This window comes from Niastella yeongjuensis (assembly GCF_900110245.1).
Lineage (GTDB): Bacteria > Bacteroidota > Bacteroidia > Chitinophagales > Chitinophagaceae > Niastella > Niastella yeongjuensis.
In genome coordinates this window covers 921,481-1,020,739 of sequence record NZ_FOCZ01000001.1, presented here as the reverse complement: position 1 = coordinate 1,020,739, position 99,259 = coordinate 921,481, and the positions used below count along the sequence as shown (strand labels likewise).

87 protein-coding genes and 1 pseudogene (1 of these 88 cut by a window edge) are annotated in these 99,259 nt (G+C 43.4%); 26 read left to right on the top strand and 62 right to left on the bottom strand.

Annotated features, from left to right (window positions below):
• From BMX95_RS04640 to BMX95_RS04630, 3 genes are all read left to right on the top strand, one after another.
• A partial coding sequence (locus BMX95_RS04640) for an ATP-binding protein (RefSeq protein ID WP_177193673.1) occupies positions 1 to 232 on the top strand: 232 nt, incomplete at its 5' end.
• A gap of 69 nt (positions 233 to 301) precedes the next feature.
• Positions 302 to 1,591, top strand: a complete 1,290-nt coding sequence (gene tnpC / locus BMX95_RS04635; RefSeq protein WP_090519282.1) for an IS66 family transposase — start codon at positions 302 to 304, stop codon at positions 1,589 to 1,591.
• 107 nt (positions 1,592 to 1,698) lie between these two features.
• Positions 1,699 to 3,249, top strand: coding sequence for an ATP-dependent nuclease (locus BMX95_RS04630; RefSeq protein WP_133053813.1), 1,551 nt, complete (start codon positions 1,699 to 1,701; stop codon positions 3,247 to 3,249).
• Positions 3,250 to 3,328: 79 nt separating this feature from the next.
• Here BMX95_RS04630 and BMX95_RS04625 read toward each other — a convergent pair whose 3' ends face one another.
• The 10 genes and pseudogenes from BMX95_RS04625 to BMX95_RS04580 all read right to left on the bottom strand — a co-directional run bounded on the left by BMX95_RS04625 (position 3,329) and on the right by BMX95_RS04580 (position 12,991).
• Entirely contained in the window at positions 3,329 to 4,654 is a 1,326-nt protein-coding gene (locus BMX95_RS04625) for a Fic family protein (protein WP_081197004.1), read from the bottom strand.
• Between the two features lie 539 nt (positions 4,655 to 5,193).
• A complete protein-coding gene (locus BMX95_RS04620) occupies positions 5,194 to 5,598 on the bottom strand; it encodes a contact-dependent growth inhibition system immunity protein (RefSeq protein ID WP_081198601.1) in 405 nt (134 codons plus the stop codon).
• Between the two features lie 343 nt (positions 5,599 to 5,941).
• Positions 5,942 to 7,075: pseudogene (locus tag BMX95_RS04615) on the bottom strand (tyrosine-type recombinase/integrase); the annotation flags it as partial.
• A 546-nt stretch (positions 7,076 to 7,621) separates the two neighbouring features.
• Entirely contained in the window at positions 7,622 to 8,623 is a 1,002-nt protein-coding gene (locus BMX95_RS04610; protein ID WP_081198603.1) for a hypothetical protein, read from the bottom strand.
• A 395-nt stretch (positions 8,624 to 9,018) separates the two neighbouring features.
• Entirely contained in the window at positions 9,019 to 9,966 is a 948-nt protein-coding gene (locus tag BMX95_RS04605; RefSeq protein ID WP_081198604.1) for a HipA domain-containing protein, read from the bottom strand.
• Positions 9,959 to 10,291, bottom strand: a complete 333-nt coding sequence (locus BMX95_RS04600) for a HipA N-terminal domain-containing protein (protein WP_081198605.1) — start codon at positions 10,289 to 10,291, stop codon at positions 9,959 to 9,961. Before BMX95_RS04600 ends, BMX95_RS04605 begins: the two co-directional genes overlap by 8 nt.
• Positions 10,266 to 10,505, bottom strand: coding sequence for a type II toxin-antitoxin system Y4mF family antitoxin (locus BMX95_RS04595; RefSeq protein ID WP_081198606.1), 240 nt, complete (start codon positions 10,503 to 10,505; stop codon positions 10,266 to 10,268). Before BMX95_RS04595 ends, BMX95_RS04600 begins: the two co-directional genes overlap by 26 nt.
• Positions 10,506 to 10,908: 403 nt before the next feature.
• Complete coding sequence (locus tag BMX95_RS04590) at positions 10,909 to 11,598, bottom strand: hypothetical protein (RefSeq protein WP_081198607.1); 690 nt, start codon at positions 11,596 to 11,598, stop codon at positions 10,909 to 10,911.
• A 20-nt stretch (positions 11,599 to 11,618) separates the two neighbouring features.
• On the bottom strand, positions 11,619 to 12,473 hold the full coding sequence (locus tag BMX95_RS04585) for a tetratricopeptide repeat protein (protein ID WP_081198608.1): 855 nt from the start codon (positions 12,471 to 12,473) through the stop codon (positions 11,619 to 11,621).
• Positions 12,474 to 12,481: 8 nt separating this feature from the next.
• On the bottom strand, positions 12,482 to 12,991 hold the full coding sequence (locus tag BMX95_RS04580; RefSeq protein ID WP_081198609.1) for a serine hydrolase domain-containing protein: 510 nt from the start codon (positions 12,989 to 12,991) through the stop codon (positions 12,482 to 12,484).
• Between the two features lie 122 nt (positions 12,992 to 13,113).
• Between BMX95_RS04580 and BMX95_RS34405 the strand changes: the two genes are divergently transcribed.
• Both BMX95_RS34405 and BMX95_RS04575 read left to right on the top strand, forming a co-directional pair.
• On the top strand, positions 13,114 to 13,326 hold the full coding sequence (locus BMX95_RS34405; RefSeq protein ID WP_081198610.1) for a hypothetical protein: 213 nt from the start codon (positions 13,114 to 13,116) through the stop codon (positions 13,324 to 13,326).
• Between the two features lie 68 nt (positions 13,327 to 13,394).
• On the top strand, positions 13,395 to 14,459 hold the full coding sequence (locus BMX95_RS04575) for a helix-turn-helix transcriptional regulator (protein ID WP_081198611.1): 1,065 nt from the start codon (positions 13,395 to 13,397) through the stop codon (positions 14,457 to 14,459).
• A 38-nt stretch (positions 14,460 to 14,497) separates the two neighbouring features.
• Here the strand turns inward: BMX95_RS04575 and BMX95_RS04570 are convergent, their stop codons facing one another.
• On the bottom strand, positions 14,498 to 15,358 hold the full coding sequence (locus BMX95_RS04570; protein WP_081198612.1) for a hypothetical protein: 861 nt from the start codon (positions 15,356 to 15,358) through the stop codon (positions 14,498 to 14,500).
• 489 nt (positions 15,359 to 15,847) lie between these two features.
• Between BMX95_RS04570 and BMX95_RS04565 the strand changes: the two genes are divergently transcribed.
• Positions 15,848 to 17,248: a TlpA family protein disulfide reductase gene (locus BMX95_RS04565; RefSeq protein ID WP_081198613.1), complete on the top strand. Its 1,401-nt coding sequence runs from the start codon at positions 15,848 to 15,850 to the stop codon at positions 17,246 to 17,248.
• Between the two features lie 61 nt (positions 17,249 to 17,309).
• Here BMX95_RS04565 and BMX95_RS04560 read toward each other — a convergent pair whose 3' ends face one another.
• On the bottom strand, positions 17,310 to 17,693 hold the full coding sequence (locus tag BMX95_RS04560) for a RidA family protein (protein WP_081198614.1): 384 nt from the start codon (positions 17,691 to 17,693) through the stop codon (positions 17,310 to 17,312).
• A 122-nt stretch (positions 17,694 to 17,815) separates the two neighbouring features.
• On the opposite strand from BMX95_RS04560, the gene BMX95_RS04555 reads away from it, so the two are divergent.
• Genes BMX95_RS04555 through cysC form a run of 3 tightly spaced genes read left to right on the top strand, consistent with a single transcriptional unit; the run spans position 17,816 to position 19,921 of the window.
• Positions 17,816 to 18,157 (top strand): HopJ type III effector protein, encoded by a 342-nt coding sequence (locus tag BMX95_RS04555; protein ID WP_081198615.1) that lies wholly within the window; start codon positions 17,816 to 17,818, stop codon positions 18,155 to 18,157.
• Between the two features lie 59 nt (positions 18,158 to 18,216).
• Positions 18,217 to 19,374: a geranylgeranyl reductase family protein gene (locus tag BMX95_RS04550; RefSeq protein ID WP_081198616.1), complete on the top strand. Its 1,158-nt coding sequence runs from the start codon at positions 18,217 to 18,219 to the stop codon at positions 19,372 to 19,374.
• A 10-nt stretch (positions 19,375 to 19,384) separates the two neighbouring features.
• On the top strand, positions 19,385 to 19,921 hold the full coding sequence (gene cysC, locus BMX95_RS04545) for an adenylyl-sulfate kinase (protein ID WP_081198617.1): 537 nt from the start codon (positions 19,385 to 19,387) through the stop codon (positions 19,919 to 19,921).
• 32 nt (positions 19,922 to 19,953) lie between these two features.
• Here the strand turns inward: cysC and BMX95_RS04540 are convergent, their stop codons facing one another.
• The 12 genes from BMX95_RS04540 to BMX95_RS04485 all read right to left on the bottom strand — a co-directional run bounded on the left by BMX95_RS04540 (position 19,954) and on the right by BMX95_RS04485 (position 37,322).
• Positions 19,954 to 20,229 carry a hypothetical protein gene (locus tag BMX95_RS04540; protein ID WP_081198618.1) on the bottom strand — a complete coding sequence of 92 codons (276 nt, stop codon included), beginning with the start codon at positions 20,227 to 20,229 and terminating at the stop codon, positions 19,954 to 19,956.
• A gap of 204 nt (positions 20,230 to 20,433) precedes the next feature.
• A complete protein-coding gene (locus tag BMX95_RS04535; RefSeq protein WP_081198619.1) occupies positions 20,434 to 23,748 on the bottom strand; it encodes a TonB-dependent receptor in 3,315 nt (1,104 codons plus the stop codon).
• A gap of 33 nt (positions 23,749 to 23,781) precedes the next feature.
• Positions 23,782 to 24,936 (bottom strand): fasciclin domain-containing protein, encoded by a 1,155-nt coding sequence (locus BMX95_RS04530; protein ID WP_165758855.1) that lies wholly within the window; start codon positions 24,934 to 24,936, stop codon positions 23,782 to 23,784.
• A 13-nt stretch (positions 24,937 to 24,949) separates the two neighbouring features.
• Positions 24,950 to 25,975, bottom strand: coding sequence for a fasciclin domain-containing protein (locus BMX95_RS04525; RefSeq protein ID WP_081198621.1), 1,026 nt, complete (start codon positions 25,973 to 25,975; stop codon positions 24,950 to 24,952).
• Positions 25,976 to 25,988: 13 nt separating this feature from the next.
• Positions 25,989 to 27,296 (bottom strand): fasciclin domain-containing protein, encoded by a 1,308-nt coding sequence (locus tag BMX95_RS04520; protein WP_081198622.1) that lies wholly within the window; start codon positions 27,294 to 27,296, stop codon positions 25,989 to 25,991.
• A 20-nt stretch (positions 27,297 to 27,316) separates the two neighbouring features.
• The gene (locus BMX95_RS04515; RefSeq protein WP_081198623.1) at positions 27,317 to 28,402 is read right to left on the bottom strand and encodes a fasciclin domain-containing protein; all 1,086 of its coding nucleotides are present in this window, start codon (positions 28,400 to 28,402) and stop codon (positions 27,317 to 27,319) included.
• Positions 28,403 to 28,434: 32 nt separating this feature from the next.
• A complete protein-coding gene (locus BMX95_RS04510) occupies positions 28,435 to 29,754 on the bottom strand; it encodes a hypothetical protein (RefSeq protein ID WP_081198624.1) in 1,320 nt (439 codons plus the stop codon).
• A 25-nt stretch (positions 29,755 to 29,779) separates the two neighbouring features.
• The gene (locus BMX95_RS04505; RefSeq protein ID WP_081198625.1) at positions 29,780 to 31,645 is read right to left on the bottom strand and encodes a hypothetical protein; all 1,866 of its coding nucleotides are present in this window, start codon (positions 31,643 to 31,645) and stop codon (positions 29,780 to 29,782) included.
• Positions 31,646 to 31,657: 12 nt separating this feature from the next.
• On the bottom strand, positions 31,658 to 35,059 hold the full coding sequence (locus tag BMX95_RS04500; protein ID WP_165758856.1) for a TonB-dependent receptor domain-containing protein: 3,402 nt from the start codon (positions 35,057 to 35,059) through the stop codon (positions 31,658 to 31,660).
• Between the two features lie 121 nt (positions 35,060 to 35,180).
• The gene (locus BMX95_RS04495) at positions 35,181 to 36,203 is read right to left on the bottom strand and encodes a FecR family protein (RefSeq protein ID WP_081198627.1); all 1,023 of its coding nucleotides are present in this window, start codon (positions 36,201 to 36,203) and stop codon (positions 35,181 to 35,183) included.
• Positions 36,204 to 36,307: 104 nt separating this feature from the next.
• Positions 36,308 to 36,880 carry a sigma-70 family RNA polymerase sigma factor gene (locus tag BMX95_RS04490; protein ID WP_081198628.1) on the bottom strand — a complete coding sequence of 191 codons (573 nt, stop codon included), beginning with the start codon at positions 36,878 to 36,880 and terminating at the stop codon, positions 36,308 to 36,310.
• A gap of 166 nt (positions 36,881 to 37,046) precedes the next feature.
• Positions 37,047 to 37,322, bottom strand: coding sequence for a hypothetical protein (locus tag BMX95_RS04485; protein WP_081198629.1), 276 nt, complete (start codon positions 37,320 to 37,322; stop codon positions 37,047 to 37,049).
• Between the two features lie 187 nt (positions 37,323 to 37,509).
• Here BMX95_RS04485 and BMX95_RS04480 point away from each other — a divergent pair, with 187 nt between their 5' ends.
• Positions 37,510 to 38,349 carry an NAD(P)-dependent oxidoreductase gene (locus BMX95_RS04480; protein WP_081198630.1) on the top strand — a complete coding sequence of 280 codons (840 nt, stop codon included), beginning with the start codon at positions 37,510 to 37,512 and terminating at the stop codon, positions 38,347 to 38,349.
• A gap of 10 nt (positions 38,350 to 38,359) precedes the next feature.
• Complete coding sequence (locus tag BMX95_RS04475) at positions 38,360 to 39,373, top strand: class 1 isoprenoid biosynthesis enzyme (protein WP_081198631.1); 1,014 nt, start codon at positions 38,360 to 38,362, stop codon at positions 39,371 to 39,373.
• Between the two features lie 103 nt (positions 39,374 to 39,476).
• Here BMX95_RS04475 and BMX95_RS04470 read toward each other — a convergent pair whose 3' ends face one another.
• From BMX95_RS04470 to BMX95_RS04460, 3 genes are all read right to left on the bottom strand, one after another.
• On the bottom strand, positions 39,477 to 39,998 hold the full coding sequence (locus BMX95_RS04470) for a host-nuclease inhibitor Gam family protein (protein WP_081198632.1): 522 nt from the start codon (positions 39,996 to 39,998) through the stop codon (positions 39,477 to 39,479).
• Positions 39,999 to 40,103: 105 nt separating this feature from the next.
• The gene (locus BMX95_RS04465) at positions 40,104 to 40,388 is read right to left on the bottom strand and encodes a hypothetical protein (protein WP_133053881.1); all 285 of its coding nucleotides are present in this window, start codon (positions 40,386 to 40,388) and stop codon (positions 40,104 to 40,106) included.
• 7 nt (positions 40,389 to 40,395) lie between these two features.
• Positions 40,396 to 40,890, bottom strand: a complete 495-nt coding sequence (locus tag BMX95_RS04460) for a hypothetical protein (RefSeq protein ID WP_081198634.1) — start codon at positions 40,888 to 40,890, stop codon at positions 40,396 to 40,398.
• Between the two features lie 264 nt (positions 40,891 to 41,154).
• On the opposite strand from BMX95_RS04460, the gene BMX95_RS04455 reads away from it, so the two are divergent.
• Positions 41,155 to 42,045 carry an XRE family transcriptional regulator gene (locus BMX95_RS04455; RefSeq protein WP_081198635.1) on the top strand — a complete coding sequence of 297 codons (891 nt, stop codon included), beginning with the start codon at positions 41,155 to 41,157 and terminating at the stop codon, positions 42,043 to 42,045.
• A gap of 4 nt (positions 42,046 to 42,049) precedes the next feature.
• On the opposite strand, the gene BMX95_RS04450 is transcribed toward BMX95_RS04455, so the two are convergent.
• From BMX95_RS04450 to BMX95_RS04440, 3 genes are all read right to left on the bottom strand, one after another.
• Positions 42,050 to 43,300: an erythromycin esterase family protein gene (locus BMX95_RS04450; protein WP_081198636.1), complete on the bottom strand. Its 1,251-nt coding sequence runs from the start codon at positions 43,298 to 43,300 to the stop codon at positions 42,050 to 42,052.
• An 81-nt stretch (positions 43,301 to 43,381) separates the two neighbouring features.
• Complete coding sequence (locus tag BMX95_RS04445) at positions 43,382 to 44,512, bottom strand: RtcB family protein (RefSeq protein WP_081198637.1); 1,131 nt, start codon at positions 44,510 to 44,512, stop codon at positions 43,382 to 43,384.
• Between the two features lie 238 nt (positions 44,513 to 44,750).
• Positions 44,751 to 47,084: an ABC transporter permease gene (locus BMX95_RS04440; protein ID WP_081198638.1), complete on the bottom strand. Its 2,334-nt coding sequence runs from the start codon at positions 47,082 to 47,084 to the stop codon at positions 44,751 to 44,753.
• 498 nt (positions 47,085 to 47,582) lie between these two features.
• Here BMX95_RS04440 and BMX95_RS04430 point away from each other — a divergent pair, with 498 nt between their 5' ends.
• Positions 47,583 to 48,065, top strand: a complete 483-nt coding sequence (locus BMX95_RS04430) for a hypothetical protein (protein ID WP_081198640.1) — start codon at positions 47,583 to 47,585, stop codon at positions 48,063 to 48,065.
• A gap of 87 nt (positions 48,066 to 48,152) precedes the next feature.
• On the opposite strand, the gene BMX95_RS04425 is transcribed toward BMX95_RS04430, so the two are convergent.
• From BMX95_RS04425 to BMX95_RS04405, 5 genes are all read right to left on the bottom strand, one after another.
• Positions 48,153 to 49,613, bottom strand: coding sequence for a glycoside hydrolase family 30 protein (locus BMX95_RS04425; RefSeq protein WP_081199833.1), 1,461 nt, complete (start codon positions 49,611 to 49,613; stop codon positions 48,153 to 48,155).
• Positions 49,614 to 49,633: 20 nt separating this feature from the next.
• Entirely contained in the window at positions 49,634 to 51,061 is a 1,428-nt protein-coding gene (locus BMX95_RS04420; protein WP_081198641.1) for a glycoside hydrolase family 30 protein, read from the bottom strand.
• A gap of 131 nt (positions 51,062 to 51,192) precedes the next feature.
• On the bottom strand, positions 51,193 to 52,707 hold the full coding sequence (locus tag BMX95_RS04415) for a RagB/SusD family nutrient uptake outer membrane protein (RefSeq protein WP_081198642.1): 1,515 nt from the start codon (positions 52,705 to 52,707) through the stop codon (positions 51,193 to 51,195).
• Between the two features lie 26 nt (positions 52,708 to 52,733).
• Positions 52,734 to 55,868: a SusC/RagA family TonB-linked outer membrane protein gene (locus BMX95_RS04410; RefSeq protein ID WP_081198643.1), complete on the bottom strand. Its 3,135-nt coding sequence runs from the start codon at positions 55,866 to 55,868 to the stop codon at positions 52,734 to 52,736.
• A gap of 201 nt (positions 55,869 to 56,069) precedes the next feature.
• On the bottom strand, positions 56,070 to 57,812 hold the full coding sequence (locus BMX95_RS04405; protein WP_081199835.1) for a cellulase family glycosylhydrolase: 1,743 nt from the start codon (positions 57,810 to 57,812) through the stop codon (positions 56,070 to 56,072).
• Positions 57,813 to 58,048: 236 nt separating this feature from the next.
• Between BMX95_RS04405 and BMX95_RS04400 the strand changes: the two genes are divergently transcribed.
• On the top strand, positions 58,049 to 60,979 hold the full coding sequence (locus tag BMX95_RS04400; protein WP_081198644.1) for a triple tyrosine motif-containing protein: 2,931 nt from the start codon (positions 58,049 to 58,051) through the stop codon (positions 60,977 to 60,979).
• 302 nt (positions 60,980 to 61,281) lie between these two features.
• Positions 61,282 to 61,605, top strand: a complete 324-nt coding sequence (locus BMX95_RS34840; protein ID WP_081198645.1) for a hypothetical protein — start codon at positions 61,282 to 61,284, stop codon at positions 61,603 to 61,605.
• Positions 61,606 to 61,670: 65 nt separating this feature from the next.
• Here BMX95_RS34840 and BMX95_RS04390 read toward each other — a convergent pair whose 3' ends face one another.
• The 5 genes from BMX95_RS04390 to BMX95_RS04370 all read right to left on the bottom strand — a co-directional run bounded on the left by BMX95_RS04390 (position 61,671) and on the right by BMX95_RS04370 (position 64,879).
• Positions 61,671 to 62,234 carry a GNAT family N-acetyltransferase gene (locus tag BMX95_RS04390; RefSeq protein WP_081199837.1) on the bottom strand — a complete coding sequence of 188 codons (564 nt, stop codon included), beginning with the start codon at positions 62,232 to 62,234 and terminating at the stop codon, positions 61,671 to 61,673.
• Positions 62,235 to 62,251: 17 nt separating this feature from the next.
• Positions 62,252 to 62,611: a DUF7674 family protein gene (locus tag BMX95_RS04385; RefSeq protein WP_081198646.1), complete on the bottom strand. Its 360-nt coding sequence runs from the start codon at positions 62,609 to 62,611 to the stop codon at positions 62,252 to 62,254.
• 237 nt (positions 62,612 to 62,848) lie between these two features.
• Positions 62,849 to 64,207, bottom strand: a complete 1,359-nt coding sequence (locus BMX95_RS04380; RefSeq protein WP_081199839.1) for a porin — start codon at positions 64,205 to 64,207, stop codon at positions 62,849 to 62,851.
• Positions 64,208 to 64,217: 10 nt separating this feature from the next.
• Positions 64,218 to 64,631, bottom strand: a complete 414-nt coding sequence (locus BMX95_RS04375; protein WP_133053882.1) for a hypothetical protein — start codon at positions 64,629 to 64,631, stop codon at positions 64,218 to 64,220.
• Positions 64,632 to 64,678: 47 nt separating this feature from the next.
• Positions 64,679 to 64,879: a hypothetical protein gene (locus BMX95_RS04370; RefSeq protein WP_081198648.1), complete on the bottom strand. Its 201-nt coding sequence runs from the start codon at positions 64,877 to 64,879 to the stop codon at positions 64,679 to 64,681.
• 96 nt (positions 64,880 to 64,975) lie between these two features.
• Between BMX95_RS04370 and BMX95_RS35645 the strand changes: the two genes are divergently transcribed.
• Both BMX95_RS35645 and BMX95_RS35640 read left to right on the top strand, forming a co-directional pair.
• Positions 64,976 to 65,098, top strand: coding sequence for a hypothetical protein (locus BMX95_RS35645; RefSeq protein ID WP_262493559.1), 123 nt, complete (start codon positions 64,976 to 64,978; stop codon positions 65,096 to 65,098).
• A gap of 34 nt (positions 65,099 to 65,132) precedes the next feature.
• Complete coding sequence (locus BMX95_RS35640) at positions 65,133 to 65,261, top strand: hypothetical protein (protein WP_262493560.1); 129 nt, start codon at positions 65,133 to 65,135, stop codon at positions 65,259 to 65,261.
• Positions 65,262 to 65,285: 24 nt separating this feature from the next.
• Here the strand turns inward: BMX95_RS35640 and BMX95_RS04365 are convergent, their stop codons facing one another.
• Positions 65,286 to 66,089: a polysaccharide deacetylase family protein gene (locus BMX95_RS04365; RefSeq protein ID WP_081198650.1), complete on the bottom strand. Its 804-nt coding sequence runs from the start codon at positions 66,087 to 66,089 to the stop codon at positions 65,286 to 65,288.
• Positions 66,090 to 66,195: 106 nt separating this feature from the next.
• On the opposite strand from BMX95_RS04365, the gene BMX95_RS04360 reads away from it, so the two are divergent.
• On the top strand, positions 66,196 to 66,714 hold the full coding sequence (locus BMX95_RS04360) for a 3'-5' exoribonuclease domain-containing protein (RefSeq protein WP_081198651.1): 519 nt from the start codon (positions 66,196 to 66,198) through the stop codon (positions 66,712 to 66,714).
• 26 nt (positions 66,715 to 66,740) lie between these two features.
• On the opposite strand, the gene BMX95_RS04355 is transcribed toward BMX95_RS04360, so the two are convergent.
• Positions 66,741 to 67,706, bottom strand: coding sequence for a hypothetical protein (locus BMX95_RS04355; protein WP_081199841.1), 966 nt, complete (start codon positions 67,704 to 67,706; stop codon positions 66,741 to 66,743).
• Positions 67,707 to 67,842: 136 nt separating this feature from the next.
• Here BMX95_RS04355 and BMX95_RS04350 point away from each other — a divergent pair, with 136 nt between their 5' ends.
• From BMX95_RS04350 to BMX95_RS04335, 4 genes are all read left to right on the top strand, one after another.
• Positions 67,843 to 68,622, top strand: a complete 780-nt coding sequence (locus BMX95_RS04350) for a patatin-like phospholipase family protein (protein ID WP_081198652.1) — start codon at positions 67,843 to 67,845, stop codon at positions 68,620 to 68,622.
• A gap of 327 nt (positions 68,623 to 68,949) precedes the next feature.
• Positions 68,950 to 70,089 carry an FIST signal transduction protein gene (locus BMX95_RS04345; protein ID WP_081198653.1) on the top strand — a complete coding sequence of 380 codons (1,140 nt, stop codon included), beginning with the start codon at positions 68,950 to 68,952 and terminating at the stop codon, positions 70,087 to 70,089.
• 7 nt (positions 70,090 to 70,096) lie between these two features.
• Positions 70,097 to 73,150, top strand: coding sequence for a PAS domain S-box protein (locus BMX95_RS04340; RefSeq protein WP_081198654.1), 3,054 nt, complete (start codon positions 70,097 to 70,099; stop codon positions 73,148 to 73,150).
• Between the two features lie 215 nt (positions 73,151 to 73,365).
• A complete protein-coding gene (locus BMX95_RS04335; RefSeq protein ID WP_081198655.1) occupies positions 73,366 to 74,643 on the top strand; it encodes an NAD(P)/FAD-dependent oxidoreductase in 1,278 nt (425 codons plus the stop codon).
• 49 nt (positions 74,644 to 74,692) lie between these two features.
• Here BMX95_RS04335 and BMX95_RS04330 read toward each other — a convergent pair whose 3' ends face one another.
• From BMX95_RS04330 to BMX95_RS04305, 6 genes are all read right to left on the bottom strand, one after another.
• Positions 74,693 to 75,196 carry an RDD family protein gene (locus BMX95_RS04330; protein WP_081198656.1) on the bottom strand — a complete coding sequence of 168 codons (504 nt, stop codon included), beginning with the start codon at positions 75,194 to 75,196 and terminating at the stop codon, positions 74,693 to 74,695.
• Between the two features lie 97 nt (positions 75,197 to 75,293).
• The gene (locus BMX95_RS04325; RefSeq protein WP_081199843.1) at positions 75,294 to 77,459 is read right to left on the bottom strand and encodes a S46 family peptidase; all 2,166 of its coding nucleotides are present in this window, start codon (positions 77,457 to 77,459) and stop codon (positions 75,294 to 75,296) included.
• Positions 77,460 to 77,560: 101 nt separating this feature from the next.
• On the bottom strand, positions 77,561 to 79,834 hold the full coding sequence (locus BMX95_RS04320) for a patatin-like phospholipase family protein (protein ID WP_081198657.1): 2,274 nt from the start codon (positions 79,832 to 79,834) through the stop codon (positions 77,561 to 77,563).
• Between the two features lie 101 nt (positions 79,835 to 79,935).
• Positions 79,936 to 80,949, bottom strand: a complete 1,014-nt coding sequence (gene obgE, locus BMX95_RS04315; protein WP_081198658.1) for a GTPase ObgE — start codon at positions 80,947 to 80,949, stop codon at positions 79,936 to 79,938.
• 144 nt (positions 80,950 to 81,093) lie between these two features.
• Positions 81,094 to 81,504 (bottom strand): four helix bundle protein, encoded by a 411-nt coding sequence (locus BMX95_RS04310; RefSeq protein WP_242673045.1) that lies wholly within the window; start codon positions 81,502 to 81,504, stop codon positions 81,094 to 81,096.
• A gap of 124 nt (positions 81,505 to 81,628) precedes the next feature.
• Positions 81,629 to 82,228 (bottom strand): acyltransferase, encoded by a 600-nt coding sequence (locus BMX95_RS04305; protein ID WP_081198659.1) that lies wholly within the window; start codon positions 82,226 to 82,228, stop codon positions 81,629 to 81,631.
• Between the two features lie 168 nt (positions 82,229 to 82,396).
• Between BMX95_RS04305 and BMX95_RS04300 the strand changes: the two genes are divergently transcribed.
• Positions 82,397 to 83,407, top strand: coding sequence for an aldo/keto reductase (locus tag BMX95_RS04300; RefSeq protein ID WP_081198660.1), 1,011 nt, complete (start codon positions 82,397 to 82,399; stop codon positions 83,405 to 83,407).
• Positions 83,408 to 83,428: 21 nt separating this feature from the next.
• On the opposite strand, the gene paaI is transcribed toward BMX95_RS04300, so the two are convergent.
• Genes paaI through paaA form a run of 6 tightly spaced genes read right to left on the bottom strand, consistent with a single transcriptional unit; the run spans position 83,429 to position 87,415 of the window.
• On the bottom strand, positions 83,429 to 83,854 hold the full coding sequence (gene paaI / locus BMX95_RS04295; protein ID WP_081198661.1) for a hydroxyphenylacetyl-CoA thioesterase PaaI: 426 nt from the start codon (positions 83,852 to 83,854) through the stop codon (positions 83,429 to 83,431).
• A gap of 15 nt (positions 83,855 to 83,869) precedes the next feature.
• Positions 83,870 to 84,646, bottom strand: coding sequence for an enoyl-CoA hydratase-related protein (locus BMX95_RS04290; RefSeq protein WP_081198662.1), 777 nt, complete (start codon positions 84,644 to 84,646; stop codon positions 83,870 to 83,872).
• A 6-nt stretch (positions 84,647 to 84,652) separates the two neighbouring features.
• Positions 84,653 to 85,168, bottom strand: coding sequence for a 1,2-phenylacetyl-CoA epoxidase subunit PaaD (gene paaD / locus BMX95_RS04285; RefSeq protein WP_242673048.1), 516 nt, complete (start codon positions 85,166 to 85,168; stop codon positions 84,653 to 84,655).
• 59 nt (positions 85,169 to 85,227) lie between these two features.
• Positions 85,228 to 86,028, bottom strand: coding sequence for a 1,2-phenylacetyl-CoA epoxidase subunit PaaC (paaC, locus tag BMX95_RS04280; protein WP_081198664.1), 801 nt, complete (start codon positions 86,026 to 86,028; stop codon positions 85,228 to 85,230).
• 7 nt (positions 86,029 to 86,035) lie between these two features.
• Complete coding sequence (gene paaB, locus BMX95_RS04275; RefSeq protein ID WP_081198665.1) at positions 86,036 to 86,437, bottom strand: 1,2-phenylacetyl-CoA epoxidase subunit PaaB; 402 nt, start codon at positions 86,435 to 86,437, stop codon at positions 86,036 to 86,038.
• A gap of 18 nt (positions 86,438 to 86,455) precedes the next feature.
• On the bottom strand, positions 86,456 to 87,415 hold the full coding sequence (paaA, locus tag BMX95_RS04270) for a 1,2-phenylacetyl-CoA epoxidase subunit PaaA (RefSeq protein ID WP_081198666.1): 960 nt from the start codon (positions 87,413 to 87,415) through the stop codon (positions 86,456 to 86,458).
• Between the two features lie 436 nt (positions 87,416 to 87,851).
• On the opposite strand from paaA, the gene BMX95_RS04265 reads away from it, so the two are divergent.
• Positions 87,852 to 88,250 carry a hypothetical protein gene (locus tag BMX95_RS04265; protein WP_081198667.1) on the top strand — a complete coding sequence of 133 codons (399 nt, stop codon included), beginning with the start codon at positions 87,852 to 87,854 and terminating at the stop codon, positions 88,248 to 88,250.
• A gap of 398 nt (positions 88,251 to 88,648) precedes the next feature.
• Here BMX95_RS04265 and BMX95_RS04260 read toward each other — a convergent pair whose 3' ends face one another.
• The 7 genes from BMX95_RS04260 to BMX95_RS04230 all read right to left on the bottom strand — a co-directional run bounded on the left by BMX95_RS04260 (position 88,649) and on the right by BMX95_RS04230 (position 96,920).
• Positions 88,649 to 89,926: an efflux RND transporter periplasmic adaptor subunit gene (locus BMX95_RS04260; RefSeq protein WP_081198668.1), complete on the bottom strand. Its 1,278-nt coding sequence runs from the start codon at positions 89,924 to 89,926 to the stop codon at positions 88,649 to 88,651.
• A gap of 9 nt (positions 89,927 to 89,935) precedes the next feature.
• Positions 89,936 to 91,111, bottom strand: coding sequence for a heavy metal-binding domain-containing protein (locus BMX95_RS04255; protein ID WP_242673049.1), 1,176 nt, complete (start codon positions 91,109 to 91,111; stop codon positions 89,936 to 89,938).
• Positions 91,112 to 91,248: 137 nt separating this feature from the next.
• Positions 91,249 to 92,508: a TolC family protein gene (locus BMX95_RS04250; protein ID WP_081198670.1), complete on the bottom strand. Its 1,260-nt coding sequence runs from the start codon at positions 92,506 to 92,508 to the stop codon at positions 91,249 to 91,251.
• Between the two features lie 10 nt (positions 92,509 to 92,518).
• Positions 92,519 to 94,456: an efflux RND transporter permease subunit gene (locus tag BMX95_RS35635; protein WP_081198671.1), complete on the bottom strand. Its 1,938-nt coding sequence runs from the start codon at positions 94,454 to 94,456 to the stop codon at positions 92,519 to 92,521.
• 4 nt (positions 94,457 to 94,460) lie between these two features.
• Entirely contained in the window at positions 94,461 to 95,741 is a 1,281-nt protein-coding gene (locus BMX95_RS35630) for an efflux RND transporter permease subunit (RefSeq protein ID WP_081198672.1), read from the bottom strand.
• A 3-nt stretch (positions 95,742 to 95,744) separates the two neighbouring features.
• Complete coding sequence (locus BMX95_RS04235; protein ID WP_081198673.1) at positions 95,745 to 96,350, bottom strand: DUF3347 domain-containing protein; 606 nt, start codon at positions 96,348 to 96,350, stop codon at positions 95,745 to 95,747.
• A 177-nt stretch (positions 96,351 to 96,527) separates the two neighbouring features.
• Complete coding sequence (locus BMX95_RS04230) at positions 96,528 to 96,920, bottom strand: HYC_CC_PP family protein (RefSeq protein WP_081198674.1); 393 nt, start codon at positions 96,918 to 96,920, stop codon at positions 96,528 to 96,530.
• A gap of 424 nt (positions 96,921 to 97,344) precedes the next feature.
• Here BMX95_RS04230 and BMX95_RS04225 point away from each other — a divergent pair, with 424 nt between their 5' ends.
• Positions 97,345 to 97,704: a hypothetical protein gene (locus tag BMX95_RS04225; RefSeq protein WP_081198675.1), complete on the top strand. Its 360-nt coding sequence runs from the start codon at positions 97,345 to 97,347 to the stop codon at positions 97,702 to 97,704.
• Between the two features lie 478 nt (positions 97,705 to 98,182).
• On the top strand, positions 98,183 to 98,944 hold the full coding sequence (locus tag BMX95_RS04220) for a DUF6089 family protein (protein WP_107686017.1): 762 nt from the start codon (positions 98,183 to 98,185) through the stop codon (positions 98,942 to 98,944).
• 21 nt (positions 98,945 to 98,965) lie between these two features.
• Here the strand turns inward: BMX95_RS04220 and BMX95_RS04215 are convergent, their stop codons facing one another.
• A protein-coding gene (locus BMX95_RS04215; RefSeq protein WP_081198677.1) for a murein L,D-transpeptidase catalytic domain family protein crosses the window boundary here: on the bottom strand, positions 98,966 to 99,259 show its 3' end. Its footprint extends 516 nt past the window's final position; only the last 294 of its 810 coding nucleotides appear in the window; its start codon lies beyond the right edge, outside the window; it ends in the stop codon at positions 98,966 to 98,968.

The window sequence follows — 99,259 nt, the reverse complement described above, 5'->3', positions numbered from 1 at the left end:
CATCCTGGATGATTTTGGATTACAACCACTAGACAACACCGCCAGAATGATCTTATTGGAGATTATTGAAGACAGGCATGGCCGAAAGGCTACCATCATCAGTTCACAATTACCAGTAGCTAAATGGTATGAAGTAATAGGTGATAGCACCGTGGCTGACGCCATACTGGATAGAATGGTACATGCCGCCCATCGGTTAGAATTAAAAGGAGAATCCTTAAGAAAGAAATAGAATCCTATTTTTGTAAACCAGCTCTTTAAATTATTACAGAAACTGCCCCAATCGGCTTACTTCTAAGGGGTGGTCAGCATCACCGGATTGGTGGTCAACATCGCCGGATTTTACACTGCCGATCTAAAAAGAGTAATTACCATTATAGAACCCAAAGAAGATGTAAGCCATTGCCAGAAAGTAGGTGAAGAAATTATAGAAACCCTGGATTATCAGCCGGGAGAGTTGATTGTAAATCGTATTGTTATTCCTCAATATCGGTGTAGTGTAGAAAATAAATCAGGTGCTACGCGCCTGGTTCAGGCAGATCGTCCATCCCGGGCTATTCAAAGATCAATTGCCGACCCCGGACTGTTAGCGCTGATAATTATTGATAAGTTTATAGATGCCTTACCATTGAACCGCCAGTTGGAAAGGTTCAAGCGGCATGGCATACAAATACCATACAGCACAATAGCTGATTGGGTACGACTTGTGGCAGAAGCCATAGAACCGCTGGCAGAAGCGCTTTTACGAGAAATGTGGCGTTATAATTACTGGCATGCGGATGAAACCGGAATTGCAGTGCTGGACAATACAAAAAAGAAAGATACTCATCAAGGTTATTTTTGGACCTACAAAGCAGGAAATGCTCCATTGATCTATTATGACTATCAACCCGGCCGCGATAGTGAACGACCGCAGGAAATCCTGAGTCAGTTTAAAGGCCACCTTCAAACTGATGGATATAACGCGTACGCCAAATTGGAGAATAAAAGCATTATCGGCTTTTACTGTATGGCGCATGCGCGCCGAAAAATATTTGATGCTCTTACCAATGATAAAGCCAGGGCTGAATATGTACTCGCAGAAATGCACAAGCTATATGAAATAGAAGAGGTATGCAGGATCCAACAATTATCTATTGAGCAGATAAAAGAAAAGCGGAGCAAAGAAGCATTGCCAATACTGCAAGGCCTGGGAGAATGGATGAAAAAGGAATATGAGCAGCTTCGGCCCAAAACAGCCATTGCCCAGGCTTTTGCTTATAGTATTAAGCGATGGGAAGGCTTAAGCCTGTATGCAACAACTGGTAATCTGCATATTGATAATAATGCAATCGAGAGGTGCATGCGTACAGTAGCTATTGGAAGAAAAAATTATCTGTTCTGTGGTTCTCATGAAGCGGCAAAACGAGCTGGTCGTTTGTATTCCCTATTGGTTACCTGCAAGCTCAATGATGTAAATCCCTACGAGTGGCTCAAGGATGTGTTAAGCCAAAACATCCAGGAAATACCCATTAACAAAATCAAAGAGCTGCTGCCAAATAACTGGAAGAAGAACAGGCAGCAAACCGCAACAGATCAGACTATGGCCTAAGGCAAAATTATTAACTATTTTATTGCGCGTTGATTAACTTCCCGGAGAGATACTTTTTTAAGGACAAATCTCCAATAATAGATGACTTTTATAAAAGGGATAAGGAAATGCCTATTGAATTTGAACTAGAACTGGAAGTTGACGGCATTGATCTTACATACATACAAGAAAAAGCAGGCAAAAAAATAAACTCATTTAAAGAGTATCTAAGTGTTAAATCAACAATCAAAATTAGAAGAACCATTATTGGTATAGATAAATCTAAGGTCAAAATGGACCAAACATTGAATCCCATAAGTGGCAACTGGGATAACAACGCATTTGGCAGTATAGGTTTAATACAGGTTTTTCAGGCATTGATGCCAAGACCTATTCTTATTAGAGCGATGCCTACCGAAGAAGAGGTTGAGAACGTTGTCAATGAGATTTTAGCTAGTAAAGCAAAATCTAAATTAAGCGAAGGTGAACTATTAGAACTTCAAAAAGCTCAGGAGAAGGTTAAAGAATTACAGGAAAAAATGTATGACCCAACTTCCATTAACAATTATAAGGATGAGGTTAATAAGCATTTCCAAAAATTATTCCCTGACACTCTTATTGATATTTCGGATACAGATAAAGTGAAATGGACAGAAGACAAATTCGGAAAAAAATTTAATGTTGAATTTAAAAAGCAAAATGCAGACGGGTCGCATGATGAATCAACTCCAAGTTCATACAGTTCCATCGGCCATGGAGCAGTGCGTAGCGCCATCTTTTCGTTATTGCTAATGCGTGACATTATTGAAGAATTAGCAAGGAAGTCAGGCAGAAAAGAGTATTTAATATTATTTGAAGAACCTGAGCTTTTCCTTTATCCGAGAATATTAAAAAACTTGAGAGAGTTAATCTATGCAGTCAGTGACCAAGATTTTCCGTATCAGGTCCTTTGCGCATCGCATTCCCCTCAAATGATCGATCTATCTAAGCGTAACTCTACGCTCATAAGAATGATAAAAACCGATTCAGGCACAAAACTTTACCAAATTAGAGATGAAGATTTAAAAGAGGCGAAGGGAGCACAATCCGCGGAGGACTTGAAGCAAGCAATGTATGAAGTGCTCCGTTTTAATCCTCATATTTGTGAATCATTTTATGCAGACGAAGTGCTACTAGTTGAAGGCCCAACGGAAGAGATAGTAGTTAGAGGAATATTGCAAAAGCTAACCCCTTCCAAAGATTTATTTATTGTAAACTGTGGCACAGTAAACAATATTCCATTTTATCAAAAAGTATATAGAAAGTTTGCAATCAAGAGTCATGTAATATGCGATACTGATAGCCATATGGCTGAAGCTATAGATGATTTTTCAAATCCTATTTTCATTAATGGAATACAACAAACCATTTACGAAGAACATTTAATGAACTGTAAGAACGACCCCAAAATTGGAGGTATATTAAGAGTTCATGATACAACTTTTGAAGTAGCACATGCACATGAGGGCGTGAATACAACAGTTCGATATCCTGATAACTTTGTTCCAAGTCATGGTAAACCATTTAATGCAAATAGATACTGGAGAGAAGTGCTTGAGCCTAATTTTGCCAACAAAGAAATTGATACAGCACCAATTGTATCCTTTATTAAGGAAATAATTAGCTTTTCTTGGAGTTGAATTAATTCTTTAGAAATAGTGTCCTTTTTAGATTTTTAGACGTTAATCTGTATGGGTAGGAAATTCGTATTCGGCTTTCCTACCCCGTAATTTTTTTTAAAAACCCCTTAATAGGTAGATATTGACTTTTGTTTCCGCTACGTCGTTCTTCAAAAACGCCTTCGTTAACCAGGCCATTTAAATCATTTCGAGCTGTCTGATTGCTAATTCCAAAGCGATTTTGGACTTGCCGCACATTAAAATAAATGGTTGAATCCTGTATTACCTCTTGTAACAAAATTATTTGCCGATCATTAAACCTGGTATTTCGAAGCATGGTCATCGCATTTTGCTTTTCGGCAGATTTACGGCGTATATAGCGCTTTAAATCTTCGAGCGCCAAATAAGTACACCGCAAATTATAATTTACAAAATATGTTAGATCGTTATCATCCTGTTCCGTATATAGATATGCTCGGGAATATTGCGCTTTTGAGTTTAGAATTATTCTTGAAACTGACATAAATTCTATTAGCCAATATCCATGCTTTAGCAAATACCAATAAAAAATCGTTCTGGCAGTTCTACCATTTCCATCAACAAAAGGGTGAATATATCCGATTAAAAAATGCAATATTATCCCTTTGGTAATCGGATGCAGGAAGAAACGGAGCTTCATATGATCATTTGTAAAATCACAAAACTCTTTCATCAACTGATCTAAATCACTTGCTTTGGGAGGAGTATAAACAGGCCTTCCTGTTTGAACATCTACAACTTTTACATCATCATCCTTTCTAAAAGTACCTTCTTCTTCTGCTTCAGAAAGTGTTGATTTCGTCAATATTGAATGAAGCTGTTTGATTGTCTCTATTGTAATAGGAGTATCTTTATTTGAAACAATCCATTTCATTGCTTCGTAGTTGTTCAGAATCATCTGCTCAGATGCATTTTTGGGACGTCGATTATTTTCCAACATTTCCTTTGCAACTCTTCTTGTTGTTGCAGCCCCCTCTAATTGGCTGGAAGCAATAGCTTCTTCCATTAGTGAGCTGATTAAATAACGATCCCGATCCTCTGAAGGAATAATTGCATCTCCCTGCAAGGAACCACCTAAATTAAGATCAAATTCATGTAAATATTTTTGAACAAAAGAAGGAGATCCAACTGAGAATGTGAACCCAGTAACTGACGATATTGTCAATGTATTGTTGGAAATCTTACGATTTACCTTTACAGCCCCCCATAATTTATGAGGATCAATGCCCCATTCTTGAGCTCTATATTTCCATTTATCGTAGTAATAATATTTTTGATCCCCTATTTCCATAAATTCCATAAACCTTCCAAGAACTATTAATTCTTCTAACACTTTTCCATATTCAAAACCATTGGGAATCAATGGGGTTCTTTCCGGTATTCTCATAAAATCTCCTAATTTTTACGAAATTAGGAGATTTTATGAGTTATTCAACGGAACTAGAACATCAATATGGTTAAAACCTCCTAAATTTTAAAAACTTAGGAGATTTTAGGAATCTAGTTTGCCTTAAATAACTAGTTTTCAATTAAGTATAATTTTTAAGATAGTTACTTTTTATAAACCTAGTTTTCTTTACTAGTTCGGCATTTTCAGATTTTTGTACTTTAGGTACCCATCTCTATCAATATAGAGACTGATGTGCAAACAATGTTTATATTTTAACCACTACTTTCTAATCATAAAGAAAAATTTTCCAGTAACTTACGCGAGTGCCAACTGCACTGCAGTGCAGTTGGCACTCGCGTAAAGACCTCTTTTACAGCTGTTTATCCAAATAATTTACCGAAATAACCAATAAAATTCGTATCTTACCTCCGCAAGATGTGCGGAGGTGGTCAGAAAGATCAACTTAAAGATTCTAAGACCTTAATCGAGTTCGCTTCATCCTTTCTAATTTTTCAGAACCCTTATAAACAAGAGATCTATAAAATAAAGACCTCCATCTTTTTTAAAAGCTGTCGAAGCTGACTAGCATCATCACACTGTTCAATACTTCCTTTTTCAAGCAAAATAAGTTGCTGCATATCTAATTTAATCGCAGGATATTGCCCCCAAAATGAAGGGTCTACACTTAAAATCGATGCTAACAAATCTCCTTCATACAGATCGGCCTCTGTCAGTATATTTTGTTTTAAAATATCTAGCGATAACGGGATCAAATATTTTAACCCGATTTGTTGACTAATTAATGTCCTTAGCTGCTCTGGCGTTAAATTTCCTATTGGTATTTTCCTATAACGAAAGCATCGTTCGACAAGACCTGTCGGAAAATCAAACTCCTTCCAATAATCATTTTCCAATTGTTCTATTGACTTTGTTATTGACATAGCAGTTTATTTAATTTTCGCCATTATTTATAAATTTCTCTCCAGCAGATGCAAATCGGCATCGTGAAGCCTTCATGTTTACTCAGTGACCGATATTTCAATCAAAATCGCATAAAATGACCGAAATATCGGTCATTTACAAAATTCCGGTATAAACGCCACCTATATGCAATTACATATAATTTTCATAGAAATCAGCTGAATTATATGGATTTACATATAATCTAGGTTCCAAAAAATCGGTTCACTATTGCTCATGAGATTGGACACTTTCTGCTGCACCCTTCTTAAATGCCACCAACTTCTGTGAATACTCCTTCTTCACCGTCTTCTCAAAACTGTTCAGGTAGTTTTCAGTCGTTTTAATGCTGGTATGCCCTAAAGACTCCTGAATAAACTCAGTACTTACGCCTGACCTTTTCATTATGGTCGAGAATGTATGCCGCGCAACGTATGTGGTTACTGCCTTTTCAATACCCAACTTCTTTCTGATCTTACGCATCCAGTCATTAAGAGCCTGGACAAACAGCTCTATTAATTCAACCTGGCGCAGTGGCGTTATGTCGTGTTGCAGGACAGGGAATATGTAGTTGCCTGGACGTTTGTCCTTGGTGCTCCAAAAGTCAATGATCTGCTGCATATCCTCTGATATGAAAACCGTAATAGGCTTGGGAGCAGAACGGGTGGAGTTCTCCGTTTTAGCTCTTTCAAAGGTGATATACTCGCCATCTATGTTTTTGTACTTCAAGTGGGCAATGTCGGTGGGATTGATACCATTGGCGAAGTAGGAGAAGAGCCAAAAATCTTTGGCTTTGCGTTCTTCCAGGCAAACCGGTTCGTAATAATAGATCTTGCCTACATCTTCCAGGGTTAACGCCTTTTTTATGTTCCGGGATGTGGGTGGTTGATACTTGCGCCTACCGAAAGGGTAGCATTTGTCTCTATTAATAATACCCTGGAATATGGCCTCATTAAACATAGTACGCAAACAACGGGTATAAATACCGACTGTCGTTTTGGAATATTCCTGATCCATCATCCAGGCTTCCAACTGCTTTAAGAACGCCACATCAATTTCAGTAAACCGGACATTCCCCCGAAAACGAGAAATAGTGGTATACGTCGTCTGATAATTGGCTGCGGTTCGGATACGGTGTTCAGAAAGGAGCTTTTTAATATAATATAGAAAGGTGGCCAGTATTGTTCCATATTCCGGCGGTGGGAGCTTGAAAATGGGGAACCGGTTTTCATACTCAGCTATATTAAATTCGTAGGTAACCGGTACCAGATTCGCCTTAATAGACTTCCGCTGGTGAAAAAAAGGATTATTTAGTATAAAGTCCTTTTCAAACTCCTCATAGGTGAACGGTTGTAATAATCGGGCTTTATCCTCTGCATTCCGCTCGATCAGCTTGAGGTTGGTACGTATCTCTTTTAGCTTTTCTGAGATATTTCGTGCCTTCCGGTCCGTTACCATGCTGAATTCTTCCTGGGAAAGGTCATAAACCGTCTGATAACGCTTCGGCTCGCTATTTAAGGTTACCAATAGCTTAACAGGATAAGTTCCTTTCTTCTTTTTCAGTCTCCGTGTGTCCAAAATGATTTTTAATGATGCTGACATACCTATTAATTTTTCGAATTCACAAAATCCTTCGCCCAAAATTTGCCAGTAATTTGCCAGTAAAACAGGGTTAAACCCCATTTTGAAAGGCACACTTCAAATTTCTAACAAAGAATTAAGTGATTGAAAAATAAACAGTTAAGCAAGATTCAGTCAACCCCGATTAAGCCAGATTAGCGGCTGATCGCCGCTGTTAATCAGAGGGTCTCAGGTTCAAGTCCTGAAGGGGGAGCAAGAGAATCAAGCAGTTATAACGATAAGTTGTAGCTGCTTTTTTTATTTGCACCATAAGCAACATCAGGTGGAAAAATTTTCTTTTTACCATTTCTTGATAAATTAAACATCGGCCTGTAAGTATTACCACCTTTAATTTATTAATAAATATAAAGAGGATCTGAAGAATTATTCGAGGGCGGGTGGATCGAGTTTATGGGTCGACAGGTTTGGATAAGATAGGGTGTTTTCAATTATTGTATTGATATAATGTTCTATTTTGTCCAAGTGATCGGTTAGGTTTAGACTGAAGTCCTTGACAATGTTTGTGTCAGGTTCTTTCATTAGGTGTTCGCTGATTCTGATTGCATGGTTTAGCATTTCTTGCTGCTGAATTTCGTCCCCGGTAATATTGCCTTGGATATTCCCAAGAAGAAAATTTACACAATATGCAATGCGAACCATTGGATGCGGATGACAATGTTTGTCGTAGTATAATTCTGAGTGGTTCTGTGCTCGGTCGATAAAATAGATGTAAAGTGCGGCTAGTGTCAATGCGGCTCCGGCGTAGAGGGCTTCAGGGACTATTGGACCATCCTCTGGGCCGCCTTGCTGTGAGAAACGCTTGACATGGTAAGCCAGTTGAGCACATGCGAACCAATCGGCGTCCAGTTCTTTCATGTGTTGAACATGGATTTCATCGCCTGTACATTCGTATTCCATGAATTCTAGATTTGCACTTCCACCACCCTCACCTATTTTTTGAATAAGATGCCCTGTTTCATGGTAGAGGAAGAAATGGGTTGTCATTTGATAGAGGAAATGGGATGGCGTGATTCCCGCTTGACGAGTGAAGGTTCCATAAAATTGAAAGGCGGGATCGTCAAACCTAGGTTCTTTAGATGTGTACATGTCATAAATATGAATGATTGAGCCCATCCATATTTCGATCAGGTTGTACCCGTTTTCAGTATAAGCACAAGCATTAATGTCCCGAATATTTGTATAATAGACTCTTGCAGGAGAAATATCGAAATCGAGGTCATCTCTGCTCAGAAATTCCTGAGCAGAGTCTATAAATTGAGCAAATTCATCCTCTAATCTAAGTCCCTCAAATTCGTGAAAGTCGCCTTTTCGAGGTGTAATGTTACTTTTTTGGAGTTCTTCGATCACTTGAAAATAAGTTTTCATGCGTCTTGATAATTAACTTTATTACTGCTAAATTTTTTCTTCTTGACTCGTTGTATATTTCTCCAAATGGAGATTTAAAGCACATACTTCCAATTGGCTTTAAACATACTAAAAAATACTATTTTTAAGGATAGACGTGAGGACATGGGGTGTTTTAGCAATAAACTGCAAGCAATACGTTTTGGCCAACTAAAATACAATTTTTTAATTACGATTCCATAGCTAATAACCAACTCGGTTAACCAGTGGCGTTTTTAGGTTAGCTTTGATATTATCGCCTAATTCATTTTAATATTATTAGGTAGAGGGCAATAAAATGGTTTCTTCCTTAAGTTATCGGACCGATATTTCAGTCAAAAACGCTCATAATAACCGAAATATCAGCCATTCAAGTCTCAATCACTTATGCGACCATATCGCTCATTAAGCACCATAATATATTTTTTCTTGTATTTCTCGGATAGGAAAGAATTGCCTATAAGCCCTACGACCTTGTCTTTATTTCTTTCTAACCGTTTAAATACGCCATCTATTTGACGGGCGGCAAGCCCTAAAACTTGACCAAACTCAATAAATCGGGCACGATTAAATTTACTTTTCCGGGCATTCAGAGTTAGAGCTAATTCTTCTTTATCACCTGGATTGACAATAGCAACGTTCAATAAGTCATAAGCTGGTGCCAAATTCCAGGTACCGTTTCGGGTTATCATTGAAAAATTCTTCAGGTGCATGTCATTATTCCCCGTTAGAAAACAGAAGATTGATAACTCATAAAAATTCAGCAAATCCAGCATGGTATTTTCTGCATACATGGAAATCGCTTTACCAACTTTTTCCATTGAACCCTTATATTTATCAAACGCTTCGAGTACCTGGAACATATCCAGCATGTGAATTTTCTCACCCTCGGCTGTTCGGTCAATGCGTTTAGTAATATATGCAAGTTCACCAGACGATAACCGGATCAAACTAGACTGTACCACCGGAAGTCCAAATGACTCCGCCATTCGCATGGTAAGGTGTTCGTTTTGTGGCATCTCCGGATAATCCTCATGAGGTGGTTTAAGAATGTAATTTCCACCAAGGGTTCCCACTATAGTTAGGCGCCCATTGGAACCATCTGCCAGGGCATCCTTAACCAATGTCAGGGAAAGTTTAGGTTGTACGCCTGGTACTGTCACATGGCGTTGCACGACCGCGGCAGCCAGCTCAGCCATTTGCGCCAGGTTATATCCAAGTTCAGGAGGTTCATCTGTGCCAAAAAATTCCCTACTGCAATGGGGATGAAAATCATTTAGCCTTGAATCCAGTTGCTTGCAACAGTATAAACAATGCTTACTCATGTTCCTGATTAATTGGTTTTACACTCACTGCTCCAATACAATTCTCGCAGCAAGCTAACAGTAGCCCCATTCTATCATTAGGGTTCAATTTCCAGTTCTTTGATGCAATTTCTAATAGCCATCCTTCCGGTATAAGCCCTTCAAAAAAGGGAAACAACCTTTTGTCTTTATATGGTTGTTCTCTTACCGGCATTGAAAACGTCAGGAATTGGCCTGGATAACTTTTCACATAATCCGGGTAATATTGAAACAAGTATTCCCCATCGTCCGTTTCAGTAAGATGACCGGCAAGATCATCCTTATAATATATCTCCGCTTTTCTCATTGTTTGTAGTTGAAAGTAATTTTAAACTAACAGGGGCCAGTACATGCCCAAACATTTTTAATACCTGGTTCACCTTTTCTAATTGAAGATCACTTTTGCCCTGTTCTATCTTTCGTATAACTGTCAGGGCCACGCCTGCCTTTTCAGCAAATTCTTCCTGAGTAAGCCCGGCTTCTTTTCTTTTGTCTTTTACAAAGGCATCCAGCGATTTCATAACTATATGCTTTTAAATATAATTTCTATTCAACTTTGCAAATTATATGCTTTTACATATAATTTACGTCTTTTTTCGCTAACTATATCTATTTACATATAATTTCTGTTAGAAATAACAATTTATATGCATTTACATATAATAATCCTGAAAAAGTGATTCTTTATTACCCATGAACTTGATCATTTCCTATAATTGTCTGAAATATAAATAGTTAAGCGGAAATCGATTAACCCTGATTAAGCTAAAAAAGGCGAGTGGCCGCCGCTGTTAATCAGAGAGTCTTAGGTTCAAGTCCTGAAGGGGGAGCAACTTTAAAAGCCGGTCGTAAGACTGGCTTTTTTATTTACTGGTTTCGTGCCTCCACTATTTCTTATACACTCTGATTGTGCGCTGGCTTTTGTTATTTTGGTAAAATCAAGTTTTTCAAATTAATACTTCCACAATGAATTTCTTTTTCGCTTATTAATGAGAGCGGTGACGGGCCTTTGACAAGTGAAACTCTATAAAAAAGATCTTGCCCTTTCAGGCTAAGCCCTGTTCGCAAGGCCCCCGGTGCTCCTTCAGTGATCCGGCTAAGTATTACAACATAAAAACCATTCGATTCTTTGGGGTTAATAGTTCTTTGTAAAGATGACGGCTTGTGAATACCAGCATCTAAAAAAGATTTTAATCCTGTCAGACCATAGTCATACAATGGTTCTTTATCAATTGTCATTGTATCGGGTGGAAGTAGAATTTTATAGTATTTACCGGGTAACCACGGAACCTCAAATGAATCTGCAGGAAAGTCAATCTTTAATTCGAGGGGATTATCTGTTTCGTTGATTAATCGAGTCCAAAAGATAACTTTAAGATACTCCTTCCCATTAGGGTCTGTGTATCGTTCTCCTCTTGGGAAGCCGTTTTGTATGATCAGGCGCTTACCGACAGAATCAGTATACTCATATTTGGTGTCACTCCATCTGGAAGTGGATACTTCTTTGGTTTCTGATTTGATTTTTTCTTTTGAGAGGTTGGGTTTGTTTTGTCCTCTACAGGATGTGCAAAAAACAAACATGAAGAGCAAAGTATACACGTGAATATGTTTCATAATTATGTTTTTAATTAATCCTATAGTGAAAGTATCCCGCTTGCTTTTTTTATCACTGAATGATCAAATCCTGCTTTTCGGAAATATTCAAAATCATTTTTCAAACTTTCGCTTAATTCGTTCCCCGTGTGTCCCCGCTTTAAATATTGTTGATATAACTCAATTGCTTTGGCGAAATCACCCTTAAAGAGATACGAGTGAGCCAGGTCTCTTATCAGCAACGAATCAGAAGGTTGACTCTCTATACCTTGTGATAAAAAGTCAATCGCTTTGTCGTAATTTTTTGTTTCCAACAAATGACGACCAAGGACACCCGATTGCCCGGGTCTCGGTTTCAGTGTATCTAAATTGGTTATCTTTTGTCCAGTTGCACGCAGCCGGCTATTAATCGTATTCGAATAACCGGTTACTTTCCCGGCGTTATCGAAAGTAAAAGTCTTTGTGCCCCCCAATTCGATGTTGCGAAAATCGGTTGTCGACGTAAAATACATTTTGCTGGTGATGCCATCGGTCCATAAGTAAAGCCCATCTTTTCCTTTTTCTATCTCTGACAACCATCCGTCTAGTATATATTCGCCGATGTATTTCGAGCAGAGCGTTTCGTTTACTGGTACCGTGGTTATTTGCTCAGGCTTGCGAAACCCTTTCCAGTCGTATACCAGTGCTACGCTGTTGATTAACTCGAGTAAAACATGACCGTCATCGGAATTCACAAACAACGCCACTCCTTTTCCATTGGTGAGCCCGGCAAGGAAATAACCCGTGAATCCCTCGTTACCCGCCGCATGAACAAAGTATTTTTCGCCATTCCTGTTTTGCAGGAAGGTGCCCATGGCCGCATCATTTTTGTAGGGCGTTGTATGCAGTTTCACCATATCCTGGTTCAACACCTCCGTTGATAACCGGGAAAACCATGAACCGTAAGGCCTGCGGTGTGGCTGAGCAACTGGGCAGTTGTAATTTTTTTGCCATGAGACACGGTATCATAAGGGAATTTCCAATTGACCAGGTACTGGTTGATGTCCTGATGGAGGTTCAGTTTTCCCTGCTGCGCCAATTGCAGGATACCTACCGCGTTTAGTGATTTACTGATCGATCCGGGTTCAAATAGGGTGTTTACAGTTACTTTCCGGCCTTCTTTTTTGTCGGCATAACCATACCCCTTGGCCCACACAATCTGGTAATTATCGATAACAGCGACACTTAATCCCTGCACGTTGTAATACTTCATTCTTTCGGTAAGGCTGTATAGTTTACCGTCGATAATCAGGCCGCCCGACAAGTTGGCTTCTACCCGGGCGATCTGTTCTTTTACGGCTTTTGAATACTGCTGTTGTGCGGTGACCACTGTAAGCCAATAGCATAAAAGGACTGCTAAACTGATTTTTTTCATAGCTGACAAACCTACCCGTTATTCCGCCGGTGCAACCCGAAAAGGTGTAAAAAGGTTGTAAAACAATGTAAATGCTGTTTAAATTCGATTTACATTAGGGATCAAAGTCCACCTTTATCAATATGAGACAATATTCCTTACTCGCCGTCCTTTCAGTATCCATGGTAGTAATTGCTACGGCCTTTGTAAAAAAGGAAACCGAGCATCCTGATAAGCACCTGGAGATTGTGCTTCGTAATATTGGGCACCTGGTGTTGCCTCAGGAACTCATAGAGGAAAAGGTTGGCGAATCTTTATCAAATGAAACCGAACCCGTTCCAGGTATTATAAGATGATTGCGTAGGTCAATGGCCCTTAGCACTCTTACAGAAGCCGCTTATTCCCGAACTTATAACATAAACCCATGTCTGCTCATATTGAACGTCTAATCCGTATTTACAACCGCCTTCGCAGAGGCCCCGTCACTATTGAAATTATTTCCCAATGGGCGAAAACCGCCGGTATCAAGGTCAGTGACCGGCAGTTATACCGTGACCTCAATCAATTAAAGTCTTTGCAGATTGCTGAAGGCGAAAATGTGATCGAATACATTAATGAAAAGAACCATAAAACATGGAAGCTGGAATATGATGAGGCTTCGGAAAAAATTTCACAATATGACATCAATTCATTTTTCCTGCTGAAAAATTTTGCTCCCCACTCCATTATTGAACAGCGCAAATCATCCATTGAAAACCTGGAACGCATTGTTTACAAAAATGCCTCCAAAAGCCAATATCAAAAATTCATCCAGACTCATGAACTGTATATGCGCCGTACCAATTATTTTGAAAGCATGTACAGCGAAATAGAACATACGCTTATCGAAGAACTAATCTGGGCATTGCACAACCAACGCATCATTGTGATTGAACAGGACATTTTGAATGCGGCCAACAATCATTTGCCTGAGAATCCGTTTCCGCTCTCCATGTATCCGATGGAACTGGTCTTTCACAGGGGAACAGTACGCATTGCCGGACTAGAGACAAAGAATCACCAGTTATTGCTGTTTAACATCGACAAAACGCTTCGTGTCAGATTCACGAATGAATCGTTCAGCCGGAAACAATACATTCCTGATTATAAGCAGAAATTTGACTCCATTTTTGGCATTTCAGCTCCAATCAATAATAGAACCTATCACATAAAAATTGAATTTACTAAAGGTTATGGTGAGATGTGGAAGACGCTTTACTGGCATCACAGTCAGGATTGGAAACTTTTAAAAAACGGCAACTATATGTTACACTTGCATTGCAGTATCGGCCGCGAACTGGTTGGCTTTTTGGTCTACGGTTTGGACAAGGTAAAAGTGCATCAACCAAAAGTTCTTCAAAACCTCATTGTTACAAAATTAGAAAGAGCTGCTGCAGTACAAAAAATGAACCTGTTTATAAATGAAGAAGAGGCCAATAAAGATTACTGACAAAAACAATATCGCTGGCATGCAGCTCTTTACTGGTCTTAATTTTTTGAAAGCTTCCCTAATAGGCACAAGAGGAAAATACCTCCCACAATAAGCCATTTACCTCTTTTTGATACCAACTCAGTTTGGTAAAGCCCATATAAAAAAAGGGGCCATAGCAGCAGAGACAAAGCCAACTTTGTTTTATTATTGAACCAAGGTACGTTTTGCTGCTCCTGGTGGGTAAGCAACACTTGTTCAAACTGATACCTCGCCTCCAGGAAAGTTCTTTCTCCATCTTCTACCTGTGCGTTTCGGATAGTAATAAAGGATTTTAAAGAGGCATATAACTCGTTGGCGGAATCTAACAGAAATTGATTTAATTGCCTGATATCTTGCTTTTGATTCAACGTATTATTAAAGCTGTACACCCCTGCTCCTGACACACCGACTCCCATCAGCTGCCCTACTATGGACTTTTGACCACCTGCCGCCACACCGCCAATGATAGCGGTTCCGATACCAATTGCCAAATCGACATTTAGCGACTTTAGCTTCCCAAGGTTTTGTTGAAAGGCAGCATAATAAGCCCTTATCAAATCAAAGACAGACTTTGCATACAACAGTTCGATTTCCTCTGTTCTTTCAGGGTTGTAAGATTTGGCTTTAAGAAAACAGTATTCAATCTCGGCGACGGTACTATTGTTTGCTAACAATAACCCCATCTTCGATAGACCCATCCCGCACCATGCGGAATAATCATTGGTGTTCCTGGTAAGCTGTTCAAATTTAGATTCGGCAATCTCATAACGATTAGCTTTCAAATCCAAAAAAGCAAAATCAAACGCCTGTTGCTGGGGAGTATTTTTTGTTTCCATAAGTTTCAAGGCTGCAAATAAATCAACACCCTTTGACATCATATGTCAAGCACGTATAGTTTCCCCAGGAATACATAAAATAACCTCTGGCGTGAACCATGTGTCGACCATGTGTCAACCATGTGTCAAACATGTTCCCTCTCCAATGAAACACACATGCTTCACACATGGTTGACACATGGATGAAGCAAGATTGACACTCTAAACAATTATCCCTCAATCAGTTATAGCTGTTTAAGGAAAATATAGTGTTATAACTTATTAATATACAATAAATAATACATATTTATAATGATTATTTCTAGCCGATCTGGCTAACCATTTAAAAGCCCGCCGGAACCAAACAGGATTCCTGCCGTTAAATGCATTTCAGGAAAGGATGAATTTCTCTATATCAAAGTAACCGTTCACGACTCCGCACAGTTACTTTTCTGCATAAGTGTTTTAAAAACGATTATTTTCTGGGATAGTATGTCTTTTTTTTAGATATTTATCGCTTCGTAATTCGACCCTTATAAAATTGATTGAAAAATGACCAAAAGCGTCCTGCTAGTTGGCGGCTTGCTGCTATTTATGCTTTCTGGAATAGCCCAGAATATGACAGTTATCAAAGGAATGGTTCTTCACCCCGCAAATGATTTCATAATTGTTTCTGTAGACGGTATGTTGCAAAACAGAATAGACTCTGTGCTCGTAAGCGACTCCGGTTACTTTAAAGAAGAAATCAACTTACAAACGGGTAACTACGTCACTATAAACTATTCAGGCCAGGACCTGCGTTTTCCTGTGGTACCCGGTGACAGCATTGATCTAACGCTGGATGAATCGCTTTTAACCTATAACCTGAGTGCCAGTAATCCCCAGCGAAAAAAAGAAATAACAGCAGCGATCGATAATTCCGCCCTGTTCGATGGCCGGCTTGAAGAAATTAATGCCGCTGCTGAAAAAAGATCAGACAGTTTACTGAATGTTATCTACAACCAGCAGTTAAAAGACTACCTGCAACGAATTCAACAGCCCTCTCCCAGTATTAAAGAAACAATTCACGAAATATACTACAGGCATCTGACCAATTGGCTTTTGTTTAACCCGGTCTGCGCCCTTAAGCCGAATGAAAAAATAATCGGGAAAGAACTGTATAATAAATTCGCAGCCCTTATTCCTGCAGGTCAGGAATATCTTACGGGCAACGAACCACTGTTTTATGCTTCAGAATTCTACCGCACTTTCTTGCTTCAATATAAAAATACTGATCCGGTTCCTTCAAAAGCTAAAACAGACAGTACCCCTATTAATTATCAGGTACGATACCAATCAATCGTTGGCGATGTTAACGTTCCGGTGATAAAAGACTGGCTCATCATGAACTACCTTCAGGACATATACCGGGGTGGTTCCTATGCAGAAGCCCTTCGCTTGTCTGACGACTACAAACCACTTTGCCAGAATGCCTCCATTAAGGAAAGGATAAAAACAATGGACGTGAATTTTGGCAAAATTAAAAATGGCAATCCCGCTCCTGATTTCACCCTGGAAGATATAAACGGCAACAACGTTTCCCTTTCCGACTTTAAAGGCAAATGGGTCTATCTCAATTTCTGGTCGGCAACCAACGGAGTCTGTATCAGTGATTTTACGAAGTACGGTCCTGTGATCAAAGAAAAGTATAAAGATAAAAACATCGTTTTCCTAAATATTTGCTTTGAAGAAGATGCCAACAAATGGAAAACAAAGGTGGAAGAACTACAGATCGAGGGGGTGAATGTATTAGCCAGGGGATGGAACAATCTAAAAATATGTAAGGACTATCAGGCAGATTTTGTGCCCAGAACGTTTTTGATCGATAAAGCAGGGAACATAAATAATAATCAATTGCTGCCAGTGACTTTGACACAATATGATGCATCTGTAATAAACGAATGGCTGCAATAATAACACGTTGAACGTGTAAAGCGCAAATCCCCAATAAAGGATTTGCGCTTTTTTATTTTACTTATTTACTAATGATCGCAGTAGCTTCCACTTCAAGCAATAAATCGTCCTTAACAAACTTACTTACTTCCATAGTTGTAGAAGCAGGGGGTTGAGCGGTGTTAATATATTTGTCTCTTACCTTTCTGAACACAGGAAGGTTAGCCACATCAGTCACATAATTCGTTAATTTGATAACATTATCCATACTTCCTCCAGCTTTTTCTACAATGCTTTTTATAGACTGGAAAATGTGCTCGGCCTGTTGCTCAAAATCATCTTTCCCAACGGTATTGCCGTTAGCATCGAAAGCCACCTGACCAGAGAGGATGACCATTTTGGAAGCCCCTAAATCAACTTCAACATATTTAGAGTATCCGGCAGAAATGTCTTTAAAATTAACCATGATAAATTCGATTTTTGGTACAAAGATTACACTTATTTGATAATATGTGCCTTTTCTTTCGACCCTTTTACCTGATTGGAAAAAGAAAAAAGCATTTAAAGAGTTGAGCTTACATTTGCTACATGAAAGAGCAATTTACTACCCTACTCAAAAAATTAAAGGAGAATTCCGTTACATTTAAAGAAGTAATTGAGTTCATAGAAACTTACTATCAACATCAACCCACTGCCTTTAAAAACGGCGAGAATTACAATGAGGCTACGCAAAATCAGGGTAGCGCCAAGGTTTTTGCATTTGCGCAACTGAATAACCTGAGCAAGGAAGACACCCTTTCTTTATTTGCAGAACATTACCAGTCAGTATTAAATACACCCACCGGAACTGACCACCAAAACATCAGGCAATTTATGGTACATGGCTGGCCAGGGATCGTTTTTGAAGGACAGGCCCTTACTGCAAAATAGTTATCCGCATCTGACAAAAGTCAAAAGACCGTAATATTTCGGATTCAATTCAATATCAAATGAGCGCAATAGCAACTCCTCAAAACAGTGAGCATTACGATGTAATTATAGTAGGGGCAGGCCCCGCGGGTTGCGCCTGTGCTATGGCGCTCAAAAATTCCGGACTGCGGGTAGCCCTAATCGACAAGCACCAGTTTCCACGTGATAAAGTATGTGGCGACGCCATTCCCGGCCGCGCCATTAAATTCCTTCATGAAATAGATCCGCAGTTTGCCGAAAGGCTGGCTGCCTTTACTGAAAAACTGCCCACCCGCAGTACGCTTTGTTATTACAATAACAAAAAACTTGATTTTACCTGGACCCTCGAAGCTTATACCGTTACCCGTGAGCATTTCGACAACTTTCTTTTTGCTGCCGTCAAAAACAATAGCGAGGTCCATACAGTGGAGGGTGTTTCGGTAAGCGATGTTGTCAGGTCTGCCAGCGGATATACCGTCATTGCAAAGGACACCAACAAACGGTATGATTGCACCATGCTGATTGGCGCTGACGGCATCAACGGCGTTACGGCTAAAAAACTCACCGCGCGCCAAATGGACAGAAAACACCATGTTGCCGGTGTGCGGGCTTATTACAGTGGGGTCTCAGGCATGGAAGACACCTGTACCGAAGTGTACTTCGACAAAAAATACCTGCCTGGTTATTTCTGGGTATTTCCTATTAAAGGTGGGTTGGTTAATGCCGGCATGGGCATTTTATCTGATATGGTAGTTAGCAATAAGATCAACGTCAAAAACGCCTTTTATGATTTTATTGATCGATCACCTGTATTAAAGGAAAAGTTTAAAAATGCCCAACCCGTAGGAACATTGCAAGGCTGTGGACTTCCCATGGGTTCACGATGGGTAAGCATGAGCGGAGATCATTTTTTATTGGCAGGCGACGCGGCTTCCCTGATTGACCCGGTTAGCGGAGATGGGATAGGCAATGCCGTTCTCAGCGGTAAACTCGCCGCAGAACAGGTGACGCAATGTTTTGCCAACAACTACTTCAGCGCAGCCTTTGTAAAAAATTACGACCAAATACTCTATAAAAGAGCCGGCGCAGATATGCGCAGAAAAACAAGGGTGCTGAAAACAATGGCCCGTATGCCCTTCCTCTTTGAAGCTGCCTTTATTGTTGGGCAAAACAGGATTATAAAAAAGTTCATGAAGTAGTATAAACGCCATGATCATACAATTAACCGGACTTTCAGGTGCAGGCAAAACCACCCTGGCAACAGGTGCTAAATCCCTGCTTGAAAAACATGCCCTGGTTACGGAGATCATCGATGGCGACGTATACAGGAAAACGCTTTGCAAGGACCTTGGATTTTCACCAAAAGACAGAATGGAAAATATCAGGCGGCTTGGGAAACTTGCCTGGTCTTTCAAGGAGCAGACAGATATCATCTTGATTGCGGCCATCAATCCCTTTGAAGCCATCCGAAACGAACTGAGGGATCAATACGACTCTAAAACCGTCTGGGTCAAATGCGACATGGCAGTGCTTATTAAAAGAGACCCCAAGAAGCTATACAAAAGAGCTTTGTTACATGATGATCATCCAGACAAAATCTATAACCTTACCGGCGTTAATGATAAGTATGAAATTCCAGCCGCGCCTGATCTGATCATCGATACCAGCCTGGAGACTCCGGCGCAGTCTGTACAAAAGTTGTATGAATTTCTTCTTTCTAATAAAAAAGACCCCGAAGGGGCCTGATTCTCTTTGCGTGTATCTTACTTTACCGGGAATTATTTCTTTCGCTTTGTTTTCTTTTCCCCTGTCTCGTTATAGAACAACTGCAGCATTACCTTATTTTCAACTCCTACCAAAGCCGCGATCTCGTAAATATTTTCAAGTGTAAATCCTGCAGGATGATCGATCAGCTTATTAAACGTTATATGGTGCATTCCCAGGTCCTTGGTTAAAACAGTCTTGGGCACAATTTTCAAGATCTCCGAGAAGCTGTTCAACTGGCGGCTCGTGATCAGTTTATTTACCGTAATATAACGTGGGTCATTCCCCATGGCACAAAGAAATGGTGAAATATTGCTATGTGCCTCAAAACTGTCATTTAATGACTACAGAAAGTACGGATCGTACATTTTTTAGGTCATTCACTGACATATAAAGTACAGTTCATCTTTTCTTTGATCACTATCGTACTAAAATGAAAAAAACCCGCCCCATCCGGGATAAACCGGGACGAGGCGGGGCTTTTAGTTGCGTTCTTAAAAGGAGTATCGGATTCCAAACTGCATTTGCCACCTGCTTGCGGCATAATCTACAGAATAGGGTTTACCGGGGTCCTGAAAGGAGTATAAAGGATATCCTTGTGATGAATTACTTCCTGTAAGAAAAGGTACCAGGCCAACACTGGCTGTTGAGTTATAAGTATTGGGTGAGAAGTACACCCAACCCCAATTCTTATTGATCAGGTTGGTAACGTTTAAAATATCCCAGGTGAACGTGATCACATGGTTGGGTTTTTCATCTTTATGAGTTACGATGCCAAATTCCTGTGAAAAATGAAAATCCAGGTCATTGTTCCAGGGTGTTCTGGCGCCATTACGCTCTGTGAACCTGCCTCTGCGAGTGCGCAGGTAAGCATCGCCGTCGATAAAAGCATTGAAGGCCTTTGCCTGTTCTTCTGCACTTGTCGTAATTGCGCCGTCGGGATTTCTGAAAAAGTTAATCGCCTCGCCTCTGTTTGGAATATAGGCAAGACTAACCTGCTGTGGCGTTTTTTGAACAGTATAGTTTATAAATCCGTAAGTAATGGGAGCGCCGGATTGCATGCTGCCAAACAAAGCAAAAGTGCTTACCCAGTTGTTATTATGCCAGGGCAAACGATACGTTACATTACCAATAATACGGTGGCGGATATCAAAGTTTGAATAGGCCAGTCCGGGGTTATTGGGGTTCAACGCCTGGTTCAACTGCCAGTTACTTTCCATAGAGTTACGGATCCCATTGGCAATGTCCTTTGCTACTCCATACGTATAAGCTACCATGGCGCGCAGGCCATTATTGAAGTTTTTGCTAACCTGGGCTGTTAACTGCAAACGGCGCCCCTGTGCCGTGTTACTCATTTCATAGGCATTGGCAAATTGCGGATCGGCATTGCCACCACCGAAGATGGGCTGACGACGCAAACTGGCTGCGGTGTCATAATAGTATGGAAAGGCACCTACCGAAATATCACTCAGGTTTACCTGCTGAAACATCACATCTTTTATAACCTGGGTATACATACCCTCCAACGTATACTTGAACCCGTGCTGATCAGTATAATCTACCGCAACACTGCTGCGCCATACCTGTGGCATTACAAAATGGTTGTCGATAACGTCTACCTGGGTTTGGCCAGCGCCCCTTTTGTCTACGGCAGCGCCGTTATCCCGGGCAAAGCCTGCTATTCCCTCACCAGGTGCATGTTTCAATGGATCTGTTCCGTGCAAAAATTGAAAGCCGCCATCTGTTTTTTGGTCATAGGAGCCATAACTATCACCGGTGTTGTAGAATGCATAACCGATCCAGGCAAACGGAATACGACCAGTAAATAAACCAGTACCACCACGCACAACCAGGCTTTTGTCGCCCAGTACGTCGTAATTAAAGCCCAGCCTGGGTGAAACCTGAACCCGGCCCAGATAGTTATTGGTGATATCACGCAACGGGGTATAGGTATAGCTATTGCCATAATTCGGATCCGTAATGGCGCTCCTTGTTTTATCACTTAAGGTTTGCTTATTGGGTACATCCGCATAATCGAAGCGTATGCCTGGAGTGATGCGAAAACGATCGTTCACCTGTATTTCATCCTGTGCGTACACGCTGAAGAAATTAACATTGAACACCGCACTGGGGTGGGCCAGGATATAATCCCTGTCGTTGTTTTCATAATTAAAATTGCCTCTTACGCGACTGGGGCTATTGTTAAAAAACGAATCGATGCTTGCATAATCCACCCGGCCATTCCATGAGTTTACGAAACCATAGTTGATCTTATACAACTCATTGTGTGTACCGAAAGTGAGGTGATGTTTGCCAAGGTTCACTGATACATTATCGGTAAACTCAAACGTGCGCTGCTTCATGTTAAAGATGCTGGCTTCACGGTCAGTACCCAGGAAGATAGTGGTACCGGGTGTACGGCCTACGATCTGCACCTGGGGAAAGGCTGCGTCGCTTGAAGGAGTACGATAATCATGAATGGTGGTAAAACCTGCTATGAGGCTGTTGTACACCCGGTTATTGAACCGGGTAGTGAGCTCCGCAACAGTAGACGACTGATTATTCGTTTGTTTATAGGCGATGCTGCCGAAGCGAAAATCCTGCGGGTCACGTTCCAGGTTAATGGCTTCAGACGTAATAGTATTGTTGCGAATGGCCAGATGTGTTTTACCATCAATATTCCAGTCAATACGATTGAAATACTTGTTTGAGTTGGCGTACGCATTAAACTGCCCATATGCACCGGGATCAAATCCATACCGGTTCACCATAGTGTCATGTATGCGCATGGCATCATCCAGGCTTAATACCCCTTTCATATCAGGGCTATTGGCCCCTTGCATGATGGGATCTGTACGGCGGGCTATTTCTTCGTTGGTAAAGAAGAACAACTTGCCTTTGATGATGGGAAACCCAACACGAAAACCGGTTTGGTTGTCATGAAAGGCAGATGGCAATTTGCTTCCATCGCCTGCATTCTCTTTTCCGGTTATCGTTGCATTACGCCCAAAAGTATATACCGAACCTTCCACTTTATTGGTACCTGACCTGGTCACTGCGTTCACGCTACCTCCTGTAAAATTACCCAACGTAACATCATAAGGAGCCAGGTACACCTGCATATCCTGTATTGCATCCATGGAAATGGGATTGCTGCGGGTGCTGGAACCGGGCATATTGGACGTTCCTACAATACCGCCCAAAGAAGGGCTGAAGCCAATAGCATCGTTGTTGATGGCGCCATCGATGGTTACGTTATTATATCGGAAGTTGGTACCTGCAAAGGAGTTGTCTTTCGATCCCTGGGGTACCAATTTTGTCACATCTGTAATGCTTCTTGAAATGGTAGGCATGTTGCTGATCTGCTCCCGGGAAATATTTACCCCTGCACCGGTTTGGTTTGCCGGCTTTCTGGGACCTGCGGATGCTTTTACAGTCACCGCCTCCAATTGCTGACTCCCCGGCTTCAATGTAAAGTTTACTACCTGTGCTTCTCCTAAGCCAACCTGCAGGTTGCTTTGTTCCTGTTCGGCAAACCCCATGGAAGTAACGGTTAATTGATAAGGCCCGCCAGCTAATAAACCTGGTAGATTATACCGGCCGTCTTTTGACGTGGTAGTAGTATATGGCGTGCCGGTTGGTACGTGAATAACCCGCACGGTGGCGCCTTCCAGCGGGTGGTTCAGGCTGTCTGTTATTCTACCCCTGAAAGCGCCCCGCGTTTCCTGGCTATAGCTGTGTAATGCGCCCAGCAGGCAAATTAACAGCAAGAGGGAAGTATGAAGAAAAAGAGAAAAACTTCGTTTCATGTAATAATTATTTGGAGTGCTTCTTTACTATGCTTATGGTTGTGGTCCCTTTGGAGTATAATCTCCGTTGGGAGCAAACACCTGGTCAATAACGTGTACGATACCTGTGGTGCTGACAATATTAGGTTGAATGATATGTACCGGCGTGGTAATGCCTGACCCCATTAGGCTCATGCCATCATTCCCTATTTCATAGGACCCACTGGTATTGATCATATTTACATATGCCCATGAGCCGTTGGATTGATAATAGGCCAGATAGGCGCTGTTTGCCAAATTTAAAATGAGCGGTTTATCAGGCGCTACTATGCCGCCATGGCTATATCCATTGCCAGTATAACGCCCACCTAAAAAATCGGCAGTGAAATACATCCCTAATAATATACAGCTGGTAAGCATATTGCTGCGTACAGCGGTGTCTGTTTTAGCCAGGTCATCGATGCTGTTGTATCCATACATTTTAAAGGCATTGTCCGAAGGAACAAACCAGGTAGTGTACGGCGGTGCAGAATTTCCGAAAAAATTCACCACATGATAGCCCTGAAAATTGGGAGGCGTTGGTGCAAACATGCGTGTTACGTCCTGGGTAAACTGAAGCAGGCCAACAGAGTGATGAATGATCCAGGCAGCCATTTTTGTGTTGGGCAGGCTGTCGATCGCCGCCAGTAAATCGCCGTTGGCAGGGAAAGCAATGGCACTCAGTTTATGAAGCACTCCGTCGGCCAGGTTAATATTGCCCTGCGTAACCTTCATCCCATTCAGGAACGTGCCATAATAGTTTTGGGTAACTACAGGGATGTTTGTTTTATTAAGGCTTTGCATACTATCTGATAAAAAGCCTGTTAATGATCCGGTGCCTATGCGGCCGGGGATGATATGAAAAGCCAGTATATCCCTAAGTTGATCTGCGGGGTAAGCCGCAATTTTATCGGATGTCAATCCTGAAGCTGTAAACGCACTATCTATAGGTGCAAAAACAGTATAAGGACCTCCCTTTGCCAACACAGTATCCAGGCCTGTTTTTTGCAGGGCTTGCTTAAACAACGTAAGATTGTCGCCCTGTTGTATATATTCATTAAGCGTATGTTGATCAGGGGTAGCGTTGTAGTCCTTCTTGCTGCACGAAGCCATCACCGGCAACAGTAACCATACCCAGGCTTTTTTCCATTTTATTTGAAATATGTTCATTGTGCATTTCATTTTAAGGTAATAGAACATTATCTATTTCATGAACCACTCCATTGGCGGCGATATTGTCAGACAGGTAAGTACCATAAGAAGGTGAAAATATTCCGGCAGCAGTGGCAGCTGGAGGTTTAACACCACCGATAAAGTAATTTCCGCCCGGCCAGTTGGTCGAGTAGTAAAAATTAACTACTGCGTCAGGTAACAGGGAAGCGAGCCTTGCCGTGTCAGTACTTGCCTTCCGCGTAAAGTCTGTATAGAAGTATCTGTCGCCCAGGATGTGAAAACGTATTAACCGGGACAGTTTAGCTGTATCTGCTGCGAGCAGGCCGTCATAGGTGTTCAGCGATGTGTCGGTACTCTTTTTAAACGCCGCATCGGTAGGGGTCAGCAGCGTGAAAGTATGGGCTGTATCTCCCAGCAATTTTTCCAACCCTGTTCTCTTCAGGGCTAAAGAGAAAAAGGTGAGATCGGCAGAACTCTGTACATAAGCCAGTACACTTGCGTACTTCTCAATATGTGGGATAGCACCGGTATCAACCACATTGATATGCCCGTTGGTAGCGGAAATGTCAATCGTATTCAGTGGTATTCCATTCACCACCCAGGCGGCAGAATCTGCACCTGCCGGGTATTTACTTATATAAAGGTGATTGCCCGCCATAGTGGTAAAACGCTGGTTGGCCCCAAACGGCATTGTTTTAAGAGAAACATCTCCCCGTACTATCAGCGACTTTAATATTACATCAACGTTATTGGGGAAATTATACACCCACGTAGATGCATTGTTGGTAAGCAGGAAGGTAGTGAACGGGCCTGGAGCTGCCAGGGTATCTATTAGCCTTGTTTTTTTCAGGGCCGAATCATACCGTTCATAACTTCCGTTAAGCGCTATAATAAATGACTGCCGGCCGTAATAATCCTTATCGTATTGCTGCACAGGAGCAGTCGAGCCGTTGTCGTTCGTATCTTTTTTACACGCGCCCATAGTCATTGCCAAAACTGCAATGCCCAACAGCCATCTGTAACTTTTATTGATCATTGATCGATGATTTTTAAGGTTGGGGTAAGAATAGTTTGTCTATTTCATAGATCGCGCCATTAGTGGCCATCAGGTGGCGGTTTTTATCGGCAGGCAGATCGACAGGTGCAATATTGGGTTTGTATTTAATTTTTACAGCCCCATTGGCCGCTGAAAACTGTAACAATGGATTTGGAGTAGGGGCTATATTCCCATTGCCCAGATTCCAATAATACAGATTATTGAAACTGCCGTTATTAATGTTTGGATTGAACATAAGATCGTTGTACAGGCTCAGGTTTGAAAAGGCCGGTTTGACATTCTGTTCATTTACATTGAGGATAACATGGTTCTTCAGCACTGAATCCAGCGGCAGATCTGCCCAGGTCCCATTCCAGTTTTCATCATACGTCCAGCCTGGAATTACATCCCGGTTATACTTCAGCAGGTCGTCGTATGTGTAAAACCCTGCTGCATGAAAGGCATCGTTTGTTGGGGCAAATACAGTTGGTCGTGATCTCCCATAGGTTTGCGTATTAGGAAGGTTCTCATATACTATAAAGTTGAAGCTGATAGAATCGCCTGCCACTGATTTTTGATACCAGGTTTGTCCTGGTGGCAATGGATCGGGCAGCAGATAATTCCACCAGTAAAGGCTATCGTTGATATGCATGGCAGTATAGTACAGGCTCAGCTCGGGTCTGCTTTTTATTAAATTCCATAAATTTTGCGTAGGGGCATTTAATACAGCGCGTATGGGCCAAATGTAGCCGTTGGAGGCAGTCCAGGCCGTATCATTTTCATTATTAGCCAGCTCACCGTTTATATACAAGGCGCCTGATTTTTTAACATACAGATTTTGTTGATACAACGAGGTGCCTGTATACTGCAGATCAATGGTTGCATCCAGACGCAGCGTTTTCATTTCTATGTTGCACAGTGCCGAAGAAAGTGCCCCGGCGCCATAAGAGCCCTGCGCCACATGAAACATAATGATCTTTCTCAGTGAATCGACAGACAGGCTTTGGATTTTTGCCTGATCTAATCCCGCAGCGGTCATGGCCTCGTCAACAGGTGCAAACACCGTAAAGTAACCACTGCCTGGCAACAGGCTGTCGAGGTTTATTTTCTCGGCCGCCTGACGAAAAAGGGTAAAAGGGGTGTTCCTTAAAGTAGCCCTGAGATCAGAGGAAGTATCGCTCACTGCAGGTTTTGCAGCAACAAAATCATCGTCTCCTTTCTTCTGACAGGAAAGAACAACACAGCCCATTACCCCGATAAAAAAACTACGATTTATCCACCGGGAAAGTGTAACTGTAAAAAACTGATTTCTGTGATGCATATAATGAGTTTTTATAAAGATTATTGATTGATATGTACACTGTCCGGATAAACAGGAATATCGCTTAGTGGCATAACCACGCCATTAACTGCTGGCTGCTGGTCGCGTGTATTGCTGGTATTCCGGGGCCCGATGTTGTTGTAGATACTATAGTTAGGTCCCAAAAAGGAAAAGTAATTGGTAACCTGCATGGAGAAGGCACCAAACGTACTATACTGCACGGTCCCGTATTCGCTGTAACGGAGACCATTGTTCGGCAACTGGGCATCCTGAAAATCGGTTATGAACGTTCTGCTCGGGGTCACCGTTACCGTGTACAACCAGGGTTGGTAATGTTTGGCATCGAACGTATCGCTGTTGATCATGCTGAGTGTGATGCCTCTTTGTATGTAGGCATCGTTGCTGGTAGGATAAACCGTATAAGGGCCATTACCCTTCAACTGATCGAACAGGTTGAATTTGCGAAGGCCGGCTACAAACATGCTGAATTCAGGGCGCGATTCCAGGTAACCAGCCACCGTGGGGTAAGGCACCCGCAACGGGCAGTCCAATACATGCAGTGTGCCATCAGTAGCCTTTTGGTCAACCAGGTTGGTGGTAACGCCATTAACGCGCAGCGTTCTCTGGTACTGTTTTACCGACTCGGGGTATGCGTAAAGGTAGGCCAGGATGATAGGTTTGCTCATGTACAGCGTTTGTCCGTTTACAGCCATCATGGGATTCGTGATGGTCTGCGGTACCAGATCTGTAGTAACCCTGCCGTGCATCATATGCATAGCCACAAAAACCTTCAATGAATCTTTGGGCAGTGCCAGCAAACTGTCTAACCGCATATTGGCATTCTTAAAAGCATTATTATCAGGGACCAACAGCGTATACAAGTTCCCTTTACCAAGGCTATCCATATAGCCCGATACTTTCATCAGCGTATCGAAGTTGCTGAACGGCGGATTGTTATCCAACATATACTGCAGCGGTTGAACCGTTGTATTTACAGCACCGGATATTGCAGGCGGTGCTGTATCGTCGTCTTTGGAGCATGCCGCCATCAGCAGTATCCCTACTGCTAAAATGATCCCATGACTCCGGCGAAATAATGTATGCATAGTTTTAGTATGTTTTCCTGGTAGATAAAATTTTATTGAGGCACTTTCTCAAAATTGCGTTGCAGTTGCATCAGGTACACTTTGTCGTTAATGATCTCGAAAATGTTAACAGTTGGATATATATTCACCGAACCACCCGACTGTACCACGCCGAACAGATTGGGCTGGTAGATCAGCGAAGGGTTGGGGCCTTGCAAAGGAGAACCAGTGCTTATATTTAAATTTTCAAGTGTATTATACACGGCCGGATCAGCGCTGCACAACAAAAGGGGATAGTTGCCATATTTTGACCTCAGCGGCGAAGGGTCAGTAAATTTAAAGCTGATATAAGGCAGCGTTCCTGATTTGGTTGCTGAGCCGGGTTTAAGAAAAGTCCAGGTTCGCAATACCCCCTGCTGATCGAAGAAATTTTCCCGTGTCAGGAAAGGAAGCGATGTAAATACGCCATCACTTTTTCCACGGTACAGCGTGGTCATGTATACATTGTTTGACCCATTGAGCGGCCACTGTGGCGAGGCCACATTATTGCTAAGGTTATCATCATTGACCCAGCAGGTATAGGAAACCACTAAAGTATCGGCAAAATTCCAGTATGAGGGAAAATGCGGATCGGAAGCCAGGTATGGGCGTACGCTCGACAGGTTGTAGAAGGTTGCATACACACGGCCCGGATCAAAATTTTCATGCACAAACTGCTCCTGGCGAACATTTACTCCATATTGGTTCTTGTCTATATCCGTTGCCAGCGCGCTCATGGTATACACTTCTCCGGGTTCAAGATCGATCGTAGTATCGATGATCATATTTTTTCGCAACGTGCCAGGCAACTCACCAAAAGGCCTGTTATCCTGTGGCCGCGCTACAAAAACAAACCGGTGTTTACCAGAAGGTATCTGTGCCCAGGCCGACAGGTCCATGCCATTCATGGCAGGAGCAGTCAGTACATGCAATTTGCCCGGGTATTCATAGTTGGCATTCACTACATCTTCAGTAGGCAGCCCGGCATTTATCTGACTCTGTTTCTGCTGGGCATTCAGCGCGGTAGCTGCATCGGCTGCATAGGACAGGGAGAACGCGTTTCGCGTTTGCAGCCAGTCACCCGAAATAGCCCCGCCGTTTGGTATCCCATCTGCATCAGTCACGGGATCAACCAAAAAGCACAGGAAAGGTGCGGCCTGACCGGCGTGCAGGGCATCAACTGTAAATGGGATAGAATTAAATACCCTGAGGTATGCCGCATTGGGAACCTGCTCCAACTCCTTGTATTTATAACAACCCGTAAGAGTCATCGATGATGCAGCCACTATCGCCAAACGCTGAATCACCTTTTTTATACGAAACACGGAATGCATATATTATTGACTTGATTTAAAAGAATTATTTATTGTGCTTAACTACAATCAGCTTACGCGCAGGTGTGCCAGATGCGCTGCCGATAATGGCCACGGTATAAAAGCCGTTCTCGGCCCGCCGCTTACCATCGGGATAGATCAGGGTGCCACTGGCAAAATCCTCTTCTTTCAACGGGGCCACACTTTCAAGCAATGAACCAGGTATCAGGCCTTCATACACACCAGTTGCCGGGGTACTTTGAAAAGCCCTGATAGGAAGCGGGTTGCTTGCTGCCAGTCCCAATTTATTGTTGCCACCGCCTTCCTGGTAAGTGGAACCATTCAGGGTTATTGTCCAACCAGATGGAGGCGTTGCTGTAGGAAATACCACAAAAGGATTGTTGTTGATGGCAACGCCTGGTTGCAGATTGATAAAAGCCTGCGGATAGGCCAGTGTATCGTTCTGGCCCGGATTAATACCGCCGCCACTTATATAAGGACTGAAGAGGGCCCCATCTTTTGTAAAGGTTACATTGGGTACGTCGCTCAGGTTCAAGTACCTTGTTTGTATGGCATAAGGATGGCTCCAGGTATTCTTTGAACCATCTGTACCATCGTCAACCGAACCGGTAATTGTTGCATATAATGTACTGGTGAAATCAGTATTTGAGAACAGGATGGCCGGTTTACCCTCTTTGGCGTACACCCACGCAGTTATAAAGTCATAAGGGTATAGCACAATGTCCGATGATGCTATTGTATTACCTGATTTATCTATAGCTTCAATGTGGTGTGCTCCCTGTACTACCGTATTGAAATCACCACTCGCGCCCAACGCCAGGTCTTTTGCCAGTGTGTTTCCATCAACCCGGAAAGTAATTGCCTGGTCCTGGTAGGCATTTACCGCCTGCATTCTGGCCCAACTGATATTGCGGGGAGCCGACTGTTCGGTGAGAATGCGGTAGGAATTGATAATATAGAAAGTTGGTACTTCACCATTGGTGGCGAAATTATAGCCAATTATATTGGGCGTTACAACAATGCTGTAGGTACCGCCCGGTTTGAAACCACGCACCCGGGTTACCAGGTCTTGCTGGGCCGGAGCTGGCCCTGTTTGCACCATAACGGGATATACAGGTAGTTCTGCCAGTTGTTTGGTATAATCAGGTACGCCGGGCGACAGGGCTGCATACAATTTAAACTGGTAAGATCCGTAGGGTATCTCCACATACGGTGATATTGTACTGTCCTTTACATAATTGAGGGCTGCATTCACAGGTGTGCCATCGGCATAAGTAAGAACTACGTATCCGCCTAACTTAAGCGCATCTGAGTCTTTCGGCTGGCCCAGGTTTATTATCCGCAGTTTGAAATGATCTGGTTGAGCCGGGGCGGTGGCGTCCCGGTCGATCACTTTCAAATATCCGGAAGCCATCACATAAACATCTTTGGGATGGAACGGATCGTTATTAAATACCGTGTCTATATTCAGGTATGGCAGATAGCCCAGTCCCTGAAATCCGGAGAGACTTCTGTTCCTTATGATAATATGCACCTTGCCATCCTTGTCGAATAAAGATACAGGCAGCGTCACCGGAGCGCCATCTTCGGCAGCTTTCCAGGCTCCTGACGGAAAAAGCGATAGCCCTATTTGTGTCCCTGTAACTCCTGAATTACTCGAAAAATTCGTAAGGGGGATGTTATTTACTTTAACATCCAGTTGCGCATTGGCAAAGTTAAATAAGCGTACGCTTGAACCAGGCGAACCGGCCACCTGAACACCGGAAAGCTGATAACCGTTCTCGATCTTGTCTTTGGCACATCCCACAAAAACCGCCGGCAACAGCAACGACAACACCGGCGAAAGCCATTTACGTGTATACCTGCCTGCATTATTTGAAAAGCTGTTCATCTATTGAATAATTTAAAAGAGTTTATAGGTTATACCCAACGCGTATTCTGCTCCTCTCTGGTATTGATGCTGTACATACAGCACGTTGTGATAAAGGCCATTGTTGCGGGGAGTGGCATATACATCCCGGTAGTAAGGGTTCAGGATGTTTTTTGCAAACCCTTTAATGGTAAGCCGCTTCATAAGGCGTTGCGTAAATACAACATCCAGTGAAGGCACAGGGCGACTGTATACATCCGGGCTGCCATCCAACTGAACCTGTATCAGACGCTCGCCAACAATGTTGAAGTTCACTGTCAACTGCGTTCCAAGCCGGCTGTTATCATAATCAACATAAGCGTTGATTGAATAAGGTGGTTGTTCAAACAGCGGGCTTTTAGCGGAAGCAGAACGGTCGATGGTACGGGAAGCTTCCAGGCGCTCCGCATTTTTGGTAATCTGGCTTGAAGCAAACATCAGGTTGGTTCCGAGATAAAAGTTTTTAAGGAGGGAGGTCAACCGGCCCAGGTCTTTACGCACTTCCAATTCTATCCCAAACAACCGGCCCTGGTTCACATCGTTCTGATATTCGATCAAAGGAAATTCAGGGAACACGCTTACTGCACTTTGCGGATGGTAGATGAATACTTTGTTCAGCTGATTGTCTATTTGTTTGGCAAAGGCCGAAGCTGCAATTACTTCTCCTGTATTGGGGAACCATTCCCATCTGAAATCTTCACTGCGGGTGAACTGGTTTTTCAGGTTGGGGTTTCCACCCACTACGGCAAACTGAAAAGGATCAAACTCGAAAATATTGGTGAGCTCTCTTAATTCGGGACGGGCCAGCGTAGTGCTGTAACCTAACCGGAAGTTCATGTTATGCTTCCAGGTATAAGTAAGGTTGGCAGAGTAATAAGGTTTGAAGTCAACTTTATAACCTGTATTGGGTTGAGTTGTTGCACCACCCTGGTTAGATGTGTTGTTGCCAATGGTACCTGCAGCAACCTGCGGATTAAACACATTGGCTGTATCTACGTGCGCCTGTATATCTGTGCTTTCAAAACGAACACCACCGGTAATACGCAAGCGTTCGCCCACATGCGCATCTAACATGCCATAAAAGGCCTGGGTTTCATATGTACCATGGTAGTTATTGGGCGATTTGCGGATCTGGTATAAAAAACCGCCCACTCTGGGATTTCCTTCTGCATCAAAATTCGAAGGGTTAAGCCCGATGTTATTATAAGAAACCAGTTGATCGAGATTACCGTCAGCTTTTGTCAGCAAACCAATGTTACCACCGGCAGAAGTACCGGGCAATCCTAATACATTCTCAGTAAAATCCCGGTCTCTCTTCAGAAAATTATATCCGAATTTCAACAACTGTTTTTGTTTGGCCACATAGAATGGCTGCGTAAGATCTGCCTTGGCGCTGTAGTTGTTCTCGGTAAGAAAACGGTATTTTCTTCCGTTTGGGTCGGCATTCAACACCCCGTTAGGCCCTACTCCATGCACACTACCTACCACAAAAGCATAGTTATCGCTTACAATACCCTGGCCATTGGGATCTGCATAGGCTACTTTTCTGTAATCGGCCAGATCGGTAAAGCGAAAATCGGGTTCGTTTGATGTAGATTTCGATGAGCTTAAGTTATAGCTGAGCGTAGGTGACCATGATTGCGATACCACCCGGTGTTCGCCCTGCAGGTTAAAGGTGTTGAATACGCGGTACGATTGCTTTAGCTGGTTTACCTGGTTGTACACAGGGAATTGTAAACCGGTATTTTGCCAGCTACCATTCAGGCTGTTGGCCTGTGTTTCGGCGCCGCGGCTGCCTACATATTGAAACTGCACCTGGTTGCGGGCATTGAACCGGTAGGTAACCCCGCCCAGTACACCATAATTCATAGTCGTTTTGCCCGAGTTCTCCTGGTAACCGAGGTACTTACCCAGCCTGGGATTGTCGGGCGTAATAAAACCGGGAATGTGCAACGCATTGAAGATATCAGGCGACCCGGTAACAATACCCTGGTAAATACTATATTGATTCACCTGTCCCTGATACCGGTCTTCGGTGCGGCTGTAATAGTTGGCGCCCAGCACTATACCCAACTGATGTTTAAATACCTGGTATTTATTACCGAAGGAAACAGAATAGATCTGATTGGGCGCTGCTGGTTTATAGGAGGTAGTTAACACAGCGGGAAACGATTGCATAATATTATTAATGCGCAACGCTTCTGCTGCCATCTCAGGACTGTTACGGCTTTGCAAAAATAGTTGTTGTATCTGCGGTAAGCCACCCGGATACAGGTTCTTCAAATTCAAAAAATCTGCGGAAAGGTTGTGGCTGTTTACTTTCTGTCCCCAAAATCCCATGTCACTGCCCAAAAAACTGTTGTAGCTTCCGTTAACGCCAATGGTAGAGTTGGTACCCAGCTGGGCCGATATTTCTAACGTTAAAGTATCAGGTACCGATTTTGTTTTCAATTCCACAATACCGGCAGAAGCATCGGCCGGTTTATCGGGCGTCATGGTCTTATACACAGTCACGTTATCGAGCAGGGCAGCAGGTACCAGGTCAAGAGGAACGGCACTACGGTCGGGATCGGAAGATGACAACCGGGCGCCGTTCAATTCTGAGATCACACTACGATCACCCATACCACGAATAGCCACATATTTGTCATCGGTGATGGTAACACCGGTTACACGTTGCAATGCCTGGGTGGTGGTAAGACTGGCAGTTTTTTCAATATTCTGTGCAGAAATACCATCCGATACCACGCTGGAATTTTTACGTTCATTCAACAAGGTGGCTTCACTGTTTACTTTACGTTGCGCCTGAACAGTAACCGCACCCAGCGACCTGATATCCTGAACCAGGGATACTTCGAGGTTGCTTTCATTGGTTACTGTTACAAAGCGTGTGGCATATCCTACTGATGATATCACCAGTACCGAAGCACTATCCGTTATGCTGACCGAGGCTTTTCCATCTCCGTCTGTATACGTATTGAATACCCTGTTTTGAATGCTTACACTGGCAGCTGCCACCGGATTATGGTTTTTGCTGTCAGTGATATGTACATTCAGGTAAGTGACAGTATGCTGATGGCGTTGAGGAACTACTTTTCGCCTGATCAAATACGCATTGCCGGCACGCACCTGTTCATAGCCTGTTCCTTTAAGAACAGCACCGAGGATCTCACCTACCGTAGCGTGATGAAGATTGACAGTGACCTTCACCCTGGCATCGATCTCGTCTGAGCTGTAATTGATGACGTAGTTGGTGTTCTTTCTAATAAATTGAAAAGCTTCCAGGATCGGCTGGTTATCGAGCTTCAGGTCCAGCCTGGGCTCTGCATCCTGGGCTTTTATCCCTTGCAAAAACAGGCAAAAGATCATGCTGATGAACAGGATGCTTTTTCCCATTTTTCTTGCAGTTAGGGCATGGCGATTTACCGACGGTCTTTTCCGCCTTTTTTTGCGTTGGTCCATTAAATAGAAAATTTAGTCTTGTGCTGAAGAAAAAATTAAGTCTGTACTTGTTTGGTTATCCTGTGCGCCTGCCAGGTTTAAAAATGACAGTATTACCCTGCAATTGATATTGAATGTTACCCATTAACTCCAATTGCTTTAATATAATTTCCAGTTTGCTGCTTCTGAATGTGGCAATGAATTTACGGTTCCATAACTGTTGATCTTCTGTGCGGAACTGTACGGCGTATCTATGCTTCAATACATTGCAGATATGTTTCAATGTGGCATTTTCAAATATAAACTCACCGCGCCTCCAGGCATCTATGGTTGCCGTATCTATGACCTGCGCTGAAAGTGTATGACTTATCTTATCCCATTCTGTTCCTTTACCTGGTACCAGCACTATGGACCTCATAGAGTCTGATTCCGATTGTACCGCCACCCGCCCGGTGCGAACTGCTACGGAAGCATGCTGTTCATCGGGATAATCGCGTACCGAAAAAGAAGTACCTAACACGCGCACATTAAGGCTTGAACTGTGAATGATGAAAGGCCGTAAAGGATTCTTTGTTACTTCGAACCAGGCTTCCCCCTCGCGCAAATAGATCTCACGCGATGAGCCGGTAAACCGATCGGGTACTGACGCTACGCTACCGCCATTCAATACGATAACAGAGCTATCCGGAAGGGTCAGTCGCTTTCGATTGCCATCTGCCACTTTTATCTCATGGTAATGAACAACAGCCAGTTCATTTTTGGGATGATTGGATGTATTGAGTAATAAGGCAAGCAAGCCGGCGGTGAGCACTACCAGAATTATGGCGGCCACTCTCCAGATGCGGATCTTTCTTACACGGGTATCTATACGCACCACTTTCGCGGTATCTTTCGCCCGGATCTTTTTCAACATCATTTCTATCTCCGTATCAGCTACCGGTACAGGGTTTATACCGGCCCATTCTTCCTGCGGAAAAAGCCTGTTTAGGTCGGCGTCTGATAAACCTTCTAACAGGCTCAGCAAGGCAGCCCGATCTGAGACATTCAGTGTACCGGCATAATAATCCTGTATTTTATTTCTCCATTCCTGTAAATCCATACGGTTTAGGGTCAATTTGCAGGAAAAGTAAAAAAGTCTGAGGGCACCGTCAGTAAATCAGGTTAAGGAATTGTTACCTGATAGAAAATAAGTGAGTACTATAATCAGATGAAGAAAAACAGGAAGGTTTTAAGCTTCGCGCGCAGGGTCCTGATCACGCTGCCAATGTATCTTTCCACTGTTTTTTCTGAAACACCTTCCCGTTCGGCAATTTGTTTATAGGTGAGTCCTTCTTCGCGGTTCAATAAAAAAAACTTCACCCGTACCTCTTCCGAGGAGTCGAGTGCTTCCTTTATTATTTTGGTTTGTTCTGCCAGTTCCAGGTTATTGGGATGGTTTTCTATTGTAGTAGTTGTATCGGGCCGGTAATGTAGTTGTAATTGTTTTTCCTGTCGCAGTTGCTGGCGGGTATATTGGAAAAAGGCATTGCGCGACATGGTAAATAAATAATACAGCTGTTCTTCGGGGGAAGCCGGTAAGGAAATTTTCTTTTCCCATAACTGGGCATACACATCCTGGCAGATGTCACGGGCGGCTTCTGGTTGTCCCGATAACTTGATCAGGTAAGCCAACACCCGGGGATAGGTGGCCTTAACAAATGCCTCGAACAACGCCTCCTGGTCATTATTGAAGGGAGGAATAACAGTGTTAGGGCTAGTTTGGGATTCCCGGGGCATGAGCACAAAAGTATGTGCAGTAATTTTAAGCCAGTATTAAATTTATTGTTTATCTCTTGCGTGGTAATAATTGTTTGCTTTACAGCTATATAAAGGCATTAACAAAAAGGCCTGTTCCGGAAAGCCGGGCAGACCTGATTTGTCTTTGTGTTGTATCGAATTTATTTTATTTCTTTCGCTTAGCTTTTTTCTCCAGCCATTCATTATAGATGAGGTTCATAATTTCCCGTTCATCGATTTCAATGAACGAGGCAATTTTAAAAGCATCGGTAAACGAAAGTCTTTCCGGGCTTTTCATCACCTTCTTAAAGGTTTGATGATGCATACCCAGGTCGCGGGTTATGGTAGATTTAGGTATGGTATCTATTATTTCGGAGAATTTTTTTATATAGCCTCCTGTAACCAGTTTTTTTACCGTGTCGTATCGTTTATCCTTTGACATTACATACAAAGAAAAAGGCTAACGAGATTCATACTTTAAACCTGTCAGGTATTTACCATTAATAATTCGCTTTGTACAATTGTGTATTCATATATTGACTATTCAGTGCTCATTCCATACTTTTTTTCATCAGGATGAAATATGCGGGTGTTTTGTGAAAATCCCCAATCTTTGCAAAAATATTGTCATGAAAGCATTTTTAGGAATGGGGTTATTGGGCTCCAATTTCGTACGGGCCCTGATAAAACAGGGTGAAACCGTACAGGTTTGGAATCGCACTGCTTCCAAAGCACAGGAACTGGAAAAAGAAGGCGCGAAAGCGTTTGCCAATGTAGCTGATGCCGTTAAGGGCGCTACCGAGATCCACATTACCCTGAAAGACGATGCCACCGTTGACGCCGTGCTGAAAGCCGCCGAACCTGGCCTTACTCCCGGCGCTGTTATCATTGACCATACTACCACTTCAAAAGAAGGCGCTGTACAAAGAACCCGGGAATGGAAAGAAAAAGGATTCACCTATCAACATGCCCCCGTTTTTATGGGTCCTATTAATGCACTGGAAAGCACAGGGTACATGCTGGTATCGGGCGATGAGGCTGTTATTACTGCGCTTACACCCTCTTTATCAAAAATGACGGGCAAGCTGATCCATTTTGGTGCTGAGGCTGGAAAGGCCGCCGCCATGAAACTGGCCGGTAATGCATTCCTGGTTTGTTTAACGGTTTCGCTGAAAGACACGCTTACTTTATCAAAGTCAATGGATGTTTCGCTTGATGAGTTGCTTCAACTCTTCAGTATGTGGAACCCCGGCACACTTATATCAGGCCGCCTGCAACGTATGGCGGCTCCCGATCAAAGCAAACCATCGTGGGAACTGAATATGGCGCGCAAAGACACCCAGCTTTTTCTGGATGCTACCCAACAAGCCGGCAACCACCTGGTACTTATGCCGGTTATCGCCGCCCTTATGGACGAGTTCATCAATAAAGGTTTTGGTAACCACGACTGGACGGTGATCGGAAAATAATACCCTGCTAATGCGCAAAAGCCCTTCAGTTAATAATATCCGTATCCTTGGCTGTATGCTTGTGATGTACCGGCGGATCAAAAAACAGGAACGATATCTGAAAAGTTATCTTCCCGGTCTGTTGCGTGCTATAGTGCCGGATTATCAGGAAACATTTTCGGCAAAAGACGTTAAAAGAATTACCAAATACTGGCAGCTCGCCCTGAATCTGGTATGTGATAATGTATATAAGCTAACAGGAAAAAAATTAAGTGAAGCGGAACATAAAAGTATTATTCTGCTGAGCGTATTCGGGCCCCTGTTCGATGATCTTTTTGATGATCACATTCTGAACTATGAGCAGATCACCTCACTGGTAACAGCTCCTGAGGAATACAAGGCAATCAACAAAAACGACCGGCTTGCAAAAGACTTATACCTGGAGTTGTTGCGTAGCATACCACGGCGGCAACAATTCATAGAACATTTGCAAGCCGTTGCTCACTGGCAGCAGGAATCGCTAAAACAGTTGAACAGCGATATATCAGCAGCGGAATTACAGGAGATCACTTACAAAAAAAGTTACTATGCCGTATTGCTTTTCTGTTCCCTGCTCGATAACTATCCTGATCAGAAAATACTGGAGATATTGTATCCGGCCGCTGGCCTTATGCAATTGACCAACGATGCATTTGATGTTTGGAAAGACGTGCATAAGGGCGTTTATACACTACCCAACCTGTACCGGAACTTTTTAGCATTGAAGCAATTATTTTTGACGGAAACAAGCACCATCAACCATCACCTTTGGCAATTGCCATATCCTGCAAGGGCCAAACAAACTTTTGCTATCATTATTCATTCCCTGCATGCCATGGGATGGATGTCGCTGGAGCAGCTGCAACAGGTTACGGTGGGCGTTACTTCTATTGAGGAGTTAAAGCAATTAAGCCGAAAAGAACTGGTATGCGATATGGACAGCTTTTCCCAACAATTGAAATGGCTGCGGCACATTCGAACCTTTACCAATTATATTGATAAATAATAAGGGAGAAAAAATGCCATTCTGTAGAAACAGAACGGCTCTACTTACTAGCTATGGTACAAGAAAAATTTTAATCAGAGCCTTAAACATTTTTCATGTAACCTTATGCAACGCGGAGCAATGATTGTAATTTAGCCTCTACAAAAAAGGTTTCCTCCTGTACTACATCTACAAAGCAGGTTTTTTGCAGATCCTGGAATTGTTGTTCATCACGTAATGCTATAATAGCTTCTTTGTCGAGTTCACATTTAACCCGAACCAATGAAGGAAATTTCTCTTTTACCATATCAAGCACATCTTCCCAACTAAATTTTCTGTCTTTGGTAACCTTGGGTGTTCCCGTGCGAAAACCGATCACGCTGTGCAATAATTCAACGCTTTTGCGTTTGCCCCAGTTGCATTTCTGCTCTTTTGCGTATGTTTCCAATACTTCCATTTGTCTTTCCTTTTCCATATTGAGTTGAATGATCTCATCCTGGAACTGGTCTCTTATCCGGGTTATGCGTTCGTTCAATTGCGCTTCTATAATACCGAGTCTTGATGATACTTCAGCATATTTGGCAGATGCCTCCTGGGCTTCGTCATAATTCACATTGATGATCAGTTTTTTCTTTTCACGGAACATAGTTGTAAGATTTTATGGTTTAATAATCTGATAAATTGTTTTGGCAATACGATGCCCCTTACGGCTTATTGAAAACCGTTTACATAGAAAACCCTTATGTGCTTATTAATTAAACTGTTTATGCACTTCTGCAGCTAACGCATGCAATCTATTGCCCAAATAACAGGTCGGATCGTTGATATAGTCGGTGTACAGTATGCGTAATGCAAATGCCTGTGCAGGCGTGAAACTAATGGTATAATCGGTTTGGTATTTGATCAGCTTTACGTATAACCTGTCTCTTATTTCAGCCAATACCGCATAATGCAGTTTATCGTCGTCATTGGCCGGATTGTCATCAAGGATTGTTTCTATTTGTTGTTTCAGGGTTTCTGCCAATTGCCGTTTCATTTCGAACCTATATTTGTTCTTCCTGTAGTTCATCAAAATAACCTTTTACCGGTTCATAATATTTCAGGAATTTTTCATCCTGCACATTCAGCCAGTTATACCCGCTTCTTATTCCTTTAATTACCCCTGCATGATCGGTTGCACCTGTAAGATTGGCTAACAGGCTGTAAGGCATGTGCGGGAATTTTTTCTTTCCGGCCATCCATAACAGTTTTCGCATAGTTGGTCTGTCGTTCGCTCTGCTTTTATCGCTTACCCAGGCCAATTGAACATTCCAGCACTCACACATTGCTTCAAATAACTGCTTCACATCATCTTCCATCATTTTATTTGAATACCGGGGTATTAATATTACTTCAATGCCGGCCTGCTGTTGTATCTCGTATTGTGCACGCGTAATTACGTGACTTACGATGGATAATTCTCTCCTTGTATGCACATTCATGGAACTTCCGTTTTTGTAAGTTGTCGTGTCGTTCTTTTGTAAAAGCATATGTGTCATAATCTTCGGTTTTTATACAGTTGATAAATCGGTTAAACAAGATTCCCGCATGGAAGGACCAATCTGCACAAGAAGTGATAACTTTTGAGGCAAAAGCCCGGGAGAAGAAGTCGAATTTTCAGGCTATGTCTCGTTTCCATAGTACGATTTCGTTGTTTTTTGCATACTTTTAGCTCTTTGCATATTCTGTATAGCATTTCGATACAGCAAATATATGCTTCATTTTTCGACAATTCTAATTTTTGGGGCAAAAACTTTCTATTTATGTCAACTTTTTTTGCAAACAATCTTTCCTTTTTAAGGAAGAAAAAAGGGCTGACTCAGGCGGAAGTGGCTACAGCATTGGGTTTAAAGCGAAATACGTTCTCGAATTACGAAACAACTCATTCAGAACCAGATTTAGGTACATTAGAAAAAATTGCCTCATTTTTCGACATCTCTATTGATGAGCTTGTGAGCGTGGATTTGTCTAAAGGCGGTCTGGTGGCCTATAAGGCCGAGGAAAACAACGAAAACGCAGTAAATGATAGTCACACTGTTACCAGTGACAAAAACCAATTGGTACCTCCTGCAGATGAAGACATGCCTGTTTCTGTCGTGGGTAACACTCTTTTTCCATACCGCAGGTTTCAGGCACCTAAATATATCACCGTCGATAGCCAGGGTGAAGAAAATATCATTTATGTACCGGTAAAAGCCAGGGCTGGTTATATGTCGGGTTATGGCGATCCTCTATTTATTCAATCTTTATCTGCTTACCGGTTGCCCGGGTATACCAATGGTACCTACCGGATATTTGAAGTGGAAGGGCATTCCATGTTCCCTACTTTACAGGATGCAGACCGGGTCATAGCCCGCTGGGCCGATATTTCTGAAGTTCGTGACGATCGTGTTTATGTGCTGGTTACCCGCTTTCAGGGTGTATTGATCAAACGACTGATCAACCGGTATCATGAGGGAAAGATCATTGTAAAAAGCGATAATAATCAAACCGGCGAATTCCCCACCATTGTATTGGATGTGGAAGAAGTTGCCGAGATCTGGTATGTGGTAGAACGCTGGACGAGACAATTACCCGGCCCCGGCGAAATTTATAAACGCCTGGTGAATATTGAAGCTGAGCTGGCGATGTTGAAACAAAAAATGGGAGAATAACCGCTCAAACTCCGAATGGATAGGTTTCCGGCGTTTGATGACCAGCAGGCAAGTGCAATGCATGCAGTGCCTGGGTTGTATCAAAATATACAAAGGCATCATAACGCTCGCTCATAATGGTAGGTACATAATTTCCATATTTTTCACGCTTTGGGTCGTACACCACGCCAATTGCCCGGTGGCCGATCTCCATATCGAACAGTTCATTTGTTTCTTCTTCAAAGATCATATAGCGATTATGCTCTCCCCGTAAATGCAGGGCTTCCTCTATACTTCCTTTTCTTGCAGGCGGCACCTCCATTTCCTGCATATTCGCTCCCCAGGCATCGCCGGCTATTACAGTTCCTTCATAGGAGCCAAAGCCAATAAGGAACACGTTATCCACACCATATTTCTTTCTGCCTAATTCGCCAATATTCACCATACCGGCGCTTCTCATGTCGGTAGCCCGGGCATCGCCAATATGGGTATTGTGTTCCCAAACAATTCCTTTGGCGGCAGGGCCGTGGAATTTCATTAACCGCTCCAGCGTTTCCATCATGTGCGTGTCGCGAATATTCCAGCTTTCATTATCGAAGCCTATCAGGCTGCTGTAGTACTTTTCGGCGTTCACGGCAATCAATGCATTTTGTTCTGTATTGAACCCCGCTTCGCGGTCACCATCCAGGAACTGGGCTTTCAATTTTATTTCTTTCAGTAAGGACAGCACTTTATCGCGACAATTATGCTCTTTTAATGAATAGGCATAGGATTGTTCTCTTTCCCTGAAAGGTTCAAAACATTGTATGGCCGCTTTTACCGTCTGCGATGCTTTTGGATCTTCTTTATCGAGATAATTAACCATGGCTTCCATGGAATCCCAAAGACTATACACATCGAGTCCGTAAAAACCGGTTTTCTCAAGTATGTTCAAATGTTGATTGTGTTCCCGCAACCATTCGGCCAGTGCGGCCGTTTCCCAATTTGCCCACATCCAGGTAGGCCATCGGTCAAATACCTGCAGTACATTATTGATTGAATCACCGGCATCTTTATAGCCTTTTACAAAACGGTTTATTTTATAGCAGTCGGGCCAGTCGCCTTCAACAGCAATAAAATTAAATCCGTATTCTTCAATCAATCGTTTTGAAATGGCTGTTCGCCAGGTGTAATATTCGTGTGTGCCGTGTGATGCTTCGCCAAGCATTACAATCGTTTTGTTACCTGCCGCTTTAATCAACGCATCGAGGTCGCCAGTACTGGATAAATTATACATTTGGCTCTTTTGTCAATTGCAGCAATTATTGAGCCGGGCCTTTATAAATCAAATGGAGCCGGGGGCTCCATTTGATTTGCGTTAAATTTCTGAATACTTAATTGTAACCACGGGATTAGTTTGTGTTATCTTTTTCAAATATGGTTGATGTTTGAATATATCTACCGAATCTTTATAAGCAAAATCAAACTCCTGAATATATCCCTGGGGGAAATTGCCTGATTTATCCAACAACTCGGTAAATCGTTCCTTAAAGGCTTTACGTTGCTTTTCCTTCAGCACCGTTTTCCAGTATTTCATGGCTTCAAATCGCGATAACTTTCGTCCGGCACCATGCGCACAGGAATACAGGGCGTTACCCGCATCTGGCATATTGCCTGGTTGCACCAGTAAACTTCCTCTTGACATAGAGAGAGGAATTACAACAGTTTTTCCCTTCTCTAATTCCGTGCTTCCTTTTCGGTGTATTATATGTCGATCTTTAAACCGCAGGTGGTTGTGAATAGAATCTTCCAGTAAATAGGGGATTCCATTCAAAACAGCTTTGTGATCCTGATCTTTAAAACTGGCTTGTAGATAATTTCTGTCGATTGTTTCTTTGTTACATTGAATGTAATTGGCATTCTGTAAAAAGATCAAAGTTTTAAAACAAAAATTTTTTCTCCTTTCATAGCCAAATTGTAAAGTCTCGTTATAATACTTTAAAAAATCAGCTTTCAAAAAATCCTTATGTACAAAATCCACCTGCCGCCCATACTGAAGGGAAAAATCGCGAGTTAATTGCATACATTGTTGATACAAGGCAATTCCTCTGTCCCTGGTACCGGTGTGGCAGATAATGTAGATCGCGCCTGCATCTTCTTCAATAGAGAGAAAGTGATTGCCGCCGCCAAGTCCATCATCCGTCATTTTATGATGGGCAAAATTCAGTGCCCGGTAATGAGCAGCTTTTTCAAATGGCCGGCGCCAGTATTCTTTGTCTATTTTAAGATACATTACCCCGCACCCGATATCTTTACCGGTAATCAGGGGGTAACAATAATCCGATGTTTCAAAGGCCACGCCCACAGGCAATGCCTTTTCACTGCAGTAATGAATATCGGTAAAAGCACAAATGTTGTTTACAAATGGCTTCTGCGCATACTGCTGTAATTGATCCATAGCATTTTGTTCAATGCTATTGGCATCACAGTAGAACCCAATAGATTCCATGTTCTTTAATTTGGAATAAAAAAGATTAGATCATGGGGCGTTGGTAGGAACATCTGCCCCTTACAGAGATGTCAGCAGCCGAGATTATCGGTAGTGCAAAGATAGAAATTCTTATTAAATATCAAATAGGCCAAAATCTGAGCCAGCTCTTCTTCATATACCCCCCCTTCGTCCAGTCGGGTCTTTAATGATCGCCATAAACCCATAATTAGTCTGCATGGGTTCGACAACAAACTAATTATTCACTTCGCAACGAATTAACCGGATTTTCTATCGCGGTTCTTATCGCATTAAAACTGATGGTGAGGGTCGCAATGAAAACAGCTATTATTCCGGAAAGCGGCAGGATCCACCAGCTAGCTTCCGTTCTGTAACTAAAATGTTGCAAAAAGAAATTTATAAACAACATCGCCAATGGCGAGGCGATCAATACTGCAACAATAACCAGCCAAATAAAATCTTTTGTCAACAAGGCAGTAACCCTTATTACGCTTGCCCCCAGCACCTTCCTTATGCCAATCTCCCGTTTTCTTAACTCACCCATATAGGCAGTAAGCCCCAGCAACCCCATACAAGCTATTAATATGGCTATTACTGCAAAGGAGTTTACTAGCATTAATGCGTTTTTTCGCTGCCTGAAAGAATTGGCAACATCTGCTTCGGCAAATTGCAGTTCGGTAATAAAACCCCGGTTATATTTTTTCAGTATCGCCTCAATGGTTGTAACATTTTGTTGTGTTGCAAACCCTGCTTTTAACCTGATATTTAAAATACTCCCTTTTTTTTCATATCTAATCATGGCTGGTTTGGTGATCTCATTAGGCGAACCCTGGTAAAAATCCTTTACTACGCCTACTATTTTCCAGTTAAAATCGCCGTCTTTTATGAATTGCCCCACCGCATTGGTAAATCCTAATTCATGTGCTGCACATTCATTAATAACACAGGATGCGGTATCCGTATGATAGATCTCATAATCCAGATCCCTTCCCGCTGTTAACGTAAGCCCATTTGTTTTTACAAAATTACCGGGCGATGTGATCAGGCTGAAATAGGTGTTCCTGTTTTTCTCTCCACCGGCTCCTTCCAGTCCGTTTACCCAGCCGGAGGGCCTTGTTACAGGCATATTGCTTTCACAAATGGCCGCTACCATACCAGTATTCATCAATTCCTGTTGAACTACTTCATATTGCCTTTTGAGGTCGCTGGTCAATGGATGATAGATCAGTTGCTCTTTTACAAAACCCGGGTCCCTGTTCTCTGTATAATTAACCTGCTTGCGGAAAACGATGGTAAAATTGATAAGGAAAATGGCTATTACAAACTGACTGACAACAAGTATACGGCGAGGTGTGATCAATACCGTTTTATTATTGAAAATTCCCTTTAACACCTTAACCGGCCTAAACGATGACAAATAAAAAGCAGGGTAGCTACCCGCCAATATGCCGGTTAAAAATATAAAGGCCGATGCAGATAACCAGAAAAAAGGCGATCGCCAGGGAATATTTACCGGAACTTTAGCGATGGCACTAAAGGCGGGCCATACCAATTGAACAATACACATCGCAATACAGCCAGAGAAAACAGCCAGTAATGTTGATTCCGTAATGAACTGAATAACCAATGATATTTTTGCAGCGCCCATCACTTTTCTTACACCCACTTCTTTTGCTCTTTTCTCGCTCCGGGCGGTTGTGAGGTTCATAAAATTTATACAACCGATCAACAGCATTACGGCCGCCAGCAGGTAAAGAAAAATGAGTTCGGTATCTGTCTCGGGGTTTCCATTTGCATCGAAATTACGATGCAAATTCATTTTACTGACCGGATGTAAAAAGACCTGCCTGCCTTCTTCATTTTTGCTGTGTTCGCTAATGATACCTGCGATCTGCTTATTAACCGCTTTTACATTACCAGGGTTTTTCAACTCCACGTAGGTTTTGGCAAAATAGACATCCCAGTTCGTATTGTTTTCTGTCCAGGGTAGTAGGTATTCAAATTTAAAAGAGCTGTTTAAAGGAAGCTCTTTCAACACACCTGTAACCGTAAAACTTTGCACATTATCCAGTTTGACAATCTTATTTATTGGATCTTCACCCCCGAAGATCTTCTTGGCAAGGCCTTCTGTGATAACTATACTAAGCTGATCTTTTAAAGCAGTCCGCTTATTCCCTGTTATCAATGGGAAACTGAACATATCCAGAAAAGCTGCATCAGTATAATACCCGTCAACCTGTATTTTTTTGTCTTTATAATCGAACATTTTTCCCGTGGGCGCCACTCTTGTCATCTGTAGGATCTGTGGAAATTCCTTTTGCAAGGCTGGTCCTAATGGCGCCGAATTACCATCAGTAGTATTTACTCCACTGCCTGTACTTGTTTTACCATATACTTTGAAAACACGGTCCTTCTTTTCATGAAACTGATCAATACTAAGCTTGTACTGGATGTTCAGGATTAATAAACCGGCACCGGCCATTCCCAATGCCAAACCGGACACACTAATAAATGAAAACAATCCATTCTTAAACAGATTCCGGATAGCAGTTTTGAAATAGTTTTTGATCATAATTTTTCGGAACCGAAACTATGCCAGCTGTTATTATGTACTAAACCAATGATTTATAAAACAACAGGGGGTATACGTGTGCGGTATCGATACAGCCGGTGTACGTTTTTTAACTTACTTAAAAACGGGCTGTTCAAAATCTGGTATAAGTAGTAAAAGGGCTGCCGTCACTATTCAGAATAATGACAGCAGCTAAAAAAAATTAAAATTTTTTTTTAAAGGAAAGGCGATGATCTATTTGAACACTACAAGATCAAAATATTTTTTTATATCATTTCACAAAACCGATAACTGTGCAGTTTTGGCAATAGGCGTGTTGTTTTTGCCGATAAGTGTGCAGGTCACAGATTTTTTAAACCTGCCGCAGGCATATAAAACGCTCTCTATTCCAAATGCGTACCGCCAACATCAAGTTACCAAGGCAATTACAGCCAACAATAAATAATAATCTGACCCGTTTCATATGCCCAAAAACTTTTATAACCTTTAAAACAAAGTATGAAAAACAAACGCTTATTAGGATTATCTGCTGCATTTGCCCTGACCTTAGCCATCGGTGTTACCAGCTGTAAAAAAGACAAAGATGACAATGGTTCTTCTGCTGGAATGTCTGCAACTATTGGCACCAATGCCTTTAAACCAAAATTAGTTGGAGCCAGTTTAGAGAATAAATATGTTGAGGTATTTGGCGGCCAAACACTTCCTGGAGACTCGGTGTATGTGACCGTAGATTTCGCAGACACTGTGGCTCTTAATACAAAACTTCCTGTTAAAGGCCTTCAAGTTGCGACCTTTACCACTGATAAAATTTACAGTGGTTATAGTACCGGATCCCACGGTTCTATTACCGTTACCACCTTTGATAAAACAAATAAAAGGGTTGCCGGTAAATTTGAGGGGGTATTATACAGTGCGTTTACCAGTGGTGACAGTATAACTGTAAAAGACGGCCAGTTTAACACTACCTATATTTCATTCTAATCATACCCTTGACTTATCTTATAAAACGCGAGTCCCGCCACATGGCGGGACTCTTGTATTTTTAAATGCTGTATAGAAAAAACATTACTATTCAATTACCAACGTTGCTATTGAATGCGGCAAACTGGTTACATCTGCAGCATTACCCTGAAACCACACCTTGTACGCCACCTCATCATTCGACAGATTCAACACCACCACTATCATTTTACCATCCGGATTAATAAATGCCGTTGTAGAAAGTTTATCGCGGCTGCTGGCGGTGCCTATTCTGCTGGCCCCCGCTTTTACAAACTTCGAAAAGTGTCCTAAATAATAGTAGGCATTTGTATAGATCAACTTACCCGACTTTGTATCGGCATGCACGGGGGCAAAACAGAAGTTGCCAACATGGTTGGGGCCGCCGGTCTCATCGAGCAATACATTCCAGTCGGTCCAGGCGCAGGTACCACTGTTGAAATCATTTACCATGGAAAAGCCATATCGCTCGCCAATTGACCATGACTCTATGCGGCCGAGATCAAATTTCTCAACGCAACCTTCGGTAAAGACCAGGTTCTTATCGGGAAACGTTTCGTGCACTCTTCTCAGGTTATCAAATTGCATGGCACTGCCAGTCCAGGTTTCGTACCAGTGATACCCAAGCCCCCATACATATTTGGCAGCCGCTGGATCATTGAGAATGGTAGTAGCCCTTTGATACAACAAGTCACGGTTATGGTCCCAGGCAATAAGTTTTTTACTGCTCAATCCCTGTTGTTGCAGGGTGGGTCCTAAATATTTTTTAATAAAATCCCTTTCTTCTTCAGCGGAAAAAATACATGACTCCCATTTTTGTTTGGCCATGGGTTCGTTCTGTACTGTTAAGCCCCATACAGGAATTCCTTTGCTTTCATAGGTCTTGATATACTTTACATAGTAATTGGCCCAGCTTTGTTTGAATTCTTCTTTCAGCTTGCCACCATGTAACATATCGTTGTTGTCTTTCATCCAGGCTGGCGGGCTCCAGGGGCTGATGAATAAGGGCAGTTTACCACCTGCTGCTGCCATTGCCTTTTTAATCATGGGAATGCGATACTTTTCATCGTGCGTTACATTGAATGTCTTAAGTGCCGCATCGTTGTCGGCAACATACGTGTAGGTGTCACTTGAAAAATCGCAACTGTTCATATTCGTTCTTATGAGCGAATATCCAATTCCTTTATCGGCGCTGTAATAGGCATTTATCAGCTCTTCCTGGGCTGCCGCCGGCAATTTGGCTAATGTTTCCGCGCTGGCATCGGTAATAGCGCCACCTATGCCGGTAATGGTTTGAAACTTTTTTGTGTCATCAATGAATACACAGGGTTGTGTTTCCAATGGCTGACCAAATGGCGTAAGGGTAAGGGTCGCTGTTTTCGAAAGCCGGTAATCGGTTTTCTCAGCTGTGGTATAAACCGTAATAGTTTTATAGGAAGGTTTCGGATAAGCCTTAACGGTCGTTTTCTGCGCCTGGGCATTGAAAACCTGGGTAAGGAAAATTAAAAACGGGACAGCATATTTCATCATCTTTATATCAATTTTACAGTTTACCATACATATGTTCCTACGGCGCCACCATTCAGGCTGGTAGTTACCATTTTGCCATTGAATTTTATGTTGAAGGATTCCGTATTGGACCCTTTATTCAAAGCTATCAAAACTTTTTTGCCTTCCGGGTTCCTGAACGCTACCGTTACAATTGAACCGGCATCTTTTGACCCTATTCGCACCGAACCGGGTCGAACAAATTTACTCGCATGTGCTATAATGTAATATGATACATTTCTTGTAACGGTTGAACTGATGGTCAGTGCGCCCAAACAGGTGGTACACCCGCCGGGTGTATGCGGTTGATAACCGGGATCTGCGGCCAGGTTCCATTCCAATACATTCCGGCTCCAGTTACGGGTAGCGCCAATGATCAGGTTTTCTACATGCCATTTTAGATCGCCGGGGAAATTACCCGGGCCACCTACCCATTGTTCAGTAAAGTAAACATGTTTGTCGGGATGTGCTTCATGTACCTGAGTAAGCGCCGTTATACTGCCACCATACAGGTGAAATGCCGAGCCATTTACATAAGGATTTGCTGCTGCATCGTTTAATACAGTAAGCGGATAATCGGGCCGGTCTGCATTGTGATCGTAGGCAATGATCTTAGTGTTTATGCCAGCTGCTGCAAAAGCTGGCCCCAAATTATTTTTGATGAACGTCGTCTGTTCATTGGCCTGCATCACCATGCTGGGATTGTTGCCGCCATGCAATGGTTCGTTCTGTGGCGTAATGGCATCGATGGGAATGCCTTCTGCCTTCATGGCCTGTATGTACTTTACAAAATAGTTGGCATAGGCTGCATAATACTCCGGCTTCAGGCTGCCGCCTTTAAAACTGTCGTTGGTCTTCATCCATACCGGTGCCGACCAGGGTGAACCTAATATTTTAATAGCCGGATTTAATGCAACGATCTTTTTCAGAATAGGGATCAGGTCCTGTTTTTCTTTGTCAATGCTAAAGTTGACCAGGTTGCTATCGGTTTGGCCTGCAGGCATATCGTCGTAGGTAAACGTTGAAGCACTAAGGTCCGATGCCCCAATACTAATACGCAAATAACTTACACCGATGTTGGTACTGTCCCACAAAAAAAGCTCCTTCAATAATGGATCAAGGGTTGTAGCGGGCAGGGAATTTAAAAGAGAGGCGCTTCCGCCGGTTAGCGTATACCCAAAGCCGTCGATCGATTGAAAGGTTTGCGTGGTATCTACTTCTATGGTAGTGGAGGCACTACCAGTACCCGAAAACACCAGCTTTACGTTTTGCCTGTTAAATAACACGTCCCGATCGCCACGGGTTAAATAAAAGAGCACCTCATTGGCAACCGGTGGGTCGGGGGGTGGCGGTGGATTTTCCTTTTCATTATTCTTCTTACAGTTGCCGCCAAGCATTATACAAAACAACAGTACTACAGGGTTAAACATAAAATGTGGCTATATTTTTTAAGAAGATACCATCGGGTAAGTTTCGCAAAAAAGAACTGTCAGGCACGCATCAGAAAACTGACAGGGAAGGATCTAATGGCGTACCCGACAGGTCAATTGTTTATTTTCCGCTAATTATAAAGGGGGTTCTGTTTAATTTTTGTTCCCTGTGTTTCTGTAAAAGGAATCGGGAATATTTCATGCTTCCCTTTCACAAAACCTCTTCCTCCTAATACAGTTGGCGCATCTCCCCATCTTACCAGGTCGAACCAACGATGTCCTTCACCGGCGAGTTCAGCCCGGCGTTCGTTTTTAATAGCATCTATGGTCACCGGTACATGTGGCAATCCCACACGGTCTCTTACCGCATCCAGTAATGCCTGCGCCCTGGCGCCGGTACCACCCAATGCTTCTGCCTCCATTAAATAGGTATCGGCCAGGCGAATAATATAGGTATCCTGGCGATAGTTCAGCTCAGAGGCTCCTGCACCTTTTGATACATCATCTTTACGCGGCAGAAATTTATTCAGGAAGTAACCGGTATTCAAATAACCCGAAACGTATTTGATATGGCCTTGTGTTTGCAATACCTTCAGATCCATTAAAGTGGCATCCTTGCGCGGATCATTTTTTATAAAGTCATAAAAATTCTGAGTAAACACCATAAAGCTCCAGCCCGAGGCCAGGTCTGGCGCTGAATTATCCAATCTTTCATAACTTCTTGGACCAGCCTGTACATTCGCCGTATTGCCTTCATCCTTGCCACTGCCCCAAAAACCCCAATCGGAGTTACCACCAGCGCTATGTGTTTCTTCCAAAATTGATTCCGCATTAAACTTGTTCGCAGGTATCCATAGAGAATCGAATTTACCAAGAAGTCTATAACCCAATGGGCTGGCTGCGCCAGGCGTTGGACCATTCACTTCTACCAGTTGCTGAACAGCCAGCGTGTTCTTATTTTCATAGAGGTATACTTTTCCCAACAATGCCATGGCTGCACCTTTGGTAAAACGGCCAGACTCACTGGTGGCAACTTTTACAGGCAGTACCGGAATTGCTTCGGTAAGGTCTTTTTCTATCTGTGCATATATCTGTTCCGGTTTTACCTGTTCAGGATCATGCAGCGTCTTAAGGGTCAGTGGCTCCAGAACCAGCGGTATGTTTTTGAACATACGTACCAGGTTAAAATAATAAAAGGCACGCAATGCTTTGGCCTCCGCGGCATACCTGTTTTTTAATGTATCATCCATGGCAGGGATTGCCGGCATTTTCAACAACAGGTTGTTGGCCCTGTAAATGCCCTGATAAGGATCGTTCCAGTAGCTGGGAGCCATTAAGTTCGAGGTAATGGTATAGGTTGAAAATGTTTGCAACTGGTTGCCGTCTGTGGCATTACCACCACCACAATAATGATCATCGGACCCGCTGTTCAAAAGGGCCAGCATGTTCTCGAAGCCGCCTGAATTCTTTCTCAACGGATCATACACCCCCACCAATGCCCAATATGCCTGGTCTTTATCTTTATAAAAGGTCTCTTCCACAAACTGTCCTTCTGGCTGTATATCAACAAAGCTTTTTTTACAAGCTGCCAGGGTAATTATCGAAATAACTGCTGTTAGTATATAGTTTATTTTTATTGTACGCATAACCTGTTAATTAAATTGGTGAATAATTAGAACGTCAATTGAACACCGCCAATAAATGAACGGGCCTGTGGATATACTCCTTTATCAATCCCAAATACAGTTCCACCAATCTCAGGATCATAACCGGTATAACCAGTTATGGTGAACAGATTCTCTGCCGTCAGGTATACACGCAACCTGTTAGCCCTGATCTTGCTGGTAAGTCTTTCAGGCAATGAATAACCAAGCTGTAACAATTTAAAGCGGGCATAGTCACCTTTTTCGAGATAGAAATCCGACATACTGGAGAAGTTTCCATTAGGGTCCTTGGTTGATAACCGGGCAAAGGAATTGGAAGTGCCTTCACCTGTCCACCGACCCAATACTTTAGTTTGATAGTTGGCATTGCCAATATCCAACCTGCGCAGTCCCTGGAAGATTTTGCTGCCAGCCGTTCCCTGAAAGAACATCATGATGTCGAATGATTTATAACTACCATTAAGGGTCAGGCCGAATGTGTATTTGGGAATGCTGTTACCGAGATACGTCTTATCGAGATTATCTGCAGTAAACTTGCCATCACCATTTACATCTACCCATTTAAAATCACCGGGTTTGGCATCGGGCTGAATCTTCTCGCCATTCTTATTTATATAATTGTCGATCTCGGTCTGGTTTTGAAAAACACCAGCTGTCTGAAAACCAAAGAAGGTATTGTACGACTGTCCCTTTTCTATACGGGTAACAGTACCCATTGTTTGGAAAGTGGCATCACCAGGCACAAAATTGACATCTGATGCAACATAGGTAACCTTATTTTTCAGGTAAGAAAAGTTGGCATTCACACCTAAATTAAACTCACCTATACTTTTCCGATATCCCAGTTCCACATCGATCCCTTTGTTTTCCATGTCGGCAATATTGGCTACCGGCGAAATGGGTACTCCTACATAACCTGGTATAGTAACCGGACGTAAGATGCCGTTGGTTTTTTTGATGAACCAGTCAACATTCAGTGTAAGGGACTTGATCAACTGCGCTTCGAAACCAATGTTGGTTTGTGAGGTTTCTTCCCAACGCAGATCGGGGTTACCGAGCGACTCCGGTGAATACCCGGTGGTAATGGCATCTGATGTACCAAGGGTATAATTATAGCCACCGTTTACAACCGCCAGGTAACCAAAGTTTCTGATGGCATCATTACCTACTACGCCATAACCACCTCTGATCTTTAACCGGTCGATGACCTTGTTCGAGGGCCAGAATTCTTCATTGGTAACATTCCACCCCATTGAAAAGGACGGGAACACGCCATATTTGTTCTTCAATGAAAATCTTGACGAACCATCTCTTCTGAGAATACCGGTGAACAGGTATTTCTCGTCGTAGTTATAGTTCAACCGGCCAAACAGAGAAGACAATTTGTGTTTAGCGAAATCCTGTGATGTTTGAGATCTGTTTGCCTGCGAAATATCGAAACTAAACGAGGCATCCCGATAACTGGTAATAGGCAAATTGTTTAAGGCAATTGTAGATTTGCCACCAAGGTTTTCCACATAAGCACCCTGCCCCAATAATACAGTTACATTATGTTTTTTGAAACTATTGGTATACGTTAATGTGTTTTCAATGTTCCAGTTTAAGCTATTCTGGTTCTCTTTATTATAGGTATTCTTATTGGCATTTGAAGTTGCGCTGAGGTAATATACCGGGGTAAAACCCTGGTATCCCCAATAAGATAATTTACCACCCAGCGTTGTTCTTACTTTAAAATGTTTGCCAAGGGCTGCTTCGAGGTAGGTATTGCCTACAAAATCATCTGACCAGTTATACTGCCCCAGTTTGGTTTGAATGTATGCAGCAGGGTTTGTCATTTCCTGGCCTACATAGTTTGAGATGCCGTAAGGATTTCCGTTGCCATCCTTGATTACCGGGTTATTGCTGTAGGGGTTGTTTTTCGCAATGGCCGGATCGGTTACTACCAGTGGCGTAACAGGATCGAGGTTGATAGCTGATGCCAATGGACCACCAAATTCACTGTTGGTATTACCCAGGCCAACGGTTTTTTGATGCGAATAGCCTACCGCTTCGCCAAACGTAAAGATGCTGGAAATTTTGTGTGTTGAGTTGAGGCGGATGTTCTTACGGGTATAATTTGAAATAGGACCGGCCACAATACCTTCCTGGTCCTGGTACCCGAATGATAAATAAAAGGTTGATCTGTCAGTTCCGCCGCTCATGCTCAACTCATGCGAAAAGCGGGCTGCTTTATCATTAAAGATCGCATCCTGCCAGTTGGTACCGGCGCCCAGTGAGTTGGGGTCGCGAAACAATAAGGTGTCACCGCCATTCACTTGTTTTTCATTCATGATCGTTGCATACTGGGTAGCATTTAACAGGTCAAGCTTTTTGGCGGCCCGGGAAATGCCATAAAAGCCATTGTAGTTTACGGTAAGCTTACCGCTTTTTCCTTTTTTGGTGGTAACCAGAATTACCCCGGTAGCGGCGCGGGTTCCATAAATGGCAGCAGAGGCAGCATCTTTCAATACTTCAATTGATTCAATGTCGCTTTGATTCAGGTAACCAATTCCGTTTTGATCAACCACTACACCATCAACCACCCATAGCGGATTGTTACCTCCTTCGCTATCCTTATTATAAAAGGTAGTAACACCACGCACCCTGATGGTAGAAGCAGAACCGGGCTGCCCGCTGTTTGCAGCAATGGTTACACCGGCCACCCTTCCCTGCAGGGATTGTTCAATACGGTTGCTGGGAACATTTTCCAGGTCTTTGGCTTTTACGCTGGAAATGGCGCCCGTAACTACTTTTTTACTGGCAGTACCATATCCAACTACCACTACCTCATCGAGGCCCATTGCCCCTACATCTTCCATTTGTACGTTAATAGCACCGCTTTCGGGAATAGTCACCTCCTTGTTGTTCATGCCAACATAAGAAACTACCAATAAAACTTTACGGTTGGGAACATGAATGGAGAAGTTACCGCCGGCATCGGTTGTAGTAGCAACATTAGACCCTTTAATGGCTACTGTGGCCCCCATCAGCGGCTCTCCGGTTTTAGCATTTATCTTACCGGTCACTAAAATTTCCTGTGCCAGTACAGGCAGGAAGACAGCCTGTAATACCAGCACTGCAATGACAAAGCGCAGAATTTTCATATGCAAGTCAGTTGTTAGTTAATAATGAACAAATCGAAAATCTAAAGTAGAACCTTGACAAAGCCTGGCCTAAAAAGGCACCCTATCAATACCCCATCAATGGAGGGGGTATGCGCCGGGGATACGGGTTTTTGCCCCCTCTTTACCACATCATCTTTCGGCTCTGCTCAGGAAATCTTCGATTTCATTAACTCAACTTTTTTATTTCACTTCCGTGAATTGCATATCGCCTAAAGTCAAATCGCCTGCATCGATATAAAGGCGAAGGCTATTCGGTCCTTTTTTCAACTCTATATCTTTTATTTCCAGTGATTGCCAGCCGGCTGCCTTGGGGACCGTTATCTTTCTGGCCCCATTTTTATTTACCAGGAACGAGAGTTTCGCATCTTCACTGGCCGGGTTACAATTCAGCTTAAGCTGATAATGACCCGCCTTTACTACATTTAAGGTGTATTGAAGCCATTCACCCGCTTCCGTATGGTTCACAAAATAACTGTCTGTAGTAGGGTCTGCAGCAATATCAACCCCATCATTGCGATAAGTGCGGCCCTGATTACCCCCTCTGGCACCATTTGAAATATGGTAATCGGCAGTATCCTTATCAAAATAGGCTACGCCATTCCTTCCCAGATCATAATCAACTGCTTTTACGATTGCCCCGGTTTTTATGACATTCGCTTTAAACGGAATTGTCGTTTTTGAATAAGGCTGTCTGAACAAGGCATCCAACACATCGCGTTTAATGGTGGTATTTTCGAGTTTTAAGGCGTTAGCCAGTTGCATCATACCATTATAAGCTTCTGCTGCGGTAGGGCGGGGGCCCCGGTTCGACCAAAAGGCAAGCACTTTTTCATAATCTTTATTCGAATGCACCTGCATGGGATTGTTATTACCCAGCTTTTTCAATGGCCACCAGGCCCAGCCTATGTTGTTTGCCTCCAGTAACTGCACCGCTTCGGTAAACCAAACATTTGAGTTTTCGCCGGTTTCGCCCAGCCACACCGGCACATTGTATTTATCCCTTGTTTCCAGAATGTGTTTAATAGATTCGGAGGTATTGAAATTCCAGTATTTGTGAAAGCTCAGCACCATATTATTATCCCAGGTGGGCAGTATACCATTATAATTATTACCCCAGCCGTTTCCTTCTATAATAATAAGGTGGTTTTTATCTGCCTCCCGAATAGCTTTGGTTATATCCCTCATCAACTGCTTCAGGGGTTGGTTCCCTTTTTCATTAAGGCCATTCTTATCATTTGCCAGATCTTCAAAACCCCAGTTGGGTTCATTCAAAATATCGTAACCGCCAATAAACGGGTCATTTGCGTAGCGTTCAGCCAGCTTTTTCCACAAGGCAATCGTTTTCTGGCGGTTGGCTTCATTTTCCCAAAGCGATGGTTTGGAAGCGTCGCGGTCTGAAATGTTGAGGTCATTCCCCTGTCCGCCCGGCGCTGCATGCAGGTCGAGAATGAGGTACATCTGGTTGGCTTTGCACCACGCAAGGAGGCTGTCGGTAATGCGAAAGCCTTTATCGAGCCAGGTTTGTTTGCCGGGTTCGGGTTCCTTGTCAACAGGCAGTGTATACAGATTGAAGTGCATGGGCAACCGAACAGAATTAAACCCCCAGGCTTTCATGGAATCTATGTCAATACGTCGCGTATGGTTTGCCAGCCAGGCGTTGTAGAATGCATTCGTGCTGTCTTCACCGATGAGATCGGCTATGCGGGCTTTGATCGTATGCTGCATGCCCGGGCCATTTACCTGTAGCAGGTACCCCTCCTGTAACATCCAGCCACCCAAACCAACACCCCGCAGCAAAACGTTTTGCCCTTTCCCATTTAGGATCTGTTTACCGCTGACATGTAAAAAACCCTGGGCCCTTGTTCCCGGGGATACCGTTATTATAAGTAGCAAAAGCAGGGACGTTAGTCTGATGTGTGGCATAAAGAATGTTTTGACTGTTTGAAACACCTGCCCCGCAGGTGCATCATTTACGGCTAATTTATAACTCTGCCACTCAAATCTGCGTTTTGACACCACATCATTACCACATCAAAAAGACCTTAAATTGCTAAAACACAACTACTTTACCACTTCAATACCCTATCCACCCCTTTTTTTAATAGTTCGCATTTACTTACCTTAGTATTCTAACGTATTCATAGTCCTCAATTGCTGTCATGATGAGAAAGTTATTGCTAGCTATATGCTGCTTTCGTGTGTTTATTGGGCACACCCAAAATACCATTGGCCTGCCTGAGATCATCAACTATCCCAAACAGATCTACAATGCCGGTACCCAAAACTGGAAACTTGCCCAGGATAAAAAAGGGATTGTGTATGCGGCCAATGATGAAGGATTGTTAAGTTTCGACGGAAGTTTCTGGAAGAAATATACTTTACCGGGTGGAACAGGTGTTCGTTCCCTGGCTGTTGGCAACGATGGCCGCATCTATATCGGCTCACAGGGTGAAATTGGTTATTTTGAACCCGGAAAAAATGGCAGGCTTCAGTACAGGTCGTTAAACGATCTGATTCCCGAAAATGAAAAAGACTTTACCGATATCTGGGACGTAGTACCTGTTGGCAATGAAGTTTTTTTTCGCTCGTATAGAAAGATCTTTCAGCTGCAAAACGATAAGATCACCGTTTTTGGTAACCCGGCCTGGAGCTTTCTGGGGTTACATCAAAACAAACTCATTAGTAAAGCCTGGCAAAAAGGACTGTTGCAATTTAAAAACGGTACCTGGGTTCCTTTTTCCAAAGCCAATTATTTTCCCGAGAAAGCCGAGATCACAGCCATTGTTCCCCTGCAGGGCGACAGCTCACTACTGCTGACCAAACATCATGGTTCTTACATTTTACATGGTGAAGACATCATTCCTTTTGAAACGCCCGACATGCGGCTGATCAATGAAAAGAACCCCTACAGCGCCGCCGTGATCAATCAAAACCAGATAGCTATTATTACCAACCTGGCGGGTTGTTTTATAATCAATGATAAGGGGGAATTGGTTCAACGCCTTTCCAAACTCGATGGATTGCAAAGCAATAATATCCTCAGCGTTTTTGTTGATGGCAAAAAAAACATCTGGCTGGGGCTCGATAACGGCATCGACTTCATTGCCTACAACAACGCCATTAAACATATTTATCCCGATTACCAGGAGCACAGCTCCGGCAAGGCAGCGGTTATTTTCAAGAACGATCTATACATTGGTACCTCCAATGGCGTGTATGCAGCATCGCTTGCTGAGCAAAAAGATATGGGTTTTATTAAGAGTAAATTCGAATTGATACCTGGCCCCAAAGGCCAGGTCTGGAACCTGAGCGAATTGAACGGCCAGCTGGTGATGGGACATAATGATGGCTTCTTTGTAATCGAGAACAAAACCTCGCGAAAGATCGATAGCAGCTCCGGCTTCTGGACCTTTTTACCTTTAAGCAATGTTACCCCTTCACCAATTGTTATGGCCGGAACCTATAATGGGTTGAACTTTTACAGTTTTACCAATGGTAAATTTAACAACCCCGAAGTACATACACACTTTGAATCGGCCCGTTTTGTTGCGGTTGATAATGATATTGCCTGGGCAGCCCATCCCTACAAAGGGTTGTATAAAATAATCCTGAACACCGGCGCTGCAAAACCGCCTTATACGGTTTATAAAGACACCAAAGGCATATTATCCAGTAACAACAACCATATCTTTAAAATAAAAAGCCGGGTTGTTCTTACCAATGATAAAGGCATTTTTGAATACAATGCCCGCACCGACGATTTTGAACCTTCTGCCTTTTTGCAAAGAATATTACCTAAAGTACCCATCCGGTATTTGCGGGAAGATAACAATGGCAATATCTGGTTTGTGCACGATCGGCACCTGGGTGTAGCAGACCTGAGCGAAAAACAGCCCCAGATCATTTATTTCCCCGAGCTGAATAATAAGATCACGGGGAATGGTCTTGAATTTGTTTATCCCTACGACAGCAGTAATGTATTTATTGCCGCTGAAGAGGGATTCTATTTAATCAATTACAACCAGTATAAACAATTCAGGGAAGACATTCCCATTCAGATAAGTGATGTACGCATCGTAAATAAACGCGACAGTACTATTTTTGGCGGTTATTTTAACAATGAAGAGGCACCTAAAATTCAGTATGCCTGGAACTCCATCCACTTCGATTATTCATCGCCCCTGTATGGCAAGCAATCGAGCATTGAGTTTTCTTATTATCTCGAAGATTTTGATAATGGGTGGTCGGTCTGGACAAAGAAAAATGAAAAAGATTATACGTATCTCTCCCCGGGCACTTATACATTCAAGGTAAAGGCAAGAACACACGAGGGCCGGGAATCTGTAGTTGTTTCTTATAAGTTCACTATACTGGCGCCCTGGTACCGCAGCCGTTGGGCTTATTTCTTTTATACGTTGCTGTCGATCCTGTTCATATACGCCATTTATAAATGGCAAATGAAAAAATTCATACTACAGCAACAACGGCACGATCAAGAGCGGCAACGCATGGCTTACCTGCATCAGTTGGAAATAGAAAAACACCAGGAAGAACAAAAACAACTGACCTATCTGCATCAGCTGGAACTGGAGCGGAATGAGAAGGAGATCATCCGCCTGCAGAATGAAAAGCTACAGTCAGAAATACAGGTAAAAAACAATGAGCTGGCTTCCACCACTTTTAATCTGGTACAAAAGGGTGAAATGCTGATGAAGGTGAAAGAAGAATTTGTGCGCATGAAAAAATCGAGCGAAATAGATAAGGAAACCGATGACTATAAAAAGATCCTGCGCATGTTGGGGGATGATAAAATGAAAAGGAACTGGGAACAATTCGCCGTTCATTTCGATAAAGTGCACAGCAACTTCCTGGTATCATTAAAAAGCACCTATCCTTATCTCACTGCCAGCGATCTGAAACTCTGTGCGTATTTACGGTTGAACCTTACCAGCAAGGAAATAGCGCAGATCATGAATATTACTATTAAGGGGGTTGAGTTGGGCCGTCACCGGTTACGAAAGAAATTAGGTATTCAACCAGAGGTGAATTTGGTTAACTTCTTACTGAATTTCCATACGGAGACAAACTAACATTTACAAAAGATCTAATATATGTATCGCATAACTATCCCTGCGATATTGGAATATTAGATTTATTTTTGCGTCTCCGATATTTTCCAGAAACTGAACACCGCCGGCAATAAAGTGAAATAAATCTGACGTAACTCCTATATGCGTGAAAAACAAACGTTGAAAATTTCAACGCTGCTCACTTTATTATTGACGATTCAGGTCAGTAATAGTTTTTTATCGAATTTAAGATAACAAACCCATCGGCTTATACCTATTCAATAGATGGCGTTAACTACCAAAATACCTGCTATTTCAATGGTTTGTACGCTGGTGTTTACACTGTCTATATCAAAGATGCAAACGGGGTGATCAATCGATATGGCGCAAATATTTTAAAAAAATGTGAATTTTCCATCGACCCCAATGTATTTAATGCAACCTGCGGAAATCTCAACGGGCAAATTCAAGCGATCGCAAAAGAGGGGGTGCGGCCTTACCAGTTTTCCATTGATGGAATAAACTTTCAAAATAGCGCCAATTTTCCGGGGTTAGCACCCGGCGCTTATACCATTACCGCTAAAGCAGGCATTAGCTTTAGAAGCAGGAATATCGACCGACGCGGAACTGTTGAATTAATAAGATAAACAAAAGCAGGCCAGGACTTTGTTTTTTAGTGATGGAATTTCGGTCTGCCCGGCCTGCTATATTTTTATGTGTGACTTGCTGCTATTTCAGGTTCGAACAACATAGCTGTGCACAAACAGTTTTTGCAACCTTTGCTTTGCAGTATGCCGTAGTTTACACAACTTTTGCACCCCTGCCAGAATTTTTCATCGTGTGGAAGCGCATCATAAATTACCGGTTCAAAACCCAGGCGGGAATTCAATTTCATAATGGCCATACCGGTGGTTATACTGAAGATCTTCGCTTTTGGAAATTTATGTCTCGACAGGTTAAATATCTTTTCTTTTATAAACGACGCTACTCCTTTTTCACGCCAGGCAGGGCTTACTATTAACCCCGAATTGGAAACGAATTCGCCGTTACTCCAAATGGCTATATAGGAAAAACCAACCCATTCACCATTGGCGGCAACTGCTATTACTGCATTACCCTGTTCCATTTTTTCCTGAATGTATTCGGGAGTTCGTTTTGAGATACCGGTACCACGTATTTTGGCTGATGATTCCATTTCATTGATGATGTCAAGGGCATATTTACTGTCTGCGGCATTGGCTACCCGAACAATGACGGCATAACTATCTGGTTCCATTTCTTTTTTGTTTTTTATTAGCAATTACAGGCTGACACCTGTTTTATATATACTGCATTTAAATTGTCGGGAATGTATGATTGCAGTATTAATCTTTCAACCCGATCATCGGGCATAAGGGATGAGAATGAATAAATAAAAATATTTTCTATACACATGCGAACAATCTTATCGCCTTCACTATATAATTTCCCGGCGAGCTTAAAACATTTTCTGGCCATAGGGAGATGGTGTTTCTGTACAGCTGTTTTTGTATACTCGGTAAAATCGTGAATGGTTTTATATACACTCACTGATAAATGAACAGGGCAGGTTTTGTTTTCCAAAGAGGGTAATTCTTCATGTAACAGGGTTGGGACTTCATATTGGGTGATCATATACGCTGTTTTTTATACTATTAAGGGAATCCAAATTGGTTCCAGATTTCGCCGGGAAATGCCAATTCTTACAAAACCCCTGTCCAACAAGCACTTCACGCGGTTTGGCACATTAACTACTCATTCCTGGGATCTATAAAAGCCTTTCATTTTGACAAACTCTTTTCAAATTGAAAAAAAAGGCCCTCTTCAAGAATGAAAAAGGCCTGTCTAAACAACGGAAAATGGTGCAAAATTTTATAGACGGAATAATAAAGCAAATACGATACGGTCTTCAGATTTCACCAGGTCGGGCCTCCAGTCATCAGGTAATGGAGTAGTGGTATATCCGTTAGGAGAAGTAACACCGCCAGCCCCAGCAAAATAGGGAACGTTGGCATGGCGGTGTACATATTCTACACGGAAGAGTAAGCTCTGATTAGGCATAAAGTCGAAATTGGTTGAACAATCCCACGCCTTGAATTGGTCGCCAGGATTGGCACTGAAAGGATATTTTCCCTCGGTTTGCGTAGGATTGTTCGGATCGGGTAAAGGGCTAGCCTGGCCGGTCGGGTACAGTACGAGGTAACGGCCAGGGTTATTCATAATACCGCCGCCTATTGTCCAGGCCAGTTTGTTTTTCGCAAACCAAACCCGGTTGTAGATCATGGCACTTGCAAAGTATTGAGCAGGGCCCTTATTATCATCGCTCTTGAACCCATTTACGCCATCGCCTTTTTCAAAGCCAATGTCGCCGGTAAGGGAAAGGGCCATTCTGCTAATACCTTTAGATTTTGGATTATTAAAATATCTAACCAGCATGCTGTTGTCTGAGTGGAATCTTTTTCTTCCGGGAAGACCACCAGCATCTGCGCCGTAGTAATCATTGGTAAGGATCTTGAAGTTGCTGGTAGGGTTCCAGGTAATATTGGCGCCCAATCCTGGCTGCTTATTGAACCGGCCATAGCTTTGCCAGCCATTGATGATCCAGGGTTCAATTTTAAGATGCTTTGTAGGATGAATTTGAATACGGATCCCATTAAAGAACCAGGGGGTATTATCAGATGTAAAAGAAGCCTGGTATTCCCAGTTCTCCACCTGGTAATAAGAATTTAACCCTATATACGACATGAATAAACCTGCGTCTACGTTAATGCCGTACCATTTATTGAAGTGATAACCAACGTACGCTTCACTCAGGTAGCGGTATACGTTGGCTAACTGATATTGTCCCCGGTATGGGCTAACATCATTCCTGGGTACTACAATTGATCTTGTGCCGAATTGCAACATCACTCTCGCCCTTGCATTTTGGTAAGTAAAGTCACCTCCCAAACTTAAGTGAGACAACTGAACTTCGTTGTTGCGGGCCAGGGCGGTGGACCCTACAACCGTATTATCGATAGGTTTATTAAATGAGTGCGTGTAATTCACGTCTACCATAACACTGGGAACAAAGTAGATGCCGTGAAAAACGGATGAGTCGCGCCGGTCACTACCGTTTTGCCAGTTAGTTTCAATATCGCTGAATGGTATTTTAGGACTTGTTGAATCCTGCGCTGTAAGGTGAGTTGTGATTCCCTGTACAAGCAGGCCCACCATCACTAATTTTTTCATTCTGTTAATTTTAGTCATTGGAATTGTTATATGATACAAGGGTTTGTAAGAACAAGTATTTTAGTTTGTACATTTTAGCGTATGCATCGTATGCCATTAGCTGTTTGTCTGAATTGAAATAAGCGTCCAGTGCATAATGAAAGGCAATATGAGCTGGGTAGGCGCTTTTCAGGTTTTCAATTGTCAATGGTAAAATGGGGCTATCGGAAGTAGTGCTGAAAAAATACAGATCGGCCCTGTACATTCCTTTACCACCGGGTGGTACTACATTTTTGTTTTGCGTATATAAATAAAAGGCCGTAGTGTCTACCACCTGAAATTTTTCTTTATGGTACGTCCTGTTATTCTGTGCGGGTGCTGGTAAAAAACTCAATGTAGCCATCGCAACCACCAATGCGATCATCAAGAAGCGGTACGTTTTCATAATCATGTGATTTTTGTTACCTCATACAGCAGCTTTCTATGAGGTGCTCAGGGTACCAAAAACATACCGGTTGGCAGGTAATAAATGCAGGAATCAGTAAAACGCAATGCAGACAAGCGTTTGAAAGGAATGGAAGTAATAATAGCATCACTCCAGGGCAATGAAAAGCATTTCATTTTAACAAAGAACCCTTTCAAAATGAAAGGGTCTTTATTAATTACGTTTTCGGTCACCGCTTTTAGTGACATGCAACCGTCTTTATATCAACCAATTATAGAGGTCGCTTATTGTGGAATGAAATAGGTCTTTCATTTGATTATGTTATGGCAATTAAAGAAGTAAGTATGAAAACAAATTACAAGCTGGTTAACATGTATTTAAACAGCCGTCGCCACAATGCAAAATCATATTTTATGCTGGCCGTATTATTTGCCATCACAGTTATCATCGGCGTAACCGTAGGCTAAATATCCCTTTTCATTACACTTAAAAATTTATCTTATGAAACCTACACCTGATAAAAAAGATGAGATCATAAAAAGGAACGCGATCATAGTTACCATTATCACCGCCCTAATAGCCATTGGTATTCTGGTGCTTATTCTGATAAACAGGGTAACTAATGGATAAAAGGTAGTTCAGAAAAGAGGCAGTTTATTGTCTCTTTTTCTGTTTGTCCCTGATAAAAGCAGCCACTTCCACCATGGGCGCTATCCAGATTTCCTTTTCATGTTGCTTCAGGTAATGCAGTAACTGGCTGTGCGCAGGCAGTGAAACATTCAGGCTGTGACCGCCCCCTACGCCATGGAAAATAATCACCAGCAATCCCTGTTTGGTTTCAGCTTCCTTCACCCATTGTATCATAGATTCACCTGAATTGTCCATTACGCCGTAACCGGGCAGGTTATACAGGTCAATATTGTCAATGGTTGGAATGGTGCCCACAACACCTCGTGCGCCAATTAGGTCTGTTCTTAATGAATCGATATAGGCGGTATCATGAATTTTGTTATCGCCGCAGGGGAAGGCGAAGGTGCGGTTTGTTTTTCCATCGATGGCATTCAGCACGGCGTTCATTGCCAGAATTTCATTGGTTATGCGGCGCATGGAGTAATTGTTCAGGTCGTAATCGGCAGATACAAACTCCCTTCCCGGCCTGCCGCCTTCGCAGGGATGGAACAGGGTATGATTGCCCAATTCATGTCCTTTTGCGGCAGCGGCGCGCCAGGCCGGGATCTGCACTTGCAGCCGGCCCTGGTAGTTGGCAATATAAAAGGTGGCTTTCAAACCCAGGGAATCCAGTGCAGGTAATACATTGGTGATATCAATATCCAAACCATCGTCATACGTTAACACCACGGCGCATTTCTTTCCTTTCCAGGGCTGGTTATTTTGGGCGGTAGCCATTGTTGTTAGGGTGAAGAACAGCAAAAAAGCAATCGTTTTTAAACAGGTCATCTGGCAGTTGATTTATGAATAGCAATTTAATAAAACGTGGTAATTAGCAAAATGGACCAATTTTTATTATTTTGGCCGCGATTTGTAGATTAAAATAAATGAACATATGGCCTATATAATGGTTGATGTAGAGACGGATGGCCCCATTCCCGGTGATTACTCCATGATCTCTTTTGGTGCTGTACTGGTTGACGAACAGCTGAATAAAACTTTTTACGGACAACTAAAACCCATCTCTGAACAATATATACCGGAGGCACTGGCGGTTTCGGGATTTACCAGAGAAGAAACGCTGGCGTTTGATGATCCTCAGACAGTGATGTCAAACTTTGCAGCCTGGATCAAAGAGGTAGCTAAAGACAGACCTGTGTTTATCAGCGACAATAACGGGTTCGACTGGATGTTTATCTGCTGGTATTTTCATCACTTTACCAAGGCCAATCCGTTTGGTTTTAGTTCCCAGAACCTGGGCAGTATGTATAAGGGGCTGGTAAAAGATACTTTTCAGAATTTCAAACACCTACGCAAAACAAAACATACCCATCACCCGGTTGATGATGCAAAAGGAAATGCAGAAGCCTTATTGACGTTGAAGAAGGAGTACGGGTTGAAGATTAAGTTTTAGGGCTCTTTTTCAATAGCTTTTGCAGGTTAATTTTCAGCGATAATGTATTTTGCGAGCTTTGATATAGTATCTTTTGTTCCATCCGGTTTTGTAAATTCAATCTTTACTGGCACAGAATATTCTCCTGGTTTGCCTATAGGTTTAAAAGTGTATTCGGCTACGGCTTGATCATTTAAGGGTACTCGACTATTATTTATGGTTATAATTGGTTTCGATGTTGAAGTGAATGTTCCCAATCCTGCTGATACCTGAATTGATTGCCCCGGTTTTATATAACTGCTGCTTAAGAAGGCAAGTGCCGTTACGTGAAGATATGACATATTACACCCGATTGCTACCTGATCTTTGCAATAGGTAATAAATGTATTCTCCGTTGCCAACACATCGCTTTCTATTTTATTCAACATGATCATGGCCATTAAGGCAGAGGTTCTACCGAAACTTTTCTCCAACCATTGTTTCTTGTATTCAATTTTCTTATCTGCGGGCAAACTATCCCGGTATGCTGGTAACAGGGGAACTGTTTTTAAAAAATCATTGAGTAGATCCTGCTTATAGAAACGACTCATTGTATCGCCCGAATAAATTACTGCCGGAATGCTGTCTTTAAATGCAATCAGTTTGTTCAACAATTGCCCTCCAATACCATCTGCATTATGCAATTGCTTTGTGAGGTCAACATAATCTATTTTTAAACTATTTGATTGCTTTAATAATTCGCCTTTAATAGTTCTAATAAAAAGCCTGACGCTATCAGAATATTGTCCTATTTGCTTCGCCTTAGGTTCCCACACTGCAGTAAACACCCAGGAATGCAACTCTCTTTTCGTTCTTCCAAATTCCTCATAAACCAATTTATTCGCCTCCTCCATAACCCCATTCGCATATTCTAAACTCCGATTAACAGCCTTCAACTGATCGGGATTTTCCTCGGGGTGGCAGCCACCCAGCAAAACGACAATAACGGCAGGGATGATAAGGACTTTTTTCATAGCAATAAGCATTGTTTCCGCTAACGGAAATAACCCCGGGATATTTTTCTTAAAATCAGAATTTAAAGCAGGGAAATGTTAAAATAATCCCCATTCCCGTACTTGCATTTCCTGATAAAAGCTTCTACATTGTAGGATGGTAAAAACAGGTATCGTTTTAAGCGGCGGCGGCGTTAGAGGATTTGCCCATTTGGGTTTATTACAGGCGCTGGAAGAATTACAAATTCAACCCTATGCCATTTCCGGCGTAAGCGCCGGCGCCATCGTGGGCGCCCTGTATGCAGCCGGCCATACCCCCCATAAAATTCTTGACCTCCTGAAAAACAACTCCTATTTCGGTTGGTCGAGCTTTTTACTGAATAAAGACGGCCTTTTTTCCATGAAAGTGCTGCGCAAAGCTTTACAAACACTCATTCCCATCGACTCCTTCGAAAGCCTGGATAAAAATTTGTACATCACCGCTACTGATTTGGCCAATAATGAAACCGTAACCTTTTCTAAAGGCCCGCTCGTTGAACCAGTGATTGCTTCCGCCTCGGTACCGGTTATTTTTGAACCGGTAAGAATTAATGACCATATACTGGTTGATGGGGGCCTCTTGAACAACTTTCCCGTTGAACCACTCGAAAACATCTGCGACCAGCTCATTGGCAGTTATGTAAACAATATTCCCAAAGGCCTGGACAATGGTAAACGAATAGGTAAAATGCACATGATTGAAAAATGCTTTCATATGGCCATTTCCCCTGTTGTATACAGTAAAGCCGAACGGGTAGATCTGTTCCTGGAACCCGATTTGCATGAATTCGGCATGTTCGATGTAAATAAAGCCGATCAAATCTATGAAACAGGTTATAATACTGCCATGAAGCATAAAAACCAGTTGTTAAACCTCCTCCTACAGCAAAACCCTTAGTTCGGCCTACATCCTTTAATTCTTCGGGCATAATAATTTTCATTCATCAGATATAACCTACTTATTGACCTACATCAATAAACTAACGGTTATGCGGTAGATTCCGCGCTATACGGGTATTTCAGAATAATTTAGTAGAATAACAAGTTGCTGTTTTAAAAATTGGGGCTAAATTAATTAAGAGTTAACCCATACCCTCTCCATTTTTCCTGTGAATAAAATGTTTCGACTTTCGTTTTTTTGAATGGGCGATTTTAATTGTTCGCGCATATACTAATCATTAACCAACGTAACGGAATGAATACTCAACCTTAAACACTTTCCCTTATGCAAACTACCCTGTTGTCATATAACGATAATAAACTGCAAAGGCAAAATGAAACCTCCCTCGCCAACCCCGCCAAATCACAGCTGGTACTGGGTTTTGGTGGTAAGGACGTTATCAACACCCAGCCAGTATATGAAGAACTGAAATCATCCTTCCCCGAAGCCCATATTGTTTTATGCTCCACGGCTGGTGAAATAATAAACAACCGGGTAAATGACAATTCTGTATCCATTGCGGCCATTGAACTGGAAAAAACTTCTATTCAACCTGTTACCGTAAATATCCGGGACTATGATAACAGTTATGAGGCGGGCAAAGCATTGATCAGACTGATCTCTTTCTCCAACCTTTCCTACATCCTGATTATTTCTGATGGCAGTCATGTAAATGGCAGCGAGCTGATTCGTGGTATAAATGAATTGGTAAATAACCGCGTACCGGTTACCGGCGGCCTGGCTGGCGATGGCACTAATTTTCAATCAACCCTGGTTGGATTGAATGAAAAACCTTCCAGCGGTAATATAGTGGCTATACCATTTTACGGCAAACACTTTGTGGTTTCTCATGCATCCATGGGTGGCTGGGAAATATTTGGCCCTGAACGAACCGTTACAAAATCCGTAGCAAATCAATTATTTGAAATAGAAGGACAAAAAGCGCTCGACCTGTACAAAACCTATCTCGGCCCATATGCCGATGAACTACCCGGCTCCGCCCTGCTGTTCCCACTGGGGGTTAAAGAACATGAGGAAGATGCGCCCATTGTTCGCACCATACTTTCCATTGACCAGGAAACCGGCAGCATGGTATTTGCCGGCGATGTTCCCAATGGATCGAAAGTACGGTTCATGAAAGCAAATTTTGATAAACTGGTCGATGCCGCTACCCATGCGGCGGGACTGGCCTTTCAAAAACTACCAGGTGCACCACAACTGGCGCTGTTGATCAGCTGTGTGGGCCGCAAGGTCATTTTAGGTAAACGCACTGAAGAAGAAGTAGAGGCTGTTGCCGATACATTCGGTAGCCAAACGCTGCTTACCGGCTTTTACTCATACGGCGAAATTTCACCCTTTAATGATCAGGCAAAATGCGAATTACATAATCAAACAATGACCATTACAACCTTTGACGAGATATAATTGTGATATGAGTTTCAATAAACTCCTTGAACGGCAGATTAAAAAATACCTTCCTGAAGATTATTTTTTGCAGGAGCACCTGGGTCGTTTTATTCAGGCAGTAAACGATTCGTATGAAGAATACGAACGCGACCGTAAACTGTTTAATCATGCATTCGCCTGCAGTGAAAAAGAATACATTCAAATAAATGACCAGCTAAAAAGGGAAGCCAAACTAAAACATGCTTCCATTCAGCACTTAAAAGAAACGATCAATAAATTCAAGGGCAGCGATACCCATTCGTATAGCGAAACCGACGACCTCACCAACATTATCAACTACCTGGAGCATGAGTTACAGGAAAAGAAAAAAGCCGATGCCCTGCTGCAACAATCTGAAAAACGGTTGCGCCTTGCCTTGCAAACCATCGACGACAATGTTTGGGAATATCATTTTCCCACCCGTACCATGACTTTCGCCGTCAATGAAAAATCAATCCTCGACCTTGACCGTAATGAATATGAAGGAAAAGAAAATCTTATCTGGTGGCAAACCATTGTAGAAGAAGACCGCCATATTGCCGTAGAAACCTTTCACAGGTATATGACCGGGGAGATCTCCAAACACTGCATTGAATACCGTGTAAAGCTGAAAGATGGTTCCACCCGGTGGATCCTCAACCGGGGCGGAGTGATCAGCAAATCAAAAAATGGAAGGCCCATTACCATCATTGGTACGCTCACTGATATCCAAAATTATAAAAATATTCAGGGCGAATTAACGGCTACCGCCAATCGACTAAGCCATTTGCTGATTAACCTGCAAACCGGCGTATTGCTCGAAGATGAGAACGGTGTGGTGGTGCTGACCAATAAAAAATTCACCGATTTCTTTTCCTATCCCGGTTCCCCCGAAACCCTGGTTGGAATAGAATGCACTGACCTGTATGAAAGCAGCAGCGCATTATTCAAACACCCGCTTGAATTCTTAACCAATACCGCCCGGCATTTAAAAACACGCCTGCCCATAAACAATGAGGAATTGAAGATGGCCGACGGCCGGGTACTGGAAAGAAATTATATCCCGTTATTTATCGATGATATTTACCGCGGCCACTTATGGACCTATAACGATATCACCGAAAGAAAGAGATCGGAAATAAAGCTGAAGCGCCAGGAAGAAAAATACCGGAGTATTATTGCCAATATGAACCTGGGTCTCATAGAAGTTGACCTTGACCAAAACATCCGTTATGTGAATCAGAGTTTTTGCTTAATGTGCGGGTATGAAGAGCATGAACTGATTGGCCAAAACGCCTCTGACCTTTTTGTAAAGGACGAGAACAAACAGATGGTGGCTAACAAAAACAGCATCCGCCAACATGGTTTGTCCGACGCTTATGAAATGAATGTGAACACCAAACACAGCGATGCCCATTGGTGGCTGGTATCCGGTGCGCCTTTATACAACGACAAACAACAACACATCGGCTCTATTGGTATTCACCTCGATATTACCGTGCAAAAAATGCTGCAACGCCAGCTGGAAGAGGCCAAACAGATAGCAGAGAAATCCGTGCATGCCAAAGACCTGTTCCTGGCCAACATGAGCCATGAAATAAGAACGCCCATGAACGCCATTCTGGGAATGAGCAAACAATTACAAAAAACAACGCTTAACCAACAACAACAGTCGTTCCTGGAGATCATTGGAACGGCTGCTGAAAACCTGCTGGTGATCATTAACGACATCCTTGACTTTTCAAAACTCGAAGCAGGCAAGGTTACCCTGGAAGAGATCGGGTTCAATATGCACGACCTGGCAACCAATACCAGCCGGGTGTTGAAATTGAAAGCGGAAGAAAAGGGATTGATCTTTGAAGTATCAGTTGAAGCCGGTGTTGCGAACGTATTAAAAGGCGATCCCTATCGTATAAACCAGGTTTTAATGAACCTCCTGAGTAATTCCATTAAATTCACCAAACGGGGCAGGGTTGTTTTAAATTGTCTGCTTAATAATGATCAGCCCCAATCGCAGGAGCTGCAGATCGTCATCAGCGATACGGGTAAGGGTATGGATGAAGCTTATTTGAAAAACCTTTTCAATAAATTCAGTCAGGAAGATGAGAGCATTGCCCGCAGTTACGGCGGTACGGGGCTTGGCATGAGCATCGTAAAACAACTGGTTGAACTGATGAACGGAACTATTGAGGTGCAAAGTAAAAAAGGCGAAGGTACCATCGTTACCATTCAACTGTCATTTTCCAAAGGCACTGAAAACGATCTGCCTAAAAAAGACAACAGCCATGTGGAAGCCCATATTCTGGCCGATAAAAAAATCCTACTGGTAGAAGATAATGAAATGAACCGGGTGGTTGCGGAAACCATCCTGAACCAGTATGGTGCAACTATTTCCGAGGCGGTAAATGGACTGGAAGCACTGGAGATCCTCCGTCAACATCCTTTTGATATTGTTTTGATGGATATTCAAATGCCGGTAATGGATGGGCTGGAGGCTACTCAACATATACGGCGCGAACTAACATCGAATATCCCCATCATTGCACTTACAGCCAATGCCGTAAAAGGTGAAATGGAAAAGTGTATACAGGCAGGCATGAACGATTACCTGAGTAAGCCTTTTGAAGAAGAAGACCTCATTCGCCTTATTGCCAAATGGCTTGGAAGGGAAACACATTTTGGTCCGGTCAAAGCAACTTCCATTGATGATACTCCTTTATACGACTTATGCAAGCTGAAGCAAATTACCCGTGATGATGAAAAGTTCATCATTAAAATGCTGCAGGTGTTCATCAGCGAAACCACCAACAGCTTGAATAACCTGGAGCAGGCTTTTGAACAAAAGGACATCAGGCAGGTAAAATTTCTCGCTCATCGTATGAAGTCATCACTCAATAACCTGAGTGTTGCCGAGGCCGCAAACATTGCTGAAAAAATTGAAAAAGGCAATTGGTCAGCGCCCGATTCGCCAGATTTAAAAATACAGGTCCTTGCTCTCAGGCACATCATTGATAAAGTGATCCCGATGATCATGGCCGATTATCCGGAACTGCATTATTAAGATTTGATAACTGGTTGAAAATAGTACTTTAACAACTATCTTTCTCTGAATATTATGCTATTTCAATAATAGTAACGACCTTTGCTTCGTCTATCTATCTCCATTCCTGCTTACTTAACACTTGCCATAACCTGAAAAGTTAGTACGGCTCTAGATGCCCCATTATACAATCCGGGGGCAGAATTGTTCATTAATGTTAATAAGAAGAACGAGTTATGGAACAACCAGTAAAAAAAGTCGTTATTGTCGGTGGCGGGTTTGCCGGCATTAATCTCATTAAACACCTTTCGAAAGACAGTCGCTTTCACATTACCCTGGTAGACAAGAATAATTACAGTTTCTTTCCTCCGTTGCTGTACCAGGTAGCTACCGCATTTATTGAGCCTTCCAATATCAGTTACCCGTTTCGCAGATTGTTTCAAAAGAAAACCAACCTGCGGTTTCACATGGGTTCGCTGCTGAAGGTAAACCCTGAACAGAACACCATTGAAACAGATACCGGCGTGGTTGCTTACGACTACCTGGTGCTGGCCGTTGGTACTGAAAGTAATTACTTCGGTATGGAACGCGTTAAAGCCAATTCGCTGCCCATGAAAAGCATCGATGACGCCCTTAACCTGCGCAACCATTTACTGCTGAATATGGAAGAGGCAGTACATACCGACGACCTGAAGGAAAAAGAAAAACACCTCAATATTGTGATCTGTGGTGGCGGACCTACCGGTGTTGAACTGGCTGGTATGCTGGCCGAATTAGGGCGTAATATCGCTTTGAAAGAATACCCTGAAATTAAGGACCTGCGTTCACACCTTTACCTCATAGATGCCGGCAAAAGCCTGCTGGGCCCCATGAGTGAAAAATCACAGAACGAAGCTACCCGGGTTTTAAAAAAGCTTGGCGTACATGTGATCAACAATACCGCGGTAAAAGATTACCACGATGATATTGTTGTCCTTTCTGATGGCAGAACCATACCCACCAAAGTACTGATCTGGGCTTCCGGTGTAACTGGCCGGGAAATTCCGGGTTTGCCTACTGCGGCTATTGGCCGGGGAAGAAGGGTGTTGGTTGATGAGGCTAATAAAGCACAGGGATCTCAAAACATTTTTGCCATAGGCGATATCTGTTTGCAAACAACTGATACAAATTTTCCCGGTGGCCATCCCCAACTGGCGCAGGTGGCTATTCAACAGGGTACCAAACTCGCAAAAAATTTAATCAGGGCGGCAGACAATAAACCAATGGAAGCTTTTGCGTATCGCGATAAAGGCAGTATGGCCATTATTTCAAAATATAAAGCCGTGTGCGATATCCCACCCAAAGGCTTTTTTAAGGGTTTCCCTGCCTGGCTGGTTTGGCTGTTCATCCACATTATTCCCTTAATTGGTTTCCGCAATAAAGTGAAGCTGGCTTTTAGCTGGTTCTGGTCTTTTATTACCAATGACCCTACATTGCGATTGATCATTCGGCCCCGAAAACAGGATGTTCATTAATTAGAGTATATAATGAGAAAGCCCCGACAATTTCGTCAGGGCTTTTTCTTTATAAATATTGTCTTTTGTTATCCCAGGTTTTTCTTACCACAACGGTTTTTGACAGGCTGTCGTGCCAGGGGAGGTAACCAAAAGCGCTTAAGGCTTCAAACGGAATGGCCCTGACCAAGCTGCGCAACAGCGCATGTTTAAAGGTAAAGGGAGCGCCATCCTGTGTAATAGCAATGGTGTTGGTGGCTAATTTCCCTATCGTTCTGCCATTCATAACCGTTTCAGAAACCGCATAATATAAAACGGTTATTATAACAGAAACCAATATTCTTCGCCCCAAAACCACCAAAACATCATCTGATAAAAAGAATTTTTCAGGGGTCACTCCACCCGATGCAGCGGCAATAGTAGTCCAGATAACTATTATGATATTAAATAAAACAACCAGTACCGTCTGATCTATAAGATAATTTCCCAGGCGTAGCCACCTGTCTGCAGGGTCTACGTAACCCAGTTCATTTTCTTCTTCCTGTAAAAAATCTGTTTGATCCTGATAATCCATCGTATTGGAATTTTTGCAAAAATAACATGTCTGTTTCAAAATTAGAAAGGGTGATCCCGCTTTAGCGCGATCACCCTTTTAATTGTATGTTAATTGATTACTGTTTAACCAGTTTCAACTCATTTATCAGATTGGTAGCACCGCCCAGTTTGTCGATGCACCATAATACGTAGCGAACGTCTACGCAAATGGTACGGTTATAAACCGGGTCAAACTGGATTTTATGGCTCAACGCTTCATAATTGCCATCAAACGCCAAACCGATCAGGTTACCCATGCCATCGATCACCGGTGAACCGGAGTTACCACCGGTAATGTCGTTGGTAGTGATAAATCCTACCACCAGGTCATTGCGTTGTTTGTCGATGTACTGGCCGAAATCTCTTTTCTTAGCCAGTTCCAGCAACTTCGCTGGCAGATCGAACTCATAATCGCCGGGTTTGTATTTTTCCAGAATGCCTTTCATGGTTGTTACGTAGTCGTATTTAACCGCGTCACGGGGCGCATAACTTTTTACATTACCAAAACTTACGCGCATGGTGAAGGTAGCATCGGGATACATTTTTTTGGCTTTTACTGTATCCATCAACATTACCCCCTTCAGATACAGCCGGCCATATTCATTATTTTTCGCCGTGAACTGTTGAGAATACTGCATAAACTTACCCTGCCAGTTCTTTAAGAAAGCGCTTGCAACCGCATAAGCAGGATCAGCCTGCAATACAGTAGCATCGGGGTTGTTTGCGAAAGCATCCCATTTGGCATTATCCAGTATCATGGTGTTTGCGAAAATGCTGGCTGCGTATTTCTTATAAGTCGCTTCATCGTTCAGATCGCCAAAGTTTGATTTCAAACTCTCATAAAAACCAATGGGATGTTGCGCTTTATCGATGTCTTTATAATACATCATCAACACAGCTGCTACAATGTTCTGGTCAGATGGTTTGTTTTCACTCTTCAGCAATTCGGCTCTGGCTTCCCTGGCTGCTTCCACTGTTTTCTTGATGTCGGCCGAGCTGCCTTTTTTCGCAATAGCAACCTCTATCTGTTGCAGGGAAGCGGCAAAGGCTAACATTGGCGATCCAAAAATTCCTTCATTAATGAATACACGGTGTTTTGAGTAAGGGCGCCATTGATCGTATGCGGTTCCCCAGTCTTTGAAAAGGTTTTCAAATTCCGGTTTGCCATTGGCCCAGGTCTGAAATTTTGCTTCGGCTGCTTTTTTCTGATCGTACACATCGTATTTAACCAGTTGTTTGCTTTCGCCATCAAAGAATTTCCAGTAGTTGGCAATAGAAGCATAATCGCTTGCCAGTTGCAGTTTAACTCCCGGATCATCTTTCATTTGCTCAAACATATATTTCAACCGTACATCGCGCAGTTTTACCAGCGTGGGGTTGTCGATATCAATTTTTTGTTTGATGCCGTATGAAGTTTCATAACGATTGGTGCCGCCGGGATAACCATAGATCATGGCATAATCACCATCTTTAATACCTTTTATAGATACAGGCAGAAAATGTTTGGGTTTTAAAGGCACGTTCTCAGGTGAGTAGTCAGCAGGTTTTCCATCTTTGCTCATGTATACACGGAAGATAGAAAAGTCGCCGGTGTGACGGGGCCATTCCCAGTTGTCGGTATCGCCGCCATATTTACCAATGCTTTCAGGAGGAACACCAGCCAGTCGAATATCTGAATAACGTTTGTAAACAAACACCAGGAACTGATTGCCTTTGAACAGTGAGCTTACGCGGGCAATGGTGTTGGTTGCTTCATCGCTGTATCGTTTGTTGATGGCTGCGGAAACGGCCGTTACTTTTGCAGTACGTTCTATACCACTCAATCCTTTTGCAGAGTCAAGCACTTCAGCAGTTACATCTTTAATTTCTGTCAGGAACTCAGCATATAAGCCGGGTGAAGGAATTTCTTCCTGTTTGCTTTTTGACCAGAAACCATTTTTCAGGTAGTTGTGTTCTACCGTGCTGGCATTGGCCGTTGCATCATAACCGCAGTGGTGATTCGTAAAAATCAGCCCTTCGTTGCTTACAATTTCACCGGTGCAAAATCCACCGAAAATGATGATCGCATCTTTCAGGGAGGCCTTGTTAACACTGTATAACTGTTCTTTGGTAAGCTTCAAACCACGCTTCACCATGTCGTTATACACTTGTTGTCCAAGCAATAGTGGCAGCCACATGCCTTCATCGGCAAAGCTGCGCACCATAGTAACGGCTAACACAACCGTTAAAAGAATTTTCTTCATATAATTACTAGCTTTTGTAGCGGCAAACCTATTGAAAAATTTTATTAAATGGCCACCCAGCAATGGTTTCACGGGCGAATTGTTTTACCCTTGCCGAACCTTTAACGCTTTAGTTCCTGTAAGATCTTTACCATATACGCCCGTACATCGCTGGAATATAACCGCTGATCCATACTATCCAGCGTTCGGCCAGAAATGACCCAGTTCATCGAGTATTTTAACGGCTCCTGTGGCCGGTAAAGGTTTATAGGTTTGTAATGCAGGTTATTGTGATAAAGCCCAGAGAGGTAATTTTTCAACCGGCTATCGTTGATACTTGTTTGCACGCCATAAGCACCCATGAGGCTTTTGAGGGGCGCGGCCAGGTCGTTCACAAATGGGTTTACCTTTTTTAATAATATATCCCCCTCCGGCCCATTGCTGATGTGCATAACATAAAAGGAGATCTTCTGACAATTGCTTCGTAAAATGGTATCATTCTTTGAAGCACAGATCGAATCGCGCAGGGAGTTCAACTTAATGATCATTTCATGTACTACACCGGCGCCGGAATTGTCTACATACCCGCCATCCACAAAATAAAAGGGAAACTCAGTGGGGCCTTTCTTCAAAAATTTTAACCCGTCAATACGTCCGGCCGGACTAATATACGGAAAGCTGGCGCCCAATACTACGGCCGTACTTAGCTTCATATCGTTGTTACCAATAAGCCGGGCCAGCACATCTATTCGGTTATTGAAGGTAAGCGGGTCTATGGCGATGGTGCTGATCACCGATGGTGCACCGTCCTGCATACGGGTAGTATTCACACAAAGAATGGGCAGTTTTGTGTTCACCCGGTTTTTATAAACCGCCAGTTCTGAAAAAGGGATCTGTAGTTGATGCTTCAATAACACACTGTCCTTTGGCGCCTGTTCCAGTGCATCTGTCAACGCTTTGGCCCTGTCGCCATTGGTATTGAAGGGCAGCATGGGCACAAAGAAATCGTGGCCCAGCATACGGCTGAGTGTATACGTAAGAAAATCACTGCGTAGGTATTCTTTTCCCGCCTGGTAGAATGGCTGGTTATTGGGCAGGTTTTTACCGGGCTGGTCCGCTGCATCTTTTAACAGGGTATAAAAGGCGGCATTGCCAACACTGCCTCCCGAAGCGCCCGATAAACAAAACAGGTGTTTCGAAAAATCGTGTTGAGAAGTATCTTCCAGTTTTCCCAATACCGAAGCCACCCAGTATCCTGAACGGGAAGCCCCGCCATCTGACAGCACAAAGTAAACGGGAAACTCTTTTGATTTTCTGATCTGCGTATCCCGGTCTTTTACCCATTGAATAAAATAATCCCGCACACTGGCTTTGTCGGCAAAAGTTTCTTTAATGGTGGCCGGTCTTTTAACCAACGCTACATGGTGGCGTTCCGTCCACTGGCCAAAAATGAAAACGATAAGCAGGAAAACAACATGTATGTTTATGCCTATGCGAATGGAGAAAAACGCCAGTATAAAACCAAACCCCATAAATACTGAAAAGGCCAGTAATACAAAGGGAAAGCTACCCATGCCTACCGCAAACGCTACATTAAGCGTACAGGCCAGGTAAATGGTAAGGGCTACCAGGCTGATCATAAAAAAGACGATGTGAAAACGTATTTCTTCGGATGGAATGCCAAGGAAACCGGCCAACCGGTACCTTCTGCTTGTTACTGATACCAGTATTTTGCCCATCATTTTCTCCTGATCCAATACTTCCCGCCGGGTAACAACCAATATCATAAAACAAGCCTGTAATACCAGCAACATTACGATCACCAGCCAGGAATAACGACTTACATTAGCCGTAATCAATGTTGAACCCGCAAAGATGATCACCATCGTTACAAAAAACAGCTTGTTCAACTTAATGGTCTTGAAATTGCGTTCAAACACTTTATTCATCCAGAAGTAATAGGGTATCGAGGCCAGCAATAGCCCATAATACAATTTGGTATCGCTTCCTATTTCATTTCCGAATATGGGTGTTTGTACAAAGGCCAGTATAATAATGGTGAACAGGGTAAACCCTATTAAGCGGGGCATATGTTTATAATACCCCTCCTGCAAATAGTCCGGTGCCGTATGCACGCATTGTTTTTTTGCATTGGCAACAGTACGGGCCGCATACCAGCTTACCAGCACCAGAAAACTTAACAACGATTGAAATAACAGGAAAAAGCCCCGGTGCTCAGTAGCCAGCACCATGAGGTCTTTACCTTGAGCAAGATTCCAGAAACAAGCTACTATTAGTGCGATAAAGAGAATGCCAGGGAAGAAAACCCATAGTGCACGAAAGAGATTGCGCACCAGGGTAGTCAGGCGTTGTAAGAGTCCGGTTATAGCCGCCATAGTATACAGTATTAGGGATACCCTAAGTTAACTATATCGGCGGCATTTTCCATACCCGGTTAGTTGTAATGCCTATGTTGTTTTGTCACAATATGTGCTTACTACCTTTTCTCTGCTTCCTGGTCTTCATTCAACGCTTTCCATAACATATCCTTGAGGTCGGTTAACCCCAGCTGTGTAAGGGAAGAAATAAAAATATGAGGAACGTTTACCGGTAACTCCTTTTTAACAGCTGCTTTCAACTCATCATCGAGCATTTCGCTCTTACTTACTGCAATGAAGAATTGTTTATGCAGCAGCTCAGGGTTGTATTGCTCCAGCTCATTTACCAAAATGTTGAATTCCTTCTTATGGTCATTGCTATCGGCTGGTATAACAAAAAGCAGTACCGAGTTGCGTTCAATATGACGCAGGAACCGGTGACCAAGTCCTCTGCCTTCGGCAGCGCCTTCAATGATCCCGGGCAAATCGGCTACGCAAAAGCTTCGGCCATCGCGATAGGCGACAATACCTAAATTGGGATTTATGGTTGTAAATGCGTAGTCAGCAATTTTGGGTTTGGCAGCAGTGATCACCGAAAGCAGGGTCGATTTACCGGCATTCGGGAAGCCTACCAGCCCTACATCGGCCAGTACTTTTAATTCCAGCACTTTCCAGGCTTCTTCGCCGGGTTCACCGGGTTGGGCGTATTCAGGCGCCTGGTTAGTAGGTGTTGCAAAGTTGGCATTACCGAGTCCGCCGCGACCGCCTTTAATCCAAACTATTTCCTGGCCATGTTCCAGGATCTCGGCTTCCTGTTCTTCGGTTTCCTCATCGCGGGCAACGGTACCCAGAGGTACTTCGATGATGATGTCTTTACCATCACGGCCCGTCATATTGTTTTTATTACCACCCTGACCGTCTTCGGCCAGAACGTTCTTATAGTATCGAAGGTGCAGTAACGTCCACAGGTTCTTATTCCCACGCAGGATGATATGTCCACCCCGGCCGCCATCGCCACCATCAGGACCAGCCTGTGGGTTGAATTTGGTACGCATGAAATGCTTGCTGCCTGCGCCACCGTGTCCGCTGCGGCAGAAGATTCTGATCTGATCGACAAAGTTTGATTTTTCCACTTCCTTTTTTGATAATTGACCGGCAAAGATAAGGTTTGAGGGGCAGAGTTGAGGAGGTAACGGGTTGACAGGTTAACACGTTAACAGGTTGACAAGTTAACACCTTGACACAGTAACTGTTTGTAAATTAACGGAGTGTGGTTTTTAAGGGGTAGTCTGCGGGAGGCTTTTCAAATACCTTATATACCCATTTAAGACTCTCTCTACTTCGGTAATTCTATTTCGATAGTATTGAAGTTGCTCAGGATTTATATATGAACAGTCAAGTGCATCAATTAAGTGATTAAGCGTTTCACTCAATGATCCCCGGGCCTGTGTACAGTACTTAATTTTATCAGGATTTGTTCGCTTACCATGCCCTTCAGCTATTTGTGCATTTACCGATCGGGAGCTTCGAACCAACTGGTCGATAAGCCGATATTTTTCTTCAGCAGGAAAAGTTTTGACCAGTTGAAATATTTCATTCTTTACCTCTCTGGCCTTTTTCCACACATCCAAATCTTCAAAACTCCTATACCCTTCATGGACCATAACTTCGTTTACACAAAAAGGCATGAAAAATATTAATAACTTGTCCCTGTTTTCAAAAAAACTTTACAATTTCCGCTTTATATTAACTAGGCATCCGTATTAACCCGTCAACGTATTAACCTGTCAACTTGTTAACCTGTCAACCCCGTCAACTCTCCCCCTTCACCTCCCCCCACGTCTTATACAACAAACTCTGTTCCGGCCTATCAACAGGTACCTCACTCAACGCCTCACAGGGTGCCCAGTCCGCACTCATTTCCCCCGGCAACAATTGATACAACCTCGTTCCTGCAGTCTTCCATGCGATCATTTCGTCTGAAACCTGCTTGATGATCTTTGCCGGATTGCCCACGAGCAAACTACGTGCAGGGATCTTTTCATCGGCCTTTATCAAACTCAGTGCGCCTACAATACATTCATCACCCAGGTCTACATTATCCATAATCACACTGTTCATACCCACCAGGCAATTGCGGCCAATGGTAGCACCATGGATCACGGCACCATGTCCGATATGCGCACCCGTTTTCAACAATACGGTAACGCCCGGGAACATATGAATGGTACAGTTCTCCTGCACATTGCAACCATCTTCAATAACGATGCCGCCCCAATCACCACGGATAGCAGCACCCGGGCCCACATATACATCCTTACCTATAATAACATTACCCGTAACCGCCGCCTGTGGATGAATAAAAGAAGAGGGATGAACAACGGGGATAAACCCTTTGAAAGAATAGATCATAAGCGCTATCTTTTTCCAAAGATAGCTTTGTTACCCATAATTGAAGAACCGGTTAAGAAGCTATTAAAATTCATTTTGCATGGTTTGAATTTTGCAAGTATTAGTTTGAAAAAGACAAATAACACGGTATTTGTTTAAGGTATTTTTGTTTCCTAAACACAATTCTTTATGAAATACAGGAATCTTGGCAACACCGGTGTTCAGCTATCCGCCATTGGACTGGGTTGTATGGGCATGAGCTTTGCCTACGGCCCACGCAACGATGACGAATCCATTGCTACGCTGAACAGGGCGTTGGAGTTGGGCATTAACTTCTGGGATACAGCCGACATGTATGGCGTGGGTCATAATGAGGAGCTGGTTTCAAAAGTTCTGGTGCCTAACAGAAGTAAAGTTTTTATTGCTACCAAATTCGGGTTCAGACAAAAACAGGATGGTTCAACCACTCCAACCGGCGCGCCTGCCACATACATCGATGGGTCACCGGCTTATGTGAAAACGGCTGTGGAAAAAAGCCTGCAACGGTTGAAGATCGATACCATTGACCTGTACTATGCGCACCGTATAGACCCCAATGTTCCCGTGGAGGAAATGGTGGGCGCTATGGCCGATCTGGTTAAAGCAGGTAAAGTGCGCTACCTGGGGTTATCGGAAGCTTCCGCCAATACGCTTCGCAAAGCCCATGCAGTGCATCCCATCGCCGCTTTACAAAGTGAGTACTCTTTACTTACCCGCGATGTAGTGGAAGGCGAGGTGCTCGATACCTGCCGGGAATTAGGTGTTACGTTTGTGCCTTATAGTCCGCTGGCAAGGGGGTTGGTTACTGCTACCGTGCAGGATAAGGACAACTTACCCAGTGACGATTTCCGCAGAACAGTGCCTCGTTTTGAAGGGGAGTACTGGCAGAACAACCAGTTGCTGGTAAGTGAGTTTGCCGAACTGGCTGCTCAAAAAGGTTGTACGCCGGCTCAGTTGGCATTGGCCTGGGTATTGGCACAGGGTGAAGACCTGATCCCCATACCCGGAACGAAAAAAAGAAAATACCTGGATGAAAATGCTGCAGCAGCGGATATTACTTTAACCCAAGGGGAGTTGCAGAATATAGAGGCGGTTGTCAATAAATATCCCAACGTAGGACAGCGTTATAGTGATGGCGCTTTAAAACTCGTCAATAAATAATTTGAGCAAACCGGATGGGGCTTATACGTTCCATTCGGTTTCTTTTCTGAATACAGTTCCTTTAAACAAGGCGGCCAGCTCTCCCTTCTCTTTCTCCACCCGTACATCGTAAATAGCAATTTTATTACTACGGCTTTTTTCTTCGGCCGTTGCAATAATCACATCACCCGCCATTAATGGTTTGAGATGTGAAATGGAAGTTTCTATGGAAACTGCCTGCCGGCCATGGCTGTTGGAAGCAAATGCCAGGGCGCTATCGGCAAACGAATAACTGATTCCGCCATGCGCAATTCCAAATCCATTGCACATTTCGGGGCGAACCGTCATACGCAGTTTGCAGAATCCCTCTTTTTCCTCCAACCGTTCAATTCCCAGCCACTGGCTGAAATAATCTTTACTCATCATGGCGTCAACGATGGCGGTTGTCTTCGATTTGCTTGATGACATACTGATTTTTTGAAATTATTCGCCCTTAAACTGTGGGGCCCGTTTATCAAGGAAGGATTGAATGCCTTCTTTAAAGTCGTGGGTATTGGCAGCTTTTTGTTGAAACTCGTCTTCGAGCAACAGCTGTTGTTCCAGGTTGTTGGTTATGGAATAGTTGAGCGCATGTTTGGTATAAGCCAATCCCTTTGTGGGCATTTGTGATAAGGTGAGTGCTATTTTTTTGCTTTCGGGGCCAAACTCTTCGTCAGAAAAAACTTTATAGATCATTCCCCATTGTTCGGCCTGGGCCGCAGGGATTTTATCGCCCAGCATCATTATGGCGCTTGCTTTTTGCCAGCCTATCAACCGGGGTAACAGATATGTACCACCGCTATCAGGTATCAGTCCCAGTTTTGAAAAAGCCTGAATGAAGGAGGCAGATTGTGCCGCCACTACTATATCACAGGCCAATGCAATATTGGCACCGGCGCCGGCGGCCACCCCGTTAACTGCTGCCACTACCGGTTTGGGCAAATTGCGAATGCGGGTAACGATGGGATTATAATGTTCGCTTAATATCTTTTGCATACCAGGCCCATTGGGATCAACCACTTCGGCGAGGTCCTGGCCGGCACAAAAACCTTTTCCGGCCCCGGTTATCAACACACACCGGATAGTATGCAGGGAAGCGCATTCATCCAGCTTTTGTTGCAGCAGGAAGGCCATGTCGCGGTTAAAGGAATTCAATTTGTCGGGGCGATTCAGGGTAATGGTGGCAAGCCCTCCCTCGATGGTAAAAAGAATAGGTAGCATATGTTATTAATGACATTTGAAATAGTCGAACGGTTCCTGGCAATCGTTACATTGATGTAACGATTTGCAGGCGGTAGACCCAAACTCACTTATCCGGCGGGTGTTATAAGAATTGCAATGCGGGCATTGCACGGCCTCATCTTCTGCAAATAAATGGGTATTGCAAACCTGTTGTTTAATATTGGGTGGCGCAATCCCATAGGCTTTTAGCTTTTCTTTTCCCGCTTCGGTCATCCAGTCGGTTGTCCAGGCTGGTGACAAAACGGTTGTGATCTGTACATTTTTATAATCATGCTGCAACAGTTCCATGCGAATGTTCATGCGTATTACATCCATGGCCGGACAGCCTGAATACGTAGGGGTGATCACCACTTCCACTAACGCTGCTTCATTGGCTGTTGTTACTTTTACTTCCCTTATTATTCCCAGGTCAATAACTGATAACACAGGCACTTCCGGGTCGCACACCTCCCCGAGTATGGACCATATCTTTTGAACCGATATGTTTGTTACTGTATTCACATCTGCAATGTTTCACATTTCAATTGTCCCATCTCTGCCTTTTGCCCTCTGCCTTTTAATTACCATTCAGCTCCGGGGTAGGCGCGTTGCATGTATTGCAATTCGGCCAGTATATAACCCAGTTGTTCACTGTGTACGCCTTCCTTGCCGCCCGTCTGCATGTAAATGCCCTCCCGGCCGCCGGCTGCGGCATCAGGCAGGGTAGCTTCCCCAAAGATCTCATTTACCTTTTGTTCCCATGCTGCTTTCAGGGCGCTTACTTCAACGCCAAAACCGGCTGTAACCGCCTCCGCTTCATAAGTGGCCGGGGCAAATAGTTCGCCGGTGTACATCCATAATTCTTCCAGTGCATTCTCCAGCCGGCCGTGGCTTTCAGGTGTGCCATCGCCCAGTCGGACCACCCATTCACTGCTCCAGCGAACATGGTAAGTTACCTCTTTCAACGATTTTTCTGCAATGGCCGCCAGGGTATCATCGGTTGATTTTTGTAACTGCTGGTACAACAGGTATTGGTAAGTACTAAAAAAGAACTGGCGTAAAATGGTTTGCGCCCAATCGCCATTGGGTTGTTCAACCAGTAAGCAGTTTTTGTATTGGCGCACATCACGCAGGTAAGCCAAAGAATCTTCCGTGGCCTCCCCCCGCCCCCCTCCAATAGAGGGGGAGGGAGCATTGATCAATTCAGCAGCGTATTGATACAGGCTTCTTGCCTGGCCAATCAGGTCTAATGAAATATTGGTGATGGCAATATCCTGTTCCAGCACCGGCCCATGCCCGCACCACTCGCTGTTGCGTTGCGCCAGAATAAGGGCATTATCTGCCAAATGCATTGTATAGTTGTACAATATATCCTTTGTCATGGCTGGTTTACATGTGGGTTAATTCATCGGGCAGATCGTAAAACGTTGGATGCCGGTATACTTTGTCGTTGGCCGGTTCGTACAGCGATGCGGCTTCATCGGGGTTGGAAGCATGAATGAATTTGCTTTCCACCACCCAAATGCTTACGCCTTCCATGCGGCGGGTATATACGTCGCGCGCATTTTCAATAGCCATTTGCGCATCGGCGGCATGTAAGCTGCCCACATGTTTGTGATCGATGCCCTGTTTGCTGCGAATGAATACTTCCCACAAAGGCCAATCTGCACCAGCCCCATCCCTACCTCCCCCATTAGGGGAAGAGGAAGATGTTTTTTTGATGGTGTTTGAACCGCCGCCCTTGTCCTCGGGGATATCGCCGTAATAATATTTTGTGAGCCTTATTTCCATGTCAATGGGTTTTATGTGTTAGGCTATTTGTTTTTCTTCTTGCTTTTCTGCGCGGGCTTTTCTTTTTGCCGCGTATGCGGTGGCAGCCTCGCGAACCCAGGCGCCTTCGTCCCAGGCTTTGCGCCGTGCATCGAGCCGTTGTTTATTGCAGGGGCCATTGCCTTTTACCACATTCCAGAATTCAGCCCAGTTTATTTCACCAAAATCGTAGTGATTGGTTTGTTCATTCCATTTCAAATGGGGGTCGGGCAGCGTCATGTTCAACACTTTCACCTGTTCGGCAATCATGTCAACAAACTTCTGACGCAGCTCATCATTGCTCATGCGCTTAATTTTCCATTTGGTGCTTTGTTCGCTGTTGGTTGATTCACTGTCGTGCGGACCAAACATCATCAGCGATGGCCACCACCACCGGTTAATGGCATCCTGGCACATGTCTCGTTGCTCCTGCGTCCCTTTTGAGAGTGCTACCAGAATATCGAAGCCTTGCCGCTGGTGAAAGCTTTCTTCCTTACAAATGCGCACCATAGCGCGTGCGTAGGGCCCATAAGAGGTGCGGCACAGCATTACCTGGTTTAGAATGGCAGCTCCATCAACCAGCCAGCCAACGGCGCCTATATCGGCCCAGGTAAGCGTAGGGTAATTGAAAATGGAGGAATATTTGGCTTTGCCACTGTGCAGGTCAACGATCGTTTGTTCACGGGTGGTACCCAGCGTTTCAGTAGCTGAATACAGGTACAGGCCATGACCGGCTTCATCCTGTACCTTGGCCAGCAGAATGGCTTTCCGCTTCAAGCTGGGCGCCCTGCCTATCCAGTTGCCTTCGGGCAGCATGCCCACTATTTCACTGTGCGCATGTTGCGAGATCTGGCGGACCAGTGTTTTCCGATAAGCATCTGGCATCCAATCTTTTGGTTCAATCTTGATTTCCTGGTCAATTTTATCCAGAAAGATTTTCTCTAATTCCTGCACCGACATGGCAATTCGTTTTTAGTGGTTTCAAAGATAGTCATTATTGTCGCAAATGCTAACAATTGTTAGCGATAAATACCAGTGTAAAACCTCAAAAACAGCGGTTTTATTCATTTTATACGTTAAAGAATTATTAACGACCGCCCTTTTACAGTGCCTTAAAACGGGTTGGGCATCATGGTGCTATTTATCCGAAACCCGCACCAGCAGCGGGTTTTAACATTTCATACAGGGGTTTACCATCCTATAAATACGGTAGAGTTGATTTTAATAACCACCAATCGCGTCATAAGTTTGTATCACGAAACGCAACAAACACCAAACAGGTGAACGAAAAAAAGAAAAGTTGCGATCTCTTCGAAAAGACGTACGATTAGCCTGCCACGGAAAAGCTTTGATAGCAAACATTAAAAAGAAATAAGAATTATATAAAATAACCTTTATGAAGAATTACAGTATTATCGCAATCGTATTAGTAGCTTTTACTTTAGCATTTTCTAACACTACTCTGGCTAACAACGAAAATCCTAATAATAAACACGTAACTGAATTAAAGTTCGTAGGCAATAAAGAAAATCAACCTCTGTTTGAACTGAACGTTAAATCTGCTTCTGAGGATGAGTACTCAGTTACTTTCCGCGATGAGTTTGGCAACGTTCTGTACACCGAGAAATTCAAAGGTGCTACTTTATCTAAAAAATACCTGTTGAAGACCGAAGAGTTTGGTGATGCTGCACTGCATGTTATAGTAAAATCTAAGAACAGCAATTCTACTGAAGTTTACTCAATCAACAGAAGTCATAGCTATGTTGAAGAAACTGTGGTAAACAAAGTAAAATAAGTTTCACGAAGTCATTCAACGATCAAATAGTTTTCAAAAGAGCGCTCCGGTAACGGGGCGCTTTTTATTTTGGCCAAATTAGCCCGGAATAGTGCCGAAATGGTAGCATAAGGGTAATATAATGGCTTAGGTATTGCCTGAGGACTCCCTGGGTATTGCCTGGGTATTGCCTGGCAGCTATGGGGAACTCCAGGGAGATTGCAGACAGTCTCCAGGCAATATCCCGGCAACCTGATTACCATTCCGACGCCATTACGATACCATCTGAATACAATATGAGTCCAGGATAGCCCGACCCAAACACAGACATCCCACGGACCTTACAGGGATAAATTCGCTTGCAGGTCCCTGTTTGATCCCTGTGAAGTCCCTGTGAGGTCCCTGTTAGATCCTCCTAATTAGTGGTGATGCATACCCTCTGAACCCTTTTTGAACACATATTCACCGTTCAGTAAATACGCCCCGCTTACCACCACTACATCGCCATTCTGCAGCCCTTCCTTTATTTCAATGCGATCGCCGCTTTCCAGGCCCGTTTCCACCATTTTTCGTTTGTATGTATTGTTTCCGGTTTGCACCCATACCATGGCCATTTGGCCATTGCGCAAAACTGCATCGATAGGCAATGTAAGTGCATTGGCCGCCCTGCTTTTCAGTACTACATAAGCAGGCATCCCTGGTTTTAACTGATTGTTGGTGTTGGGAATTGAAATACGTAACAGATTAATGCGGGTATCCGTGCTTATTTCCGGATTGGCAAAAGTTACTTTACCGGTTATGGCCACGCCCGGCATATCGGGTAACTGCACCGTTGCCACGCCCTGGTAATCTACCGATGCCAGCTGGGAGGCATAGACCTGCGCTTCTGCCCAAAGGGTCGACAAGTCGGCCAGTTTTACCACAACACCACCTTCCATTACATACTGTCCTTCTTTTATTGGCAGCTCGGTAACATAGCCTGTAGCGGTACTGTAAAATGCCGTTAATGGGGAGAACTGTTTTGTTTTTGCCAGTGCATCGATCTGCGATTCGCTTACACCCCATAATTGCAGTTTGTTTTTAGCGCTTTGCAACAGCTGCTTAAAGTCGATGATGGAATTGCCCAGGGTTTGCTGCCGTTCCAAAGCCGCCAGGTATTCCTGTTTGGCAGTATTTAATTCTTCACTGTACAGGTCAAACAAATGATCGCCTTTTTTTATAAAGTCGCCGGTGTTTTTAAAATACAGCCGGTCTATACGGCCTGTGATGCGGGCGCTTACGGTATTCACTTTCATTTCATCGAAGTTGAGGGTAGCAGTCAGCACTACTTTATCGCCCACCAGTGCCCTCCCCAGGGTATCGGTTTGTATATTACCGAGCAGGATCTGCTCATCGCTGAGCATAATTTCATCTTTTGTTTCGTTCGACTTATTAACCTTTATCAACTCCATATGACAAATAGGACAGGTACCGGGTTTCTCCTGCATGATCTGCGGGTGCATAGAGCATGTATAATAGGTATCGGTCGTTGTTACTTCAACTGGCTTTTTGTTTTTGCAGGCTGCTGCCAACAATAAAAAAGCTGCGTAAAGAAAAAAGCGTACAAGGTAGCGTTCCGCCGAAAGGCGGGACACGCGCAAGCAAAGCAGAGAAATGTTCCTCCTGCCCGGACCATAAAAAAATATCTTCTGTAGCATAACTTTCTCCTATTGTTTCACTTTTATAAAACTCTCGCTGTCTACCAGGTATTGGGCATTGGCCGCCACTTCATCCTGCTCATTTAACCCATTCAACACCTGGATCAAATGGTTATTCACCATACCCACTTCAATTCTATGGGCAATGAATGCATCGTCTTTTTTTATAAAAACCACTTTATCGAGCCCCAGGGTAAGCACCGCTTCTTCGGGTAGCCATCGGGCTGAGCGGGCGCCGGCAAAGATCACGGCCTTCACCTGGCTGCCGATGGGGATACCCATATTCGGGTTATTGAAATATACGCGTGCTGTAGCCGTTTTGCTGTCAGACCGGTAAAACGGCTCCATAAAATTGATTGCTGCCCTGAAGTCTTTATCGGGTGCAGTTTCCGGCACTATGCGCACCTTGTCGCCCACCTTTACCATGCCCGCCTGGCCTGAAAAGATATTCAATACTGCCCAGGCTTTGGAAGGATTGTAGATCGAAAACAGGTTCTGCCCTTTTGTTATATACATGCCTTCTTTTAACTGCAACTCTTCGGTGATCAATGAAACATCTTTCATGCCTGTTGCCTCTTGTTGCTGCATAGCCTCCGGGCTGCTCTCGTGAATATGACCACTGTAGGCACTGAAAATAGAAACCGTAAAAACCGGCTTACCGCTTCTTACTACCTGGTCCAGCTGCTGATTACTCATGCCCAACAAGAGCAACTTTTGACGGGCAGCCGAAATGAGCACCTGGTTATCGGCATCGTGCTGCAACAGGAATAGCAGGTTCTGCTGCGCCGTCAACAATTCGGGACTGTATACATCCATGATCTTTTGCCCCTTGTTTACCCGCTGATACCGGTGTTTTACATAAAGCTTTTCAATGCGCCCCGCCACGTTGGAAGCAACCGTACCCACCTGCCGCGTATCGTAAGTAATGAAACCATAGGAGGTGATCTCCAGTGGCTCATCGCGCTGCTGAATATGAACGGTAGGAATAGATGATAACACATACTGGTTCGAAGGACGCAACAGATCATTCAACGACACATCAGTTACCTTTTCACCGGCAGCGGTTTTCTTTACCAGGTCCATACCACAAATGGGACAGGCCCCCGGTTTGTCTTTTATTATTTGCGGGTGCATGGGACAGGTGTATGTTTCTTTAGCCACCGCCTGCATTTCCGGTTGGTTCATTTTCGTTTCCTTGCATGCTATGAAAAAGGGCAGAAGGCAGAGGGCAGAAGGCAGAAAAAATCGAAAGACTTTGCGGATTGCTCCCGGTTTAGCCGGAACCGAATTGCTGACTGTTTTTTCTCGTTCCATTATTAATTTCATTTAATCTCCAGGATCTTTTCTAATTCGGCCTGTAGTAATAAGGCGGCTTTTAACTGATCGAGGTATTCCAATTGTGTCATGTTAAGGGCTTCCCAGGCATCGAACAATTCGAACAACTGTTCGGTATTTTGCTCATATCCCAATTGCATGGTTTGGAAATTCCTGCGCAACGAGGGCACGATTTGCGTTTCGTACAATCGCATTTGTTTCTTTTTTGTTTCCAGCTCTGCCCTTGCCGAACCCGCCATGCCGGTTGCCTCGTTCAGGATCATTTGCTGCTGGCTTTTCAACGATTCGTTTTGCCACACCAGGCTTTCCGCTTTTGCTTTATTCATTTTAGATGACCATTTTGCCAGTGGCAACTTCACCATTCCCATTATGGTGAATTGCGCCGGCTGGGTACTCAACCCGATCATGTGATCGTATCTTATCCCAAACTCCGGTTTCAATTTGGCCAGCTCTGCATTTCGTTGCAGGTTATTTACTTCCATGCTGCGTTGCAATGCCTGGATATCGCTTCGCCGGCTGGTGAGATAAGCCGAATCGAGCACGGAAGCAGGAAACTCCTTCCAGTTGTAGTTGGTGTCGATAGCGAGTTCGGTATCCACATTCCGGTACATGAGGCTGTTGAGCATAATGCGCTTTTGTCGCAGGTCGTTATCGAGCATCAGCTTCATATTGTCGATATTGGCCAATGCCGCCTTCGCTTTGTAATAAGCGCTGATCTTTCCCAGGCCGTTCTTGTAGCGGATCTCCGCACTTTTGATCATGAAGTCGAGGATGCGGCTGCCTTCATCCAACACCGATTGCTTTTTCATCAGCACCACCCATTCATAATAATTTTTTTTAACAGTATAGGCCAGCTCATTATAGGCAATCTTTCTTTTCTCTGTTTCTACGGTCGACATAGAGCGCATCCAGGCGGCATCGGCATTTTGTTTTTTTCTGCTGGGAAACATCTGCTGGGCAGAGATCATAAAAAAGCCCATGCCTTCTTTCATCATGGCCGGATTGGCTTTTATTTCGCTGGTTTTATACGGTGTCATAAATAAACCGGCCCCGGCTTCGGGCGCCATCCAACTATAGGCGCCTTTCGCTTCTTCAGTAAAGGCGCGCGCTTCTGCTTCGTACATCTTTAACCCGGGATTGTTCTTTTCGACCGTAGTTAAAATGTCGGGCAGGTTCATGGTTGTTTGACCTTGCGCAGAAGCAACAATACCAACTCCTATTACAATTATTAACAGTTCTCTGAACATAATTTGTTTTTTAATGCCTGGCCTCCAATACTTCTATCTTTCCATGCTTCCGTAGTTCATATTCTTTCGCCATCAAAAAGATCAATGGGGTTACCAATAGAATGTGGGTGGCTGACGTGAGCACACCGCCCACCATGGGTAATACGATCGGTTTCATAACATCACTGCCCACGCCATGACTCCACAGAATAGGAACCAACGCAAAAAGCGACACACATACCGTCATTATTTTGGGCCTTAATCTTTTTGCAGCGCCGGCAATTACGTATTCGCGCAGGTCTTGCGGCGTAATGGTTTCGCTTGAATTTCCCTTTCGGGCTACCAATTGCTGCATGGCATCGTTCAGGTAAATCACCATCACAATACCGGTTTCTACTGCGAGGCCAAACAAGGCAATAAAACCTACTGCCACCGCCACCGATAAATTCACGTCCCAAAACCAGATCATGTAAGCGCCTCCGATCAGGGCAAATGGTATGGTTATTAAACTTAGAAATGCTTCCCGGGCTGAATGAAAAGCAAAATACATGGAGATGAAAATAACCAGCAACACAACCGGCAAAATCAGCTTCAGGGTGCGTTCGCTGCGTATCAGGTTTTCATATTGACCACTCCATTCCAGGTAATAGCCCCTGGGCAATTTGTTGATCATGGCGTTGAGCTTTTCACGGGCTTCATTAACGGTACTGCCCAGGTCCCTTTCGCGCACATTGAACAGTACCGTTCCGCGCAACATGGCATTTTCTGAATTGATCATGGGCGGCCCTTCGGCAATGGTCACATCCGCTACCGCTTCCAATGGAACGGGACCATAATTCATGGTTTGCACCTGTAGGCGTTTCAGCGCAGTGAGGTTATTGCGAAAATCCTGGCCGAACCGCGCGTTTACTGAAAAACGCTGCCGTCCTTCAACCGTAGTGGTAAGTTTCATACCCCCGAGGGCAATTTCAATTACGCGGTTTACATCATCCACACTCAACGCATAGCGGCTTATTTCATCGCGTTTGATGTAAATATCGATGTATTTTCCACCGGTAATCGGTTCTACATACAGGTCTTTTACCCCACCGATGCCTTCCAGTTGTTTTTTGATGGTTTGTGCAAATGCATAAATGGTGTCCAGGTTTTGTCCGTATACCTTTACGCCCACATCGGTACGAATACCGGTACTGAGCATATTGATGCGGTTGATGATGGGTTGCGTCCAGCCATTGGTAACACCGGGTATTTGCAGTTTATTATTCAGTTCATTGATGATGTCGTTCCTGGTAATGCCCGCCCGCCATTCGGCTTGTGGCTTCAGCAAAATAATTGTTTCGATCATGCTAATGGGAGAGTTGTCGGTAGCGGTATTGGCGCGTCCTGCTTTTCCCAATACATTTTTTACTTCCGGAACTGTTTTTATGATCTTGTCCTGCACCTGTAAAATGCGTTTTACTTCACTATTAGATACATCGGGCAGGGTAACGGGCATAAACAGCAACGAGCCTTCATCGAGCGGCGGCATAAACTCCCGACCTAAACTCATCAGCAGTGGAATACTGATGGCCAATGCGATGATATTTACGGCAATGGTTGTTTTACGCCATTTGATACAGGCCTTTATCACGGGTTCATAGATCCGCTCCAGCAACCGGTTCACCGGGTTGGCGGTTTCAGGTCTGAAGCGTCCTTTCATAAAAAAGGAGATCAGTACCGGCGCCAGGGTTACCACCAGCAACGCATCTACCACCATGATGAATGTTTTGGTATATGCCAGCGGATGGAACAACTTCCCTTCCTGACCGGTTAACAGAAAGACCGGTAAAAAAGAAGTAATGATGATGATGGTGGAAAAGAATACACCCCGCGAGACCTGCTTACAGGCCTTTTCAATGATCTGGATGCGCACCAGTTCCGGGATGTGTGACTTGTTCTTTCCACTTATTTTGTTAAATAGTTTCGTCATGGGATCATGATTTTTCGCTTTGCTGCTGCTGGTACTCGGCCAGGTGGCGATAGGCGTTTTCACTCATAATAATGCCATTGTCTACAATAACCCCAATGGCCAGTGCAATACCCGTTAACGACATAATATTCGATGACAGGTCAATGGCATTGAGCAGAATAAAACTCACTGCAATGGTGATGGGTATTTGTATGATGATGCTTAGGGCGCTGCGCCAGTGGAACAAAAAGATGATCACGATCACCGCTACCACCGCCATTTCTTCAATCAGTTTGTTCTTTACATTGCTGATGGCAGCTTCAATCAATTCACTGCGATCGTACCCGGTTTTAAACGTTACCCCATTGGGTAATCCTTTTTCCACTTCTTTCATTTTAGCTTTGATGGCGGTGATCACCTTATCGGCATTTTCGCCATACCGCATTACGACAATTCCGCCCACTACTTCACCCTGGCCATTTTCATCAAAGATGCCCAGTCGCAGATCGCCGCCCATTTGCACCGTGCCGATATCTTTTACCCGAACCGGAATGCCATTGTAATTGCCTACGGCTGTGCTTTCCAGGTCTTCTTTGCTTTTTATATAACCCAGTCCGCGAATGATATAGGCCATATCGCTCATTTCGAACTTGCGGCCACCTACATCATTATTGGCTGCTTTTACTTTGTTCATCACATCCATAAGCGACACATTGTAAAATTGCAGTTTAACCGGGTCCAGTACCAATTGGTATTGTTTTTCAAATCCGCCAAAGGATGAAACCTCCGCTACACCAGGCACCGTTTGTAAAGCGAGTTTTATATACCAGTCCTGGAGGGCCCGTTGTTCGCCCAGGTCCATTTGTTTGGCATCGAGCGTGTACCAGAACACATGCCCCACACCCGTACCATCAGGACCGAGGGTAGGCGTTATGCCTTCGGGTAACAGCCGTTGTGCATAGTTCAGTCGTTCCAGCACGCGGGTGCGCGCCCAGTAGATGTCGGTATTATCTTCGAAGATCACATACACAAAGCTCATCCCGAACATGGAGGTAGCCCGCACATTCTTTACATTCGGTATGCCCTGCAGGTTGCTCACCAGTGGATAGGTTACCTGGTCTTCTATGATCTGCGGACTGCGTCCCATCCACTCGGTAAAAACGATCACCTGGTTTTCAGACAAGTCGGGAATGGCATCGATGGGGTTCTTTTGTACATTGATAAACCCCCAGATCAGCAGCGCCCCCGCCATCGCCAGTACGATGTACCTGTTTTTTAACGACCAGGTTATTAATGATGAAATCATGATTTAATTTTGAATTTCTTCTTCTACGTCGCCGCACTCCATCATCTTTTCACCGAAGTATGGGTTTTTGATCTCTTTTGTTTCGCTTAACCACATGGCGCCTTTACCATTTTTTGCCATGGGGCAATGATCGTGGTACAGGGTTTTACCACCGCCAAAAGCTTTTACTATGGCATACATGCCTTCACTCATGTCAGCGAAACGCTCCCGCTGGTGCTCAATGTCATTGGCACCTTGGGCAATGTGCCCGGCGTTTTCTTTTAACCCCGTCTCGTACTGATCATAAACTTTCTTTTGATCAGCCGCCAGCAGCGATTTGTCGAAACCCTTCATGGCCTCCAATAATTGCCTGGCAGCTTCACCGGCTTCAGTTGCTTTACCAGCGATCAGCGCATTCTTGATCTGCAGGTAATTGTCTGTAAGCTTCTTTATGTAGCCGGTAACTGCAGCATCTACATTGGTAAAGGAGGCTTTCATCACTTTTACTTCGGTTGTTTCTTCCTGGGTAGCCGGTGCCTGTTCGGCAGTTTGTTTGTTGGAAGCGTTATCGCTGCAGGAATAAGCAAACACAGTTAAGGTTGTCAACAACCCAAATGCAATCTTTTTCATTTGAATAATTTTTTAGTGTGAAGATTTTATATACAGAAAAAGCAGCCTGTTATCAACAACAGTACTTTTTCAAATGCAATGAATTTTATTTGGAATAGAAAGTGGGAACAATAGGAGCATTATGCAGGTAATGCCACTTGCCTAACAGAACGTCAGGTTTCAGCAAATCAACTGGAATCAGATCCGGAAAATACAATAACGAATTCGGAGGGGTACTTTGCCTTGCGGCGGTGCATTGGAAACGGGATGTTCTTCACTAATAGAAGCAATAACCGGTGTTACAAAATCGGGATAGGTAGTAACAACAGCTATGGCTACCGGCGCCTCAGGTTGAACGCGGTTCTCTGCCTTTTGATCTTTTTCCACCTGTAACCGGTGGTGTTTATCCTCACAGCAACCACCCTTTTTGGCGGTGGATTTTTCCATGCCGCAATTGTCGCAGGTATGTGTTTCTTTTATGGACAGGTCCCAGTTAGTAAGCCGGCCCATGCAATAATGCAGGTTTACCGTGGCCCCTATAGAGGTGCTCAGGTAAAAAACGGCTACTATGAATACCAGGAGCTTTTTCATAACATTATAAAAGTAGCAGCTTTTTTCGGAAAGGGTTTTATAAAATTCGATGGAATGGTTATATAATATTTAGGTCAGTCCTGATATTTATTTATAAAATAAACTAATTCAATAAGTTAGGCCAAAGCAAGCAATAAGACGTATGATAATCCTGAACCTCCAAATTATCGTATTGGTTTTCTACCTCGCAATTCGTACTTCTTACATTTTACCTATTGCCTCAGCCTCTCCATCTATACAATACAACAATCTACCGATACAATCGATAAAATTATAAATAATAATATAACGTCTAATTTCAGGCATTCAGCGCAATTTTTGTTTATACATGGAGGTTATAGCTGACTTCACACCGGCAACTTATTTTATCGTTGTATCGTAAAAGTGAACGTATTATAGTTTTTATCCAATAAAACCTCTTTGTATGAAAAAATCGACCACGCTGGCAGCATTTATCGTATTGGTTGTAATACTGGCAAATGCCTGCAAAAAAGACAATGCCGAAGATCAGGGTTCGGGCACCGTTGACTGTGGTACCATTACTACCACCTTTTCTACGACTGTAAGCCCTTTGATGCAGACGAGTTGCGCAAAATCCGATTGTCACAACAGCGGAAGCACCAACGGCCCGGGCGCGCTTGTTACTTACACGCAGATCTTTAACAACAGGGCCAAGATAAGAACAGTAGTAGCCGATGGATCTATGCCACGTGACGCCAGTTTTTCTGCTGCCCAAAAAGCTACCATTACCTGCTGGATCGACGCCGGTGCACCTAATAATTAAAGGGGCATTAAAAAGCTATGAGAATATCAAACCACCACAATGTTATTGGCTAAACGCCGTCTTATAGGCAAGTGAAATTACTAGGAACTAGTTTTTCATGGGTGTTACTTTTAAAGTGCAAGCTTCCCGATTCATCGGGAAGCTTTTTTATTTGCGTAGCATCATCAAATATCTTCCCAATTTTCTAAGTAGAAACAAGTAGCCGACATAATTACCCATTTGCTATGGCCTGAATTTTGCGTGTGACAGCTTGATCAAATACCAGATTTACACAACCATTAAACTTTTCCCGAGAACCTCTTTCCTAACTAAATAGCTTTAACTATTTAACAATTCCTGTTTAACTGTTCCCAACCCCATAACGTAAACAATAGAGCTATCGGACCCTACGTCTACTTGTAATTCAGTACTTACCAACTCATCGTAAAACAAATTCATTTGTTCATGACCCTGTTTTACCCGACAAAACATCCAATACATGAAAGTGATTTCCCGAAAGTCAATTGTATTATCTCTTATTGTATGTAGTTTTTTTAGCAGTGCCAGGGCGCAGACGAACGTTACTATTCCGAAGCATGAAATTGGGTTTAGTCTGGGTATGTTTATTTACCAGGGCGATTTAACGCCCGAATCTGCCGGCGCCTTTAAAACACCCGGGTTTGCCTTTAATCTTTTTTACAACCGGCTGCTTTCCCGGTCTTTTTCATTGAGAACAAACCTTGCCCATGGTAAAATTTGGGCCGATGAAGCCAATTATGATAATCCTGAATGGCGCAAGCAACGCAGCTTCTGGTTCAACGCCCGGAATACTGAAATTTCAGAATTGCTGGTATGGAATATTTTAGGAAATAACTATGGAGAAAGAAAAATTGTATCCCCTTATGTATTTGGAGGTGTGGGCCTGGCTTCCTTACACATCAACCGCGGCTGGAACAATTTCAACTATGATTATTTTGCCAACGATTCAGCCGTATTGAACGGACTGGCCGCTGATAGCGTGCATTCCCTGCCGGGAACCATTGCTGTTATTCCCGTAGGAGTTGGCGTTCGATACTCTATTTCAAACAGTCTGTCCATCATGGCAGAGGCATCCTACCGCTTTACTTTCAACGATTACATCGACGGGTTTAGCCAGTCATCCAATCCCAATACAAACGATCATTACTCTAATTACTCCATTGGTTTAATATATACATTCGGAAAAAAGACTGATTATGATTGCCCGGTTATGCGCTATTGATTGTGGAGGATGTTCATATCATTACCCGGTTATTACAGGTTGCTGTGGCAACTCCGGTTGATTGATCATTTTGGAATGTGAAACATAAAACGAATCGGGGCTGTATAAAAACAAACAACTGCCATCTTTTATCGTATTGATAATGGCTTTGTGTAAAGACGGGGGCACTGCAGGGCAGCCTAAACTACGGCCCAGAATCCCTTTTGCTTTTATAATATTTTCGTTCACATAATCGGCTGCATGCATTACAATACTTCTGCTGTAGGCGTTATCATTAATGCCTGCTTCTTTTCCATCGAGCCGCAGGGAATAACC

What these genes read in the sequence shown, in the direction of transcription:
- BMX95_RS04630 (WP_133053813.1), top strand. Translation starts at nt 1,699, where the DNA reads ATGCCTATTGAATTTGAACTAGAACTGGAAGTTGACGGCATTGATCTT.
- BMX95_RS04625 (WP_081197004.1), bottom strand. Translation starts at nt 4,654, where the DNA reads ATGAGAATACCGGAAAGAACCCCATTGATTCCCAATGGTTTTGAATAT.
- BMX95_RS04620 (WP_081198601.1), bottom strand. Translation starts at nt 5,598, where the DNA reads ATGTCAATAACAAAGTCAATAGAACAATTGGAAAATGATTATTGGAAG.
- BMX95_RS04610 (WP_081198603.1), bottom strand. Translation starts at nt 8,623, where the DNA reads ATGAAAACTTATTTTCAAGTGATCGAAGAACTCCAAAAAAGTAACATT.
- BMX95_RS04605 (WP_081198604.1), bottom strand. Translation starts at nt 9,966, where the DNA reads ATGAGTAAGCATTGTTTATACTGTTGCAAGCAACTGGATTCAAGGCTA.
- BMX95_RS04600 (WP_081198605.1), bottom strand. Translation starts at nt 10,291, where the DNA reads ATGAGAAAAGCGGAGATATATTATAAGGATGATCTTGCCGGTCATCTT.
- BMX95_RS04595 (WP_081198606.1), bottom strand. Translation starts at nt 10,505, where the DNA reads ATGAAATCGCTGGATGCCTTTGTAAAAGACAAAAGAAAAGAAGCCGGG.
- BMX95_RS04590 (WP_081198607.1), bottom strand. Translation starts at nt 11,598, where the DNA reads ATGAAACATATTCACGTGTATACTTTGCTCTTCATGTTTGTTTTTTGC.
- BMX95_RS04585 (WP_081198608.1), bottom strand. Translation starts at nt 12,473, where the DNA reads ATGGTGAAACTGCATACAACGCCCTACAAAAATGATGCGGCCATGGGC.
- BMX95_RS04580 (WP_081198609.1), bottom strand. Translation starts at nt 12,991, where the DNA reads ATGAAAAAAATCAGTTTAGCAGTCCTTTTATGCTATTGGCTTACAGTG.
- BMX95_RS34405 (WP_081198610.1), top strand. Translation starts at nt 13,114, where the DNA reads ATGAGACAATATTCCTTACTCGCCGTCCTTTCAGTATCCATGGTAGTA.
- BMX95_RS04575 (WP_081198611.1), top strand. Translation starts at nt 13,395, where the DNA reads ATGTCTGCTCATATTGAACGTCTAATCCGTATTTACAACCGCCTTCGC.
- BMX95_RS04570 (WP_081198612.1), bottom strand. Translation starts at nt 15,358, where the DNA reads ATGATGTCAAAGGGTGTTGATTTATTTGCAGCCTTGAAACTTATGGAA.
- BMX95_RS04565 (WP_081198613.1), top strand. Translation starts at nt 15,848, where the DNA reads ATGACCAAAAGCGTCCTGCTAGTTGGCGGCTTGCTGCTATTTATGCTT.
- BMX95_RS04560 (WP_081198614.1), bottom strand. Translation starts at nt 17,693, where the DNA reads ATGGTTAATTTTAAAGACATTTCTGCCGGATACTCTAAATATGTTGAA.
- BMX95_RS04555 (WP_081198615.1), top strand. Translation starts at nt 17,816, where the DNA reads ATGAAAGAGCAATTTACTACCCTACTCAAAAAATTAAAGGAGAATTCC.
- BMX95_RS04550 (WP_081198616.1), top strand. Translation starts at nt 18,217, where the DNA reads ATGAGCGCAATAGCAACTCCTCAAAACAGTGAGCATTACGATGTAATT.
- cysC (WP_081198617.1), top strand. Translation starts at nt 19,385, where the DNA reads ATGATCATACAATTAACCGGACTTTCAGGTGCAGGCAAAACCACCCTG.
- BMX95_RS04540 (WP_081198618.1), bottom strand. Translation starts at nt 20,229, where the DNA reads ATGGGGAATGACCCACGTTATATTACGGTAAATAAACTGATCACGAGC.
- BMX95_RS04535 (WP_081198619.1), bottom strand. Translation starts at nt 23,748, where the DNA reads ATGAAACGAAGTTTTTCTCTTTTTCTTCATACTTCCCTCTTGCTGTTA.
- BMX95_RS04530 (WP_165758855.1), bottom strand. Translation starts at nt 24,936, where the DNA reads ATGAACATATTTCAAATAAAATGGAAAAAAGCCTGGGTATGGTTACTG.
- BMX95_RS04525 (WP_081198621.1), bottom strand. Translation starts at nt 25,975, where the DNA reads ATGATCAATAAAAGTTACAGATGGCTGTTGGGCATTGCAGTTTTGGCA.
- BMX95_RS04520 (WP_081198622.1), bottom strand. Translation starts at nt 27,296, where the DNA reads ATGCATCACAGAAATCAGTTTTTTACAGTTACACTTTCCCGGTGGATA.
- BMX95_RS04515 (WP_081198623.1), bottom strand. Translation starts at nt 28,402, where the DNA reads ATGCATACATTATTTCGCCGGAGTCATGGGATCATTTTAGCAGTAGGG.
- BMX95_RS04510 (WP_081198624.1), bottom strand. Translation starts at nt 29,754, where the DNA reads ATGCATTCCGTGTTTCGTATAAAAAAGGTGATTCAGCGTTTGGCGATA.
- BMX95_RS04505 (WP_081198625.1), bottom strand. Translation starts at nt 31,645, where the DNA reads ATGAACAGCTTTTCAAATAATGCAGGCAGGTATACACGTAAATGGCTT.
- BMX95_RS04500 (WP_165758856.1), bottom strand. Translation starts at nt 35,059, where the DNA reads ATGGGAAAAAGCATCCTGTTCATCAGCATGATCTTTTGCCTGTTTTTG.
- BMX95_RS04495 (WP_081198627.1), bottom strand. Translation starts at nt 36,203, where the DNA reads ATGGATTTACAGGAATGGAGAAATAAAATACAGGATTATTATGCCGGT.
- BMX95_RS04490 (WP_081198628.1), bottom strand. Translation starts at nt 36,880, where the DNA reads ATGCCCCGGGAATCCCAAACTAGCCCTAACACTGTTATTCCTCCCTTC.
- BMX95_RS04485 (WP_081198629.1), bottom strand. Translation starts at nt 37,322, where the DNA reads ATGTCAAAGGATAAACGATACGACACGGTAAAAAAACTGGTTACAGGA.
- BMX95_RS04480 (WP_081198630.1), top strand. Translation starts at nt 37,510, where the DNA reads ATGAAAGCATTTTTAGGAATGGGGTTATTGGGCTCCAATTTCGTACGG.
- BMX95_RS04475 (WP_081198631.1), top strand. Translation starts at nt 38,360, where the DNA reads ATGCGCAAAAGCCCTTCAGTTAATAATATCCGTATCCTTGGCTGTATG.
- BMX95_RS04470 (WP_081198632.1), bottom strand. Translation starts at nt 39,998, where the DNA reads ATGTTCCGTGAAAAGAAAAAACTGATCATCAATGTGAATTATGACGAA.
- BMX95_RS04465 (WP_133053881.1), bottom strand. Translation starts at nt 40,388, where the DNA reads ATGAAACGGCAATTGGCAGAAACCCTGAAACAACAAATAGAAACAATC.
- BMX95_RS04460 (WP_081198634.1), bottom strand. Translation starts at nt 40,890, where the DNA reads ATGACACATATGCTTTTACAAAAGAACGACACGACAACTTACAAAAAC.
- BMX95_RS04455 (WP_081198635.1), top strand. Translation starts at nt 41,155, where the DNA reads ATGTCAACTTTTTTTGCAAACAATCTTTCCTTTTTAAGGAAGAAAAAA.
- BMX95_RS04450 (WP_081198636.1), bottom strand. Translation starts at nt 43,300, where the DNA reads ATGTATAATTTATCCAGTACTGGCGACCTCGATGCGTTGATTAAAGCG.
- BMX95_RS04445 (WP_081198637.1), bottom strand. Translation starts at nt 44,512, where the DNA reads ATGGAATCTATTGGGTTCTACTGTGATGCCAATAGCATTGAACAAAAT.
- BMX95_RS04440 (WP_081198638.1), bottom strand. Translation starts at nt 47,084, where the DNA reads ATGATCAAAAACTATTTCAAAACTGCTATCCGGAATCTGTTTAAGAAT.
- BMX95_RS04430 (WP_081198640.1), top strand. Translation starts at nt 47,583, where the DNA reads ATGAAAAACAAACGCTTATTAGGATTATCTGCTGCATTTGCCCTGACC.
- BMX95_RS04425 (WP_081199833.1), bottom strand. Translation starts at nt 49,613, where the DNA reads ATGATGAAATATGCTGTCCCGTTTTTAATTTTCCTTACCCAGGTTTTC.
- BMX95_RS04420 (WP_081198641.1), bottom strand. Translation starts at nt 51,061, where the DNA reads ATGTTTAACCCTGTAGTACTGTTGTTTTGTATAATGCTTGGCGGCAAC.
- BMX95_RS04415 (WP_081198642.1), bottom strand. Translation starts at nt 52,707, where the DNA reads ATGCGTACAATAAAAATAAACTATATACTAACAGCAGTTATTTCGATA.
- BMX95_RS04410 (WP_081198643.1), bottom strand. Translation starts at nt 55,868, where the DNA reads ATGAAAATTCTGCGCTTTGTCATTGCAGTGCTGGTATTACAGGCTGTC.
- BMX95_RS04405 (WP_081199835.1), bottom strand. Translation starts at nt 57,812, where the DNA reads ATGCCACACATCAGACTAACGTCCCTGCTTTTGCTACTTATAATAACG.
- BMX95_RS04400 (WP_081198644.1), top strand. Translation starts at nt 58,049, where the DNA reads ATGATGAGAAAGTTATTGCTAGCTATATGCTGCTTTCGTGTGTTTATT.
- BMX95_RS04390 (WP_081199837.1), bottom strand. Translation starts at nt 62,234, where the DNA reads ATGGAACCAGATAGTTATGCCGTCATTGTTCGGGTAGCCAATGCCGCA.
- BMX95_RS04385 (WP_081198646.1), bottom strand. Translation starts at nt 62,611, where the DNA reads ATGATCACCCAATATGAAGTCCCAACCCTGTTACATGAAGAATTACCC.
- BMX95_RS04380 (WP_081199839.1), bottom strand. Translation starts at nt 64,207, where the DNA reads ATGAAAAAATTAGTGATGGTGGGCCTGCTTGTACAGGGAATCACAACT.
- BMX95_RS04375 (WP_133053882.1), bottom strand. Translation starts at nt 64,631, where the DNA reads ATGAAAACGTACCGCTTCTTGATGATCGCATTGGTGGTTGCGATGGCT.
- BMX95_RS04370 (WP_081198648.1), bottom strand. Translation starts at nt 64,879, where the DNA reads ATGTCACTAAAAGCGGTGACCGAAAACGTAATTAATAAAGACCCTTTC.
- BMX95_RS35645 (WP_262493559.1), top strand. Translation starts at nt 64,976, where the DNA reads ATGAAAACAAATTACAAGCTGGTTAACATGTATTTAAACAGCCGTCGC.
- BMX95_RS35640 (WP_262493560.1), top strand. Translation starts at nt 65,133, where the DNA reads ATGAAACCTACACCTGATAAAAAAGATGAGATCATAAAAAGGAACGCG.
- BMX95_RS04365 (WP_081198650.1), bottom strand. Translation starts at nt 66,089, where the DNA reads ATGACCTGTTTAAAAACGATTGCTTTTTTGCTGTTCTTCACCCTAACA.
- BMX95_RS04360 (WP_081198651.1), top strand. Translation starts at nt 66,196, where the DNA reads ATGGCCTATATAATGGTTGATGTAGAGACGGATGGCCCCATTCCCGGT.
- BMX95_RS04355 (WP_081199841.1), bottom strand. Translation starts at nt 67,706, where the DNA reads ATGAAAAAAGTCCTTATCATCCCTGCCGTTATTGTCGTTTTGCTGGGT.
- BMX95_RS04350 (WP_081198652.1), top strand. Translation starts at nt 67,843, where the DNA reads ATGGTAAAAACAGGTATCGTTTTAAGCGGCGGCGGCGTTAGAGGATTT.
- BMX95_RS04345 (WP_081198653.1), top strand. Translation starts at nt 68,950, where the DNA reads ATGCAAACTACCCTGTTGTCATATAACGATAATAAACTGCAAAGGCAA.
- BMX95_RS04340 (WP_081198654.1), top strand. Translation starts at nt 70,097, where the DNA reads ATGAGTTTCAATAAACTCCTTGAACGGCAGATTAAAAAATACCTTCCT.
- BMX95_RS04335 (WP_081198655.1), top strand. Translation starts at nt 73,366, where the DNA reads ATGGAACAACCAGTAAAAAAAGTCGTTATTGTCGGTGGCGGGTTTGCC.
- BMX95_RS04330 (WP_081198656.1), bottom strand. Translation starts at nt 75,196, where the DNA reads ATGGATTATCAGGATCAAACAGATTTTTTACAGGAAGAAGAAAATGAA.
- BMX95_RS04325 (WP_081199843.1), bottom strand. Translation starts at nt 77,459, where the DNA reads ATGAAGAAAATTCTTTTAACGGTTGTGTTAGCCGTTACTATGGTGCGC.
- BMX95_RS04320 (WP_081198657.1), bottom strand. Translation starts at nt 79,834, where the DNA reads ATGGCGGCTATAACCGGACTCTTACAACGCCTGACTACCCTGGTGCGC.
- BMX95_RS04310 (WP_242673045.1), bottom strand. Translation starts at nt 81,504, where the DNA reads ATGCCTTTTTGTGTAAACGAAGTTATGGTCCATGAAGGGTATAGGAGT.
- BMX95_RS04305 (WP_081198659.1), bottom strand. Translation starts at nt 82,228, where the DNA reads ATGATCTATTCTTTCAAAGGGTTTATCCCCGTTGTTCATCCCTCTTCT.
- BMX95_RS04300 (WP_081198660.1), top strand. Translation starts at nt 82,397, where the DNA reads ATGAAATACAGGAATCTTGGCAACACCGGTGTTCAGCTATCCGCCATT.
- paaI (WP_081198661.1), bottom strand. Translation starts at nt 83,854, where the DNA reads ATGTCATCAAGCAAATCGAAGACAACCGCCATCGTTGACGCCATGATG.
- BMX95_RS04290 (WP_081198662.1), bottom strand. Translation starts at nt 84,646, where the DNA reads ATGCTACCTATTCTTTTTACCATCGAGGGAGGGCTTGCCACCATTACC.
- paaC (WP_081198664.1), bottom strand. Translation starts at nt 86,028, where the DNA reads ATGACAAAGGATATATTGTACAACTATACAATGCATTTGGCAGATAAT.
- paaB (WP_081198665.1), bottom strand. Translation starts at nt 86,437, where the DNA reads ATGGAAATAAGGCTCACAAAATATTATTACGGCGATATCCCCGAGGAC.
- paaA (WP_081198666.1), bottom strand. Translation starts at nt 87,415, where the DNA reads ATGTCGGTGCAGGAATTAGAGAAAATCTTTCTGGATAAAATTGACCAG.
- BMX95_RS04265 (WP_081198667.1), top strand. Translation starts at nt 87,852, where the DNA reads ATGAAGAATTACAGTATTATCGCAATCGTATTAGTAGCTTTTACTTTA.
- BMX95_RS04260 (WP_081198668.1), bottom strand. Translation starts at nt 89,926, where the DNA reads ATGCTACAGAAGATATTTTTTTATGGTCCGGGCAGGAGGAACATTTCT.
- BMX95_RS04255 (WP_242673049.1), bottom strand. Translation starts at nt 91,111, where the DNA reads ATGAACCAACCGGAAATGCAGGCGGTGGCTAAAGAAACATACACCTGT.
- BMX95_RS04250 (WP_081198670.1), bottom strand. Translation starts at nt 92,508, where the DNA reads ATGTTCAGAGAACTGTTAATAATTGTAATAGGAGTTGGTATTGTTGCT.
- BMX95_RS35635 (WP_081198671.1), bottom strand. Translation starts at nt 94,456, where the DNA reads ATGACGAAACTATTTAACAAAATAAGTGGAAAGAACAAGTCACACATC.
- BMX95_RS35630 (WP_081198672.1), bottom strand. Translation starts at nt 95,741, where the DNA reads ATGATTTCATCATTAATAACCTGGTCGTTAAAAAACAGGTACATCGTA.
- BMX95_RS04235 (WP_081198673.1), bottom strand. Translation starts at nt 96,350, where the DNA reads ATGAAAAAGATTGCATTTGGGTTGTTGACAACCTTAACTGTGTTTGCT.
- BMX95_RS04230 (WP_081198674.1), bottom strand. Translation starts at nt 96,920, where the DNA reads ATGAAAAAGCTCCTGGTATTCATAGTAGCCGTTTTTTACCTGAGCACC.
- BMX95_RS04225 (WP_081198675.1), top strand. Translation starts at nt 97,345, where the DNA reads ATGAAAAAATCGACCACGCTGGCAGCATTTATCGTATTGGTTGTAATA.
- BMX95_RS04220 (WP_107686017.1), top strand. Translation starts at nt 98,183, where the DNA reads ATGAAAGTGATTTCCCGAAAGTCAATTGTATTATCTCTTATTGTATGT.